Annotated in this window: 97 protein-coding genes and 1 pseudogene (2 of these 98 only partly in view); 45 read left to right on the top strand and 53 right to left on the bottom strand. The window is 68.6% G+C overall.

What is annotated here, in order from left to right; all coding sequences use genetic code 11:
- Positions 1–7,622 carry the 3' portion of a type I polyketide synthase gene (locus ASD37_RS25265; protein ID WP_056558052.1) on the top strand. The gene continues 3,379 nt to the left of window position 1, outside the view, so 7,622 of the gene's 11,001 nt are visible here — the last part of the coding sequence; its start codon lies beyond the left edge, outside the window; it ends in the stop codon at positions 7,620–7,622.
- A gap of 55 nt (positions 7,623–7,677) precedes the next feature.
- Here ASD37_RS25265 and ASD37_RS25260 read toward each other — a convergent pair whose 3' ends face one another.
- Positions 7,678–8,757 (bottom strand): dihydrodipicolinate reductase, encoded by a 1,080-nt coding sequence (locus ASD37_RS25260; protein WP_056558341.1) that lies wholly within the window; start codon positions 8,755–8,757, stop codon positions 7,678–7,680.
- Between the two features lie 247 nt (positions 8,758–9,004).
- On the opposite strand from ASD37_RS25260, the gene ASD37_RS25255 reads away from it, so the two are divergent.
- Together ASD37_RS25255 and ASD37_RS25250 are read left to right on the top strand one after the other, a co-directional pair.
- Entirely contained in the window at positions 9,005–10,840 is a 1,836-nt protein-coding gene (locus tag ASD37_RS25255; RefSeq protein WP_056558050.1) for an acyl-CoA dehydrogenase, read from the top strand.
- 99 nt (positions 10,841–10,939) lie between these two features.
- A complete protein-coding gene (locus ASD37_RS25250; protein WP_200959993.1) occupies positions 10,940–12,352 on the top strand; it encodes an alpha/beta hydrolase-fold protein in 1,413 nt (470 codons plus the stop codon).
- Here ASD37_RS25250 and ASD37_RS25245 read toward each other — a convergent pair whose 3' ends face one another.
- On the bottom strand, positions 12,353–13,288 hold the full coding sequence (locus ASD37_RS25245; RefSeq protein ID WP_056558048.1) for a TIGR03564 family F420-dependent LLM class oxidoreductase: 936 nt from the start codon (positions 13,286–13,288) through the stop codon (positions 12,353–12,355).
- Between the two features lie 34 nt (positions 13,289–13,322).
- Between ASD37_RS25245 and ASD37_RS25240 the strand changes: the two genes are divergently transcribed.
- Positions 13,323–14,444: a TDT family transporter gene (locus tag ASD37_RS25240; protein ID WP_056558046.1), complete on the top strand. Its 1,122-nt coding sequence runs from the start codon at positions 13,323–13,325 to the stop codon at positions 14,442–14,444.
- Here ASD37_RS25240 and ASD37_RS25235 read toward each other — a convergent pair.
- Both ASD37_RS25235 and ASD37_RS25230 read right to left on the bottom strand, forming a co-directional pair.
- Positions 14,441–14,875 carry an SRPBCC family protein gene (locus tag ASD37_RS25235; RefSeq protein WP_056558044.1) on the bottom strand — a complete coding sequence of 145 codons (435 nt, stop codon included), beginning with the start codon at positions 14,873–14,875 and terminating at the stop codon, positions 14,441–14,443. The genes ASD37_RS25240 and ASD37_RS25235 overlap by 4 nt on opposite strands.
- A 127-nt stretch (positions 14,876–15,002) precedes the next feature.
- On the bottom strand, positions 15,003–16,322 hold the full coding sequence (locus tag ASD37_RS25230) for an acetyl-CoA C-acetyltransferase (protein WP_056558336.1): 1,320 nt from the start codon (positions 16,320–16,322) through the stop codon (positions 15,003–15,005).
- Positions 16,323–16,472: 150 nt separating this feature from the next.
- Here ASD37_RS25230 and ASD37_RS25225 point away from each other — a divergent pair, with 150 nt between their 5' ends.
- Positions 16,473–17,837, top strand: a complete 1,365-nt coding sequence (locus ASD37_RS25225; protein WP_056558041.1) for a 3-oxoacyl-ACP reductase — start codon at positions 16,473–16,475, stop codon at positions 17,835–17,837.
- Between the two features lies 1 nt (position 17,838).
- Positions 17,839–18,684 carry a MaoC/PaaZ C-terminal domain-containing protein gene (locus tag ASD37_RS25220; protein WP_056558040.1) on the top strand — a complete coding sequence of 282 codons (846 nt, stop codon included), beginning with the start codon at positions 17,839–17,841 and terminating at the stop codon, positions 18,682–18,684.
- Here ASD37_RS25220 and ASD37_RS25215 read toward each other — a convergent pair.
- Genes ASD37_RS25215 through ASD37_RS25205 form a run of 3 tightly spaced genes read right to left on the bottom strand, consistent with a single transcriptional unit; the run spans position 18,681 to position 22,417 of the window.
- On the bottom strand, positions 18,681–20,537 hold the full coding sequence (locus tag ASD37_RS25215) for an ABC transporter ATP-binding protein (RefSeq protein WP_235568544.1): 1,857 nt from the start codon (positions 20,535–20,537) through the stop codon (positions 18,681–18,683). The two genes, ASD37_RS25220 and ASD37_RS25215, sit on opposite strands and share 4 nt — an antisense overlap.
- Before the next feature lie 10 nt (positions 20,538–20,547).
- Positions 20,548–21,171: a TetR/AcrR family transcriptional regulator gene (locus ASD37_RS25210; RefSeq protein WP_056558037.1), complete on the bottom strand. Its 624-nt coding sequence runs from the start codon at positions 21,169–21,171 to the stop codon at positions 20,548–20,550.
- A gap of 28 nt (positions 21,172–21,199) precedes the next feature.
- Positions 21,200–22,417: a glycoside hydrolase family 3 N-terminal domain-containing protein gene (locus tag ASD37_RS25205; protein ID WP_082570402.1), complete on the bottom strand. Its 1,218-nt coding sequence runs from the start codon at positions 22,415–22,417 to the stop codon at positions 21,200–21,202.
- A 35-nt stretch (positions 22,418–22,452) separates the two neighbouring features.
- Between ASD37_RS25205 and ASD37_RS25200 the strand changes: the two genes are divergently transcribed.
- The gene (locus ASD37_RS25200) at positions 22,453–23,955 is read left to right on the top strand and encodes a serine/threonine-protein kinase (protein ID WP_056558034.1); all 1,503 of its coding nucleotides are present in this window, start codon (positions 22,453–22,455) and stop codon (positions 23,953–23,955) included.
- Between the two features lie 3 nt (positions 23,956–23,958).
- Here the strand turns inward: ASD37_RS25200 and ASD37_RS25195 are convergent, their stop codons facing one another.
- Positions 23,959–24,270, bottom strand: a complete 312-nt coding sequence (locus ASD37_RS25195) for a hypothetical protein (RefSeq protein ID WP_056558031.1) — start codon at positions 24,268–24,270, stop codon at positions 23,959–23,961.
- Between the two features lie 33 nt (positions 24,271–24,303).
- Here ASD37_RS25195 and ASD37_RS25190 point away from each other — a divergent pair, with 33 nt between their 5' ends.
- The 4 genes from ASD37_RS25190 to ASD37_RS25175 are packed head-to-tail and all read left to right on the top strand — an operon-like array spanning position 24,304 to position 31,228.
- Positions 24,304–24,477 (top strand): DUF2613 domain-containing protein, encoded by a 174-nt coding sequence (locus tag ASD37_RS25190; protein ID WP_079925080.1) that lies wholly within the window; start codon positions 24,304–24,306, stop codon positions 24,475–24,477.
- Between the two features lie 24 nt (positions 24,478–24,501).
- Positions 24,502–28,767 (top strand): DUF3367 domain-containing protein, encoded by a 4,266-nt coding sequence (locus tag ASD37_RS25185; protein ID WP_156721086.1) that lies wholly within the window; start codon positions 24,502–24,504, stop codon positions 28,765–28,767.
- Positions 28,768–29,745: a phosphotriesterase gene (locus ASD37_RS25180; RefSeq protein ID WP_056558025.1), complete on the top strand. Its 978-nt coding sequence runs from the start codon at positions 28,768–28,770 to the stop codon at positions 29,743–29,745.
- Position 29,746: 1 nt separating this feature from the next.
- The gene (locus ASD37_RS25175; RefSeq protein ID WP_056558023.1) at positions 29,747–31,228 is read left to right on the top strand and encodes an AMP-binding protein; all 1,482 of its coding nucleotides are present in this window, start codon (positions 29,747–29,749) and stop codon (positions 31,226–31,228) included.
- 71 nt (positions 31,229–31,299) lie between these two features.
- On the opposite strand, the gene ASD37_RS25170 is transcribed toward ASD37_RS25175, so the two are convergent.
- Complete coding sequence (locus ASD37_RS25170) at positions 31,300–32,409, bottom strand: acyltransferase (RefSeq protein WP_082570418.1); 1,110 nt, start codon at positions 32,407–32,409, stop codon at positions 31,300–31,302.
- A gap of 245 nt (positions 32,410–32,654) precedes the next feature.
- On the opposite strand from ASD37_RS25170, the gene ASD37_RS25165 reads away from it, so the two are divergent.
- The 3 genes from ASD37_RS25165 to ASD37_RS25155 are packed head-to-tail and all read left to right on the top strand — an operon-like array spanning position 32,655 to position 36,345.
- Entirely contained in the window at positions 32,655–33,860 is a 1,206-nt protein-coding gene (locus tag ASD37_RS25165) for a DUF3068 domain-containing protein (RefSeq protein ID WP_056558021.1), read from the top strand.
- 14 nt (positions 33,861–33,874) lie between these two features.
- A complete protein-coding gene (locus ASD37_RS25160) occupies positions 33,875–35,551 on the top strand; it encodes a hypothetical protein (protein ID WP_200959992.1) in 1,677 nt (558 codons plus the stop codon).
- 5 nt (positions 35,552–35,556) lie between these two features.
- Complete coding sequence (locus ASD37_RS25155) at positions 35,557–36,345, top strand: hypothetical protein (protein WP_056558020.1); 789 nt, start codon at positions 35,557–35,559, stop codon at positions 36,343–36,345.
- Here ASD37_RS25155 and ASD37_RS25150 read toward each other — a convergent pair.
- Entirely contained in the window at positions 36,307–37,467 is a 1,161-nt protein-coding gene (locus tag ASD37_RS25150; RefSeq protein ID WP_056558018.1) for a glycosyltransferase family 4 protein, read from the bottom strand. The two genes, ASD37_RS25155 and ASD37_RS25150, sit on opposite strands and share 39 nt — an antisense overlap.
- Positions 37,468–37,507: 40 nt before the next feature.
- Between ASD37_RS25150 and ASD37_RS25145 the strand changes: the two genes are divergently transcribed.
- Positions 37,508–38,290, top strand: coding sequence for a class I SAM-dependent methyltransferase (locus ASD37_RS25145; RefSeq protein ID WP_056558016.1), 783 nt, complete (start codon positions 37,508–37,510; stop codon positions 38,288–38,290).
- 55 nt (positions 38,291–38,345) lie between these two features.
- Positions 38,346–39,815: an aldehyde dehydrogenase gene (locus ASD37_RS25140; protein WP_056558013.1), complete on the top strand. Its 1,470-nt coding sequence runs from the start codon at positions 38,346–38,348 to the stop codon at positions 39,813–39,815.
- A 69-nt stretch (positions 39,816–39,884) separates the two neighbouring features.
- On the opposite strand, the gene ASD37_RS25135 is transcribed toward ASD37_RS25140, so the two are convergent.
- On the bottom strand, positions 39,885–41,720 hold the full coding sequence (locus ASD37_RS25135; protein WP_056558328.1) for an acyl-CoA dehydrogenase: 1,836 nt from the start codon (positions 41,718–41,720) through the stop codon (positions 39,885–39,887).
- Complete coding sequence (locus tag ASD37_RS25130; RefSeq protein ID WP_056558011.1) at positions 41,720–43,555, bottom strand: acyl-CoA dehydrogenase; 1,836 nt, start codon at positions 43,553–43,555, stop codon at positions 41,720–41,722. Before ASD37_RS25130 ends, ASD37_RS25135 begins: the two co-directional genes overlap by 1 nt.
- Positions 43,556–43,733: 178 nt before the next feature.
- Between ASD37_RS25130 and ASD37_RS31685 the strand changes: the two genes are divergently transcribed.
- The gene (locus tag ASD37_RS31685; RefSeq protein WP_156721085.1) at positions 43,734–43,871 is read left to right on the top strand and encodes a hypothetical protein; all 138 of its coding nucleotides are present in this window, start codon (positions 43,734–43,736) and stop codon (positions 43,869–43,871) included.
- The gene (locus ASD37_RS25125) at positions 43,871–44,497 is read left to right on the top strand and encodes a TetR/AcrR family transcriptional regulator (protein ID WP_082570401.1); all 627 of its coding nucleotides are present in this window, start codon (positions 43,871–43,873) and stop codon (positions 44,495–44,497) included. Before ASD37_RS31685 ends, ASD37_RS25125 begins: the two co-directional genes overlap by 1 nt.
- Here the strand turns inward: ASD37_RS25125 and ASD37_RS25120 are convergent.
- From ASD37_RS25120 to ASD37_RS25095, 6 genes are read right to left on the bottom strand one after another with little or no spacing between them, the layout of a single operon-like run.
- Positions 44,494–45,309 carry a serine hydrolase gene (locus tag ASD37_RS25120; RefSeq protein WP_056558007.1) on the bottom strand — a complete coding sequence of 272 codons (816 nt, stop codon included), beginning with the start codon at positions 45,307–45,309 and terminating at the stop codon, positions 44,494–44,496. The two genes, ASD37_RS25125 and ASD37_RS25120, sit on opposite strands and share 4 nt — an antisense overlap.
- A 3-nt stretch (positions 45,310–45,312) precedes the next feature.
- Positions 45,313–45,972, bottom strand: coding sequence for a thioredoxin domain-containing protein (locus tag ASD37_RS25115; protein ID WP_056558005.1), 660 nt, complete (start codon positions 45,970–45,972; stop codon positions 45,313–45,315).
- A gap of 56 nt (positions 45,973–46,028) precedes the next feature.
- Positions 46,029–46,946: a M56 family metallopeptidase gene (locus tag ASD37_RS25110; protein ID WP_056558004.1), complete on the bottom strand. Its 918-nt coding sequence runs from the start codon at positions 46,944–46,946 to the stop codon at positions 46,029–46,031.
- Positions 46,943–47,317: a BlaI/MecI/CopY family transcriptional regulator gene (locus tag ASD37_RS25105; RefSeq protein WP_056558326.1), complete on the bottom strand. Its 375-nt coding sequence runs from the start codon at positions 47,315–47,317 to the stop codon at positions 46,943–46,945. The genes ASD37_RS25110 and ASD37_RS25105 overlap by 4 nt, the downstream gene beginning before the upstream one ends.
- A gap of 30 nt (positions 47,318–47,347) precedes the next feature.
- On the bottom strand, positions 47,348–47,884 hold the full coding sequence (locus tag ASD37_RS25100; RefSeq protein WP_056558003.1) for a dihydrofolate reductase family protein: 537 nt from the start codon (positions 47,882–47,884) through the stop codon (positions 47,348–47,350).
- Position 47,885: 1 nt separating this feature from the next.
- The gene (locus tag ASD37_RS25095; protein WP_056558001.1) at positions 47,886–48,818 is read right to left on the bottom strand and encodes a helix-turn-helix transcriptional regulator; all 933 of its coding nucleotides are present in this window, start codon (positions 48,816–48,818) and stop codon (positions 47,886–47,888) included.
- A gap of 73 nt (positions 48,819–48,891) precedes the next feature.
- Between ASD37_RS25095 and ASD37_RS25090 the strand changes: the two genes are divergently transcribed.
- Positions 48,892–50,055 carry an acyl-CoA dehydrogenase family protein gene (locus tag ASD37_RS25090; RefSeq protein WP_056558000.1) on the top strand — a complete coding sequence of 388 codons (1,164 nt, stop codon included), beginning with the start codon at positions 48,892–48,894 and terminating at the stop codon, positions 50,053–50,055.
- Positions 50,056–50,060: 5 nt separating this feature from the next.
- Positions 50,061–51,083, top strand: a complete 1,023-nt coding sequence (locus ASD37_RS25085) for an acyl-CoA dehydrogenase family protein (protein ID WP_056558320.1) — start codon at positions 50,061–50,063, stop codon at positions 51,081–51,083.
- Here the strand turns inward: ASD37_RS25085 and ASD37_RS25080 are convergent.
- Positions 51,080–51,913 carry an arylamine N-acetyltransferase gene (locus ASD37_RS25080; protein WP_056557997.1) on the bottom strand — a complete coding sequence of 278 codons (834 nt, stop codon included), beginning with the start codon at positions 51,911–51,913 and terminating at the stop codon, positions 51,080–51,082. The genes ASD37_RS25085 and ASD37_RS25080 overlap by 4 nt on opposite strands.
- A 45-nt stretch (positions 51,914–51,958) precedes the next feature.
- On the opposite strand from ASD37_RS25080, the gene ASD37_RS25075 reads away from it, so the two are divergent.
- From ASD37_RS25075 to ASD37_RS25060, 4 genes are all read left to right on the top strand, one after another.
- The gene (locus ASD37_RS25075; RefSeq protein WP_156721102.1) at positions 51,959–52,453 is read left to right on the top strand and encodes a hypothetical protein; all 495 of its coding nucleotides are present in this window, start codon (positions 51,959–51,961) and stop codon (positions 52,451–52,453) included.
- A gap of 72 nt (positions 52,454–52,525) precedes the next feature.
- Positions 52,526–53,347 (top strand): 1-acyl-sn-glycerol-3-phosphate acyltransferase, encoded by an 822-nt coding sequence (locus ASD37_RS25070; RefSeq protein WP_056557992.1) that lies wholly within the window; start codon positions 52,526–52,528, stop codon positions 53,345–53,347.
- A 5-nt stretch (positions 53,348–53,352) separates the two neighbouring features.
- Entirely contained in the window at positions 53,353–54,987 is a 1,635-nt protein-coding gene (gene fadD12 / locus ASD37_RS25065) for an acyl-CoA ligase FadD12 (RefSeq protein WP_056557990.1), read from the top strand.
- Positions 54,977–56,194, top strand: a complete 1,218-nt coding sequence (locus ASD37_RS25060) for an alpha/beta hydrolase (protein ID WP_056557988.1) — start codon at positions 54,977–54,979, stop codon at positions 56,192–56,194. Before fadD12 ends, ASD37_RS25060 begins: the two co-directional genes overlap by 11 nt.
- Positions 56,195–56,212: 18 nt before the next feature.
- On the opposite strand, the gene ASD37_RS25055 is transcribed toward ASD37_RS25060, so the two are convergent.
- The 5 genes and pseudogenes from ASD37_RS25055 to ASD37_RS25035 form a co-directional block, all read right to left on the bottom strand.
- Positions 56,213–57,625, bottom strand: a complete 1,413-nt coding sequence (locus tag ASD37_RS25055) for a DUF4185 domain-containing protein (protein WP_056557987.1) — start codon at positions 57,623–57,625, stop codon at positions 56,213–56,215.
- Between the two features lie 199 nt (positions 57,626–57,824).
- Positions 57,825–59,240 (bottom strand): wax ester/triacylglycerol synthase family O-acyltransferase, encoded by a 1,416-nt coding sequence (locus tag ASD37_RS25050; protein WP_056557985.1) that lies wholly within the window; start codon positions 59,238–59,240, stop codon positions 57,825–57,827.
- Between the two features lie 4 nt (positions 59,241–59,244).
- The gene (locus tag ASD37_RS25045; protein WP_056557983.1) at positions 59,245–60,468 is read right to left on the bottom strand and encodes an alpha/beta hydrolase; all 1,224 of its coding nucleotides are present in this window, start codon (positions 60,466–60,468) and stop codon (positions 59,245–59,247) included.
- 61 nt (positions 60,469–60,529) lie between these two features.
- The gene (locus tag ASD37_RS25040) at positions 60,530–62,023 is read right to left on the bottom strand and encodes an amino acid permease (protein WP_056557981.1); all 1,494 of its coding nucleotides are present in this window, start codon (positions 62,021–62,023) and stop codon (positions 60,530–60,532) included.
- A 50-nt stretch (positions 62,024–62,073) separates the two neighbouring features.
- Positions 62,074–62,253, bottom strand: a pseudogene (locus tag ASD37_RS25035) (hypothetical protein); the annotation flags it as partial.
- A gap of 275 nt (positions 62,254–62,528) precedes the next feature.
- Between ASD37_RS25035 and ASD37_RS25030 the strand changes: the two are divergent.
- Positions 62,529–63,845 (top strand): septum formation family protein, encoded by a 1,317-nt coding sequence (locus ASD37_RS25030; RefSeq protein WP_056557977.1) that lies wholly within the window; start codon positions 62,529–62,531, stop codon positions 63,843–63,845.
- Here the strand turns inward: ASD37_RS25030 and ASD37_RS25025 are convergent.
- From ASD37_RS25025 to ASD37_RS25000, 6 genes are read right to left on the bottom strand one after another with little or no spacing between them, the layout of a single operon-like run.
- Complete coding sequence (locus ASD37_RS25025; protein ID WP_056557975.1) at positions 63,842–64,639, bottom strand: ABC transporter permease; 798 nt, start codon at positions 64,637–64,639, stop codon at positions 63,842–63,844. The two genes, ASD37_RS25030 and ASD37_RS25025, sit on opposite strands and share 4 nt — an antisense overlap.
- A complete protein-coding gene (locus ASD37_RS25020; protein WP_056558317.1) occupies positions 64,614–65,522 on the bottom strand; it encodes a 2-aminoethylphosphonate ABC transporter permease subunit in 909 nt (302 codons plus the stop codon). Before ASD37_RS25020 ends, ASD37_RS25025 begins: the two co-directional genes overlap by 26 nt.
- Positions 65,519–66,688: an ABC transporter ATP-binding protein gene (locus ASD37_RS25015; protein ID WP_056557973.1), complete on the bottom strand. Its 1,170-nt coding sequence runs from the start codon at positions 66,686–66,688 to the stop codon at positions 65,519–65,521. Before ASD37_RS25015 ends, ASD37_RS25020 begins: the two co-directional genes overlap by 4 nt.
- Before the next feature lie 2 nt (positions 66,689–66,690).
- Positions 66,691–67,737 carry a 2-aminoethylphosphonate ABC transporter substrate-binding protein gene (locus ASD37_RS25010; RefSeq protein ID WP_056557971.1) on the bottom strand — a complete coding sequence of 349 codons (1,047 nt, stop codon included), beginning with the start codon at positions 67,735–67,737 and terminating at the stop codon, positions 66,691–66,693.
- A gap of 9 nt (positions 67,738–67,746) precedes the next feature.
- Positions 67,747–68,424, bottom strand: coding sequence for a phosphonatase-like hydrolase (locus ASD37_RS25005; RefSeq protein ID WP_056558314.1), 678 nt, complete (start codon positions 68,422–68,424; stop codon positions 67,747–67,749).
- Between the two features lie 11 nt (positions 68,425–68,435).
- Positions 68,436–69,551 (bottom strand): TIGR03364 family FAD-dependent oxidoreductase, encoded by a 1,116-nt coding sequence (locus ASD37_RS25000; protein ID WP_056557969.1) that lies wholly within the window; start codon positions 69,549–69,551, stop codon positions 68,436–68,438.
- A gap of 109 nt (positions 69,552–69,660) precedes the next feature.
- On the opposite strand from ASD37_RS25000, the gene ASD37_RS24995 reads away from it, so the two are divergent.
- The 3 genes from ASD37_RS24995 to ASD37_RS24985 all read left to right on the top strand — a co-directional run bounded on the left by ASD37_RS24995 (position 69,661) and on the right by ASD37_RS24985 (position 71,825).
- Positions 69,661–70,191, top strand: a complete 531-nt coding sequence (locus ASD37_RS24995; RefSeq protein ID WP_056557967.1) for a hypothetical protein — start codon at positions 69,661–69,663, stop codon at positions 70,189–70,191.
- Entirely contained in the window at positions 70,188–70,883 is a 696-nt protein-coding gene (locus tag ASD37_RS24990; protein WP_056557965.1) for a GntR family transcriptional regulator, read from the top strand. The genes ASD37_RS24995 and ASD37_RS24990 overlap by 4 nt, the downstream gene beginning before the upstream one ends.
- 90 nt (positions 70,884–70,973) lie before the next feature.
- Positions 70,974–71,825, top strand: a complete 852-nt coding sequence (locus tag ASD37_RS24985; protein WP_056558311.1) for an alpha/beta hydrolase — start codon at positions 70,974–70,976, stop codon at positions 71,823–71,825.
- Here the strand turns inward: ASD37_RS24985 and ASD37_RS24980 are convergent.
- From ASD37_RS24980 to ASD37_RS24965, 4 genes are all read right to left on the bottom strand, one after another.
- On the bottom strand, positions 71,797–72,852 hold the full coding sequence (locus ASD37_RS24980; protein ID WP_056557963.1) for an aldo/keto reductase: 1,056 nt from the start codon (positions 72,850–72,852) through the stop codon (positions 71,797–71,799). The genes ASD37_RS24985 and ASD37_RS24980 overlap by 29 nt on opposite strands.
- Positions 72,853–72,910: 58 nt before the next feature.
- On the bottom strand, positions 72,911–73,738 hold the full coding sequence (locus tag ASD37_RS24975; protein WP_056557961.1) for an alpha/beta fold hydrolase: 828 nt from the start codon (positions 73,736–73,738) through the stop codon (positions 72,911–72,913).
- Positions 73,739–73,818: 80 nt separating this feature from the next.
- Positions 73,819–74,868, bottom strand: a complete 1,050-nt coding sequence (locus ASD37_RS24970; RefSeq protein WP_056557959.1) for a cupin domain-containing protein — start codon at positions 74,866–74,868, stop codon at positions 73,819–73,821.
- 129 nt (positions 74,869–74,997) lie between these two features.
- Positions 74,998–76,056, bottom strand: coding sequence for a MaoC family dehydratase (locus ASD37_RS24965; RefSeq protein WP_056557957.1), 1,059 nt, complete (start codon positions 76,054–76,056; stop codon positions 74,998–75,000).
- A 24-nt stretch (positions 76,057–76,080) separates the two neighbouring features.
- Between ASD37_RS24965 and ASD37_RS24960 the strand changes: the two genes are divergently transcribed.
- Complete coding sequence (locus tag ASD37_RS24960) at positions 76,081–77,229, top strand: acyl-CoA dehydrogenase family protein (RefSeq protein WP_056557955.1); 1,149 nt, start codon at positions 76,081–76,083, stop codon at positions 77,227–77,229.
- A gap of 2 nt (positions 77,230–77,231) precedes the next feature.
- Entirely contained in the window at positions 77,232–77,984 is a 753-nt protein-coding gene (locus ASD37_RS24955) for a GntR family transcriptional regulator (protein ID WP_056557953.1), read from the top strand.
- Positions 77,985–78,021: 37 nt separating this feature from the next.
- Here the strand turns inward: ASD37_RS24955 and fadD4 are convergent, their stop codons facing one another.
- The 4 genes from fadD4 to ASD37_RS24935 all read right to left on the bottom strand — a co-directional run bounded on the left by fadD4 (position 78,022) and on the right by ASD37_RS24935 (position 83,780).
- Positions 78,022–79,545 carry a fatty-acid--CoA ligase FadD4 gene (gene fadD4 / locus ASD37_RS24950; RefSeq protein WP_056557951.1) on the bottom strand — a complete coding sequence of 508 codons (1,524 nt, stop codon included), beginning with the start codon at positions 79,543–79,545 and terminating at the stop codon, positions 78,022–78,024.
- 126 nt (positions 79,546–79,671) lie between these two features.
- Entirely contained in the window at positions 79,672–81,498 is a 1,827-nt protein-coding gene (locus tag ASD37_RS24945) for a phosphoenolpyruvate carboxykinase (GTP) (protein WP_056557949.1), read from the bottom strand.
- A 150-nt stretch (positions 81,499–81,648) separates the two neighbouring features.
- Positions 81,649–82,794 carry a hypothetical protein gene (locus tag ASD37_RS24940; protein ID WP_056557947.1) on the bottom strand — a complete coding sequence of 382 codons (1,146 nt, stop codon included), beginning with the start codon at positions 82,792–82,794 and terminating at the stop codon, positions 81,649–81,651.
- Positions 82,791–83,780, bottom strand: coding sequence for a hypothetical protein (locus tag ASD37_RS24935; protein WP_235568542.1), 990 nt, complete (start codon positions 83,778–83,780; stop codon positions 82,791–82,793). The genes ASD37_RS24940 and ASD37_RS24935 overlap by 4 nt, the downstream gene beginning before the upstream one ends.
- 144 nt (positions 83,781–83,924) lie before the next feature.
- On the opposite strand from ASD37_RS24935, the gene trmB reads away from it, so the two are divergent.
- The 3 genes from trmB to ASD37_RS24920 all read left to right on the top strand — a co-directional run bounded on the left by trmB (position 83,925) and on the right by ASD37_RS24920 (position 88,772).
- Positions 83,925–84,713 carry a tRNA (guanosine(46)-N7)-methyltransferase TrmB gene (gene trmB, locus ASD37_RS24930; protein ID WP_056557945.1) on the top strand — a complete coding sequence of 263 codons (789 nt, stop codon included), beginning with the start codon at positions 83,925–83,927 and terminating at the stop codon, positions 84,711–84,713.
- The gene (locus ASD37_RS24925) at positions 84,710–85,447 is read left to right on the top strand and encodes an NYN domain-containing protein (protein WP_156721082.1); all 738 of its coding nucleotides are present in this window, start codon (positions 84,710–84,712) and stop codon (positions 85,445–85,447) included. The genes trmB and ASD37_RS24925 overlap by 4 nt, the downstream gene beginning before the upstream one ends.
- A 61-nt stretch (positions 85,448–85,508) precedes the next feature.
- Positions 85,509–88,772 carry an MMPL family transporter gene (locus tag ASD37_RS24920; protein ID WP_056557943.1) on the top strand — a complete coding sequence of 1,088 codons (3,264 nt, stop codon included), beginning with the start codon at positions 85,509–85,511 and terminating at the stop codon, positions 88,770–88,772.
- Here ASD37_RS24920 and ASD37_RS24915 read toward each other — a convergent pair.
- On the bottom strand, positions 88,769–89,959 hold the full coding sequence (locus tag ASD37_RS24915) for an AI-2E family transporter (RefSeq protein ID WP_156721081.1): 1,191 nt from the start codon (positions 89,957–89,959) through the stop codon (positions 88,769–88,771). The genes ASD37_RS24920 and ASD37_RS24915 overlap by 4 nt on opposite strands.
- Positions 89,960–90,120: 161 nt before the next feature.
- On the opposite strand from ASD37_RS24915, the gene ASD37_RS24910 reads away from it, so the two are divergent.
- Genes ASD37_RS24910 through ASD37_RS31170 form a run of 3 tightly spaced genes read left to right on the top strand, consistent with a single transcriptional unit; the run spans position 90,121 to position 92,878 of the window.
- Positions 90,121–91,257 carry a YbhN family protein gene (locus ASD37_RS24910; protein ID WP_162253316.1) on the top strand — a complete coding sequence of 379 codons (1,137 nt, stop codon included), beginning with the start codon at positions 90,121–90,123 and terminating at the stop codon, positions 91,255–91,257.
- Positions 91,258–91,266: 9 nt separating this feature from the next.
- Positions 91,267–92,511, top strand: a complete 1,245-nt coding sequence (locus tag ASD37_RS24905) for a M23 family metallopeptidase (protein ID WP_056557940.1) — start codon at positions 91,267–91,269, stop codon at positions 92,509–92,511.
- Positions 92,498–92,878, top strand: coding sequence for a DUF3054 domain-containing protein (locus tag ASD37_RS31170; protein ID WP_082570400.1), 381 nt, complete (start codon positions 92,498–92,500; stop codon positions 92,876–92,878). Before ASD37_RS24905 ends, ASD37_RS31170 begins: the two co-directional genes overlap by 14 nt.
- On the opposite strand, the gene ASD37_RS24895 is transcribed toward ASD37_RS31170, so the two are convergent.
- The 4 genes from ASD37_RS24895 to ASD37_RS24880 form a co-directional block, all read right to left on the bottom strand.
- On the bottom strand, positions 92,781–94,226 hold the full coding sequence (locus tag ASD37_RS24895) for a HAMP domain-containing sensor histidine kinase (RefSeq protein ID WP_082570399.1): 1,446 nt from the start codon (positions 94,224–94,226) through the stop codon (positions 92,781–92,783). The two genes, ASD37_RS31170 and ASD37_RS24895, sit on opposite strands and share 98 nt — an antisense overlap.
- Before the next feature lies 1 nt (position 94,227).
- Entirely contained in the window at positions 94,228–94,896 is a 669-nt protein-coding gene (locus ASD37_RS24890) for a response regulator transcription factor (RefSeq protein ID WP_185935010.1), read from the bottom strand.
- 56 nt (positions 94,897–94,952) lie between these two features.
- The gene (locus tag ASD37_RS24885) at positions 94,953–95,336 is read right to left on the bottom strand and encodes a heme-binding protein (protein WP_056557933.1); all 384 of its coding nucleotides are present in this window, start codon (positions 95,334–95,336) and stop codon (positions 94,953–94,955) included.
- A 192-nt stretch (positions 95,337–95,528) separates the two neighbouring features.
- The gene (locus ASD37_RS24880) at positions 95,529–96,095 is read right to left on the bottom strand and encodes a hemophore (protein ID WP_056558293.1); all 567 of its coding nucleotides are present in this window, start codon (positions 96,093–96,095) and stop codon (positions 95,529–95,531) included.
- A 210-nt stretch (positions 96,096–96,305) separates the two neighbouring features.
- On the opposite strand from ASD37_RS24880, the gene ASD37_RS24875 reads away from it, so the two are divergent.
- Complete coding sequence (locus ASD37_RS24875) at positions 96,306–99,278, top strand: MMPL family transporter (RefSeq protein ID WP_056557931.1); 2,973 nt, start codon at positions 96,306–96,308, stop codon at positions 99,276–99,278.
- Positions 99,275–99,784 (top strand): helix-turn-helix transcriptional regulator, encoded by a 510-nt coding sequence (locus tag ASD37_RS24870; RefSeq protein WP_056557929.1) that lies wholly within the window; start codon positions 99,275–99,277, stop codon positions 99,782–99,784. The genes ASD37_RS24875 and ASD37_RS24870 overlap by 4 nt, the downstream gene beginning before the upstream one ends.
- On the opposite strand, the gene ASD37_RS24865 is transcribed toward ASD37_RS24870, so the two are convergent.
- Together ASD37_RS24865 and ASD37_RS24860 are read right to left on the bottom strand one after the other, a co-directional pair.
- Positions 99,785–100,474 carry a hypothetical protein gene (locus tag ASD37_RS24865; RefSeq protein WP_056557927.1) on the bottom strand — a complete coding sequence of 230 codons (690 nt, stop codon included), beginning with the start codon at positions 100,472–100,474 and terminating at the stop codon, positions 99,785–99,787.
- Positions 100,471–101,061: a hypothetical protein gene (locus ASD37_RS24860; RefSeq protein WP_056557925.1), complete on the bottom strand. Its 591-nt coding sequence runs from the start codon at positions 101,059–101,061 to the stop codon at positions 100,471–100,473. Before ASD37_RS24860 ends, ASD37_RS24865 begins: the two co-directional genes overlap by 4 nt.
- A 53-nt stretch (positions 101,062–101,114) precedes the next feature.
- Between ASD37_RS24860 and ASD37_RS24855 the strand changes: the two genes are divergently transcribed.
- Positions 101,115–103,115, top strand: coding sequence for a M13 family metallopeptidase (locus ASD37_RS24855; protein WP_056557923.1), 2,001 nt, complete (start codon positions 101,115–101,117; stop codon positions 103,113–103,115).
- Positions 103,116–103,198: 83 nt separating this feature from the next.
- On the opposite strand, the gene ASD37_RS24850 is transcribed toward ASD37_RS24855, so the two are convergent.
- From ASD37_RS24850 to ASD37_RS24840, 3 genes are all read right to left on the bottom strand, one after another.
- Positions 103,199–104,239 carry a L,D-transpeptidase family protein gene (locus ASD37_RS24850; RefSeq protein WP_056557921.1) on the bottom strand — a complete coding sequence of 347 codons (1,041 nt, stop codon included), beginning with the start codon at positions 104,237–104,239 and terminating at the stop codon, positions 103,199–103,201.
- A gap of 161 nt (positions 104,240–104,400) precedes the next feature.
- Positions 104,401–104,712 (bottom strand): metal-sensitive transcriptional regulator, encoded by a 312-nt coding sequence (locus tag ASD37_RS24845; RefSeq protein ID WP_056557919.1) that lies wholly within the window; start codon positions 104,710–104,712, stop codon positions 104,401–104,403.
- The gene (locus ASD37_RS24840; RefSeq protein ID WP_056558290.1) at positions 104,709–105,329 is read right to left on the bottom strand and encodes a DUF305 domain-containing protein; all 621 of its coding nucleotides are present in this window, start codon (positions 105,327–105,329) and stop codon (positions 104,709–104,711) included. The genes ASD37_RS24845 and ASD37_RS24840 overlap by 4 nt, the downstream gene beginning before the upstream one ends.
- A gap of 79 nt (positions 105,330–105,408) precedes the next feature.
- On the opposite strand from ASD37_RS24840, the gene ilvD reads away from it, so the two are divergent.
- Positions 105,409–107,148 (top strand): dihydroxy-acid dehydratase, encoded by a 1,740-nt coding sequence (ilvD, locus tag ASD37_RS24835; protein WP_056557918.1) that lies wholly within the window; start codon positions 105,409–105,411, stop codon positions 107,146–107,148.
- Between the two features lie 4 nt (positions 107,149–107,152).
- Here the strand turns inward: ilvD and ASD37_RS24830 are convergent, their stop codons facing one another.
- Positions 107,153–107,731, bottom strand: coding sequence for a TetR/AcrR family transcriptional regulator (locus tag ASD37_RS24830; protein WP_056557916.1), 579 nt, complete (start codon positions 107,729–107,731; stop codon positions 107,153–107,155).
- Between the two features lie 86 nt (positions 107,732–107,817).
- Here ASD37_RS24830 and ASD37_RS24825 point away from each other — a divergent pair, with 86 nt between their 5' ends.
- Positions 107,818–108,699 (top strand): NAD-dependent epimerase/dehydratase family protein, encoded by an 882-nt coding sequence (locus ASD37_RS24825; protein WP_056557914.1) that lies wholly within the window; start codon positions 107,818–107,820, stop codon positions 108,697–108,699.
- Here ASD37_RS24825 and ASD37_RS24820 read toward each other — a convergent pair.
- Positions 108,696–109,997: an HNH endonuclease signature motif containing protein gene (locus ASD37_RS24820; protein ID WP_056557912.1), complete on the bottom strand. Its 1,302-nt coding sequence runs from the start codon at positions 109,995–109,997 to the stop codon at positions 108,696–108,698. The genes ASD37_RS24825 and ASD37_RS24820 overlap by 4 nt on opposite strands.
- 81 nt (positions 109,998–110,078) lie before the next feature.
- On the opposite strand from ASD37_RS24820, the gene ASD37_RS24815 reads away from it, so the two are divergent.
- Genes ASD37_RS24815 through ASD37_RS24805 form a run of 3 tightly spaced genes read left to right on the top strand, consistent with a single transcriptional unit; the run spans position 110,079 to position 112,261 of the window.
- Positions 110,079–110,579 (top strand): peroxynitrite isomerase, encoded by a 501-nt coding sequence (locus ASD37_RS24815; RefSeq protein ID WP_056557910.1) that lies wholly within the window; start codon positions 110,079–110,081, stop codon positions 110,577–110,579.
- Complete coding sequence (gene lipE, locus ASD37_RS24810; RefSeq protein ID WP_056557908.1) at positions 110,576–111,820, top strand: lipase LipE; 1,245 nt, start codon at positions 110,576–110,578, stop codon at positions 111,818–111,820. Before ASD37_RS24815 ends, lipE begins: the two co-directional genes overlap by 4 nt.
- Before the next feature lie 9 nt (positions 111,821–111,829).
- Positions 111,830–112,261: an SRPBCC family protein gene (locus tag ASD37_RS24805; protein ID WP_056557906.1), complete on the top strand. Its 432-nt coding sequence runs from the start codon at positions 111,830–111,832 to the stop codon at positions 112,259–112,261.
- 143 nt (positions 112,262–112,404) lie between these two features.
- Here the strand turns inward: ASD37_RS24805 and ASD37_RS24800 are convergent, their stop codons facing one another.
- Positions 112,405–112,812, bottom strand: coding sequence for a heme-binding protein (locus ASD37_RS24800; protein ID WP_056557904.1), 408 nt, complete (start codon positions 112,810–112,812; stop codon positions 112,405–112,407).
- Between the two features lie 272 nt (positions 112,813–113,084).
- Positions 113,085–113,984, bottom strand: a complete 900-nt coding sequence (locus ASD37_RS24795; protein ID WP_056557902.1) for a LysR family transcriptional regulator — start codon at positions 113,982–113,984, stop codon at positions 113,085–113,087.
- Positions 113,985–114,077: 93 nt separating this feature from the next.
- On the opposite strand from ASD37_RS24795, the gene ASD37_RS24790 reads away from it, so the two are divergent.
- Positions 114,078–114,746 (top strand): O-methyltransferase, encoded by a 669-nt coding sequence (locus ASD37_RS24790; protein WP_056557900.1) that lies wholly within the window; start codon positions 114,078–114,080, stop codon positions 114,744–114,746.
- A gap of 7 nt (positions 114,747–114,753) precedes the next feature.
- Here the strand turns inward: ASD37_RS24790 and ASD37_RS24785 are convergent, their stop codons facing one another.
- A protein-coding gene (locus ASD37_RS24785) for an FAD-dependent oxidoreductase (RefSeq protein ID WP_056558288.1) crosses the window boundary here: on the bottom strand, positions 114,754–115,343 show its 3' portion. 520 nt of this gene lie beyond the right edge of the window; 590 of the gene's 1,110 nt are visible here — the last part of the coding sequence; the start codon falls outside the window, past its right edge; the stop codon is at positions 114,754–114,756.

Genomic DNA, 115,343 nt, shown 5'->3' with positions numbered 1-115,343 from the left:
AGGTGTGGGGCGGCCTGGCCGACCTGCCGACCGATGCCACCGGTGACGAGTGGACCCGACTGCTCGACCGCGTCACGGCACCGCAGGACTCCGCCGTTCGAGAAGACCAGATCGCGCTGCGCGGCCAGTCGGTCCATCTGCCTCGACTCGTCCGCCGCGCCAAGCAGCCAAACGAGAAACCGCTGGAAGTCCGAAGCGATGCAACGTATCTGGTGACCGGTGGCCTCGGCGCCATCGGTCTGGAGATCGCCGGCTACCTGGCCGCGAACGGTGCCGGACAGCTGGTGCTTACCAGTCGGCGAGCTCCCGGTGACGCCACCCAACGGCGAGTCGATGCACTCATCGCGCAGCACGGCTGCGAGATCCGGGTGGTCACCGCCGACGTGGCAGACGCACACGACGTCGCTCGCCTGCTGGCAGGCATCCAGACCGAACTACCGCCCCTGGCCGGCATCGTCCATGCCGCGGGCGAGATCGGCACCACCCCGCTGAGCGGGCTGGACGACACCGAAGTCGACCGCGTGTTCGCCGGAAAAGTCTGGGGTGCCTGGCATCTCGCCGAGGCGACGACCGATCTGAAGCTCGACTTCTTCGTCAGCACGTCCTCGATCGCCTCGGTGTGGGGCGGCTTCGGCCAGACCGCGTACGCCGCGGCCAACGCCTTCCTCGACGGGCTGGCCGCGCGCCTCCGCGCGCGCGGCGTCCCGGCCACCAGCGTCAACTTCGGTCCGTGGTCGGCGGGCATGGCCGACGCGGAGTCCCGTGCGCGGCTCGAGCAGCGCGGCGTCCGGACCCTCTCCCCCGCGGACGGGTTGGCAGGGCTGGTCGACGTCGTGGCCGCGGCTTCGGCAGGCGGACCCGCGCACGCCGTCGTGGCCCGAATCGACTGGGCCCGTTTCCTTCCGCTGTATCAGCAGGCCGGCAGGCGGGCTTTCCTCGCGGAGGTGGAGCGCGAACTCCCCGCCGAGAAGACGGCGACACCGTCCACGACGGGCTCGGGAAGGACCCAGCTGGTCGAACGGCTCGTCAACGCTCCGGTGCAGCAGCGCAGGCGACTGCTCACCGACTACCTGCGGGACGCGGTGGCCGAGATAACGCTGGTCGACGCCTCGGAGATCCGCGAGGACGCCGGCTTCTTCGACCTCGGCATGGACTCGCTCATGGCCGTGGAGATGCGGCGGCGCATCGAGGCGGGTGTCGGCAAGGAAATCCCCGTCACCGTGGTGATGGATCACCCCCGCCTGTCCGACGTGGCCGACTACCTCCTCGGTGACGTGCTCGGCCTCAGCGAGACCCCCGACACCGCGCCCGCCGTGGCCCGGTCGGTGACGACCCGCTCTGACGAGCCGATCGCGATCGTCGCGGTGTCGTGCCGCTTCCCCGGCGCACCGAACCCGGAAGCCTTCTGGGACCTGCTCTCCGGCGGGGTCGACGCGATCCGCGAGGTTCCCGAGGACCGCTTCGACATCGACGAGTTCTACGACCCGGATCCCGACAGCGCGGGCAAGACGTACACGCGCTTCGGTGGATTCCTCGACGCGATAGACGGATTCGACCCGGAGTTCTTCGGCATCTCACCGCGCGAGGCCGTCTGGATCGAGCCGCAGCAGCGCCTGACGCTCGAAACCGTCTGGGAGGGCCTTGAGCGGGCCGGGTACTCGCCGGCCACGCTGCGTGGCAGCCGCACCGGAATCTTCATGGGCGTCGCCGCCAACGAGTACGCGCATCTGCTGTCGTCCGGGTCGATCGACAAGATCGAACCGCACTTCATCACCGGCAACGCACTCAACGCCATCTCCGGTCGGGTCGCCTTCGCACTGGGACTCGAGGGACCGGCAGTGGCCGTCGACACCGCGTGCAGTTCGGCGCTGGTCGCGGTCCACCAGGCCGCTCAGGCCTTGCGCTTCGGCGATTGCGACATGGCGTTGGCCGGTGGGGTGAACGTCCTGCTGAGCCCCGTCACCATGATCGCGGCGTCCCGCGCGCGGATGCTGTCCCCCGTCGGACGCTGCAAGACCTTCGACGCCTCCGCCGACGGCTACGTGCGCAGCGAGGGCTGCGGCGTCCTCGTCCTCAAGAGGCTCAGCGACGCCGAGCGCGACGGGGACCGCATCTGCGCCGTCATCTCGAGCAGTGCGGTGAACCAGGACGGCGCATCCAGTGGCCTCACCGTCCCCAATGGTGGCGCCCAGCAACGCCTCATCGGCACGGTGCTCGCCCGCGCCGGCCTCGACGGCGGCGACGTCGACTACCTGGAGGCACACGGCACCGGCACGCCGCTCGGCGATCCGATCGAGGTGCAGGCCGCGGCGGCCGCCTACGCAGGCTCGCGTGACGCCGACCGGCCGCTGCTGATGGGCTCGGTGAAGACCAACATCGGACACACCGAATCTGCCTCCGGCGCAGCCGGTCTGATCAAGGTCGTGTTGTCGCTGCAGAACGAATTGCTGCCCGAGAGCCTGCACTTCGACAACCCGTCACCCCACATTCCGTGGGCCTCCCTGCCCGTTCGGGTCGTCGACGAGGCCACTCCGTGGCACGCCAACGGCAGGCCACGTCGTGCAGGCGTCAGCTCGTTCGGCTTCACCGGGACCAACGCGCACGTGCTGATCGAGGAGGCGCCGGCAAGGGTCGAGCCGTCCGAGACCGCACCGGAGGCCTCCACGGCTCCGGTCGGCGTGCTCGCACTGTCCGCGCGGTCGCCAGAAGCGTTGGCGGCGTTGGCACGACGCTACGACACGTGGTTGAGCGTGCACCCGGACTCCGACCTGGCCGCGGTGTGCCTCACCGCGGGAACGGGCCGGTCACACTTCGAACATCGCGCCGCGCTGGTCGTCGACTCGATCGCAGCGGCCCGTGACGGCCTCGCCGAACTGGCCGAGAATCGCCTGCGCCCCGGCGTCGTCCGCGGCGAGCACGTCAACCACCCGACGACGGCCTGGTTGTTCACCGGCCAGGGCAGTCAGTACCCCGGCATGGCCCGCGAACTGTTCGAGAGCGAGCCGGTCTTCGCCGAGACCGTGCTGCAGTGTGCGGACGCGGTCAAGGACATTCTGCCGCGCCCGTTGCTCGAGGTGATGTTCGCGACCGACCTCGACACCGGCGGCAAGGCCGGAGAGGCGTTGCGGCACACGTCGTTTGCGCAGCCAGCCCTCTTCGCCGTCGAAATGGGCCTGGCCCGGCTGTGGCAGTCGTGGGGCGTCGAGCCCGACGTGGTGCTCGGCCACAGTGTCGGCCAGTACGCGGCCGCCTGCGTGGCGGGGGTGTTCAGCCTCGCCGACGGCGCACGGCTGATCGCCGAGCGCGGCAGGCTGTTCGGCAGCCTGCCCGAGGGCGGCCGGATGGTCGCGGTGTTCGCCGACCCCAAGCAGGTCGAGCAGGTCGCCGCCGACTTCCCGCGGGTGTCGGTCGGCGCCTACAACGGTCCCAACACCGTGCTCTCGGGCCCGGGCGAGGACCTGGAGAGCGCCGTCGAGCGTTTCGAGGAGGAGGGCATTCGCTGCACGTGGCTGCAGACGAGCCACGCCTTCCACTCCGAACTACTCGATCCGGTGCTCGACGAGTTCGAGGCCTACGCGTCGCAGGTGCAGTTCGCCGCACCGACGCTGCCGTTGGTGTGCAACCGAACCGGTGCCGTGCTGGCGCCGCAGACCCCGCTCGACGCCGGATACTGGCGGCGTCATTCCCGCCAGCCGGTGCAGTTCGCCGAGAGCGTGCGCACCGTGGCGGCACTTGGCTGCTCGGTGCTGATGGAGATCGGTCCGCAGCCGGTGCTGACGAGCGCCGCGGTGCAGGTCTGGCCGGAACACCTGGCCGCGCCGAGGGCGGTGTTGTCGATGCGCAAGGGCGTCGACGACCGTCGCCAGATCGCCGACGCACTGGCTGCCGCGTACGTCGGCGGCCACCGGCTCGACTTCGCGGGGATCGCCCACGGGAGTTCGACGCCACTGGAGCTGCCGACCTACCCGTTCCAGCGTCGCCGGTTCTGGCCGAAGGCCTCCGGTCTCACCGGGGCCGAGGGCAACGGCGCGTCGGTGTCCGGAATCCTTGGCAGCGCAAAGGAGCTCGCGTCCGGCGACTCCGTCTTCACCAGCAGGCTCTCGGTGAAGTCGCAGCCGTGGCTGTCCGACCACGTCATCTACGGCACGGTCGTCGTCCCCGGCGCGACCTACGCGGCGATGGCGCTGGCCGCGGTCGGCACCCCGGCGCGGGCTAAGGAGGTCTTCTTCTACGAGCCGATCATCCTGCCCGAGAAGGCTTCTCGCGAAGTGCAGCTGACGCTGCATCCCCTCAGCCAGGACGGCGAGTCGCGGTTCCAGGTGCACAGCCGCGCGTACGGCGAGAAGGGCGCCGAATGGTCGCTGAACGCCGAGGGTGTCGTGGCCACCGGTGCCGACGACGCCGACGCCGCGCCTGCCGAGCCTGCCGAGCCGCAGGAACCGGTCGACGAGGCAGTCGAGCGGCTCGATCGCATGCGTCCGCAGGACCTGTTCGAAACGTTCGCCGACCTCGAGCTGGCGTGGGGACCGACCTGGTCGGGCTCGTTGAAGTCGCTATGGCTTGGCGACGGTGAGGCGATCGGCGACATCCTCGTCGGCGAAGAGCTCACCGAACACCTCGGCACCGAACCGATGCACCCGGTGCTGATGGACCTGTGCACCGGTGTCGCCTTCCCCGCCTTCCCCGCCCTTCTCGCCGCCGAGCAGGGGGTCAACGACCTGTTCCTGCCGCTGCGGTACGGGCAGGTGACGTTGCGCGAGAAGATGCCTCGGCGGTTCTATTGCCGCGCGAGGTGGCACGACAGCGGTCTCGACAGTGAAACCCAGGTCTTCGACCTCGACTTCCTCGATCGAGATGGCCGCCAGCTGGGCGGAATTCGCGAGTTCACCGTCAAGCGAGCTCCGCGTGAGGCCCTGTTGCGTGGCCTCGGCGGCGACGCGACGCGGCTGCTGTACACGCTTGGCTGGCACGAGGTGCCTGCCTTGCCTGACGACGCCAACGGCGCCGGGAGCGCAAGCGGCACCTGGCTCGTTGCCGGGTTCGACGAACTCGCCGCGAAGGTGCCGGGCTGCATCCCGCTGAACCGGGACGTCGACCCCGAGCTCCTCGGTCAGGTGTTGGCGGATGCGCACCAGCGGGGCCTCGGATTCTCCGGTGTGGTGTGGCGGAGTGCGGCGCCGATCGGGCACGAGACGACCGACGAGGCCACCGCGCGCATGGAGGGCGAGATCGCCAACCTGCTCAGCGCGGTGCACACCGTGCAGGGCGGCGAGGTGAAACTGCCCGGAGGGCTGTGGATCGTCACCGAACGGGCCGTGGCCACCGAGTCCGGCGAGCCGGTCGACCCGGTACAGGCCGCACTGTGGGGATTCGGCCGCACCACGATCAACGAAGAGCCGATGCTGCGCTGCCGACTGGTGGACTGCGACGGTTCCGAGGAGGCCGTGGACGCGTTGGTGAGCCTGCTCGCCAAGCCGGTCGACGAGCCGGAACTCGCGCTGCGCCAAGGAAAGCTGTTGGCGTCGCGGTTGTTGCCGTGGGCCCGCAGCGGTCATCTCACGGTCCCACGCGCCGGTGACTACGCGTTGGCGCCCACCGAACGCGGCGCGATCGACAACCTGCGACTGACCGAGAAGGACGTGCCGCCGCCGGATGCGGACTACGTGCAGGTTCGGGTTGAGGCCGCCGGCCTCAACTTCCGCGACGTGCTCAACGTGCTCGGCCTCTACCCCGGCGATCCCGGCCCGATCGGCGGCGACTTCGCCGGCGTCGTCACCCAACTGGGTGACGGGGTGACCGGAGTCGAGGTGGGTCAGCGCGTGTACGGCTCCATGCAGGGCGCATTCGCCACCCGGTTCAACGTGCCAGCGCCGTTCCTCGCGCCGATCCCGGACGGGGTCAGCGCGGTGGAGGCCGCGACCATTCCCGCTGCCGCGCTGACGGTTCGGTTGTCGTTCGACTGGGCGCAGCTCAAGCCGGGCGACAAGGTGCTCATCCACGCCGCCAGCGGTGGCGTCGGATTGGCGGCCGTCCAGATGGCCCAGAAGTGCGGTGCCGAGGTGTTCGCGACCGCCAGCACCTTCAAGCGTGTGACGCTGCGCAAGCTGGGCGTGAAGTACGTCTACGATTCGCGCTCAACAGATTTCGCCGATCAGATCCTGGCTGACACCGACGGCACCGGCGTCGACGTGGTGCTCAACAGCCTGACCAGCGATGGGTTCATCGAGGCGACGCTGAAGGCCACCGCGCCGAACGGCCGCTTCGCCGAGATCGCCAAGCGCGACATCTGGACGCCGGAGCGGATGGCCGAGGCCCGTCCCGACATCGCGTACGAGATCGTGGCGTTGGACACGGTGATGTTCACCGAGCCCGAGCGCATTCGCGCGTTGTTGACGGAGGTGTCGGAGGGCTTGGCCAGCGGTGAGTGGACGCCACTCCCGGCCGAGATCTACCCGCTGACCGAGGCGCGGGCCGCGTTCCGGCGGATGCAGCAGGCCCGCCACATCGGCAAGATCGTGGTGCAGATCCCGAATCCGCTTGCCCCCCGAGCCGATCGAAGCTATTTGATCACCGGTGGACTCGGCGCGATCGGTCTGCACACGGCGGCGTATCTGGCCCATCTCGGCGCCGGTGAGATCGTGCTGACCAGCCGTCGTGCGCCCGATGCGGATGCGCAGCGGGCGATCGACGAGATCACCGAGCGGCACAAGTGCCGGGTCCACGTGTTCTCGGCCGACGTCGGCGACGAGTCCGAGGTGGCGACGCTGTTGAAGCGGGTCCGTGCGGAGTTGTCACCCCTCGGCGGCGTCGTGCACCTGGCGGGCGTTCTCGACGACGCGCTGCTGTCCCAGCAGAGCGTTGAGCGGTTCCGAACGGCGCTCGCGCCCAAGGCCTTCGGGGCATATCACCTCGATCGCCTGACCGTCGACGACGAGCTGGACTTCTTCATCGTGTCGTCTTCGGTGTCGGCTCTGTTCGGCTCGCCGGGACAGTCCAACTATGCGACCGCCAACGCGTTGCTCGACGGCTTGGTCGCCGAGCGACGGTCCAAGGGTCTGCCCGCCACCGGGGTCAACTTTGGCCCGTGGGCGCAGGGCGGCATGGCGTCGTCGGAGGCCGCGACCGCGAACATCGGTGCCCAAGGTCTGATTCCGCTGGAGCCGTCGGCCGCGTTTAGCGCCCTTGCCGAGGTAGTCGCCAACGGCACCGGCCAGGCCACGGTCATCAAGGCGAACTGGCAGCGCGCCGCGAAGGTGCTCGGCAGTTCGAGGCCGCCGATCCTGGACCTGGTGTTGCCGAGCGCAGCGGGCGAGGTCACGGGTGACAGCGAGATGCTCAAGCAGCTTCAGGAGATTCCGGTGGCGCAACGCGCAGGGTTCGTCACCGAGTTCCTGCAGCGGGAGGTGCAGAACTTCTTGCGCCTCGCGGGTCCGCCCGCGGCGAGCAGCCGTTTCCTGGACCTCGGCACCGACTCCCTGATGGCGATCGAGCTTCGCAACCGGCTGCACAGCCAGTTCGGCGGCGCCTTCACGATCAACGCGACCGCCGTGTTCGACTACCCGACCATCGGTGGGCTCGCCGAGTACTTGGTTGGTCAGCTGCCCGACGCGGACGAGGCCTAGCGATTTGTGGAGTCTGAGCGGCGCTGACCGCTGCTCAGACTCCACAAATCACGCGCTAGGCCCAGCGGGTGGCCTCGACCTCGTCGGGCAGCGGCGTGTGCAACGGCACGTCGAGGCCGTCGTAGATGCCCGGCTTCTGGGTCGCCAGCCACTCGACGGCGCCGAGCAGCCGGTTGGCGGCGGTGGTGTTGCCACCGTCGGCCCTGGTGCCTCCCGGCACGTCGGCCCGGCTGACGATGGTCAGCTGGGGGTCGCCGTCGACGATCACGCGGTGGTCGCCGACGCCCTCGTCGGGCTGCGGCCAGTCCGGCGCGCAGGCCGGGTCGATGCGGGTGATGTGGTCGACGACGATGCGCTGCTTGCCGTCGGCCCAGCCGATGATCTTCAGCCGGAACGCGCCTTGCGTGCCCTTCTCGAAGCGGCCCATGACGTTCTCGACCGTCTCGTCGAGCGGCAGCCGTTCGACGACCTCGGTGATGTCGTCGATCTCGAGACCGAGGCCCCGTCCGATGAGCCGGATGTTGCCGCCCCAGACCATCGTCGGGATCGACGGCAGCAGCATCATCGGGGTCTCGTCCATGGCGCCACCGAAACCGCAGCTGACGCGGACGGCGTGCGGTTGGTCGTAGGTCGAGTAGTCGAAGATCTCCTGGCAGTGGATGGTCTTGATGCGCGTGCACAGCCCGGCGGCCATCACGGCGAGCGCGTCGTTGGCCCAACCCGGGTCGACGCCGCTGACCAGCAGGGTGGACCCGCCCTCCTCGGCGGCGGCGGTCAGGCGGTCGACCCATTCCCGAGGTGCGGAGCGCGGGTCGTAGAGGGAGTACAGCGACGGCGTCACGACGTGCGCGCCGGCCCGTAGGCAGCGCTCGATGTCGGCGACGGCGTCGTCGGGGCGAATGTCGCCGGAGGCCATGTAGGCGACCGCGTCGCAGGTTGCGAGCGCGGAGTCGACGTCGGTCGTGGCGAGGATTCCGGTCTCCGCGTCGAGGCCGGCAAAACTGGCGGCGTCGCGGCCCACCTTGTCCGCCGAGGAGGTGATCACCCCGCCCAGTTCCAGCCCGGGAAACGCCAGCGTGGACCGGATCGCCGTCGAGCCCATGTTTCCCGTGCCCCATACCACCACGCGCCTCATGCGCCTCACCCTAGCGGGCATGCTGGGGCAGCTAGTGGCAGACATCACATCTGGCGGTTTTCGCAGCTCAGGTGCCATAATCAGAGTCATCCGGCCGCCCAATCAACCGTCGGGTTGGTTAGCCAGCACATATTTGCTCGACACTGCTTTGCGAACAAGTTACCAGCCGGTATAGTTGGCTGCAGTTACTGGTGGGTAACTTAGCCCAAGTACCCAACCGCAGACGCCATCTCATCGAGGAGAATTCGTGAGCCACTACAAGAGCAACGTCCGTGACCAGCTGTTCAACCTCTTCGAGGTGTTCGGCATGGACAAGGTGCTCGGCGAGGGGCCGTACGGCGACCTCGACGGCGACACCGCGCGGGAGATGCTGGCCGAGATCACCCGGTTGGCCGAGGGACCCATCGCCGATTCGTTCGCCGACGGTGATCGCAACCCGCCAGTGTTCGACCCCGAGACCCACACCGTGACGCTGCCCGCGGCGTTCAAGAAGTCGGTCCGTACCATCATCGACGGCGGCTGGGACAAGATCGGCCTCAACGAGGAGCTCGGCGGCATGCCGATGCCCCGCGCGCTGCAATGGGCCCTGATGGAGAGCGTCCTCGGCGCCAACCCGGCCGTCTACATGTACTCGATGGGCGCCGGTTTCGCGCAGATCATGTACAACCAGGCCACCGAAGAGCAGAAGAAGTGGGCCATCCTGGCTGCCGAGCGCGGCTGGACCTCGACCATGGTGCTCACCGAGCCCGACGCCGGTTCCGACGTCGGCGCAGGCCGCACCAAGGCCGTCCCGCAGGCCGACGGCACGTGGCACCTGGACGGCGTGAAGCGCTTCATCACCTCCGGTGACGCCGACGACCTCGGCGAGAACATCCTGCACCTCGTGCTGGCCCGCCCCGAGGGCGCCGGTCCCGGCACCAAGGGTCTTTCGCTGTTCTTCGTGCCGAAGTACCACTTCGACTTCGAGACCGGTGAGCCCGGCGAGCGCAACGGCGTCTACGTCACCAACCTCGAGCACAAGATGGGCCTCAAGGTCTCCGCGACGTGTGAGCTGTCGCTCGGCCAGCACGGCACCCCGGCCGTCGGTTGGCTCGTCGGCGAGGTGCACAACGGCATCGCGCAGATGTTCGAGGTCATCGAGCAGGCTCGAATGATGGTGGGCACCAAGGCCATCGCCACGCTCTCGACCGGCTACCTCAACGCGCTCGAGTACGCCAAGAGCCGCATCCAGGGCGCCGACCTGACCCAGATGACCGACAAGACCGCGCCTCGCGTGTCCATCACGCATCACCCCGACGTGCGCCGGTCGCTGATGACCCAGAAGGCGTACGCGGAATCGCTTCGCGCGCTGTACCTCTACACCGCGACGTTCCAGGACGCCGAGGTCGCCAAGGCCGTCCACGGGGTCGACCCCGAGCTGGCCGGCAAGGTCAACGACCTGCTGCTCCCGATCGTCAAGGGTGTCGGCTCGGAGCAGGCCTACGCCAAGCTGACCGAGAGCCTGCAGACCTTCGGCGGTTCCGGCTTCCTGCAGGACTACCCGGTCGAGCAGTACATCCGCGACGCCAAGATCGACTCGCTGTACGAGGGCACCACCGCCATCCAGGCGCAGGACTTCTTCTTCCGGAAGATCGTCCGCGACAAGGGTGTTGCGCTGGGCTACGTTGCGAACGAGATCGAGCAGTTCGTCAAGAACGAGTCCGGCAACGGCCGCCTCAAGGCCGAGCGTGAACTGCTCGCCAACGCGCTGGCAGACGTCCAGGGCATGGCGGCCACGCTGACCGGCTACCTGATGTCGGCGCAGGAGGATTCGGCCAACATCTACAAGGTCGGCCTCGGCTCGGTGCGCTTCCTCATGAGCGTCGGCGACCTGGTGCTCGGCTGGCTGCTGCAGAAGCAGGCCGTCGTCGCCATCGACGCGCTCGACAAGGGCGTCACCGGTGCGGACAAGTCCTTCTACGAGGGCAAGATCGCCGTCGCGTCGTTCTTCGCGAAGAACTTCCTGCCCCTGCTGGCCAGCACCCGTACGGTGCTCGACAACATCGACAACGAAGTGATGGAACTCGACGAGGCTGCGTTCTAAGTCGTTTCCCGCACTCGAGGCCCCCGCTACGGCGGGGGCCTCTTGCGTTTCATAACCTCCGAACAGCAACCGCCCAGGTTGGGTTGCCACGATGGAACCGTGCACTTCTTGGCCGCCGATGCCCCCGCGCCCTACCGCCACGGACTGTCGCTGCTGCAGGGCTGGTTGCCGCTGACGGTGCAGATCGTCGCGATCGTGGTGTTGCTCGCAGCGCTTGGCTGGCGAACGCGTCGCTGGTGGCTGATCTGGCTGCCCGTCGCCGTCTTGGTCGGCATCGCTGCGGCCGCGTGGGCGCACTGGTACGTGGACTCCCAGGGCATGGCGGGTGATCCGGCACCCGACTCGCTGTGGGTGTGGACCGGGTTGACCGGATTCGCGCTCGCCGCAGCGATATTCGGCTGGCGCGGGGTCAAGTGGCGCCGCGTCGCCGCGGTGGCCGCCGTCCCCCTGTGCCTCCTGAGTACGGGCCTGGCGCTCAACACCTGGGTGGGCTACTTCCCCACCGTCCAGATCGCCTGGAACCAACTGACCGCGGGCCCGCTGCCCGACGAAACCGACCTCGACACCGTGACCGCCATGCAGAAGGCCGGGACGGTGCTCGACCACGGCAGCGTGGTGCCGGTCGACATTCCTTCGACCGCATCGGGATTCAAGCACCGGACCGAGCTCGTCTACCTGCCCCCGCGGTGGTTCTCGTCCAACCCGGCACCCAAGCTGCCCGTGGTGATGATGATCGGCGGTGAGTTCAACACCCCGGCCGACTGGCTTCGCACCGGCAACGCCGCGTCCATCGTCGACTCCTTCGCCCAATCCCACGGCGGCAACGCACCCGTGCTGGTCTTCGTCGACTCCGGCGGTTCGTTCAACAATGACACCGAATGCGTCAACGGCACCCGCGGCAACGTCGCCGACCACCTCACCAAGGACGTGGTGCCCTACGTCAACGCCACCTTCGGCACCAGCTCGGCCAGCTCGGACTGGGGCATCGTCGGCTGGTCGATGGGCGGCACTTGCGCCGTCGACCTGACCGTCATGCATCCCGAACTGTTCTCCCACTTCGTCGACATCGCGGGCGACACGGGTCCCAACGCCGGCACCAAGGACCAAACCGTGGCCCGGCTCTACGGCGGCAGCGACGCGGCCTGGGCGCAGTTCGACCCGGCGACCGTCATGGCCAAACACGGTCCTTACCAAGGCGTCTCGGGCTGGTTCGCCATTTCCACCGACGCGCCGAAGAAGTTCAACATGCCCCACAGCGAGGGCGCCGTCGGGCTCGGCGGCCGCGACGCGGACGGCATGCCCACCGATCAGACGCAGGCCGCCAACACGCTGTGCGGGCTCGGCAAGGCCAAGGGCATCACGTGCTCGGTGGTGCCGACGACGGGCCGCCACGACTGGCCGTTGGCGACGCAGGTGTTCACCGCCGCACTGCCATGGCTCGCGGGGGCGATCCACACTCCCGGCGTCCAGCCCGTCCCACTGCCCGCGGGGGCACCGGTCGCGCGAGTCTGATCAGTCGTCGAGTTCGCGGAGCACCGCCCGCGTGCGGGCCCGCCCCTCTGGCGACGGATCGAATGTGGCACCGACGTATTCGTCGACGCCGGCCGCCTTCAGTTCGGCGAGCCGATCCCTGACGGTCGCCTCGTCGCCGATGATCGCGGCGTCCTCGGGACCGGCGTAGCCCTCGCGATCGAGCATGGCGCGGTAGGACGGAAGCACGCCGTACATCGAGAACTGCTGTGCGGCGAGCTTGCGGGCGCCGTCGACGTCGTCGGTGACGCTCACCGGTAGCGCGGCCACCACCCGGACCGCGTTCTCGGGGCGTCCCGCGTCGGCGGCCGCCTGCCGCAACGTGGGGCTGACGTGGCCGGCGAGCGTCTTCGGCCCCGTCATCCAGGTGCACGTGCCCGCCGTCCGGCGACCGGCAATCCTCAGCAACTGCGGACCGAGAGCCGCGATGTAGACGTCGGGCTTCGGGGCTCCGGCGATCATCAGGGCGCCTCTGGTGGTGACGATCTGACCGGTCGCGTCGGCGGCCTCACCCGCCAGAAGCGGCAGCAGACCGTCGAGGTATTCGTTGAGCCTGCGCACCGGCTTGTCCCACGGGATGCCCCACATGCCTTCGGTGACGGCCTGATGAGTCATGCCGACGCCCAGGATGAATCGCCCGCCCGACACCAGGCTGACGGTCAGCGCGCGCTGCGCCATCTGCATGGGGTGCTGATTCTGGATGGGCACCACCCCGCTGGCGACCTCGATGTCGGGCACCTCGCGTAGCGCCACCGCAAGAATCGTCAAAAGGTCTGGCTCATAGGGCATTTGGCTCATCCACAGCCGACGGAAGCCTTCGTCGTGCAACTGGGCGACGTTGCGCACGCAGGCGTCGACCGGATTGGAACTGCCCGCATCGCCGAGTTGACCGAACATGGAGATCTGCACGGTGTCCATCGAAGCACGAGTGCGTCCTGTTCAATGACGAGCCATGACCACTGAGGCCGCGCGACTGCAGAATCTTGGGCCGAACTGGTTCGCGTCGGTGATGGGCACCGGCATCGTGGCGACCGCGGGCGCCGGGCTACCCATCCACGTCCCGGGTCTGCACGTTTTCTCCCGGGCGGTGTGGGTGGTCGCCACGGTGCTGCTGATGGTGCTGCTCGTCGCGGTGACAGTGCAGCGGTTCCGTCATCCGACGATGGTGCGGACCCATTCCCGGAATCCGCAGATGGCCCACTTCTTCGGAGCGGCCCCGATGGCGCTGATGACCGTCGGATCGGGGGCGCTCCTGGTCGGCAAGGATCTGATCGGAACCCGCGTCGCGGTCGACCTTGCCTGGGTGCTCTGGACGACGGGCACCGTCGGGGGGCTGTTCACCGCCGCGACGATTCCCTATCTGATGTTCACCCAGCACAACGTGGAACCCGATGCGGCGTTCGGCGGCTGGCTGATGCCGGTCGTCCCGCCGATGGTGTCCGCAGCCGCTGGCGCGCTGCTGATCCCGCACATGGCCCCCGGCACCGGACGCACCACGATGCTCTACGGCTGCTACGCCATGTTCGGGTTGTCGCTGTTCGCGGCGCTGATCATCATCAGCATGATCTGGAGCAGGCTCGCCCTCTACGGCACGTCCGGCACGGCTCGGGTCCCGACGCTGTGGATCGTGTTGGGACCGCTGGGGCAGGGCATCACGGCGGCGGGCCTGCTCGGTGGCGTCGCGGCGCTGGCCGTGCCACCCGAGCTGGCCGGTGCGATGAACGTCTTCGCGGTCCTGTTCGGCGTGCCCGTATGGGGATTCGCGCTGCTGTGGATCGTGTTGGCGACGGAGTTGACCGTGCGCACGCTGCGTCGCGGCATGCCGTTCGCGCTGACGTGGTGGAGCCTGACGTTCCCCGTCGGCACGTTCGTGACGGGCACCACGCAGTTGGCGGTGCACACCGGCCTGCCGGCGTTCAAGGTGGCGGCCGCCGTCGCGTACGGAGGACTGCTGTGCACCTGGGGTCTCGTCGCGGTGTGGACGGCCCGCGGGAGCGTCCGAGGGAATCTCTTCGTCCCACCGCCGGCCAACGCGGGGCCGGTCAAGGCGAGGAAGGATCCGCCGCCGGCCTAGCGTTCGAGCGCCTTGGCGCAGCCGGCGAGGATGGCCTGGAAGCTCGACCGCAGCAGCGGGGCGCTGACCGCCTCGAGCAGCTTGCCTCCCCCGCGCGTCGGATGCGAGTACGTGCTGACCCAGTCCACGTGCGTGCCATCGCCTTCGGGACGGCACGTCAGGGTGCCGCCGTCGTGGTCGAACGGCGGGAAGGACCGCACGATCAGGTACGAGTAGGAATTCGGCGCGTCGACGGCCGTCATCTCCTCGCGGAACCACATTCCGACCCCGATCACCTCACGGAGTGCGCCAACTTCCGGGGCCGACCAGCCCTTCGCGAAGCCGGCCCTGAGCACCAGCGGCGCAGCAGTCAGACCGCGCGGATCGGCCAGCCAGTCGAAGACTCGCTCCTGGGGCGCGGCAATGGTGCGTTCGACGCGGATCTGGACCATGAACGCTGATCGTATCGGGCCGGGGCATGAAAAGAGCCCCGTGTTGCCGTCGGGTCGGGGGGGCTGACGGCAACACGGAGCTACTGGACATATCGACGCGTGGTCGCGGGGCGTTACACCCGGAAGATCACGCCTCCAGGATTGCGGTGACGCCCTGGCCGCCTGCCGCGCAGATCGAGATGAGCCCGCGCACTGGCTTGCCCGTCGCGGCCTTCTTCTCGGCGAGCTGCTTGGCCAGCTGCGCGACGATGCGACCGCCGGTGGCCGCGAACGGGTGGCCTGCCGCCAATGAGGATCCGTTGACGTTGAGCTTGGACCGGTCGACGCTGCCCAGCGCGGCGTCGAGACCCAGCCGCTCCTTGCAGTACTCCTCGGACTCCCACGCGTTCAGCGTCGCGAGCACCACCGAGGCGAACGCCTCGTGGATCTCGTAGAGGTCGAAGTCCTGCAGCGTCAACCCGTTTCGGGCCAGCAGCCGCGGCACCGCGTACGTGGGCGCCATCAGAAGACCGTCGGGGCCGTTGACGTAGTCGACCGCGGCGGTCTCCCCGTCGACGAAGTACGCCAGCACCGGCAGCGAGTGCGCCTGCGCCCACTCCTCGCTGGCCAGCAGGGCAACCGAGGCGCCGTCGGTGAGCGGTGTCGAGTTGCCCGCCGTCATGGTGGCGTCGCCGTTCTTCACACCGAAGACGGGCTTGAGCTTGGCCAGCTTCTCGGCCGTCGAATCGGCGCGCAGGTTGTTGTCGCGGTACAGGCCGAGGAACGGGCTGACCAGGTCGTCGAAGAAGCCGCGGTCGTAGGCGGCGGCCATCTTCTGGTGGCTGGCCGCGGCGAGGGCGTCCTGGTCGACGCGTTTGACGCCGAACTCCTTGGCGGTGATGGCGGCGTGCTCGCCCATCGACAGCCCGGTGCGCGGCTCGCCGTTGGTCGGGATCTCGACGCCGACGGCGGCGGGCAGCTTGCCGACCAGCTTGAGCCGGTCGACGTTGGACTTCGCGCGGCGCAGGCCGAGCAGGACGCGGCGCAGGTCGTCGCCGAAGGCGATGGGTGCGTCGGAGGTGGTGTCGACGCCACCGGCGATGCCCGAGTCGTACTGCCCGAGCGCGATGCCGTTGGCCACCGCGATGGCCGACTGCAGACCCGTGCCGCAGGCCTGTTGCAGGTCGTACGCCGGGGTGTACGGGGACAGGGCGCTGCCGAGCACGCATTCCCGCATGAGGTTGAAGTCGCGGCTGTGCTTGAGGACGGCTCCGCCGACGACGGCGCCGATGCGCTCGCCCTTCAGGCCGAACCGGTCGACGAGTCCGCCGAGCGCGGCAGTGAACATGTCCTGATTCGACGCGTTGGCGTAGGCGCCGTCGGAGCGCGCGAAGGGGATCCGGTTTCCGCCGAGGATGGCTACTCGTCGGGCTGCCTTGCTTGGCGACTGGGTGTCGGCCACGTTCATCTCCGTTGCTTGAATGTGGTTGCTGGTGTCGAGGGTCATACTACCCACCGTTCTTACTCTGGAGTAAGTTCGTGATCGATACGACAATCTCGCGCGCTCCTGGGTACCCCACTCCCGCACGCACTACCCGTCTCCTCGAAAGGCAGCTCTGTGGCTTCCGACCTGTTCTCGCAAGTGGTCAACTCCGGTCCTGGCTCGTTCCTGGCCAAGCAACTCGGCGTTCCGCAGCCGGAGACCCTGCGCCGCTACCGGGCGGGCGAGCCACCGCTCGCCGGCGCGCTCCTGATCGGCGGCGAGGGCCGGGTGGCCGAACCGCTGCGCAACGCCCTCGCCGAGGACTACGACCTGGTCGGCAACAACGCCGGCGGCCGCTGGGCCGACACGTTCGGCGGGCTGCTCTTCGACGCCACCGGCATCACCACCCCCGAGGGCCTCAAGGCGCTGCGCGACTTCTTCACCCCGCTGCTGCGCAACCTCGGCCCGAGCGGCCGCGTCGTCGTCGTCGGCACGACGCCCGACCAGACCGGCGGCGTCGACGAACGCATCGCCCAGCGCGCGCTCGAGGGCTTCACCCGCTCACTCGGCAAGGAGCTGCAGCGCGGGGCCACCATCGGATTGGTCTACCTGGCCGCCGATGCCAAGCCCGCCGCCACCGGCCTGGAGTCCACCGTCCGGTTCCTGCTGTCGGCCAAGTCCGCCTACGTCGACGCCCAGGTGTTCTACGTCGACGCCCAGGATGCGGTGCCGCCCGCCGACTGGGACAAGCCGCTCGACGGCAAGGTCGCCTTGATCACCGGAGCCGCGAGAGGCATCGGCGCCGAGATCGCCAAGGTGTTCGTCCGTGACGGCGCGAAGGTGGTCGCCATCGACGTGGAGGGGGCCGCCGACGCCCTTGCCGAGACCGCCACCAAGGTCGGCGGGACGGCGCTGGCCCTCGACGTCACCGCGGCCGACGCCGTCGACCGCATCACCGAGCACCTGCGCGAGCACTACGGCGACCACAACGGAGGCAAGGCCGACGTCCTGGTCAACAACGCAGGCATCACCCGCGACAAGCTGCTCGCCAACATGGACGATGGCCGCTGGGACTCCGTAGTCGCGGTCAATCTGCTTGCCCCGCAACGGTTGGCACAGGGCCTGGTGGAGGGCGGCATCATCGGCGAGGGTGGCCGCGTCGTCGGACTGTCCTCGATGGCGGGCATCGCAGGCAACCGCGGCCAGACCAACTACGCCGCCACCAAGGCAGGCATGATCGGGATGACGCAGGCGTTGGCACCCGTCTTCGGTGAGAAGGGCATCACCATCAACGCCGTCGCACCGGGTTTCATCGAGACCAAGATGACCGAGGCCATCCCCCTGGCCACCCGCGAGGTGGGGCGCCGCCTCAACTCCCTGTTCCAGGGCGGCCAGCCGGTCGACGTCGCCGAGGCCATCGCCTACTTCGCCAGCCCTGCGTCGAACGCCGTCACCGGCAACACCATTCGGGTGTGCGGCCAAGCCCTCTTGGGGGCGTGACGTGACCCAACCAAGTGGCCTGAAGAACATGGCGTTGGCGGCCGCAGGAGCCCTGCCGTTCGTCTCGCGGGGCAGCTCACTGCCCGACCGCACGGTCACCATCACCGACCTCGCAATCAACCCGGCCAACGTGTCCGAGTACGCCGCGGTGACGGGGTTGCGGTTCGGCGATACCGTGCCGCTGACCTACCCGTTCGCGCTGACCTTCCCGTCGGTGATGTCGTTGGTGAGCGGCTTCGACTTTCCGTTCGCCGCAATGGGTTCGGTACACGTCGAGAACGAGATCACCCAGTATCGGCCCATCGCGGTCACCGACACGGTGGACGTCAAGGTGCACGCGGAGAACCTCCGCGAGCACCGCAAGGGTCTGCTGGTCGACCTGATCACCGAGATCAGCGTCGGCAACGAGGTCGCCTGGCAGCAGGTGACGACGTTCCTGCACCAGCAGCGGACCAGCCTCTCCGACGAGCCGAAGCCGGAGCAGCCGCGCAAGCAGCAGAAGTTGCCGCCGCCGAACGCCATGATTCAGATCACCCCGGGCCAGATCAGGCACTACGCGTCGGTCAGCGGGGACCACAACCCGATCCACACCAGCTCGATCGGCGCGAAGCTGTTCGGGTTCCCGTCGTCGATCGCACACGGAATGTTCACCGCCGCAGCCGTATTGGCGAACGTCGAGGGGCAGCTGCCCGGTGCCGTGAAGTACTCGGTGCGCTTCGGCAAGCCGGTGCTGCTGCCCGCGCGCGTCGGGCTCTACACCGAGCGCGTCGCCGACGGCTGGGACCTGACGCTGCGCAACCTCTCGAAGGGCTACCCACACCTGACGGGAACCGTCCGGGCGCTCTAGGACGGCAGGGCGACGTTCTGCGCCTCGTACAGCCGTTTGTACGGACCACCCGCGGCGATCAACGCGTGGTGGTCGCCCTGCTGGGCGATGCGCCCTTCCTCGATCACCAGGATGCGGTCGGCGACCGCGGCGATGAAGTCCATGTCGTGGCTGATCACCAGACAGGTGCGGTCCTTGGCGTAGCCGCGGATCACGCCGGTGAGGAGCGCACGCTGATCGGCGTCCAAATTCTCGGTGGGCTCGTCGAGCAGCAACACCTCTGGTGTCCGTAACAGGCAGCGCGCCAAGGCAATCAAGCGTTTCTGCCCACCGGAGGGCACCTGCACGTCGACCACCGTGTCGTACCCGTCGTACATCTTTTTCGGATCGGTGATTACGGCGTGCACGTTGGCGCGAACGCACGCTTGCTCGATCTCGGCGTCGGTGGCCTCCGGCCGGGCCAAGCGGATGTTCTCGCGGATCGTGTCCTTGGTAAAGAACGGGAACTGGGCCAGCTTGGACACCTGTTCCCGCAGCGAGGCGATGGTGACCTCGTCGATCGGGTGGCCGTCGAGCAGTATTCGCCCCCGCTGCGGGTCGAGGAAGCGCAGCAGCAAGTTGTACACCGTGGACTTGCCAGACCCGATGCCGCCGACGAGCGCCACCGTCTCGCCCTCGGCGATCGAGAACGACAGCCCGTCGAGCACCCGTTGCGTCGGCGTGTAACCGAACGCGACGTCCTCGAAGACGAGGTTTCCACGGACCTCCCCGAGTTCGGTGGCACCCGGGGACTCCCGAACCGTGGGGCGGGTGTCGAGCAACTCATAGGTCGACGCGGCACTCGGCGACACCGACTGATAGGTGGTGTAGGCACCCATGACCCGTTGCGCCGCACCGAACATCGTCGGCACCATGCCCGCGAAGACCATCAGGCCTGCGAACGTCAACCCGAAACTCGAACTGAACCCGATGCCGACCAACAACACCACGACGGTGCTCACCGCGACGAACACCTGAGATCCGTTGGCGGTGGCCTGCATCCACATCACCGTCGACGCCTCGCTCTTGGCCGCCTCGTCGGAGACGGCCCGAAAACGTCTGCTGCGCACCGGTTGCGCGTTGAACAGCTGAATCTCGGCGATACCGCTGACGGTTTGTTCGAGCTCGGCGCCCATCGCCCGATCCGCGTCCATCGTGCGACGCACCGCCGCCTGCACGTACCGGCCGGCGTATCTCAGCACCAGCAGCGCCACCGGCGTGAGGACCAACGCGGCCACCGTCATCTGCCATGACAGCGCCACCAGGTAGCAAACCGCCACCAGCAGCACGACGGTGTCGATCAACGGGGGCATCAGACAATCCGTCAGAAGTCGTTGCACTCCAGCGGATTCCGCGGTCACGCGGTGCATCAACGCGCCGCTTTGAGAGGCGGTGAAGAAGTCCAGCGACAGCGTCTGGAGATGATCGTGCACCCGTTGTCGGATGTCGGTGACCAGTACCCGCTCGACCTTGGTGCCCACCCAGGCGTTCACCAGGTACATCAGCTGAGTCAGCACCAGCGCGCCGGCCCACACCGTCAACAGCACCGCGAACGGAACCGAACCGGCCACCTCGCTCAGCGGACCGTCGGACCGCGCAACCAGCGGTCCCCGCATATCCCATACGCCGGTGAGGTTTCCGTTCGTGCCCGCGTCGGCGACGACCTGCATCATCGGGCCGAAGGCCGCGGCGCTGACGTACGGCAGGGCCGACGCCAGGGCACCGACGACGAACAGCGCCGCAATCGAACTGCGAACGGCCGGAAGCATGCCCAGACTTCGGCGGATGAGACGGTCGGGCCTCATCGCGGGTGTGACGGGCTCTGCGACCTCCACGGTCGAAACGCTAGCCGCTGGCTGCGGGTACCGCCGGGGTATCGGCAGGTCTGCCCTTCAGACCACGCCAGAACAGGTTGATCATCAGCTCCGCGGCCTCGTGGACTCCGGCGTCACCGGTGCTGACCCGGGTGGCCACCGCCTCGCCGGCACCCACCAACGCGACGGCCATCATGTCGAAGTCGGTGTCCGGCTCGGGGTTGCGCGTTCCGGACTGCAGCAGCCTGCCGACGAGGTCGACGATGCGCTCGCGGCCTTCGCGCACGGTGTGGGAGAACGCCTGCGAGCTGGTGGCCTGGGTGTACAGCACCATCCACGACGCCCGATTGGTGTCGATGTAGCTCAAGAACGCGACCACCGCGTTGCGCAACAGTTCCCGCGCGGGCTGGCTGAAGTCGATCTCACCGCGGACGGTGTCGACGAACCGGGCCAGCTCCCGGTCGAGGCACGCGCCGAACAGCTCTTCCTTGGAGCCGTAGTACAGGTAGAGCATCGGCTTGGAGATCTCGGCCTGGGCGGCGATCGCGTCCATCGACGTCTCGTGATAGCCGTTCACCGAGAACATCTGAACGGCAGCGTCGAGCATCTGCTGCTCGCGCACCGCGCGCGGCAATCGCTTCGTTCCACCTGCCATCAGGACAGACTAGGCAATCGGACGGCGTTCAGCCTCCGCAGAGGGGACTCTTCCCCTTCAGCGCCGCGATTCGCAGCACCGAGGCGTCGACCCTCTTCGGGTCCAACTCGCCGGCGGTGACGGCGGCCTCGAGCGCGTCGAGCACCCCGGGGACCTCGTCGGTGGTGATCCACAGCGCGATGTCGGCGCCCGCCTGAAGTGCCTTGAGGGCGGCCTGCGCGACGGTGTAGTTCTGGTTGATCGCGCCCATGCTGGAGATGTCGTCGGTGAACACCACGCCGTTGAACGGCAGGCCGCCGTACCCGCCGGTGCGCAGCAGGTCATAGGCGGCGGGGTTCAGGCTCGCCGGGTCGGTTCCGGTGAGCCCTGGCACCTGCATGTGGCCGACCATGACCGCGGTGCCGGGCAGCTGCGCCAGCTCGCGGTACGGCACCAGGTCGTCGTTCATCAGCTCCGACAGCGGCGGTGTGACGACGCCACCCTCGTGCGAGTCGCCGGACGCGTGACCGTGACCGGGAAAGTGCTTCAGCACCGGCGTCACTCCGGCTTCGAGCAGTCCTCGCGCATAGGCGCCGGCGTACTCGGTGACCTTCTGCGGGTCGTCGCTGAAGGAGCGGTCGCCGATCACGGTGTCGTCGCCCTGGTCGGACACGTCGGCGTCGGGCGCGAAGTCGACGGTGATGCCCAGGTCCTTCATCGCCTTGCCGCGCGCCAGCGCGATGTCGTGGACGTCGGCAGGCGTCACCGTCTTGCCGAGGACGCGGGCCGACTCCTGGACCCCGATCAGGCTCTTCAGTCGCGAGACCCGGCCACCCTCTTCGTCGGTGCTCACCGCCAGCGGCAGCGGGCCCGCCGCGGCGGCGATCTCCTTGAGCGGATCGCCGAGCATCGTCAGATCGGTCCAGCTGCCGATCATGATGCCGCCGACGTGATCGTTGGCCACGACCGCTCGCGCGTCGTCGGCGCCCGTGACGCCGACCATCAGCAGCTGGGCGAGCTTGTCGCGGGTCGACATCGCCGCCAGCAGCGCGTCACCCTCACCGCAGACGGGTGGTTCCGCGGCGGGCAACGGGGTGGGGCTCGGAGTCGACGACGGGGCGGTGGCTGTCACGTCGCGGTTCTTGACGAAGTACACGCCAGCCACCACGACCCCGGCGATGACGAGCACCGCGAGAACGATCGACACGACGGTCTTCCGCTGGCTTGAACCCGTCGAGTCATCTCCTGCGGTACGACCCAACGGCATGGGGCGAATCGTAGCGGCTGGGTAATCTCCGGGGCATGCCGCTGCGATCCGGGGACGTGTTCGCGGGGTACACCGTGGTTCGCCAACTCGGCGAGGGCGCCAGCGGCACGGTGTACCTGACCGCGCATCCGCGGCTCCGCCAGGACGCACTTCGGGTGCTGCCCGCCTCCGTGTCCGCCGACCCTCAATTTCGGGCCCTATTCCACCGCCGCGCCGACATGGCTGCGACGCTGTGGCACCCACACGTCGTCGGCATCCACGAGCACGGCGAGTTCCAGGGACTGCTGTGGCTGTCGACGGACTTCGTGGACGGCACCAACGCCGGCGCGTTGGTGCGCGACCGGTACGACACCGGCATGCCCGCCGATCAGGTCCTCGACATCGTCACCTCGATCGCCGACGCGCTCGACCACGCGCACGCCCGCCGGTTGGCCCACGGCGACGTCACGGCGGCCAGCATCCTGCTGACCAACGAGCCACGCCGACGGGCGCTGCTGACCGACTTCGGCGTTCCCCGGGGCGACGACGACGCCAGAACCGACCAGTACGGCCTCGCCGCCACGGCCTACCACCTGCTGAGCGGTACACCGCCGAACGGCCGCCCGCTGGGAGAGACCCGGCAGGATCTGGCCGCCTACGATCCCGCGTTGCTGCGGGCGATGGCAGCAGACCCACGGCAGCGATTCGACGCGTGCCTGGACTTCGCGGCCGCGCTGCGCGACGCCGCCACCGCGGCCACCCAAGCCCAGCCGATCGTCGACCCCGCAGCCCACGCCCCGACCGAACACCTGGCCAACCCGTCGACCGGGTCCGGCCTGCCCGAGGTCTTCGTCGCCGCGTGGTCGGCCGAGGAACCCGACCCCTTGGCCGACGTGGGCCCCGAGGTCGATCCCGAATTCGCGCCCACGATGGCCGCCAGTCAGCTGGCCGACCCGTCGTACCCGCAAGAGCCGATGTTCGACGAGCGCAGGTTCGAGGAGCCCGCGTTCGACGAGCGGGAGTTCGACGAGCCGCCGGCCTCGGGGCACGGCCGGATCTGGGCCTTCACCGGAGTCGCAGCGCTCCTCGCCCTCGTCGTCGTGCTCGTGGTGCTCGTCGTCCGCGGCGGGGGCGACGACAAGACCGGACCGGATGCTGCCGCGCCGTCGTCGAGCGTCGCGGCGCCGTCCACTCCGGACGACGCCCCGATCACCGGCGTAGGCGGCCGGCCAAGGCCAGCCGAGATTCGGGGTGCCGACCCCACCGGCGAGGACTGCGAGGGCGGTTTCCAGATCACCGGTCAGGCCGGGTGGGCCAGCCAGGGTGTGCGCGGCAGTCCCGCCGCCACCTGCTCCTTCGTCGGAAGCGTTCTGAAGGCCTACTGGGACGCCGCCGACCCCAGCCGCGAGCCGCGCTCCGTCGTCGCCGCCGGGGCGATCCCCTGCGCGGAGGGCGCCGCGTGCGTTGGCGACGACTTCTTCGTCACCTGTTCGGCAGAGGGTGCCGACCCGTGGATCACCTGCCGCGGCGGCCGCGGCGCGGTCGTCATCCTCTACTGACGTCTAGTCCGGCGGGCCGCTCCACACGTTCACCAGGCACTCGACGCCGCGTCGTCGGAGCCAGCTGCTCTCGCCCTCGGCCATGACGTCGTCGGCCCGGGCCCGCACCTCGGCGAGCACGTCGGCCCCGTCGTCGACGTCGAGTGCGCGCCGCAGCGCCTCGAACTGGGCGGGCGGCACCGTCACGACGTACTCGTAGGCGTGGCCCGGGGTGCAGAAGGCCCGTCGATCGTCGCCGTGGAACTCCAGCGCACCGCCGACCGCGTAGCCGACGGTGACGACGCAGGAATCGCTTCTCCAGAACGGCTCGGACATCTCCCGAGTGTGACCGAGTGCTACCTTGGCCGGGTGGATCGGTTCCTGTTGCCAGCTGCTGCCAGCATCGTCGTTGGGCTGTTGCTTGGTGCGGCAGCCATCTTCGGGGTGACGCTGATGGTTCAGCAGGACACCAAGCCGCCGCTGCAGGCGGGCGACCCGGGGTCCTCCGTGCTCAACAGGGTCGAGTACGGCGACCGGACTTAGTTCCTGCCCGCCTCACCCACTCCCCTGTCCGTCGAACCGCTGAGCCGTCGCTGGCTGTGGCTCGTCGGGGCCCTCTCGCTCGCGCTGGTGTTCGTCCAGTCACCGGGCCGGACGTCCCCCGACACCAAGCTCGACCTGACGGCCAATCCCCTCCGATTCCTCGCCAGGGCCGCGGACCTGTGGAACAGCGATCTCCCGTTCGGTCAGGCGCAGAATCAGGCCTACGGCTACCTCTTTCCGCACGGCGCCTTCTTCCTCGCCGGTGACGTTCTCGGGCTGCCCGGCTGGGTGATTCAGCGGCTGTGGTGGGCGCTGCTGCTGGCGGCGGGGTTCTGGGGCGTCATCCGGCTGGCCGAGACCCTCGGCATCGGCAGTCGCAGCTCACGGGTGATCGCCGCGTTGGCGTTTGCACTGTCCCCCCGGGTGCTGACGACGCTCGGCGCGATCTCCTCGGAGACGCTGCCGATGATGTTGGCGCCGTGGGTGCTGTTGCCGGTGGTGCTCGCAATGCGGGGCTCCGGAGCCGGGCTGCCGGCGACATCGGGCCACGGAGCCGGGCTGCCGGCGACATCGGGCCAGCACAGCGTGCGCGTGCTGGCGGCGCGGTCGGCCTTGGCCGTTGCGCTGATGGGCGCGGTCAACGCGGTGGCGACCCTGACGGCGTGCTTGGCGGCGCTGATCTGGTGGGCGGCGCATCGTCCGAATCGGCTGTGGTGGCGGTTCACCGGCTGGTGGGCGTTGTCCGGGGTGCTTGCCGTGACGTGGTGGGTGGTCGCGCTGCTCATGCTGGGCCGGATCAGCCCACCGTTCCTCGACTTCATCGAATCCTCCGGCGTGACGACGCAATGGCTGTCGCTGGTGGAGGTGCTGCGGGGCACGTACAGCTGGACACCGTTCGTCGCACCGAACGCGACCGCGGGGGCGTCACTGGTGACGGGGTCGGTCGCCGTGCTGGCGACGACGTTGGTCGCGGCGGCCGGGCTGGCCGGCCTTGCCCTGCGGTCGATGCCGGCCAGGGGCCGGCTGATCTCGATCCTTCTGGTCGGCGTCACGCTGCTGGCGGTCGCCTATTCGGGCGGGCTTGGCAGCCCGTTCGCTCACTACGTGCAGACGTTCCTGGACGCCGACGGCACCCCGCTGCGCAACGTGCACAAGCTGGAGCCGCTGATCCGGCTGCCCCTGGTGTTGGGTGTCGCGCACCTCCTGGGCCGCATCCCGCTTCCCGGCAGTGCGCCGCGCCGCGAATGGCTGCAGGCGCTGGCCCATCCCGAACGCGACAAGCGGGTCGCCGTCGGCGCCGTCGTCCTGGTCGCCCTGACGGTCGCCACGTCGCTGGCGTGGACCGGGCGGTTGACCCCGCCTGGCACCTTCACCGCGATCCCCCAGTACTGGCACGACGCCGCGGACTGGCTCGACGAACACAATTCACCCGACCCCGGTCGGGTGCTGGTGGTTCCCGGCGCGCCATTCGCCACGCAGACATGGGGCAACAGCCACGACGAGCCACTGCAGGTGCTCGGCAACAGTCCGTGGGGGGTGCGGGACTCCATTCCGCTGACCCCGCCGGAGACCATCCGCGCATTGGATTCGGTTCAGCGGTTGTTCGCCGCAGGCAGGCCGTCGGTCGGTCTCGCCGACACCCTTGTCCGCCAAGGCATCTCGTATCTGGTGGTACGCAACGACCTCGACCCCGAGTCGTCACGGTCGGCTCGCCCGCTGTTGGTGCACCGCGTCGTCGACGGATCTCCCGGGCTCACCAAGGTGGCGCAGTTCGGCGAACCGGTCGGCCCCGGCACGTTGAAGGGTTTCGTCACCGACAGCGGGCTGCGGCCGACGTATCCGCCGGTGGAGATCTACCGCGTCGACGGCGGCAAACCGTTGCGCCCCTACCTCACCGACGTCGACGCGATGGCCCGGGTGGACGGCGGCCCTGAGGCGCTGCTGCGCATCGACGAACGGCGCAGGCTGCTTGGCCAGCCGCCGCTGGGGCCGATGCTGCTGACCTCCGATGCCACGGCGGCCGGGCTGCCTGCGCCCGTCGTCACCGTCACCGACAGTCCGGTGGCCCGCGAGACGGACTACGGCCGGGTCGACGACCATTCGTCGGCCGTTCGCGCGCAAGGGGATTCGCGGAACACCTTCAACCGCGTGATGGACTATCCCGCGGGCGGCGCCGGCATCGTCTACGGCCGCTGGCCTGGCGGCAAAATCACGGTGTCGAGCTCGGCGGCGGACTCCACCGCGCTGCCCAACGTAGCCCCGGCCGCGGGCGCAGCTGCGGCCGTCGACGGTGACCCCGCCACCAGCTGGGTGTCGAACTCACTGCAATCCGCTGTTGGGCAATGGCTTCAGGTCGACTTCGACCACCCCATCACCAACGCGGCCGTCAGCATCACCCCCAGCGCGACCGCCGTCGGCGCGCAGGTGCGACGCATCGAGATCTCGACCGCGACCGGCACCAGCACCCTGCGCTTCGACCAGGCGGGCAAGGCGCTCTCGGCACCGCTCCCGATCGGCGAGACGCCGTGGGTGCGGTTCACCGCGGTGGCGACCGACGACGGTTCGGCAGGCGTCCAGTTCGGCATCACCGACTTCACCGTCACCCAGTACGACGCGTCGGGTTTTGCCCAGCCCGTCAGCCTGCGGCACACCGTCGACGTGCCGACACCGCCCCCGGGTTCGGCTGTCGCACAGTGGGATCTGGGATCCGAACTGCTCGGCCGCCCCGGATGCGCCGACGGACCGGACGGCGTGCGATGCGCGGCGACCATGGCGCTGTCCCCCGAGGAACCGGTCAACCTGAGCCGCACCCTGTCGGTGCCTGCGGCGACGACGGTCACCCCGACGGTGTGGGTCCGCGCGCGCCAAGGTCCCAACCTGGCCGACCTGATCGCCCAACCCGGCACCGCGCGCACCCTCGGGGACGCCGACGTGATCGACGTGCTCGGATCGTCGTACGCGGCGGGCGACGGTGACCCGCGGACGTCGTGGACCGCCCCGCAGAACATCGTCCAGCAGCGGACGGCGGCCAACCTGACCCTGAAGTTGCCGCGGCCGACGGAGGTGGCGGCGTTGCGGCTGACCCCGAGCCCGTCGGAGTTGCCTGCCCACCCGACGATCGTCGCGGTCGACCTGGGCAACGGTCCGCAGGTCCGGGCGCTCGGGCCGGACGGACCCCAGACCATCCGACTCACCCCGTTCGCCACCGACACCGTGAAGATCTCGATCCTCGACTGGAGCGACGTAATCGACCGCACCGCACTCGGTTTCGACCAGGTGAAGCCGCCGGGGCTCGCCGAGGTCACCGCACTCGACGGTCGTGGCGCGCCCATCGCGGCGCCCGACCCGGTCCGCAACCGCGCCCGTCCCATCGTGATGCCGTGCGGCAAGGGTCCGATCATCGGCATCGCCGGGCAGTTCGTCCAAACGTCGGTGACCACCACCGTCGGCGACCTACTCGACGGCGAACCCGTCGCCGCCAAACCCTGCGGCACGACCACCCTCTCGGTCCCGGCCGGGGAGCAGGAGTTGGTGATCAGCCCCGGCCCGGCGTTCGTCGCCGACGGGGTGCAGCTGGCCGGGCCGTTGGCCGCCGACCTGCCCACTGCCCCAATGATTCCCGCGACGACGACGCAGTGGCAGGCCGACCATCGGCAGGTCGACGTCGGCGCGTCCGACCGCCAGCGAATCCTGGTGGTGCCCGAGAGCGTCAACCGCGGCTGGACGGCGCGGACGACGGACGGCACCGCACTGACGCCGGTCACAGTCAACGGGTGGCAGCAGGGCTGGGTGCTGCCCGCGGGCACGTCGGGTCCCGTGACACTGGACTTCTCGTCCAACACGACGTACCGAGTCGGTCTCGTCGGAGGGCTGGCGCTACTACCCCTGCTGCTGCTCCTCGCGTTCCTGCCCGTCCGCCGCGTCCGCGAGCCGGACGAGGCGGCCAGCCCGTGGCAGCTGGGTCCACTCGGCGCGGGCGCGGCGGTACTCGCCGTGGGCTTCCTGGTGTCCGGGTTCGTCGGGCTGGTGGTCCTCGGCGCCGCGATCGGGTTGCGGTATCTGCTTCGCGCCCGACCGGCACGCTCCGACCGGCTGACACTCGGCCTCGCCGCGGGCGGACTGACGCTCGCGGGCGGGGTGCTCAGCAGATACCCGTGGCGCTCGGTGGACGGCTACATCGGCCACGCGTGGGGTGTGCAACTGCTCGCGCTGATCTCGCTGGCCGCGCTGGCGGCGTCGGTGGTTCCCATTTCACCGTCGCGGCGCGAGAACGTCCCTAACATCGACTGAGTGCCGTTCCTCAACACCGCGCGCGGAGCCGTCGACGTCGCCGACCTCGGTGTCACGCTCATGCACGAGCACGTGTTCATCATGACGACCGAGATCATGGAGAACTATCCCGAGGGCTGGGGTGACGGGGCCAAACGGGAGGCCGACGCCATCGTCCGGCTCAACGATCTCAAGTCCCGCGGCGTCGACGCCATCGTCGACCTGACGGTGGTCGGGCTCGGCCGCTACATCCCCCGGATCGCGCGCATCGCCGCGGCCACCGAGCTGACCATCGTCGTCGCCACCGGTCTGTACACCTACAACGACGTCCCGATGTACCTCCACTACCGCGGCCCAGGCGCACCGCTCGGCGGGCCGGAACCGATGGTTGAGATGTTCGTCCGCGACATCGAACACGGCATCGCCGACACCGGCGTCAAGGCCGCAATCCTGAAGTGCGCCACCGACGAACCGGGGGTCACACCGGGGGTGGAACGGGTGTTGCGGGCCGTTGCGCAGGCGCACCGGCAGACCGGCGTCCCGATTTCCACGCATACCCACGCGGCGACCGGGCGCGGCCTCGAGCAGCAGAGGATCTTCGCCGAGGAAGGCGTCGACCTCAGCCGCGTCGTCATCGGCCACAGCGGGGACACCACCGACATCGCCTACCTCGAGGAGCTGATCGCCGAAGGGTCGTTTCTCGGCATGGACCGATTCGGAGTCGACGCGATCCTGGGTTTCGAGGATCGGGTGAACACGGTGGCGACGATGTGCGAGCGCGGCCACGCCGACCGAATGGTGTTGTCGCACGACGCCTCTTGCTATTTCGACGCGCTTCCCGAGGCCACTCTTCCAGTGGCGCTGCCGAATTGGCACTACCTGCACATCCACGACGACGTGCTCCCCGCCCTGCGACAGCGGGGCGTCACCGAGGAGCAGCTGACCACCATGCTGGTGGACAACCCGCGGACCATCTTCTCCACCCGGGGCGGGTACTGACGTGGTCACCGGTGTCGAACCGATCAGCACTCAGGTCTCGGCGCTGGCCGCCGCCGAACCCGACGCGCCGGCGGTCACCTGTGACGGACGAATGCTGACCCGCGCGGAACTCGACGCGTCGACCAACCGACTCGCCCGTGCGTACGCCGAACGTGGCGTCACGACAGGCGATTACGTGTCGATCGCGATGCCCAACTCGATTGCGTGGATGCAGTCGGTGGTGGCGTGCTGGAAGCTGGGCGCCGTTCCACAGCCCTTGTCGGCGCGACTGCCCGACGCCGAGTTCACCGGAATCCTCGACCTGGTTCCGCGCGCACTGGTCGTCGGCCGCGCCGATCCGCGCGGCGTCGTGCCGAGCCTGCCCGCCGACTTCGTGCCCGACGCCGCCCTCTCCGACGCCCCGCTGCCCGAAGCGGTATCACCGGTGTGGAAGTCGATGACCTCCGGTGGCAGCACCGGACGGCCCAAACTCATCGAGGCGGGCGGGGACAGTCGCCTTCCCGCAGCGATCGGATTGCCGCTGGGCATGGCCGACGGCGACGTCAACCTGCTGTCGGTGCCGTTGCATCACAACACCGGATTCACCACGGCCACAGCAGGATTGCTGATGGGTCACCACCTGGTGGTGATGCCGCGCTTCGACCCGCACGAGTTCCTGCGCCTCATCGCCGAGCACCGCGTAACCTACCTGGCCACCGTGCCGACCGTCATGCAGCGCCTGCTTCCCGTCTACCGGGCCGATCCCGACGCCTACGATCTGTCGTCGGTTCGCCGATTCTGGCACCTGGCCGCCCCGTGCCCGCCGGTGGTCAAGCGGGCGTGGATCGACATCCTCGAGCCCGAGGTGGTGTGGGAGTTGTACGGCGGCACCGAACTTCAGGCGCTGACGTTTATCACCGGAACGCAGTGGCTGAGACATCCTGGCTCGGTGGGCGTTGTCGTGGCCGGTGAGATGACGGTGCTCGACGACGACGGTGTCGAGTGCCCACCCGGCGTGGTCGGCGAGATCTACATGCGCCCGGCCCCCGGCAGTCGGCCCACCTACCGCTACGTCGGCTCCACCGCGAAGAGCCGCGACGGCTGGGAGTCCCTCGGCGACCTCGGCCACTACGAGGACGACGGGGATGAACGCTTCTTCTTCCTCTCCGACCGGCGCGTCGACATGTTCACCGTGGGCGGACGCAACGTGTACCCGGCCGAGGTCGAGTCGGCACTCGCCGAACATCCGGAGATCTTGTCCTGCTTGGTCGTCGGCGTCCCGGACGACGATTTGGGCCAGGTGCCCTACGCGCTGGTGGAAGCGGCGTCACCGCTCGATGAGGCCGCAGTGCTCGCGTTTCTCCACGAACGCCTGGCTGGCCACAAGGTGCCGCGCACGGTCGAGTTCGTCGACCGGCCGCTGCGCGACGAGGCGGGCAAGGCGAGGCGGTCGGCGGTGCGCGAAGAGGTCATCGCGCGAACGCGGGCCTGGCACCCGAACTAGGCCCGCGAGTGTGGGGGTTGTGGACGAAATTCGGCCGATTCGCGTGCGTAAGCCCCACGGTCGGCGGCAGGCTAGCGCGCGACGGCAGGCTCGGGCGAATCGGTGACCGAGCTGTCCAGCGGCGTCACGTCGTGCCGCCTCTCCCACCGCCGCAACGCATTCCGACACGGCGACTCGACCAACGCATAGCTCACCGCGGCAAGGGCGAAGCCCAGCACCAACGTCAACGCCAGCACCACCGGCATGTGCCCGTTGAACGGGAACTCGCCGATCATCGGGAACACCATCGCCAGGGCCGCCAGGTGCCACACGAAAAGCCCGTAGGACCATCGCCCGAGCGTCACCATCGTCGTGCTGCCCAGGATTCGGTGCGACGTGCCAACGCGGTCCAACACCAGCGGCGCCAACAGCGCATAGGCCACCACCGCGCCCATCGAGACCTTGATGAGGAACTGCCCCAGCGTGCCGGGCGCCAGACCGGCCGGCCCGGCCATCGGCGACGCGGCCAACCCGAAGGCGGTGAGCGCGACGACCGCCATCAGGATGCGGCGGCGGGCCAGGCGGTGCGCCCACCCGACCGGGCTGACGGTCAGCTCGGCGATCAGCATGCCCGCGGCGAACCACGAGAAGAACGCGGGCGGCCACGTCAAGGGGTTCACCCCAAACGGCACGGAGAACGGGATGAGCCCCCAGGCGAAGCTGGCCAGCGCGACGCCGAGGATCGCCGGGATGCGCGCCCGCACCGGCAGCCGCCTGGCCAACAGCGCCAGCACCGGCAGCGCCAGGTAGAAGCTCACCTCGACCGACAGGCTCCACATCTGCGTCAGCCCGGAGGTCAACGTCAGCGGTACGTAGATCTGGGTCAACGTCAGGTTGGCCAACCACACGGTCAGATCGGGGTTGGACTCGGGAAACAGCAGCAGGATCAGCACCACGGCGACGACGTAGCCCGGCATGATGCGGACCAACCTGGAGCGCAGGTAGTGCCCCGTCGGCGGGGTGTGCCGAAGCCCGCGTGCCGCGGCGGCGTGACCGCGCCACAGCAGGAAGCCCGACAGCGCGAAGAACACCGCGACGGCAAGGTCGAAGCGTCCGAGCACGCGACCGGTGCTCCACGTGGTGTGCCCGGTCTGAAAGCCGACGTGGGTGATCACGACGCCGATGGCGGCGCAGGCGCGCATGCCCTCGACGGCAGGCAGGAAGCCGCGCGTGCCGGAGACACTCCCCCGGTCGCTGCGCTCCTGCCCTCCGGAGACATCACCCGGGTCGGTTTCGCGGTCGCTCACGGCCCCCAGTGTGCCCGATGACCTCGCACTCGGCGCCAGCCTCACCGCGGGCTGTTAGGGTCGAGCAGGTTTGCCCCAGCTGCCTTCGGGGCAGGTGGCGGCGTTAGTGGAGTCGTCTCAGGACGAGAAGGAGGCACGGTTTGAACCGCGCTGTAGCGCTGCGCATCGCAGCGTGCGGGCTCATGGGTCTCGGTGCCGCCCTGTTGATCGCAGCTCTGCTGCTGTCCACGTACACCAAGGGCAAGATCGCCAAGATTCCGCTCGACATCGACACCACGTTGGTCAGTGACGGCACCGGAACCGTCTTCGACCCCGACTCGCTGAACACCCAGAAGTTCGTGGTGGACAGGAACGCACCCGTCTCCTTCCAGCAGCAGATCAGCGTCGAGGCGCCGTCGAACGCCGACGTCGTCACCCTGCAGGTCGGCAACACCGTGCGCCGGACGGACAAGCAACAGGACAACGGCCTGCTGCTGGCTCTGGTCGACACCGTGACCCTCGACCGCAAGACCGCCTTGGCGGTGTCCAGCGACACCAACCCCGGCGGTTCGGTGCAGAAGCCGCGCAGCATCGACGACGCGCAGCCGCCGACCAACGTCGCGCTGCCGCACGAGGGTCTCGCCTACCGCTTCCCGTTCGACACCGAAAAGAAGACCTACCCCTACTTCGATCCGATCGCGCAGAAGGCGTACGACGCCAACTACGACGGCGAAGAGGACGTCAACGGCCTGAACACCTTCCGGTTCACCCAGAACATCGGCTACGACGGCGACGGCAAGCTGGTGGACCCGGTCAAGTACGCGTCGCTGTACGGCGACGACGCGGACAGCGTCGTCGCGGCGCGGGCCGAGCTGTGGGGGCTGCCGGGCGATCCCGACGAGCAGATCACCATGACGCGGTACTACGCGGCGCAGCGCACCTTCTGGGTCGACCCGGTCTCCGGAACCATCGTGAAGTCCCAGGAGCACGGGTACCACTACTACGCCCGTGACGCCCTCAGGCCCGAGGTGACGTTCGCCGACTACAAGGTGACCTCCACCGAGGACACCGTCGAGGCGCAGGTCGCGAGTGCCCGCGACGAGGGTGACGTCGTCGCCCTCTGGGGCCGGATCCTGCCGATCACGTTCACCGCGCTCGGCCTGCTGACCCTGGTCGGCGGCGCCCTGCTCGGCTGGTTCACGCTGCGGGCACAGTCCGCTCTGATCGACCCGGGTCTGGACGACACCGGTCACGGCTTCTTCGGGAGGCGTCCGACGGACACCGGTCCGATGCCCGCAGCCGAGGCGGCTACCGAGAAGATCCCCACTCAACGGCCGTCCGACCTGCCTCCGGACAGACCGGTCTGAGCCGTCTCAGGTGGGTGATGCCGGCGTACGCGCTGGCACTCGCCCTGGTGGTGACGGCGCCTCTGCTGGCACCGGGTTACCTGCTGCTGCGCGACGCGGTATCCACGCCCACTGCGTATCTGACCGACGCGGCCCTCGGGCTCACCGAGGCCGCGCCGCGTGCGCTGCCGCAGGACTTCTTCGTGGCGGTGGCGTCACACGTCGTCGACGGCGGCGTCGTGGTCAAGCTGCTTCTCGTCGCGGGCCTGTGGCTGGCGGGCTGGGGTGCGGCCAGGTTGGCCGACGTCGTCGTCCCCGCCGCGGGCCTGGCCGGCCAGTTCGTGGCCGCCACGCTGGCGGTGTGGAATCCGTATGTCGCCGAACGTCTCCTACAGGGGCACTGGAGCCTTCTGGTGGGGTACGGCTGCCTGCCGTGGGTGGCGGTGGCGGTACTGCGGCTGCGTGGCGGAGGGCAGGAGCGCAGCGACCCGGGAAGGGTTTTCAGCGCCACGGGCACCGGATGGGCGGTGCTGTTCTGGATCGCGGTGGCCGGGCTGACCCCGACCGGTCTGATGCTCGCGGCCACGGTCGCGCTGGCGTGCTGCGCCGCCCCTGGAACCGGGCGGTCCCGACCGTGGTGCGCGGCGGTCTCCCTCGGTGCGGCGGTGCTCGGCGCTCTTCCTTGGCTCGTCGCGCCGATCCTGGCCGGATCGCTGTCGTCGTCGCAGGCCGCCGGGGTGCCCGAGTTCGCGGCGCGAGCCGAACCTGGCCTCGGCACGTTGGGCAGCCTCGCCGGTCTTGGGGGCATCTGGAACGGTCAGGCGGTCCCCGACACCAGGACGACGCTGTTCGCGCTCGTCGCCACCGGCGTCCTTCTCCTCGTCGTCGTGGTGGGGCTGCCGACGGCGGTGCGCCGCCCCGATGCGCGTCCCCTGCTGGTGCTCGCCGCGGTCGCGGTGATCGCGCCCGCGCTGATGGCGACCGGCCCCGGGTTGGCAGCGGTGGAGGCCGTCGTCCGCGCCGTGCCCGGCCTCGGGGTGCTGCGCGACGCGCAGAAGTGGGTCGCCCTCGCACTTCCCGGTTACGCCGTGGCGGGCGCGTCGGCCGTGGTCACGGTGGCGCGCCGAGTGCCGCGGGGCGTCGCGGCCGCCGTGTGCTGCCTGGCTCTGGTCGCGGTCCTTCCCGACCTCGCCTGGGGTGTCGGCGGAAAGGTCGCCTCGGTGCGCTACCCGCCGGGTTGGACGACCGCAGCCGCGCTGGTCAACGCCGATCCGCGGCCGGTCGTGGTGCTGCCGCAGGCGAGCATGCGGCACTTCCCGTGGGCGGGTGACGCGCCCGTGCTCGACCCGCTCCCGCGCTGGGTGTCGGCCGACGTGCTGACCACCGGCGACCTCAACATTGGTGGGCGGACGGTGCCCGGCGAGGGAACCCACGCGCGGGCCGTCGAGCGTCTGGTGTTGTCCGGCGCGGGGGTTGAGGAGTTGGCCGCGGCGGGCGTCGGGTGGGTCGTCGTCGAGGGTGGCGGCGGGTCGCGGTTGTCGCTGCCGGTCGCCTTCGCCGACGACGACATCGCCGTCTACCGGGTCGGCGGCGAACGGCCCGCGGCGTCGCACCGCGGCATTGCGATCGCCGCGCACCTGGCCTGGCTGGCGGCCGTGCTGGCCGGCGCGGCCGGGATGATCGCCGCGCGGCGTAGGAGTGCGGTTCACTAGGCGCCATGGATTGGCTCAGCGAGTGGTGGCAGGCCGAGGTCGTCGACGGCTACAAGGGGCCGCTGCTGCTCAGCTTCACTGCGTTCGTGGTGACGTTCCTGACCACCCGCACCATCACGCGACTGATCCGGGCGGGCAAGGGGCCCTTCCACAACGTCAGCAGCGGCGGGGTGCACATGCATCATTCGACGCCCGGTGTGGTGCTGCTGATCGTGGGCGGGTTCAGCGGCGTCGGTTCGCCGCCGCTGTCGGTGTGGACCTACCTCGCGGCGTTGTTCGTGGGAATCGGCGCCTCACTGGTGCTCGACGAGTTCGCGATGATCTTCCGGCTGCAGGACGTTTACTGGACCCAAGAGGGCCAGCTGTCGGTGAACGTGGTGACGTTGGCCGCCGCGTGCGTGGGCCTTGCGACGGTCGGGGTGTCCCCGGTCAAGGTGCACGACATTCCGCCCGAGTTCGCCGCGGTGCGCTATGCGGCCGTCGGGCTGCTGCTGGTCAACTTCGCCCTCGTCGCCGTGGCGGCACTGAAGGGCAAGTACCCCACGGCCTTGCTTGGGCTGTTCGTCTCGCCCGTCGCGTGGGTGGCCGCCGTGCGGCTCGCTCGTCCGACGTCGCCGTGGGCCCGCTGGCGCTACGGCCCGAAGAAGCGCGCTCGAGCCCAGCGGCGGGCCGCCGCCTTCGACGATCGATGGGCGCCAATCAGGCGACATTGGGACGACTTGATCGGTGGCACACCGACACTCGCGAATCCGCCGTCAGACCACCCCGCCGACCAACCTGCCGTCGACCACTGATTCGAGGACGACGCGCATGGCGTCGGCACTCTGAGTCCACGAGAATTCGCCGCTGCGCAGTTGCGCCTTGACGCCGAGTTGCTCGCGCAGCACGTGATCGGTCAGCAGCCGGTCAAGGCGCGACACCAAGTCGGCGTGGTCGTCGGCCAGCAGACCGGTGACGCCGTCGACGATGGAGTCCGTCAGCCCGCCGGAGGACCGGTATCCGATGGTCGGGACGGCGTGTTGCGCCGCCTCCGTGACGGCCAGCCCCCATCCTTCCTTGCGGGACGGCAGCACGTGCACCCAACACTGTTGCAGCACTTCGTGTTTCGCGTGGTCGTCGACGTGGCCGTGAAAGGTGACCGCGTCGGTGATGCCGAGGCGGGCGGCGTGCTCGACGAGCCGGTCGCCCCACCAGCCGCCGCCGACGACGTCCAGGTGCAGGTCCGGTGTCCGCGGCAGAAGTTCGGCGACGGCGTCGAGCACGTCCTCGATCTGCTTGTGCGGCACCAGCCGGGACAGCACGGCCACGCGCGGCGTCGTCGACCGCGGCAGCGTCAGGGTCTCGGCGGGCGCCTCGTCCAGACCGTTGCGCACCACGGCGACGTGGTGCGGGTCGACGCCGAGGTCGGCAAGGTCGCGGGCCGACGGCAGCGACACCGTGACGTACTGGTTGCCGCGGTGCAGGCGCGGGGACAGCGTGGACTCGACGAACCAGCCGATCCGGCTCATCAGCGGACCGGCGACCGGCCATTGCTCCCGGTGGCAGTGGTGCACCAGCAGTACCGACCGCCGCCCGAATGCCAGCCGCGCGAGGAACGGGATGCCGTTCTGGCTGTCGATCACGACGTCGGGCCGCACCCGCCGCAGCGGGCCGAGACCGACGCGCGACGCGACCATCGCCAGCCCGGCGTGGATGTACACGCCGTAGCGGCCGCCGCCCCGGCTGACGGTCACGCCGTCGAGCACCTCTCGGCGGGGCGCGCCCGGGTAGCGGGCGGTGCGCAGGGTGACCTCGACGCCGTCGGCCGCCAACTGGCTGCCGATGCGCTGAAGGTAGGCCTCACTGCCGCCGCCCTGGGGGTGTCCGGTGTCGCGCCAGCACAACAGCAGCACGGACTTCAGCGGACGGTCGGACATCGCAGACCAGCTTAAGCCCGGCGCTGAATACAGTTGGTCCATGCGCGCCACCGACCTCTTCGCCAGGCAGGCCACGCTGGCGAGGTCGGTGCGGCTGCTCGGCGAGTTCCGCTTCGAGCAGACCGACCCGCCCCGGTTCTACGGTGCGCTCGCCGACGACACCGTCGCCCTGGTCACGGCGCTCGTCGACGGCGACCCGACGGGGTTGACCCTGCTCGACGTCGGCGGCGGCCCCGGGTACTTCGCGTCCGCGTTCGAGGCAGCGGGCCTGCAGTACCTGGGCGTGGAACCCGACGCCAGTGAGGCGCACGCCGGAGCCGCGCTGGCGGCGACATCCAGGTCAGGCCCGGCTGGTGCCCCGGGCGCAGGCACGTTCGTCAGGGCGTCGGGCATGGCGCTGCCGTTCGCCGACGATTCCGTCGACGTCTGTCTGTCCTCCAACGTCGCCGAACACGTGCCGGACCCGTGGCGCATGGGCCGCGAGATGCTGCGGGTCACCAGGCCGGGCGGGCTGGTGGTGCTGTCGTACACGGTGTGGTTGGGTCCGTTCGGCGGCCACGAGATGGGGCTGACGCACTACCTCGGCGGGGCGCGCGCGGCCGAGCGGTACACCCGCAAGCACGGCCACCGACCGAAGAACGACTACGGCTCGTCGTTGTTCGCGGTGTCGGCCGCCGATGGCCTGGCGTGGGCCGACAGCACCGGGATGCTGGTGGCCGCTTTTCCCCGCTACCACCCGCGATGGGCGTGGTGGATGACGCGCGTGCCCGTGCTTCGGGAGTTTTTGGTCAGCAACCTGGTGCTGGTGCTGCGGCCGTCGTGACGGCCTGAATTGCAACAGGTTCCAGTTTGGCGGTTCGGTGGGTAATGTGAGTTTCATGACACAGAGCACTGCCTTCAAGACCGACTGGGACAAGCTGTTCATCGGCGGCAAGTGGGTCGAGCCGTCCACCTCCGAGGTCATCGAAGTGCACTCCCCCGCCACGGGTGAGCTGGTCGGCCGCGTTCCCATGGCAGCCGAGGCCGACGTGAACGCCGCCTGCGCCGCCGCCCGCAAGGCCTTCGACGAGGGCCCGTGGCCGCACACGTCGCCCGAGGACCGGGCCGCCGTGCTCGGCGCCGCGGTGAAGCTCATGGAGGAACGCGCCGACGAGTTGAAGTTCCTGCTGGCAGCCGAGACGGGCCAGCCGCCAACCATCGTCGACATGATGCAGTACGGCGCCGCAATGTCGTCGTTCAACTACTTCGTCGGGGCAGCCGACAAGTTCACCTGGCAGGACGTCCGCGACGGCATCTACGGCCAGACGCTGGTGCTCAAGGAGCCGATCGGCGTCGTCGGCGCGGTCACCGCGTGGAACGTGCCGTTCTTCCTGGCGGCCAACAAGCTGGGCCCGGCGCTGCTGGCCGGCTGCACCGTCGTGCTCAAGCCTGCCGCGGAGACGCCGCTGTCGGTGTTCGCGATGGCCGAGATGTTCGCCGAGGCTGGCCTGCCCGAGGGCGTGCTGTCGATCGTGCCCGGCGGGGCCGAGACCGGTCGCGCGCTGACCGCCAGCCCTCTGCTGGACAAGTACACGTTTACCGGCAGCTCCGCCGTCGGCAAGGAGGTCGCCAAGATCGCGGCCGAGAACCTGAAGGCCTGCACGCTGGAGCTCGGCGGCAAGTCCGCGGCCATCATCCTCGAGGACGCCGACTTGGACTCGACGCTGCCGATGCTGGTGTTCTCCGGCCTGATGAACTGCGGGCAGGCGTGCGTCGGCCAGACGCGCATCCTGGCGCCGCGGTCGCGCTACGACGAGGTGGTCGAAAAGCTGTCGGCCGCCGTCGCCGCGATGCCAATTGGGTTGCCGGACAACGCGGGCGCCATGATCGGCCCGTTGATCTCCGAGCGTCAGCGCGAGCGCGTCGAGGGCTACATCAAGAAGGGCGTCGAGGAAGGCGCCCGCATCGTCACCGGCGGCGGCCGGCCCGAGGGCCTGGACGGCGGCTGGTTCGTCGAGCCGACGGTGTTCGCCGACGTGGACAATTCGATGGTCATCGCGCAGGAGGAAATCTTCGGCCCGGTGCTCGTGGTGATCCCGTTCGACGACGAGGCCGACGCCATTCGCATCGCCAACGACTCGGCGTACGGGTTGGCCGGCAGCGTGTACACCACCGACTTCCCGAAGGCCGTCGAGATCGCGAAGAAGATCCGCACCGGCACGTACGCCGTCAACATGTACGCCTTCGATCCCGGTGCGCCGTTCGGCGGCTACAAGAACTCGGGTATCGGCCGCGAGAACGGACCCGAGGGCATCGAGGCGTACTGCGAGGCCAAGAGCGTCCTGCTGCCGTTCGGGTACACGCCCTAGCGTTCGCGCTTCACTCTGCGTCCACTGCGGGAAAGTGCGAGTAACCCTCGCAGTGGGCGCAGAGTCGCGTCAGAAGGCGTCCTCCGCCAGCTCCATCGCGTCGAGTTCGGTGTTCTCCACCGCGCGGCGGTCGGCACTCAGCCGGGGTAGCACGTTGGTCGCGAAGAACGTTGCGGCCGTGATCTTTCCGCGGTAGAACGCCTGGTCGCGATCGGAGGGCTGCCCGTCGAGCGCCGTCAACGCAACCTCGGCGTGCCACAGCAGCAGCCATCCGATCAGTAGGTCGCCGACGGCGAGCAGGAACGGCACCGACTGCAGCCCGACGCGGTACACCTCGCGGGGGTCGTTACTCGCCGCGACGTAGTAACCCGTCAGGGTGGCCACCATCGCCTGCACGTCCGCGGCGGCGGTCGCCAACATGCCTCGGTAAGAGGCCAATTCGGGCCGACCGTCCTGGCGTTCAACGAAGGCCCGGATTTGGCCGAGCAGGTGTTCCAGCGCGACGCCGCGGTCGCGCGCGATCTTGCGGAAGAAGAAGTCCTGCGCCTGGATCGCCGTGGTGCCCTCATAGAGAGAATCGATCTTGGCGTCGCGGACGTACTGCTCGAGCGGATAGTCCTTCAGATAGCCCGAACCACCCAGTGTCTGAAGCGATTCCGCCAGATACTGATATGACCGCTCCGACCCGACGCCCTTGACGATCGGCAGCAGCAGGTCGTTGACGCGTCGGGCGACGTCGGCGTCGGCACCCGACACCAGCTCTGCGACGACGTCGTCCTGGTGGGCGGCGGTGTAGAGGTATAGCGCCCGAAGCCCCTCGGCGTAGCACTTCTGCATCAGCAGGGAGCGCCGCACGTCGGGGTGGTGCAGGATGGTCACCTTCGGCGCCGTCTTGTTGGTCATCTGGGTCAGATCGGTGCCCTGCACCCGCGTCTTGGCGAACTCGAGCGCGTTCAGGTAACCGGTCGACAGCGTGGCGATCGCCTTGCCGCCCACTGCCATTCGGGCGAACTCCATGATCTTGAACATCTGGACGATGCCCTCGTGGGTGTCGCCAACCAGGTAGCCCACCGCCGGGGTGCCGTGCTGCCCGAACGTCAGCTCGCACGTCGCCGAGGCCGTCAGCCCCATCTTGTGTTCGAGCCCGGTGACGTAGACGCCGTTGCGCTCGCCGGGGGCTGCCGTCTCGGGGTCGGGCAGGAACTTCGGCACCAGGAACAGGCTGAGCCCCTTGGTGCCCGGCGCCGCGCCGACCGGGCGCGCGAGCACCAGGTGGGCGATGTTCTCGAAGAGGTCGTCGCAGTCACCGGAGGTGATGAAGCGCTTGACGCCGTCCAGGTGCCAGGTGCCGTCGGTCTGCTCGACGGCCTTGGTGCGCCCGGCGCCGACGTCGGAGCCCGCGTCGGGCTCGGTGAGCACCATGGTGGCACCCCAGTTGCGCTCGACGGCCAGTGCGGCCCAACGCTTCTGCTGTTCGTTGCCGACGTTGTACAGGACGTCCATCATCGGCGGGCCGTCGAGGTAGAAGAACGCCGCAGGCAGTCCGCCGACCAGGAACTCGTTGATCGCCCAGCGGACCATCGCGGGGGCGGGCAGTCCTCCGATGCCCTCGGCAAGACCGATGCGCGTCCACTCGCCGCGTTGCCACGTCAGCACCGACTCCTTGAACGCCGCGGGCAGGGTCACCGCGTGCGTCTGCGGGTCGAACGTCGGCGGGTTGCGGTCGCTGTCGGCGAACGACGCCGCCAGCGGACCCTCGGCTTGGCGGGCGGCCTCGGCCAGCATGCCGAGGACGTCGTCGACCTCGAGACCGTCGAATTGGCCACTGCTGAGCGCCTTTTCGAGACCCAGCACGTCGACGAGGTTGAACGCCAGATCTCGGACGTTGGCTTTGTAGTGGCTGATTAGAAGGCTCCCTCGTCGAGGTCCATGATGGCCAGGTCGACCGTGTCGATGATCTTGCGTTCGGCGGTGAGCCGCGGCAGAACGTTGGTGGCGAAGAACTTGGCGGCGGTCACCTTTCCGCGGTAGAACGCCCGGTCGCGTTCCGACGGGCCGCCGTCGAGTGCGTCCAGGGCGATCTCGGCGCCGTTCAGCAGCAACCATCCGATGAAGAGGTCGCCGACGGCCAGTAGGAACGAGACCGAGCCGAGGCCAACCCGATACAGGTCACGCGAATTCTGTTGAGAGGCAATCAGATAACCGGTCATGGTGCCGACCATCGCCTGCACGTCGGCCAGCGCCGTCGCCAGTCGCACTCGGCAGTCGGCGAGTTCCTGACGTGCCGACTCGGCATCCAGGAAGGCCTGGATCTCCCCGGCCACGTGGGCGAGTGCCCCGCCCTGGTCGCGGGCGATCTTGCGGAAGAAGAAGTCCTGCGCCTGGATCGCCGTGGTGCCCTCGTACAGCGAGTCGATCTTGGCGTCGCGGATGTACTGCTCGATCGGATAGTCCTGCAGGAAGCCCGAACCGCCGAAGGTCTGCAGCGCCTCCGTCAGCGTCTGATAGACCCGTTCGGACCCGACGCCCTTGACGATGGGCAGCAGCAGGTCGTTGACGCGGCCCGCCATGCCGGCGTCCGCGCCGGAGACGACATTGGCCGCCGCCACGTCCTGGTGCGCCGCGGTGTAGAGGTACAGCGCGCGCAACCCCTCGGCGTACGCCTTCTGCGTCAGGAGTGCCCGGCGGACGTCGGGATGGTGCAGGATGCTGACGCGCGGTGCGCTCTTGTCGGTCATCTGCACGAGGTCGGCGCCCTGGATGCGGGTCTTGGCGTAGTCGAGGGCGTTCAGGTAGCCGGTCGACAGCGTGCTGATTGCCTTGGTGCCGACCATCATTCGCGCGTACTCGATGATCTTGAACATCTGCGCGATGCCGTTGTGGGTGTCGCCGACCAGGTAACCGACGGCGGGGGTGCCGTGCTGGCCGAACGTCAGCTCGCACGTCGCGGACACCTTGAGGCCCATCTTGTGCTCGAGTCCGGTGACGTAGACGCCGTTGCGCTCCCCCGGCGCCCCGGTCTCGGAATCGGGCAGGAACTTGGGCACCATGAACAGCGAGAGGCCCTTGGTGCCGGGGCCGGCGCCCTCGGGCCTGGCCAGCACCATGTGCACGATGTTCTCGAACAGGTCGTCGGAGTCGCCGCTGGTGATGAAGCGCTTGACGCCGTCGAGGTGCCAGGTGCCGTCGGGCTGCTCGACGGCCTTGGTGCGCCCGGCGCCGACGTCGGAGCCCGCGTCCGGCTCGGTGAGCACCATGGTGGCACCCCAGTTGCGCTCCACCGACATTGCCGCCCAATGCTTCTGCTGCGCGTTGCCCTCCTCGTGCAGGATGCCGGCCAGCACCGGTCCGGCAAGGTACATGAAGGCTGCTGGCTGCGCGCCGAGCGGGAACTCGTTGATCGCCCACGCGAGCATCGACGGCGCGGGGACGCCGCCGACGTCCTCGGACAGACCGATGCGGAACCACTCGCCCTGCTGCCAGGCCCGGAACGACGCCTTGAAGGCCTCGGGAAGCGTCACCACGTGGGTGTCTGGGTCGAAGGTCGGCGGGTGTCGGTCGGAGTCGGCGAAGGACTCGGCAAGCGGGCCCTCCGCCAGCCGCGCCGCTTCGCTCAGCATGTCGCGGATCGACTCCGCGTCAAGATCACCGAACTCGCCGGTGGCGAGCACCTTCTCGAGTTGGAGGACCTCGAAGAGATTGAATTCGAGGTCGCGCACGTTGCTCTTGTAGTGGCCCACGTCTAGCGCCTTTCAGGATCGAACCGCGCCATGAAGCGTAGTCCGATCGGGAGCCGCTAGCCATGAAAATGGATATGCACAGGCCCATAGAAAGTCACGCCGGCCGTGACGTGGAATACATCTCTGGCCCTTCGGCGTTCTCACCACTATGCTCGACACCATAGTTAGGGAGGCACCCATGTGGGTCGTCGAAGTCAACGTCCTCGGTCGTCGTTTCAACTGCACCGTCGACTACCGGCGCCGCCCACAGGCTGGCCACGCTCGCACCAAGCCGTGGCGCGACCGGATGCACCGTCAGTCGGGTGCCGCCGCTTGATGCCCTCTCCCGTCGACGTCAGCCCTGCCAAGCGGGGCACGACACGGGACCGGATGCTGTCCGCCGCCTCCGACGTCCTGCGCGAGAAGGGCGCCGCCGGGGTCACCATCGACGAGGTCCTGGTCCGCAGCGACGCCCCCCGCGGATCGGTGTACCACCACTTTCCCGGCGGTCGCAGTCAGCTGTTGACCGAGGCGTTGCAGCACGCGGGCAATGCAATCACGGAACTCATCGACGAGGCCGCCACGCGCGGCAGCGCCCCGTTGATACGCCAATTCGTCGCCTTCTGGGAGCACACCCTGGCCGAGAGTGACTTCGCCGCTGGCTGTCCGGTGGTGGCGGCCGCGATCGGCTCGGCCGACGCCGAGCCGGCGCTGACCCCCATCGCCGGTGAGATCTTCGACCGCTGGCGGGCGGCGCTCAGCCGCGCGTTCACCGCCGACGGGTTCGGCGACACCGACGCCGCGTCGTTGGCCGTCATCAGCATCGCGGCATTGGAGGGCGCCGTCGTGCTGTGCCGCGCATCTCGCACCGCAGAACCACTGCGGGAGGTGGCCAGGCAGGTCGAATTCCTGATCAAGTCACGGGAATTCGTGCATCGGTTCGGGCTGCCGGCCCAACCCTAGGGCGACAGCAGAATCCGGCTCAGCTGCGTCGTCGTGGCGACGCCGTCGTCGTAGCCGCCCTCGTCGCCGAGCGCGTTCATGATCGCCAACGTGTAGCGCTGCTGCGGCCCGGCAAAGCCCACCGAGTTGACCACCCAGCCGCCCTGCTCCTGCGACCAGCCGTTCTTGTTGCCCGGTGTCATCGCCGGGCCTGCTCCCCAAACTCCCCACTGCTGGTCGGCGTCGACGCGCTGCATCTCGGCGACCACGGCGGTCGCATCGGCCGGACTCAGGCCGGTCAGTACGTAGCTCATCAGCCCGTCCAGGTCGTCGGCCGTGGCCTTTTGAAAGCCCCAGTAGGGGAACACGTCGCCAAAACCTCGCTGGGGCACCACGTTCGGCATCCCGTAGCGCGGAAAGTTCGCGTTGAACGCGTTCGCCTCACCGCTGTATCGGGACCACAGTGTGTCGGCGGCGTCGTTGTCCGAGTTGCGCAACATGGCCACCATCAGGCGCCGGTCGGCGTCGGTGAGGGTGATGACGCCCGCTCGCTGCCTGGTGAGCAGGTCGGCCACCATCGCCAGCTTGATCGTCGATGCCGTCCAGATCGACGTCGCGGCGTTGGCATTGCGGTAGGTCGCCCCCGTCGCACGGTCGCGCAGCACGAATCCCACCGTCCCAGGACGGGTTTGGAGGTACTGCTCGGCGATCGCGATGCGTTGCGTTAGACCGCATTCCGCCGCGGCGGTGCCACACGGCGCGCCGGTCGACGGCGGAGCGCCGGAGAGCAGGGCCAGCAGTGCGACGACGAGGACGATCGCGGAACGTCGCATCGGTCAGCGCAGCCCGTTCTCGATCGCGGTGCGCAGATCGTCGACCGCCCGAGGGCTGACCTGCTCACCGTTGACGAAGAACGTCGGGGTGCCCTGGACGCCGAGGGCCATGCCGTCGTCAACGTCGACCTGGATGCGCTCCGCGGTGGCGGGGTCGGCGTACGCCGCGTCGTAGGCGGCCATGTCGAGGCCGAGTTCGGCTGCGAATCCGCGGAATACGTCGTCGGCGGGAGTGCGCCGTTCGCCCCACTGGGCCTGGGTCTCGTACATCGTGCGGTACATCGCCTCGAGTCTGCCCTGCTGGGCGGCCGCCTCGACCGCGCGGGCGGCGCGCTCGCCGTTGACGTGCCCGGGGAGTGGGAAGTAGCGCAGCACGAACTCGACCCGGTCTCCGTAGTCGGCTCGCAGTTGCTCGACGACCGGGTACGCGGCCCGGCAGCCCTCGCACTCGAAGTCGAGGAACTCGACGAACGTCACCACGGCGTCGGGAGGAGAGTTCAGGCGGCGGCTGTCGTCGCGAACCACCGCTGGGGCGCTGGTGTCCGCCAAGGCCCGGTCGGGGCCGTCGTCACGCCGGCTGATCAGGACAATCACCGCGCCGAACACGACCGCGACGATGGCGGCCGCGGTCACCCAGATCCGGCGCGCAGTCGTTCTCGGCAACAGTCCCCCTCACGAACCTACGTACTGAGTACGTAGGAGCCTAGCCGAGGGCGGGTTCAGTGGTGGCAGAGCACGTTGACCACGACGGGTACCGCGATCGTCGCCGCGATCGTGGCCGACGTCGCCACCCCATGACACCACCGCGTCGACCGGTTCGCGGGGTCGAGCAGACGGCGCGCGCGGGCGGCGGTCGCCGTGGCGGCCATGGCCAATCCAGCCGCGGGCGGCAGCGGCGAGGCGAGCGCGAGCATCCCCGCCACGAGTGGCCGCGGACCGTGCCGCCGGGCTGCCCTGTCGTCCGCGCACATCTCCAGCAGATCGGCCACCGCGGCCGCGCCACGGGTGAACAGTGGAAGGTGTGCCAGGCTGGCGGCCAAGGCGCGCAACACCATCAGAAGGTGGTGGTGCCGGCCGGCGATGTGGGCGGCTTCGTGGGCGAGCACCGCGTCGAGTTCGACACCGTCGAGCGCCCGCACCGCAGCCGTGGTCACGACGATCGTGCCAGGCCTGCCGACGACGCAGTACGCCGCGGGCCGGTCGCCGGCCACCACGAACACCCCGTCGGTGCCGGTGGGGGTTCCGACGATCCTGGCCGCGTCCGCATGCTCGGCACTGTGCGCGCGCAATCCGAGAACCGTTCGGCCGACGCCGAACGTCACGACCGCCGAAATCAGCACACCGACGGCCAGCAGTCCCGTCGCCCCGAACGCTCCAAGCATCGCCTCGCGCTCCGGTACGCCGAGAAGTTCGAGGCACAGCACGACGACCGACGAATTGGGGCCGCCGCGCACCAGCGACACCGCGACCACGACGACGGCCACCACCCAGGCCGTCAACACACCGGCCATCGCGGTCACCCAGGTCGCGACGCCCAGCCGCGGACTGGTGCCGCGGCGCGTCAGCCACGACAACGGCGCAGGCGCCAGCCAGCTGACCATCGCCCCGTACAGCAGCAGGTAGACCGTGCTGGTCACGTGCGACGCCCGGACCCGCCGTGCCGCAGCGCCGCCCTCAACTGGGCCGACTCCTCAGCCGTCATCTGTCCGACGAAGAACGCCAGCACCGCCTCGGTGTCGCCGCCCGCACTGAACGCCGCCCGCATCAGGTTCGCCGAGCGTTCCTCGCGCGTCATCGTCGGCCAGTACCGGTACGCCTTGCCCTGGCGGTCCCGTCGCACCCAGCCCTTGCGGTGCAGATTGTCCATCGTGGAAAGCACCGTCGTGTAAGCGATTTGACGGGTGCCGGTGAGCTCGTCGAACACGTCGCGGACGGTGACGCCGTCCTCGCGCGCCCAGACGCGGTCCATCACCGTCGCCTCGAGATCGCCAAACCCTCGCTGCTGCATCGTCACCTCCCACCGATCGCGCCCTTGAATCTAGCCGCCGCCCCGCTCCGACACTGCCCATCGCGCACAGACGAAGTCGGCGTTGCGGCCGACCTCCCGCAACGACCACTCCGAACGCAGCGGCAGCACGCGCGCACCCGTTCCAAGCGAGCACGGCGCATACGACACGATCATCTCGTCGACGAGTCCCGCGGCGGCGAACTGCGCGGCGACGTCGCCGCCGCCAAGCACCCACACGTCCCTGTCCGCCGCGGCCGCCACCAACTCGGGGTGCAGGTCCACGACGTCACCGGCGAACGTCGTCACGGGGTGGCCGTCGGCCACGATCTCGGGCCGATGCGTGAGCACCCAGCTCGGCTGGTCGTACATCCAGTCCCCGGGTTGGTTCACCAGCAGCCACTCGTAGGTCGACGCACCCATGACGATCGCTCCGACACCGTCGGCGAAGGCCTCGTACCCGAAGGCGCCCGTGGGGTCGACGGCGCGCGAGGTCAGCCAGTCAAGGCTGTTCTCGTCGTCGACGACGAACCCGTCCAAGCTCGACGCGGTGTAGTACACGGTTGCCATGTCAACTCCTCCTCATCCAATCCAATGGGTCACCCGTGCCTGCAAACACGCCGTGCCGGTTGAGCATCGACCGGGTCAGCTCCCGCCGATGCGCCGAATAGACCAGTACGTGAGCGACGATGCCGTAGAGCTGAAACGACTCGGGCGGATCGCACAGCGCGTCGATGACGGTGTCGCCCAACCGTCCCCGTTCGGCGTGGTCGGCGACCATCGCCGTCCAACGCGTCGCGATGGCGGCGTGGTCGACGGCAAGCGTTGCCGCCGTGCGCATCTCGGGGCGACGGGGTTGGTCGCGGCCCTCGATGCTGGCGAGCCACACCTCCTTCGTCCAGACGGCGGCACCGAGCACGGCGCCGACGCTGGGTTCCGGGCCGTCCCAGTCGAGCACCGTCTGCCCCGGCGAAACATGCTCTTGCCATTGGTCTTCAATCAGTTGGCCGGCCGTTTCGATCAGGTACGCCGTGTCGGCCACGTCGTGGGCCACCATCAACTGGGACACCTCGGGCGTGACGGCGTCCTCGACGCTGGTCAACCACAACGACTCCGGTGGATGGAAGTGCAGACCGTTGGGTGCGGCCAATCGGAACTCCACCTCCGCGGCTCGCGACGGGGGCACGCCGAACGAACGTCGGAAGGCACGCGAGAACACCTCCGGTGACGACCAGCCTTCCTCGGCGGCCACCGCGGCAACGCCTTCCCCGCGCTGCAGTCGCCATGCGGCACGTTCGAGCATCACCCGACGCCGTATCGCGGCGGGCGGCTCACCGGCGAGGCGGCTGACCTGTCGGGAGAAGTGAAACTCCGACGAGTGGCTTCGCCGCGCCATCTCGGCGACGTCGGTGTTGTCACCGTCGACCACGGCGTCGAGGAGCTCGCGCAGTCGGTCGCGTCGTCCCTGGCAGGGGGGTTGGTCCGGCACGTCGCTCACAGTCATCGAGTATGGCCGCGCCGCTCGGCAAGCGACATGACGATTCCTGCTCTGCCACCGCACTACACTCGGCTGTCCAGTGAGCGAATTCGCAGCGTTGCGTGCCGACGACGCCGAACTGGCCGGGCTCCGCTCGGCAGTCCGGGCGTTCCTTGCCGCCGATCGGGAGACCTTCGGGTGGACACCCGCGGTGGACTGTTGGTTGTCCAGCTGGGACACCGACTTCAGCACCAGGCTCGCCGAGGCCGGCTTCATCGGGCTGACCATCCCGACCGAATACGGCGGGCGCGCACCGGCCGACGGCACCGGTTACCTGCATCGCTACGTCGTCACCGAGGAGCTGCTGGCCCACGGCGCACCTGTCGGGGCGCACTGGATCGCCGACCGTCAGGTCGCCCCCGGCCTGTTGGCGTACGGGACCGAGGAGCAGCGTCGCCGCCTGCTGCCGCGGATCGCCGCGGGGCGGCTGTACTCGTCGATCGGCATGAGCGAACACGGCGCAGGCTCGGATCTCGCGGCCGTCCAGTCCCGGGCGACGCGAACCGACGACGGCTGGCGTCTCAACGGTACGAAGGTGTGGACCAGCGGCGCACACCTGGCACACCAGATCGTCGTGCTGGCCCGCACCAGCCCGCTGGATCCCGAGCATCGGCACGCCGGCTTCAGTCAATTCGTCGTGCCGACCGACCTGCCGGGGATCACGATCAGCCCCATCGTCCTGATGAACGGCGAGCATCACTTCAACGAGGTGCAGTTCGACGACGTCCGGCTCACCGACGGCGACGTGCTCGGCGAGATCGGTGCGGGGTGGCACCAGGTCACCTCCGAGTTGGGGTTCGAACGCAGTGGCCCCGAACGCATTCTGTCCACGGCCACGATGCTGTTCGAGGTCGTCAAGGCATTGGGCCGCAAGGACGTCGACGACCGGACCGCCGCCGCGGTCGGCGACATCGTCGGGCGGATGATCGCGCTGCGGCAGATGTCGGTGTCGGTGGCCCGCGCGCTCACCGCCGGCGAGGACGCCAACACCCGGGCGGCGATGGTCAAGGACCTGGGCACCCGGTTCGAACAGGATTCGGTGGAACTCGCCGCCGACCTGATCGACGGAGTCGACGGACCCGAGGGCGCGCGGCTGCGCGCGATGTTGACCGTCGCCAGAGTGCATTCGCCGCTGTTCACGCTCCGCGGCGGCACCAACGAGGTACTCCGCGGCATCGTGGCGCGAGGGGCGAGGACGACGTGAACGACGTGAACGACGAACTCACAGCGCTCGTCGACGAGATCGGCCGCCGCTCGTTCGACGCGCGGGTGGGCCGGCACGGGTTGCCGGAACGCTTCGACTCCGACCTGTGGCAGGTCTTGGAGAGCTCGGGACTGACCCGGTTGACGACCGAGCAGGGCGCGGATCCCGCCGACGCCGCGGTCGTACTCGGCGGGTTGGCCCGTTACGCGGCGGCCGTGCCCGTCGCCGAAACCGACCTCCTCGCAACGTGGTTGGCTGGACAGGCGGACCTGACGGTCCCCGCCGACGGTCCTCTCACGGTGGCGATCGCCGACGTCGACCCCAGCGGTGATCGAGTCATGGGCACCGCGCGCGACGTGCCGTGGCCCGACGCGGGGCCGGTGGTGCTCGCCGCCCGCTCGGCCGACGCCACCTTCGCCGCGGTGCTCGACCCGGGGTCGACCACCTCGACGCACAATCTGGCAGGCGAGCCGCGCGGGGACGTGTCGTTCGATCTCTCGTCGACCGACGTCGTCCGGCTCTCCCCCGGTGTCGCAGACGAATTGGTGCGGCGAGGCGCGTGGGCGCGGTGCGTCCAGATCGTCGGCGCCTTCGACGTGGCTGCGCGGCTCACCGCCGCCCACATCGGCGAGCGCGTCCAGTTCGGCCGCCCCCTCGCAACGTTTCAGGCCGTGCAGCATTCGATGGCGAACCTCCTTGGCGAGGTCGAAACAAGCCGAGCAGCAACGAATTTAGCGACGTTCGCGGCCCTCGACCATGGCTTCGACAGCCCCGAGGCAGATTACGCGGTGACGGCGGCGAAGGTCGCGGTGGGCCGTGCCGTCGCCCCGGTCACCACGATCGCCCACCAGCTGCACGGCGCCATCGGCGTGACGCTGGAACACCAGCTGTGGTTGGCGACCATGCGAGCGCGCAGCTGGGCCGACGAGTTCGGCTCCACGGGTTGGCATGCCACCCGCCTCGGTCGGATGGCGCTGGCGGCCGACGATCCGTGGACGGTCGTCGTCGGCCCTCCCCCGCGCACCTAGGCGTCGAGAAGCTGGCCCACCCTGGTCAGCACCACATCAGGGGCCGCCACGTCGGACAGATCTATGCCGAAGGCGTTGGTCAGCGCGTCGACGACCTGATCGGCGGTGTCGAAGCGGGTCTTCTCCGTCCCCCCGGCCCGATGAACGGCGAGGTTGCGGCCGCGTAGGTTCCATCGCGCGTCGTCGGTCACCAGGGCCGCGGTCAAGCCCGTGACGAAGTGCGACGTGGGGTGGGTCGAGACGTACCAACTGCCGACTTCGAGATCGATTCGCGGCTGCGGCTTCTCGGTGAACTCGTAGAGCGCCTGCCACGTCCCACGCACCTGCGCCTGCAGCACCAGTCCCTCGGTGCCCTCGGTCAGGCGGTAGGGCTCGTGTCGGGTCGGTTGCTCCACGCCCACCGTCAGGTCGATCGGAGAGGTCAGCGTCTGACCGCCGAATCCGACGTCCACCAGCCAATGCCCCGCGACGCCGGGCACCGTCACCGCGAGCACCTGGTGCGTCCGGGCTGGCAGAGGGCCACCCGGTTCGCTCATCCACACCACGCGCCCGGCGTACCGGTCCACGCCGTAGCCGAGCCGTTCGAGGACGTAGCCCAGTAGGCCGTTGTGCTCGTAGCAGTAGCCGCCGCGGCGCCGGTGCACCAGCTTGTCGACCAGGGCATCGGCACCCAGGTCGAAGACCGGCACCCCGAAGACGGGGTCGAGGTTCTCGAAGGGGATCGACCTGTTGTGGGCGGCGACGAGCTCGGCAAGCACGTCGCCGGTCGGGTCCGCGGGTCCGCGATATCCGATCCGGGCGAAGTAGGCGGTCAGGTCGACGTCTGTCATGACTACATGCTGCACTTCCGTCGACCGGAACTATGGTGAGTCATGATGAAATTGACGCCGACGACATGGTTCGCCGTCGCGACGGCCCTCGTGACCTCGGCGATGGTGACCACCCCGCCTGCAGGCGCAGCCCCAGGAACGGCGAGCTCGCCGATGCCGATGTCCGGTCAGTGGCGCGCGTGTGACTTCTCGAAGTTGAAGTCGGTCGCCGCGGTGGGCGACGCGCGACCCGTCGCGCACGTCCGCACCGACGGCTCCGGCATGCTCGTCGCGACTGTCGACGTGGCCACCGCCGTGCCGAACACACGGTACGACGTTCGGGTGATCCAGATGCCTCGACCGTCGCTCGGATGCGGCCCTGGCGCGCCGGGCGTGGTGACCGGCACGCTGCAGACCGACGCGGTCGGCGGCGGCTCGACGACGTTCGGCGGCCCCGTCGCGAGCGGCGCCACCGGTGCCTGGGTGGTTCTCGAGCGGCCGTCGCCATACCGGCAGGTCCCCGCCGAGTTCTACACCACGGAGTTCATCGCGTCCGTCTGAGGATTACCGCGTCCGAGGGTGCCCCGGGTAACCTGGAACTAGAACACGTTCCACTTTCCGCAGGGAGCACTCGTGAACGCGAACGACACCGATCCGGTCGACATCGAACCCACCGCCGTCACGAAGTGGGACCCGGGCCTCACCGAACGCGTGATGGGCATCCTCCGTCCGCTCATCAAGGGCTACCACCGCGCCGAAGTGCGCGGCCTCGATGACTTCCCCAAGGGCGGCGCCCTGGTGGTCGGCAACCACTCGGGTGGGCTGTTCGCGATGGACGTCCCGGTGTTCGCGACGGGCTTCTACGAGAAGTTCGGGTTCGACCGCCCGGTGTACACGCTGAGCCACGACATCATCTTCACCGGCCCGACCGGCGACTTCTTCCGCAAGACCGGCTTCATCCCCGCCAACCACGAGAACGCCGACGAAGCGCTGCGCTCGGGTGGCGTGGTGGTCGTCTTCCCCGGCGGCGACTACGACGTCTACCGCCCGACGCGGTCCGAGAGCAAGATCGACTTCGCCGGCCGCACCGGCTACGTGCGCGCCGCCGTCAACGCCGGGGTGCCGATCGTGCCGTCGGTGTCGATCGGGGGCCAGGAGGCGCAACTGTTCCTGTCCCGCGGCGAGGGAATGGCCAAGGCGCTGCGACTCGACAAGTTGCTGCGCGTCAAGATCCTGCCGATCTCCTTCGGCTTCCCGTTCGGACTCTCGGCGGTGCTGCCGGTCAACGTGCCGCTGCCGACGAAGATCGTCACGCAGGTGCTGCCGCCGATCGACGTCGTCGCCCTGTTCGGCGACGATCCCGACGTGGACGAAGTCGACGCGCACGTCCGTCAGGTCATGCAGCAGGCACTCGACGCGTTGGCCAAGCAACGCCGACTTCCCGTGCTGGGCTGACGCCCATGGCGCTGACCGACCCGCTCACCAACACCCTCGGCCTGCTGTCGACGATGGCGCGCGCGGGTGTCATCGCGCCCCTGCGTCCCGACAAGTACCTGCGCATCGGCGCCGCCATGGCGCGCGAGAACATGGGCATCACATCGGGTTTCGCCAGTGCCGCCCAGCGCTGTCCCGACCGGCCCGCCCTCGTCGACGAGATCGGCACCCTGACGTGGCGTGACGTCGACCAGCGGGCCGACGCCTTCGCCGCCGCACTTCAGGCGCTGCCGGGCGGCGCGCCGCAGACGATCGGCATCATGGCGCGCAACCACCGCGGCTTCGTCGAGTCGCTGATCGCCGCCAACCGCATCGGCGCCGACGTGCTGCTGCTCAACACGTCCTTCGCGGGACCCGCTCTCGCCGAGGTCGTTTCGCGCGAGGGGGTGGACGCCGTCGTCTACGACGAGGAGTTCACCCCGACCGTCGAGCAGGCCTTGGCCGAGCGCCCCGACGCGGTGCGGATCGTCGCGTGGCGCGACGGCCACGACCACGACCTGTCGGTCGAGACGATGATCGGCGAGCACTACGGCAAGCAGCCGAAACGGGCGAGCACCAAGTCCAAGGTGATCCTGCTGACCTCTGGCACGACGGGAACCCCGAAGGGCGCCAGCCATTCTGGCGGCAGCCCACAGACGCTCAAGGGCATTCTGGACCGCACACCTTGGCGGACCGAGGAGGTCACCGTCGTGGTGGCCCCGATGTTCCACGCCTGGGGTTTCGCGCAGCTGGCGTTCTCCGCGATGATGGCGTGCACCATCGTCACCCGGCGCAAGTTCGACCCCGAAGCGACGCTGAAGCTCGTCGACCGCCATCAGGCAACCGGATTATGCGTCGTCCCAGTGATGTTCGACCGCATCATGGCGTTGCCCGAGGACGTGCTCTCGCGCTACAGCGGGCGCTCACTGCGGTTCGCGGCAGCGTCGGGTTCCCGGATGAATCCCGACGTGGTGACCGCTTTCATGGACCGCTTCGGCGACGTCGTCTACAACAACTACAACGCCACCGAGGCGGGAATGATCGCCACCGCGACGCCCGCCGACCTGCGTGCCGCGCCGGACACCGCGGGAAAACCCGCAGAGGGCACCGACATTCGCATCCTCGACGCCGAGCGTCAGGAAGTGCCCACCGGTGAGGTCGGCACCATCTTCGTGCGCAACTCCACGCAGTTCGACGGCTACACCTCAGGTGCCACGAAGGACTTCGAGGGCGACTACATGTCCAGCGGCGACGTCGGGTACCTCGACGCCAACGGTCGCCTCTTCGTCGTCGGCCGCGACGACGAGATGATCGTCTCCGGCGGCGAGAACGTCTACCCCATCGAGGTGGAGAAGGTCCTCGCAGCGCATCCGGCGGTCGTGGAGGCCTCCGTCCTCGGCGTCGACGACGCGGAGTTCGGGCAACGACTCGCGGCCTTCGTGGTGCTGACCGACGGGTCGGCGACGCCGGACGACCTCAAGGCACACGTCAAGAAGAACCTCGCGAACTACAAGGTGCCGCGCAGCATCACAGTCCTGGAGAGTTTGCCGCGTGGCAGTACGGGCAAGATCGTTCGTCGTGATCTCCACACGCTTCTCGAAACGGACGGCAATGCGACGTAGGCACCCACTGCTGCGCTCCGTCGCCGAACTGCTCAACGCCGCCAACGCCGTCCAGCCGCTTGGCCGGGAGGGCTACGTCACGATTCCGGTGTTCTTCCTCGGCTGGCCGACGGGCGAGGCGGCGCCGGTGGTGGCAGGCGCCTCGATGGTGGACGCGGCTCGACGCGGGCTACGCGGTGACTTCGCGGGCACGCGTGGCAAGGTCGCGCTGGGGTTGACCGCATTGTCTTGGGCGGCTTTGGGTTTCGTCTACTACCGAAATGCAAAGTCGCAGGAGTGCTTCGAGGGGCCGCTTCGGGAGACCCTTGGCGACGACTACGCCGCCATCGCGGCCGAGGAGCGGCGCCGTCGCCGCGGCGGCGTGCTGCGAACGTCCTGGGCCCGGCGGCAATACGTCAAGAAGGACGACGTCATCCGGTACGGTCCGCACCGCGCCAACGTCGCCGACGTCTGGCACCGCGGCGACCTCCCCCGCGACGGCAAGGCACCCGTTCTTCTCCAGGTGCCGGGTGGCGCCTGGGCCATTGGCATGCGCCGCCCGCAGGCCTACCCCCTGATGACGCACATGGCCGAGCGCGGCTGGATCATCGTCTCGATGGCGTACCGGGTCAGCCCGCGCAACACCTGGCCGGCCCACATCGTCGACGTGAAGCGGGCGCTGGCGTGGATCAAGGAGAACATCGCCGAGCACGGCGGCGACCCGGACTTCGTGGCGATCACGGGCGGATCGGCGGGTGGGCATCTGACGGCGTTGGCGGCTCTGACACCCAACGACCCGCAGTGGCAGCCGGGTTTCGAGGACGCCGACACCTCGGTGGTGGCCGCGGTGCCGATCTACGGACGGTACGACTGGTTCACCAAGGAAGGCTCGGGCCGACCGGAGTTCATCGGCATCCTGCAGCGCTACATCGTCAAGAAGCGATTCGCCCAACACCGCGAGGTGTACCTCGACGCGTCACCCATCACGAAGGTGCGGGCCGATGCGCCACCGTTCTTCGTGTTGCACGGCACCGACGACTCGATCATCCCGGTGCAGGAGGGACGCGCGTTCGCCGAGGCGCTGGAGAACGCGTCGGACAACCCGGTGGCATACGCCGAGATCCCGCACGCCCAGCACGCATTCGACTTCTTCGGCTCACCGCACGGGGACTACACCGCGACGGCCGTCGCGCACTTTCTGGACTGGGTGAAGGCCAAGCGGGGTTAGCTCATGGCAAGACGGCGCTCATGGAAGGACGGTGTGCATGAGCATGACGTTGTACGCCGACCACAGCGACAGGTTGTAGTACAGCTCCTTGCCCGTCGACCACGGGTGCAGGTACGGCGCGTAGATGCCACCGGGAAACTCCATGTGGCTCACCAGCATCTGCTCGGGGCTCCACGGTCCCTGCGGTGTCGGTGACGTCCGCATCACGACGTCGTTGGCACCGTTGCAGTACAGGGCCAGGTACTGCTTGAGGTAGGTGTTGTACTGGGCCGACATCTCGCCGACCGGGCCGGGAATCACCGGGGTGGCGGCCGCCGGATTGCCCGGCACCCAGGCCCCGCCGTCGGCGTTCCAGTACTCGTATTTGGTGAGGTCGGGGATGAGGCTCGGTGCCACGCGTGCGAGGTAGGCCGAACCGCCGCGGCCGTTGGGAGTTCCGAAGGAGTACAGATACTGGTCGCCGGGTCCCCCCTTGAGGAACGCGCCCATCTGGAAGTTTTCGTTGCCCGCCCCCGGGGTGCGAATGGTGCCGGGGTACACGCCCCACGTCTCACCGTTGTCGGGGGACATCGCGATCGCCGAATAGTTGGTCGTCCAGGCGCCGTTGGCATCCCAACTCTTGATCGACATGAAGTTCATGTACTGCTTGCCGCCGGCGGCGATGCCCGCGGTGGGGATGATGCCCGTCTCCTGTGGCGCCTGCCCGATGGTGTTGACGACCTGCTTGGAGATGCCCGGCCGCCACACCGGCGAACCGGAGTACTTGTTGGCGACAACACCATTGGGCACGGCGACGGTCTTGGCAAGGGAGCGGTCCTGGCTGCGGAACAGCGCGTTGTACCGCCACTGCTTGCCGGGGATGCCGCAGTAGCCGTTGGTGTCGCCGAACGCCATCAACACCTGGTTGTTGGCGGGATCGCCGTTGTCCCACATGATTCCGAGATCGGTCCCGGTGATCGCGAACCGTTTGATGGTGTCGTTGGGGCTGTCCGGCCCGGTCACCCATCCGACCAGCGAGGTGCCAGGAGGCGCCGCCGACACCGGTGCGGGCGCTGCCACCGGGGCGGGGGCCGCCACCGACGGTTGGGCCACCGTTCCGTCGGGGCGCGGCGAGGGCACCACCGCGGCTTGCTGCTGCACGGGCGCGGCCGGAGGCGTCAGCGCCTTCAGAAGTGCCGGCAGCAGACCAAGTTTGGGCGTGGGGGCCGCGTCGTTGGCGCCGGTGGGCTTGTGCCCGATCGGCCGGTTGAACGGCGAGATGCCGGACGGGCTGGGAATCTGGAACGCCTGCCCCGGCAGGGGTTGGGCTTGCGCGGCCGCCCCCTCGCAGGGCTCGGCGTTGGCGGGTGGTGCGACGCCCACCACGGCGCAGAGTGCGATCACGGCCGCCGTCGCCACCGATGCTGATGCGGTTCGACGACGCGGCGACATGTGACACCTTCCACGGAGGACGTCACGACGACGCCAGCAACTTCTGCTGTGACGATAGTGACCCGTGGGGCGGTTGAGCTCAGTGAGTCATGGCTTGATATTCATCCGTGACCGTGTCGCAACCTTCGCGCGCCGAGTGGCCACCTGTTGCACGGTTTGCGGCGGTCGGCGGGAGACAACTGGCCGCTCGCGGGTCAGGCTAGGGGGCCATCGCCCCGTCGACCACCGTGAGCTCCTCGGAAAGACCAGCGGCACGCCGGATCTCGACGAACGCCTCGACCATGGCATCGGTCAACTCGTGCGCGTCGGCGAGCGTGGCACCGTCGGACAGCACCGACACGTTGAGCTGGTCGACGTAGCTCCACACCGTGATGTTGAGCCCGCTGCCGGTGGTCAGCGGGCCGACCGAATAGATCTCGGTGACCAGGGCTCCGCCCACCCGACCGTGCTCACGAGGGCCCGGCACGTTGGAAATGGGCAAGTTCAGCACCTTGTTCTGACCGTCCTTGTTGGCCAGCCAGCGGAACAGGGCTTCGGCGGGCGCCGGCGGGAAGTACGCCGACCATCGGCTCACCAACTCGGGGCCCATCAGATGGTGGGTCTCCTTCGCCGAGACTGCGGCGTCGTGCACGGCTCGCACCCGCTCGAGCGGATCGGCCAGCTCCACCGGAAGCGTCATCATCACCCCGGTGAAGTAGTTGCCCGAGATGCGGTCGCGGGAGAAGTCGAAACTCACTGGGACAGAAGCCAACAGCGGGTGATCCGCCTGTCCGTCGTACTGCTGGAGCAGCTGGCGCAACGCCCCCGCGGAGATCGCCAGCACCATGTCGTTGATGGTGACGCCCAAATGCTTGCCGGTCTGCTTGACGTCGACGAGCGGCAGCGTCGCCGTCGCGAACTTCCGGGTGGCGTCGACCATGTGGTTCATGAAGCTGGGCGGCGGGGTGAACGGTCGGGTCAGTTCCGGCCCCAGCTTGTGCGGGCTCTTGCGCACCCGACCCAGTCCTTGAGCGGTGTACCGCATGGTGGCGGGCAACCGGCCGATCTGACGCAGGTGGTCACCGAAGGCGGTGCGCACCAACTCCGCCTTGGTGGGCGCCGGGTCGGTGGCGTAGGAATCTCGGTCGTCGGGCGCGGTCTGCAGGTCCATCCCGCGCGCCATCAGATTCGCCGACGCCACCCCGTCGGCCAGCGCATGGTGGATCTTGCCGAGCACGGCGATCCGACCGTCGGCCAGCCCCTCGATGAAGTACATCTCCCACAGCGGCTTGCTGCGATCCAGCGGCGTGCTCGCGATCTTGCCGACGGCGTCGTCGAGTTGCCTGCGGCCACCCGGGCTGTCCACCCGGTACGGACGAATGTGGTACTCGAGGTCGACCTCGCAGTTCTCCCGCCACATCGGATGGTGGAACTTCAGCGGGATGTCGACCAGCTCGTAGCGGAACGGGCCGAGCTTGTGCAGCCGACTGTGGATGACCTTGCGAAAGTCCTCGACGCCGAACGTCCGGCCCTTCAACTCGTCGAGCGCGATGACCGCCAGCTTCAGCGTATGCATGTGCACGGTCGGCGTTTCGCTGTACAGAAGTACCGCGTCCCACCCGCTGAGCCTCTTCACGCGGTTATATAACCGCCCTTGCCGCCGCCGCCGTCTGGTTTCGGTGAACTTCGTTGAGGAACAACCCGATTGCCGTGGCCGTCGACCCCGTCCTGGCGCCGTCTGTCATGTCGAAGCCGTGTCCGGCGCCCGGCAACTCCACGTAGCCGACCACCGAACGGGACTCTCCGCGCAGTTTCTGGACGAAGTCCCGCGCCTGCTGCACGGGGATGACCGTGTCACCGCTGCCGTGGATCACCAGGAACGGCGGCGCATCGGCGTGGGTGCGGGCGATCGGTGACGCCCTGCGGAAGATCTCCGGGTGCCTGGCGATCTTGCGCTTCACCACGACGCGCTCCAGGAAGTCGACGAATCGAGCGCGCTCAACGGTGGACTTGTCCTCCCAGTCGTAGCGGCCGTAGATGCCGACGACCGCGTCAACCGAGGTGTCGGAGCCCTCGGGCAGCTCGCGCTGCATCTCCGGGTCGTTGGGGGTCAATCCGGCCAACGCGGCGAGGTGACCACCGGCGGACGTGCCCGCCACGGCGATGAAGTTCCGGTCACCGCCGAACTTGTCGACGTTGGCCCTGGCCCATGCGATCGCCGTCTTCACGTCGGTGATGTGTTGCGGCCAAGGATGATTGGGGGCGACGCGATAGTCGATCGACAGACACACCCAGCCCATCTCGGCCATGTGCGACATCAGCGCGTAACCCTGCAGGATGCGTCCGCCGTGCACCCACGCGCCACCGGGCAGGAAGATCATCACCGGGGCGGGCTGAACGGGCAACTCCTTGGGGCGCCACACGTCGAGCAGCTGAGATGGGCTGTCCCCGTAGCGCACCGAGGACCGGTAGACGCTGCGGCGGTGCTCGAGGGCCTTCCACACCGGCGGGGTGCGTTCGGGCGCGGGCCAGGTGATGGCGAGATCCTTTGCGGGGACCACGCCACGCAGCGCGGCCTGGGTGACCGAGGCAGTCGCGTCGCGCTGCTCCTTCTTCACCTCGCCGATGCCGGGGGTGAACCAGGACTTGACGGCGGCGCCCACGAAGTCCGGGGTGTGCCGAACACCCCAGATGCTCATCGCCGTGAAGCCGCCGAGCGGTTCGAGATGCTTGCCGATCACCGGCAGTGACGTCGCAGCGACGCTCGCCGCGAGCATGTAGTCGGCTGGCCCCGCCTTCATCAGCCACCGCACCCGCGTCGTCAGGGTGGGTCCGGGGTACCGGGTGTCCGGTCGAGCCGTCATTTCGCGAGAGTACCCCGGTTGAATGTGAGGTACACGACACTCTTGGGAATTTGTCTACTGGCTACTCGTCCTTGCCCGGCGCAGGCCGGTTCGCCACCACCGGGAACTGGCCCGTGTACCCCTCGCGTTCTTGCGCCACGGCCAGCACCCGCGACCTGACCGCGAACCAGCCGATGACCAGCGCGGGGACGATGACGATCAGGGACGCCACTGTCCACGTCCCGATGGGCGGGTCGAATGCCATCAGCACCAGCACGCCCACCAGGAACGCCAACGTGAGGTACCCCGTCCACGGCGTTCCCCACAACCGGAACGACGGGCGCTCCAAGATGCCCTTCTTGGACCAGCGATACAGCTGAATCTGGCAGATCACGATGGTGCCCCACGAGGCGATGATGCCCAGCGCCGCCACGTTGAGCACGATCTCGAACGCCTGAGCCGGGACGACGCCGTTGAGCAGCACGCCGAACAGTCCGATCACCGCCGTCAGGCAGATGCCGCCGTAGGGCACCCCCCGCTTGTTCATCAGCGACGTGAACTTCGGTGCGCTGCCGTTCATCGCCATCGACCGCAGGATCCGGCCCGTCGAGTACAGCCCGGCGTTGAGGCTCGAGAACGCGGCCGTCAGGACCACGATGTTCATGATCGTGCCTGCGCCGTCGACGCCGATCTTGGAGAAGAACGTGACGAACGGGCTCTCCCCCGACTTGTAGGACGTGTAGGGCAGCAGCAGACCGAGCAGGAAGACCGAGCCGACGTAGAACAGGGCTATGCGGGCGATGACGGAGTTGATGGCCCGCGGCATGATCTTCGCGGGGTTGGCCGTCTCACCCGCCGCCGTGCCGACGAGTTCGACTGCGGCATAGGCGAACACCACCCCGGAAGTGACGATGACGACCGGGAACAGACCGGTCGGGAACAGTCCGCCGTGGTCGGTGATCACGCTGAAGCCGGTGTCCTGGCCCTGGATCTTGTAGCGGCCCGCCAAGAAGATCGTGCCGGCCACCAGGAACGTCACCAGCGCGATGACCTTGATCAACGCCGCCCAGAACTCGAGTTCGCCGAACACCTTGACCGAGATCATGTTCATGCCGAGCACCAATGCCAGGGCGATCAGCGCGATCAACCACTGCGGGATGTCGGCGAAGGCCTTCCAGAAGTGGAAGTAGGTGGCGATCGCCGTGGAGTCCACGATCGCCGTCATCGCCCAGTTGAGGAAGTACATCCACCCGGCGACGAATGCCGCCTTCTCGCCGAGGAATTCGCGCGCGTAGGACACGAACGACCCCGACGACGGCCGATGCAGCACCAGCTCACCGAGCGCCCGCAGGATCAGGAACACGAACACGCCGCAGAAGGCGTACACCAGGAACAGCGCGGGACCCGCGCTGGCGAGCCTGCCACCCGCACCGAGGAACAGCCCGGTGCCGATGGCCCCGCCGATCGCGATCATCTGTAGCTGACGCGGCTTGAGGCCCTTCTCGTAGCCGGCGTCCTCGGTGGTGAACGCGGAGTTGTCGTACTCCTCCTGAGTTGCCTTGGGTTCGGTACTCATCGGGTCGCACCGTTCGACGGCGGTACCACCGGCGGCGGTTTCGAGGTGTCGTTGATGTCGCGGAACGTGAACGCGAACCCGAACACCGCCAGGACGGCGGCGATCGCGTACCCGACGATCGACCACCACCCCACGTGCAGATAGGCGGTGATGGCGACGATCCCCATCGCCAGGAACACCATGGACATCCCGATCAACGGGATCTTGGCAGTCAGGTCGATACGTGCCATGGCACCTACCTCGCGTCGTCGTCGAGCCGAAGCTTGGTTCTGCTCTCAGTAGACACCCGCGCCAACGGGAACGTGTCGGAAATCACGCCGACTCACAGGCAACCGAGACACGGAATGACGTCGAAGCCGGTCACGGTACGGCCGCAGACGTGGCGTCGCCTGCGAGGCTGTGCCACGCTGGATCCCGTGGCTAGCACAGGCAGCCAGCTCATCGTCGCGGAAGGCAGGGGCGTGGAAGGCGGGTTCGTGCCGACACCTCGACGGAGCCGGGCACGGTGAAGAACCGCCAGACGGACGGCGGAGTCCCCGACCTCGCGTCCGTACTCGCCGCACTCGACGACAAGTGCGAGGGCCCCGAGGGCGACGCCAAGCAACGGCAGACCCGCGCGCACCGCCGCGGAATCCTCACCCTGGTCATGATCGTCGTGCTCGTCGGCGGGGTGATCCAGCTGCTCACGTCCACGCCGGAGGCGCCGAGGACCGCCAGTGGCGGCAGCCGCGCCAGCATCGTGTTCAGCAACGCAGGCACCGGAACGTGCCTCAGCTGGCCCCCCGACGCACCCGACAAGCCGTCGTTCGTGCAGTGCCGTTCAGACCACATGTTCGAAGTCGCCAAACCCGTCGACATGAACGGCTTCGGGGAGCCGTGCCAGCTCGCCGTGCGCGAATACCTGGGAACCCACTACGACCCGAACAGCCGGTTCACCATCAGCGTCCTCTGGGCGGGTGACGCGGACGGGACCAATACCGGCAGCCGCAACCTGCTGTGCGGACTCCAGTTGCTCGGCCAAGAGGGCAAGCCGGTGCCCTTCAAGGGCCGCATCGTCGACCTGGACCAGTCGAAGGTCTGGGCGCCCGGCACCTGCCTCGGCCTCGATTCGTCGAACCGCTCGACCGACATCCCCGTCGACTGCTCCACACCGCACGGCCTCGAGGTCACCGGCTCGGTCAGCCTGGCCGAGCGGTTCACGGGGAGCCTGCCGTCCGACGCCGAGCAGCGGTCGTTCATCACCGAGGCCTGCACCCGCACGGCCGACGCCTACCTGGCGCCGGCCAGGCTGAGCACGTCCGGGCTGTCCCTCGGTGTCGAGCCGGTGTCCGCCGTCAGTTGGGCGGCAGGCAGCAAGCAGGTGTCCTGCGGCATCGGCAAGCCCGCCGAACAGGGCTGGACGCCCCGGTCGGGAAGCGTGCGAACGTCGTCGCCGGCGGATCTGCCTCCCCCACCGGCACCGTCGCCGACACCACTACCGCCGCCTCCGCCCAGCGCGTTGGCGCCCGCGCCTCCGCCGGTCTACGAAGAGCCCCTGATTCCGATCGGGCCGCTGCCGACCGAGACCCCGCCACCCGCGCCGACGAGCACAGCCGCACCACCCACCGAGACTCCTGCCCCGACCACCGAGGCTCCGACGACCGAGGCCCCGCCGACGACGACGGGGACGGCGCCTCCGCTGGGACCCCCGCCGGGACCTGCGACGCCGCCGAGCGAGACCAGCACGGCCGCGCCACCCGGAATCCTCGAGATTCCCGGCCTGCCGCCGATCACGCTGCCCGGCTACGTCCCGCCGGAACCCGCGCCTGCGCCTGCGGCCTAACGCACGGCCGCTGCGGAGCGGATGCGGCCCAACCCGACCAGCGTCACCAGGGTGACCACCAGCAGGACGGTCGTCCCCGCAGCAGCCTGGAACGCCTGCCCACGGTCGGTGAGCGCAAAGATGGTGATGGGCAACGTCTTCCACGTGGCCGGATACACCATCACCGTGACGCCGAGTTCACCCATCGACAACGCGACGGCGAGGCCCGCAGCGGCACCCAGCGACGGGAGCAACATGGGCAGAGTCACCCGCGTCAGCACCCGGAATGGGCTGGCCCCAAGGGATTCCGCCGCCAGCCGGTAGGCCGGATCGAGTCGGTCCAGCGCGGCCGAGACCGCGCTGAAGGAGAAGGCGAGCACCAGCACGGCATGGCCGAGCATCACGATCCACCGCGTTCCGCCGAGTAGCAGTGGCGGCGAGTTGAAGGCGATCAGCAGGCCGAGCCCCAGCGCCACCGACGGCACCGCGATCGGCAGGTGGAACACCGCGTCGACGATCCGGCTCAGCCACCGCGGCGATTCCCGCGCCGCGAGCGCGGCCCACGCACCGAGTACCAACGCCAAACCGCCTGCGACGAAGGCGGTCTGCAGGCTGACCGACAGGCTGGCCAGGTTCTCCCCGGACAGCGCGCCGCCGAGGTGAGCGAGGCCCAGGTCGGATGGAAGCGCACCGGTCCACGACCCCGCCAACCCGGCGAGCACCACCGTCGACAGTGGCGCGACGAAGACGACGGCCACGACGGCCGCGAAGACGCCGAGCAGGACGGCTCTACTTCGCCTGGTCCACAACAACATCGGTGTCCGTCCCTTCCCGTCGTGTCGTCACGCGGGCGAAGACGACACGGTAGACGGTGTAGAGCGCCAGCGACAGCGCGATCTGCACGGTTGCGATCACCGCCGCTCCCGGGAGGTCGAACGACACGATCCCCCTGGTGTAGATCAGCACCGGCAGCGTCGTGACGCCCTTGGCGCCGGTGAACAGCACGATGCCGAACTCGTTGAGCGTCAACAGCAGAACGAGACTGCCTCCGGCCATCAGCGCGGGCCACGCCTCGGGCATCACCACCGAGCGCAGCACCCGAAGGGGTGACGCGCCGAGGCTGGCCGCGACGTCGAGCTGCGCCCTTGGCATCGTCGAAAACGACGCCAACAGCGGGCGGACGACGAACGGCGTGAAGAACGTGATCTCCGCGGCGATCACGCCCGCCGGCGTGTACAGGAAGTCGAGGACGGGCGCCTGATCGCCCGTGACGCCGGCGATTGCGGCGTTGACCGCGCCCGCGGTGCCGTAGAGGAAGGTGAAGGCCAGCGTGACCAGGAACGACGGCAGCGCCAGCACGGTGTCGATCAGACGACCGACGAGGCGGCTGCCGGGAAACGGCACGAAGGCAAGCACGACGGCCAGGAACGTGCCGAGCACCAGGCAGCCGAGCGTGGAGGTGGCCGCGACGGCGACGGTCCGCCACAGCGCGTCGCGGAACACTTCGGACGAGAGCACGCTCAGCCAACTACTCTGAGTCCCAACGCCCTTCACCGACTCCAAGCACACCCGAATCAGGGGGTACACCGCGGCGAGCAGCACGATCGCCACCGGCGGAACGGCCCACCACACGGCCGCCGACCTCGGCGCGGCCGGTCGGACCGGGGCCTCCGGCGTCGACTCGAGGACGGCCGTCACGGGCACTGCACCAGCACGCCGGCGGGCTCGGGGAACCGCAGACCGATCTCGGCCCCGACGTCATACGTCGTCGCACCCGGCACGTCGACCTCGACCACCTGGTCGGGCAGGCCGTGGACCGACACGGTCAGGCGGGTGGTGGCACCTCGCCACACCGCGGCGTTCACCTTGGCGCGCAGCGCGTCTCGATCGCCGAGGCCGACGACCTTGACGGCGTGGGGGCGAATGCACAGCAGCGCCTTGGACTGTGGAGCCCAGTCCGCCCTGCCGACGGCGGGTTGGGGTGCCTCCGCGCCGACCGTCTTGTGCGCGAAGGTCACCAGTGCCGACGTGCCGATGACCCGCCCCACTGTGCAGGGAATCAGGTTGGCGCCACCGAGGAAGGCGGCCGTGAAACTGGTCGGTGGTCGCTTCCAGAGACTTTCGGCGGTGCCGACGTCCATCAGCCGCGCGTCCTTCATCACGACGATCCGGTCGGCCAGTGCCAGCGCCTCGCCCTGGTCGTGGGTCACGTAGAGCATCGCGGTGTCGGGCAGCGCCTCCTTGAGTCGCTGCAGTTCCGCGAGCATCGACTGGCGCAGCTGGGCGTCCAGCGCCGCAAGGGGTTCGTCGAGCAACAGCACGCTCGGCCGGATGGCCAGCGCCCTGGCAATCGCGATCCGCTGCTGCTGCCCGCCGGAAAGCTCACGGGGCAAACGCTTTCCGTAGGCGGCCATGCCGACCATGTCCAGGGCTTCGGCGACCCGGGACGCGACCTCGCCACGCGGGACCCGTCGCGACGTCAGACCGAACGCGACGTTGTCGTATACCCGCATGTGTGGAAACAGTGCGTAGGACTGCAGCACCACGCCGATGCCGCGCTTGGCAGGCGGCAGGTCGGTGACGTCGCGACCGGCGAGCCGGACCGCGCCGGTGGCTGGGCGGACGAACCCGGCGAGCGCGTTGAGCGCGGTGGACTTGCCAGACCCGCTGGGGCCGAGGAGCGCCACCGTCTCACCGACGGCCACCCGGAGGTTGAAGTCGACCAGCGCCGTCGTCGTCTTCTTACCGCGGCCGTAGGTCACGCCAACGCGGTCGAAGGTGATTGCGGGCGAATTGCTTTCGGCGATCGCCTCACGGCGAAGACCGATCCCCGCCGTCGTCTTCCCTACCCGGGTCTCGGCCATGATCAGCTACCGGTGGCCTTCTGATACGCGGCGACGTCGGCGTCGAGATCCTTGAGCACGGCGTTCCAGTCGGGCACCCACACGTCGACGCCCTTGAGCACCGCGGCCGGGGTGTTCGGTGCGGCAGCCCCCTGCGCCGACGAGACCAGCGAGCTCAGCACCGGGATGCCGAGCGCCTCGGGTGCGACGGTCTTCTGGACGTCTTCGGAGACCAGGAAGGCCAGCAGTTTCTTGGCCGAGTCGGCGTGGGGCGCACCCTTGGTGATGCCCGCGACGTAGGGCAGCGAGACGGTGGTCTTCGTACCGTCGGCGGCGGCCGGGAAGAAGACGGTGAACTTCGACCCGTCGTCCTTGATCGAGCCGAGGTTCATCTGCACGTCGCCGTTGGCGACCAGCAGCTCGCCGTTGCTGACCTTCGGCTGCAACTTGCCGGTCGACGACGACGGTCCCACGTTGTTGGCCTGCAGCTTGCCGAGGTAGTCCAGCGCCGCGGGCTTGCCCATCAGATGCTGCAGCAGGACGAGCACCGCCGTGCCGTCACCGGCCTGCCCCGGCGTCGAATACTGAAGCTTGCCCTTGTATTCGGGTGCCAACAGGTCGTTCCAGGTGGCGGGTTGCGGGTTCGCGCCGGGGTTGGCGATGAAGCTGAGCGCGTTGTCCACAACCGGAAGGTAGTGACCGTCCGGACCCACCTGGGCGGCCGGGATGCCGCTGACGTCGACGCCGCTCGGCTGCAGCAGACCCGACTGGTCGGCCTTCTGGATGAACGGTGGCAGCGTGACCAACAGGTCGGCCTGCGGGTTCGACTGTTCCTTCTCGACGCGCGAGACCACTTCGCCGGAGCCAGCTTCCACCAGGTTGACGTTGACGCCCGTGCTCTTGGTGAAGGCGTCGAATTGGGTCTTGTACCAGGTGGCCAGACCGTCGGCGCTGTACACCGTGATGGTCTCACCCGTTCCCGTACCGGAGGATCCGGTGCCGCCGCACGCCGTCAGGGTGACGGCGAGGGTTGCGGCGGTCAGAGCCGCCAGGGTCTTTCGAAGTGTCATCTCTGCGTCCTAGCGTTGGTGGTCGAGGATCAGGTCGGCGAACTCGGACACCGTCGGCACCACGTGGGTGGCTCCGGCGTCGTACAACTGCTTCTCGTCGTGGGCGCCCGTGAGAGTGCCTGCGGCGATGGCACATCCGGCGCGCAGCGCACTGGTGACGTCACTGGTGGTGTCACCGAGTGCGGCGACGTCACCGACGCCGTCGACGCCCAGCCGCATCAGGGCGGTCAGGATGAGATCCGGGTAGGGGCGGCCGCGCACTCCGGCGCCGGGGGCCAGCACCAGGTCGACGGCTGACTCCCAGCCAAGCGCGGCCAGCAGCTTCTGCTGGGTGGGTCCGCTGAAGCCCGTCGTCAGCGCCACCTTCACTCCGGCGTCGCGAAGGCGCGCGATCGCCTCGCCAGCGCCGTCGACCGCCCTGGCCTGGCCGTCGTCGATCGCCGCCGCGTAGGCGCTCTCGAAGGCGGCATTGGCCCGCTGGGCGAGGTCCTCGGTGCCGAACAGGGCACGGAACACGACGATCTTGGACTGTCCCATCGTGTCGAGCACGTACTGGCGAGCATGCTCGCGGTCGGCCCCTTCGGTGGGCAGGCCCGCGGCCGTGGCGGCAGCCTCGAACGAACTGATCACCAGGCCGTCGTCGGCGACCGTCGTTCCTGCCATGTCGAGCACGGCGAGTTGAATCATGCTTGGCTCCTTCACAGTTCGATCAGATCGGCGGTCTGCTCGGCGATCGCAGGCCCCAGCGTCATGCCCCGACCGCCGGGCCCGGTGATCACCCAGACGCCGTCGGCCGCCTGGGTGCGCAGCACCAGTTGCCCGGGGTCGACGCATTGGCTGTACACGCCCGCCCATCGGCGCCGGACGGTCGGCAACGGTCGGCCGAGGAACTCCTCGACGCGCGCGGCGAGGTAGTCATACGGTGCGTCGTCGACGTCGAAGGAGAACGGCTCGTCGTATTCGTGGGTGTCGCCGATCGTCAGCCCACCGTGCAGACGCTGGACGCACAGCAGTTGCATGCGCCCCTCGGCCGCGACCGCATGCTGAGGTTCGTTGTCCCGCAACCCGTCGAGCGCAGTTCCCGCGAAGCCCGGGTAGTAGCGGAAGCTGTCACCGTCGGCGATGGCCGTGGTGAGCGGTTCGTCGAGTGGGTCGGTCTGCATCATCTGCAACCGCACGCGGCGGACCGGCAGGTCCCCCGCGATCTCGCGGGTCAGGCCGCCGTGCGCGGCGCCGGGGCACACCAGAACCAGGTCGGCGTCGTGGAGCCTGCCGCGGTCGTCGCGGACGGTGGTGCCGTCGACCGAGCGCGCCTCGGTCCCCGACAGGAAGTCGTAACGACCGGTGCTGCACAGATGTTCACGGATGGCGGGCATCGCCTGGCGTGACTCCACCGCGGCGTCGCGCGAGCAGTGCAGAGCGGCCAAGAACTGGCCCCGCAGCGCCGGATTCAGCGCACGGGCTCGATCCGGTTCGAGTAGCTCGAAGCCCCGCGCCTCGGCGTCGGCACGTTCGACGGCCTGTTCGGCGACCGCGATCTCACGCGGTGTGCGCAGCAGGGTCAACGAGCCGGCGGGCCGGAACCCGACGCCGGGGATCGTGGTCCCGATCCGTTCCCACAGTTCGCGCGACCGCAGGGCGGCGACGAGTTCGTGGCTGGCCCGGCCGGACACCCAGACCAGGCCGAAGTTGCGGACGGTCGCGCCGCGGGCCTCCGGCTCGCGCTCGAGCTGGGTGACGTGATGACCGCGCCGAACCGCCTCGAGGGCGTGGGCGGTTCCGAGGATTCCGCCGCCAATGATCGTGACGCGCATGGTGGTTGACCTTCCAGACTCGGGAATACGGGCTGCCGACGCTCCGGTGATGGGAGCCGGAACGGCAGATGAACAATTGGTATAGACCAATCGAGGGTATGCTGCAACCGTGGACGCGATCACCGAAACCGCCCGCCTCCTGTCGTCCCTGCGTGACGTGTGGGACGAGGACGCGGTCGACGAACTGGACCACGCCCTGCAGTCGGCGGCCCGTGCCGTCGACGACGGCGCCGACGACGAACTGGTGCTCGCCGCCGCGCTGCACGACATCGCGCACAGTCCGTTGTTCGACGCGGCGGCGGCCGTACGACACGACCAGACGGCCCGGGAGTGGCTGACACCGCGGTTCGGCGAGCGGGTCGGCTGGCTGGCCGGCCAGCATGTCGCCGCCAAGCGGTACCTGGCGGCAACCGACCCCGGCTACGGCGCGGCGCTGAGCCCGACGTCGGTGGCGTCACTTCGGGCCCAGGGCGGTGCCGAGGTCGAACCCGCTCTCGTCGCCCACGAGTGGTGGGCCGACGCGCTGCGGCTGCGGCGCTACGACGACGCCGCCAAGGACCCCAACGCCGGCGCGACCGTTACGATCGACGACGTGCTCGCGGTCGCCGAACGCGTTGCCCGCCAGAGGGAGTCGCCATGAGCAAGCCGTATGCGATCCGCACGGCCCTCGACGAGATTCTCGACGACCTCGTCGAGGGCGACGCCTTTCCTCCCGAGCGGGAGCTGGCCGCACGCTTCGGAGTCGCCCGCGAGACCGTGCGGCAGGCGTTGCACGAACTGCTCGTCGAGGGCCGCATCGAACGCCGCGGCCGCGGCACGGTGGTGTCGAAACCGAAACTGGTGCAGCCCCTTTCAATCAGGTCTTACACCGAGGGCGCCCTGAAGATGGGGCGCAAACCGGGCCGGCTGCTGATCACCTGGGAGGACGTCGAGGCAACCCCCGATCTCACCGTCGCCCTCGACGTCACCGACGGTGCGGCGGTGATGCACCTCGAGCGCGTCCTCCTGGCAGACGGGCAACGCATCGGACTGGAGAGCACCTACCTGCCGAAGCATCGCTTCGGGACGTTCACCGAGACCTTCGACCCGACCACCTCGCTCTACGCCGCGATCCGCGCCACCGGAGTCGAATTCGGTTCCGCGGTGGAACGAGTCGAGACCGTCCTGGCGTCCCCGCGCGAGGCCGGACTGCTGGAGTCGACGACGGCCATGCCGATGCTGCGGCTGCACCGTCGCTCGGTGGACACCGACGGCCGACCGATCGAAGTGGTCCGCTCGCTGTACCGCGGTGACCGGGTCGCGTTCGAAGCCCTGCTCGACGATCGCGATTAGGCGCGCCGGGACCGTCCGATAAGTAGTGTCGGTCGCGTGGCCGACTTTCATCCCGAGCTGAAGCGCTCCGCCCGGTTGATCCCCCGCAGCATGATAACCCCCAACTCGTTGCCGGTGTTCCGCGTGGCCGCACGCCTGATGGACCGGCGAACGCCGCCCGACGTCGAGGTGCTGACGCTGGCATCCGGTGTCCGGGTTCGGCTGCATCGAGCACCCGACGCTCAGGTGAAAGGCCCTGCGCTGCTGTGGATTCACGGCGGTGGCTACGTCATCGGCAGCGCCGCCCAGGACGACGATCTGTGCCGCCGGTTCTCCCGTGAGCTGGGGGTCACCGTCGCGGCAGTGGACTACCGGCTGGCGCCGGAGCACCCGTATCCGACCCCGCTCGAGGACTGCTACGGCGCGCTGCGCTGGCTCGCCGACCTGCCGGACGTCGACCCCGCACGCGTCGCCGTCGCCGGCGCCAGTGCCGGCGGCGGACTCGCCGCCGCGTTGGCGCTGCTGGCCCGTGACCGGGGTGAGGTGAGCCTGGCGGCGCAACTGCTGGTGTACCCGATGGTCGACGACCGCTCGGCGACACAGGAGGGTCTCGACGACCACCACCATCGGTTGTGGACGCAGAAGTCCAACGTCTACGGCTGGGCCAGCTACCTGGGCGACGCCGACCCGAACGTCGCCGTGCCCGCACGCAATCCCGATCTCGGCGGGCTGCCGCCGGCGTGGATCGGGGTCGGCACCAACGACCTGTTCCATCAGGAGGATCTCGCCTACGCCGAACGCCTCACCTCAGCCGGTGTGCCGTGCGACGTCGAAGTCGTCCCTGGCGCCTTTCACGGATTCGACGGCGTCGTCCCGAAAGCCCGCGTGTCACTAGGCTTCTTCGCCAGCCAGGTCACCTGGTTGCGCCGACACCTCACGCAGACGGAATCGGCCCCGTCCTGAAACCGTCGCCACCGAGCGTGGTGCTCCGTCGCGCCGCGTTCTGCTCATGGGGCTGGCCAAGCGGGATGGCGCTGGCCCGGTCCAGCCGGTCGTAGATCTCCGCACCGAGGTCGACGTCGAGCGCGGCCAGGTAGTCGTCGAGCTGGTCCACCGTCCGCGGGCCGATCACCGGCACCACGCCCGTCGGTGACCGCCTGGCGCGTTCCAGCAGCCAGGCGACGGCCACCCTCGCAGGCGGCACCCCGAGCTCGCCCGCGGCGTCGAGCACGGCGTCCACCGTCGCGGCGTTCACCGGCTCGTCCTCGGCGTGTACCAACCGATTCCACTCGGTCAGCCTGCCCGCACTGCTACTGCGGTACTTCCCGGTGAGCAATCCGCCGCCCAGCGGGGACCACAGCGCGGCGCCGAGGCCGAGCGCCTCGGCCATCGGGAGGTTGTCGCGGTCGCCGCTGCGCTCGACGAGGCTGTACTCGAACTGCACCGCCGAGATGGGCGTCCACCCCCGGACGTCGGCCAGGGTCACCCCGCGGGCCGTCATCCACGCCGGGAAGTTCGACAGGCCGGCGTAGAGGATCTTGCCGGCGCTGGCGAGGTCGTCGAATGCCCGGACGATCTCCTCGACCGGGGTGACGAAGTCCGGAAAGTGCACGTAGAGCAGGTCGAGATAGTCAGTGCCGAGGCGGCGCAGACTGTCCTCGACCGAACGGAACATCGCCCGCCGGCCGTTGCCGGTCTGCAGTACGCCGCTACCGTCCGGCGTCGCGCCGCCGATGGCGAACTTCGTGGCGATGGTGAACCGCTCTCGGCGCCCCGCCAGGATGCGTCCGAGATTCTCCTCCGACTCGCCGACCTGATAGCTCGCCGCCGTGTCGATCGCCGTACCGCCGGCGTCGGCGAATCGGTCGACCAGCGCGCGGGACGTCTCGGCGTCGGCGCCGTACCCCCAGCGCGTCCCGAAGTTTCCCGCGCCGAGGGCGAGGGCGGACACGCGCAGGCCGTTGTTGCGGCCGAAGGTGAAGTGCTCCATGCCCACATCCAAGACCAGTCGGGCTGAGTTTATTTCCAAATACTCAGATCCCTTGCCACTATCCCTTCAGGAAGGCCAGCAGGTCGGCGTTGATCACGTCGGCGTGCGTGGTGGGCATGCCGTGCGGGAAGTTGTCGCGGTAGGTCTTGAGCGTGCCGTTGACCAACAGTTCGGCGGACTTCGGCCCGGCGGCCACGTACGGCACGATCTGGTCGTCGACGCTGTGCATCACCAGGGTGGGCACGGTGATCTTCTTGAGGTCCTCGGTGAAGTCGGTCTGCGAGAACGCGACGATGCCGTCGTAGTGCGACAGCGCGTCACCCATCATCCCTTGGCGCCACCAGTTCTCGATGATCGCCTCAGACGATTCCACGCCCGGCTTGTCGAAGTTGTAGAACGGCCCCGACGGCAGTGCCCGGTAGAACTCCGACCGGTTCGCCGCCAGCTGGGCCTGCAAACCGTCGAACACGCTCTTGGGCAGGCCTTCTGGATTGGCCTCGGTCTGCACCATCAACGGCGGCACCGCACTGATCAGCACGGCCTTGGCCGCCCGACTCTCGCCGTGGCGGGCGAGATAGCGGACCACCTCACCGCCGCCGGTGGAGTGCCCGACGTGGATGGCGTCGTGCAGGTCGAGGTGCTCGATCACGACGGCGAGGTCGTCGGCGTAGTGGTCCAGGTCGTGCCCGCCCGGGGTCTGGGTGGAGCGACCGTGGCCCCGCCGGTCGGCCGCGACCACGCGGTAGCCCTGGGCCAGGAAGAACAGCATCTGGTTGTCCCAGTCGTCCGAGGACAACGGCCAGCCGTGGCTGAAGACGATCGGTTGCCCGGTGCCCCAGTCCTTGTAGAAGATGTCGGTGCCGTCAGGTGTGGTGACGAAAGCCATTGCAGTGCCTCTCAGTTAGGCGATTTGTGGAGTTTTGGGAGCGCTGACCGCTCCTCAAACTCCACAAATCGCCGGGGGGACTAGCGGGGGTCGACTGGGTTCACGCGTCCGACGACCAGCGGGTCGGCCGGGGTGAAGGGGAACGTCGGGAGATCGTCGAGGTGGGTGTTGAACGTGGCGGCGAGCACCTCGCGCGAGTACGCGCTGGCGGAGGCCTTGTAGCCGATGTCGGCGGGGAACGGCTGGTCGAAGAAGATGAGGAAGTGCCAATCATCCTGGCCGATGTTCTCGATGTGGTGCGGGTAGGCCCGCGGGATGAAGTACATGTCGCCGGTGGTCATGTTCCACGTGTCCAGTGTGCCATCGGGATTCATCACCGTCATGCGCGCGTCGCCGTGCTGGACGTAGCCCATCTCGGCGGTGATGGGATGCCAGTGGGGTTCGCGCATGCCGTCCTCGGTGACGCGCAGGGAGTACATCGAGATGTTCTTCAACGCCGGCCAGTACTGGTCGCGGGCGAAGCGGGCGCTGCCGCTGACGTAGTTGAGGCTGGGCGGCTGGGCTTCGACGTCGAACTTGTGGGGGTCACCGAAGTACGCACCGGCGGGCACCACCGGATCGCCGATGCGAGCGGCGAGCTTGTGATCGGTTGTGCTGCGGCGGATCTTGGCGAAGTCCGAGGACGGCAGGTTGTAGGTGTTGCCGAGCACGGCGTCGGAGAACGCGCCAAGGGTGGCGCCGAAGCCGAAGTCCTCGGGACGCTCGTTGCGGAAGGCGATGATGAACTCGGCGACGTCCTCGCCGATGTTCTCGATGTGGTGCAGCGAGCCGGATTCGGCGTGAAACATCTGTCCGGCGGTGACGACGAAGCTCGAGAACTTGCTGCCGTCGTCGAGGATGGACACCAGGGCGGTGCCCGAGACACAGTAGGTGAGTTCGTCGGCGTTGGCGTGCCAGTGCGGCGTGCGCATCGCACCCGGGTTCAGCAACACTCGCTTCATCGACAGACCCTTGAGGATGGGCAGGTTGTCGGCGGTGACCCGCCGCATCGAGCCCAGCTCGGACTCCTCGACGATCTCGCCGTCGAGCAGTGAGAGGGTGTGATTGCTGCGGTTGATCGACGTGGTCATGACTGCGCCTCCTCGGTATGCGGGTCGCCCAATCGGGCTATGCCACTTACCTTGGCCTACTTGGGGTGACGGCGTCGACGCCGCTGGCCGCAATCTCGACTACCGGCTAGCCCCCACCGATGGCGCGGGTCAGAACTGCAGCGCCCGGAATCGCCAGTCCAACACCTGCCGGTCGGGCTCACCTGTCGATACCCCCCGAGTCGCTGCGCTCCTGCCCCCGACGGCGTAGACGAGCGATCGCAGCGACAGCACCCCGCCGCGGCCAGCGGGCAGCGGGCGCACCGCCTCGACGTGGAGCTCGCTGTACAGCGTGTCGTCCTCGCGCACCGGCCCGGTGTGATCGCAGGAGTCCCACCCGAGAACCGTGACCAGGTTCGGCATCAGCCGAGTGGCCTGTGCCAGCGCCAAGCCGATGGTGTGCCCGCCGTAGACCAGCCGGTGGCCGTTGACGCGCCAATCATGATGCGTGGCAGCGATGTTGAGGCTCAACCGGGCGAGTTCCGGAGCGCTGCTGACGACGTCGCCGGTGCTCGTCAGCACCATGCCAGCCATCTCGGGGTCGAAGTGCGGGCCGGGCACCCGGGCACGGAAGGCGTCGGCGTCCCACTCGGCGGTCGGGTCGGTCGACGTCCCCGCGTCGGCCCCGATGGTCGAGAGATCGTCGGCGTGCCCGGTGTCCGGCGCCTCCGGGCTCAGCGGCAGCATCGCGCACCGGTAGAAGTCCAGCACCAGCCGGTCGGCCTGGTCGATGGTCGTCATCCGCAGCGCCGCCAGCCCGGTACGACCGCGGCCCGGCTTGGCCGAATTCTGTTTCAGGCCAACGACTTCTGTTCTGGTGTAGAGGGTGTCGCCGATGATGGGGTACCGGAAGTACGTCAGGCCGCGGTAGAAGAGGTTCGCCTTCACCCGCTGCGTCGCGAGGGTGCTCTGGCCGATCGCGACGTCGCTGACCATCGCGGGGTGGGCCAGCGGTGCCGTGGCCCCGGTGACCGCGCGCGTCAGCGCGGCGTCCAGTGGCATCCGCATCGGGTCCCCGAGGATCGACTGGTGCACGGCGGCGGTGCCCGGTGTCAGCGTCATCGACGGGGCTCGGTCGAACACCTGCCCGACCGCCAAGTCGTCGAAGAACGGGGCGGACGATATTTGGCCGGACAAAGTCACAGCGTCACATGCTGGCAGTGTCGCCATCAACGTGTCAATATGGCCGTACAAATGGAACTCAATGACGAAGAACTCATGCTGGTCGCCACGGTGCGCGCGTTCGTCGACCGCGACGTCAAACCGACCGTGCGCGACGTCGAGCACGCCAACACCTACCCCGAGGCGTGGATCGACCAGATGAAGCGCATCGGCATCTTCGGGCTGGCCGTGCCAGAGGCGTACGGCGGCACGCCGGTGTCGACGCGGTGCTACGTGCTGGTCACCCAGGAGTTGGCGCGCGGCTGGATGAGCCTGGCCGGCGCCATGGGCGGCCACACCGTCGTCGCCAAGCTCCTGGATCTCTTTGGTACCGACGAACAGAAGCAGCGATACCTGCCCGCCATGGCGACCGGCGAACTCCGCGCCACAATGGCACTCACCGAACCCGGCGGCGGCTCGGATCTGCAGGCGATGACCACGGTCGCCCGCGCCGACGGCGACGACCTGGTGGTCAACGGCGCGAAGACGTGGATCACCAACGCGCGGCGCTCGGGGCTGATCGCCCTGCTGTGCAAGACCGATCCACACGCCACCCCCAAGCACCGCGGCATGTCCATCGTGCTGGCCGAGCACGCCCCGGGGCTCGCGGTCTCCCGCGATCTGCCCAAGCTCGGCTACAAGGGCGTCGAGTCGTGCGAACTTTCGTTCGTCGACTACCGCGTGCCGTCGACCGCCGTCCTCGGCGGCATCCCTGGCAAGGGTTTCGGGCAGATGATGAAAGGCCTTGAGACCGGCCGCATTCAGGTCGCCTCCCGCGCGCTCGGCGTCGCGACCGCCGCCTTCGAGGACGCCCTGGCCTACGCGCAGGAGCGCGAGAGCTTCGGCGAGCCGATCTGGAAGCACCAGGCCATCGGCAACTACCTGGCCGACATGGCCACCAAGCTCACCGCCGCCCGCCAGCTGACCCTGCACGCCGCCGACCGCTACGACAGCGGCGCGCGGGCCGACATGGAGGCGGGCATGGCCAAGCTCTTCGCCTCGGAGACCGCGATGGAGATCGCCCTGAACGCGGTGCGGATCCACGGCGGCTACGGCTACTCCACCGAGTACGACGTCGAGCGCTACTTCCGCGACGCGCCGCTGATGATCGTCGGCGAGGGCACCAACGAGATTCAACGCAACGTGATCGCCGCCCAACTGGTGGCCCGCGGCGGGCTCTGACCGTGCGCGCCCCACCTGCGTATCAGACGCTGCGCCAAGCACTTCGGGACGAGATCGCCTCGGGCGTCTACGCCGACGGCGTCCGCCTGCCCACCGAGTCCGAGCTCGTCACCCGCCACGGCCTGTCCCGGCAGACCGTGCGGCGCGCGTTCCAGGACCTCGTCGCCGAGGGCGTGGTCTACCGGGTGCCGGGGCGGGGCACCTACGCCCACCAGGACGGGCACCGCTATCTGCGACAGCTGGGTTCCATCGAGGACCTGATGAGCCTGTCCGACGACACCACCATGGAGGTGCTCACCGGGCTACGGCGCCGCGTCGACGTCGAGGCGGCCAGCAGGCTGCGGCTCGACGACGACGTCGTCCACACCGTGGTGTTGCGTCGCCTGCACGGCACCGACCCCGGCGTCCCGTTCGTGCTCACGCGCGTGCACCTGCCGGAGTTCGTGGCCAGAACGGTGCTCGGTGCACCGGAGTTGGCCGACGACGCCGTCAGCACCAGCACCGTGATCGGGCTGACCGAACCACACCTGACGTCATCGATAACCGAAGCAGCACAGTCGATCACGGTGTCCACGGCCGACGACGAGGTGGCCGCGGCGGTGGGTTGCCCGCCGGGGCATCCGATGCTGAGGGTCGACCGGCTGTACTCCGACGCGTCGGGGACACCGGTGGAGTTGGCCGTCAGCCACTTCCTGCCGGAGCAATACACCTACCGGGTGACGCTGCGCCGAACCTCCGGCGATTTCGGCGCGTAAACGTTCGCCGAGCGAACGTTAGCGCGCCGAAATCACGTCAGCGGGAGTACTTTTCGATGAGGGTCTGCTTGTACAGTTTGCCGGTGTCGGTGCGGGGCAGCTGCGCCTCGAAGGAGATCGATCGCGGACACTTGTAGTGGGACAACCGGTCCCGCAGCCAGGCAAGCAGTTCCTCGGCGAACGCGTCGGTCGCTTCGGCTTGGTCGACGGTCTGCACCACGCCCTTGACCCGTTGGCCCATCTCCTCGTCGGGGATGCCGAACACCGCGGCGTCCATCACCTTGGGATGGGTCACCAACACGTTCTCCGCCTCCTGCGGATAGATGTTGACCCCGCCGGAGATGATCATGTGGTGCCGCCGGTCGGTCAGGTAGAGGTAGCCGTCCTCGTCGAGATATCCGATGTCCCCCACGGTCTTCCAGCCGTGCGAGTCGCGTGAGGACGCGGTCTTGGCCGGGTCGTTGAGGTACTCGAAGTCGGCGCCGCCCTCGAAGTAGATCTCGCCGGCCTCGCCAGCGGGCAACTCGTTGCCGTCCTCGTCGAGGATGTGCAGCGGAGTCATCATCGACCTGCCGACCGAGCCCGGGTGGGTCAGCCATTCCTCGGCGCTGATCAGCGTCGACCCGATGGCCTCCGATGACGCGTAGTACTCGTCGACGATCGGTCCCCACCAGTCGATCATCTGCTGCTTGATCTCCACCGGGCACGGGGCGGCGGCGTGCATGACGCGTTCCAGGCTGGAGACGTCGTAGGAGGTCCGCGTGGCCTCGGGCATCTTGAGCATGCGGGTGAACATCACGGGGACGAACTGGCCGTGCGTCACCCGGTACTTCTGGATCGCGTCGAGCGCTCCCTCGGGGCTGAACTTGTCCAGGATGACGGTCGTGATGCCGCCCGCCTGCGTCTGCATCGTCCAGACCGACGGGGCCGTGTGATAGAGCGGCGCCGGGCTGAGATAGACCGCGTCGGGCCGCATCCAGAAACCGACCAGCGCCGCCATCAAGCCGGGCACCTCGGCAGGCGACTGATGCGTCAACGCGCGCCTGATGCCCTTCGGCTGACCGGTCGTGCCGGAGGAGTACTGCAGCAGATCGCCCTCGATCTCGTCGTCGATGGGCGTAACCGGTTGGTCGGCAACGCATTCCGGGTAGCTCTGCCACCCGTCGAGCTCGCCGTCGGCGATGAGGCGGACCGCAGGCTGACCGTTGGGCAGCTCGGCCTTCAGCCCGGCCAGCAGCTCGCGCAGCCCACCCGACCCGACGATCGCCTTCGCGCTGGAGTTGTCGACGATGTAGGCGACCTCGGCGGCCGTGAGGTGGGTGTTGATCGGCACGTAGTAGAGCCCGGCGCGACGCGCGGCCCACATCACCGCGTGGAAGTGTTCGCTGTTCTCCATCAGCATCGCGACGGCGTCACCCTCGACGAGACCGGCCGACCGGAACAGGTGGGCGAGCTGGTTGGCCCTGGCCTCGAGCTCGCCAAAGGTCACAACCGTCCCCGACGGATGCATGATGATGGCCGGCTTGTCGGGGGTCGCTACGGCGGTGTCGCGGATCTGCATGACGTGACTCTACGACGACCCGACTTGACGGGTGTCAACTAGGGTCACCTACCCCCGCCACCAGACACAAAGGGCCCTGAATCCATGGGATTCAGGGCCCTTTGTGACTGCTCGCGCAGTAAGGAGTTAGTCGGCCTTGGCCAACCGGGTCTTCAGCGCGTCGAACTCGTCCTTGATGCCGGTCGGCAGCTTCTCGCCGACGAAGGAGAACCACTCCTCGATCAGCGGAAGTTCCTTGCGCCATTCGTCGGCGTTGACGACTAGCGCCTCGTCCACATCGGTGGCATCCACGTCGAGACCGTCCAGATCGAGGTCGGCCGCCGTCGGGACGATGCCGATCGGAGTGCTCTTGCCGTCGGCCTGGTGCTCGATGCGCTCGATCGCCCACTTCAGCACGCGGCTGTTCTCGCCGAATCCCGGCCACAGGAACCGGCCGTCTTCGCCGCGGCGGAACCAGTTGACGAAGAAGACCGCGGGCATCTTGGACTCGTCGGCGTTCTTGCCAAGGTCGATCCAGTGCTGGAAGTAGTCGCCGACGTTGTAGCCGAGGAACGGCAGCATGGCCATCGGGTCGCGGCGGACGGTGCCGACCTTGCCCTCGGCTGCCGCGGTGGTCTCCGAGCCAAGCGTGGCCCCGATGAACACGCCGTGCTGCCAGTCACGCGCCTGGGTGATCAGCGGAACCGTGGTCTTGCGACGCCCGCCGAACAGGATCGCCGAGATCGGCACGCCCTGCGGGTCGTCCCACTCCGGCGCCAGCGTCGGGCACTGCGAGATCGGGGTGCAGTACCGCGAATTGGGGTGCGCCGCCTTGGTATCCGACTCGCGGTCCCACTCCTGGCCCTTCCAGTCGATCAGGTGGTCGGGGTCGCCCTCCAGGCCTTCCCACCACACGTCACCGTCGTCGGTCTTGGCGACGTTGGTGAAGACGGTGTTGCCACCGGCGATGGTCTTCATCGCATTCGGGTTGCTGCTCCAGTTGGTGCCGGGCGCGACGCCAAAGAAGCCGAATTCGGGGTTGACGGCGTAGAGGCGGCCGTCCTTGCCAAACCGCATCCAGGCGATGTCGTCGCCGACGGTCTCGGCGCGCCACCCGGGGATGGTCGGCTGAAGCATCGCAAGGTTGGTCTTGCCGCATGCCGACGGGAACGCCGCGGCGATGAAGTAGGCCTTGTTCTCGGGGCTGATCAGCTTGAGGATCAGCATGTGCTCGGCGAGCCAGCCCTCGTCGTGGGCCATCGCCGACGCGATGCGCAGCGAGTAGCACTTCTTGCCGAGCAGCGCGTTGCCGCCGTAGCCGGAGCCGTAGCTCCAGATTTCGCGGGTCTCGGGGAAGTGGGTGATGTACTTCGTGTCGTTGCACGGCCACGGCACGTCGGCCTGGCCATCTTCCAAGGGCGCACCGATCGAGTGCAGCGCCTTGACGAAGAACCCGTCGTCGCCGATCTTGTCGAGCGCTTCCTTGCCCATCCGGGTCATGGTGCGCATCGAGACGACGACGTACTCCGAGTCGGTGATTTCCACGCCGAGCTTGGGATCCTCCGCGCCGAGCGGGCCCATGCAGAACGGCACGACCCACAGGGTGCGGCCACGCATCGAGCCGCGGTACAGACCGGTCATCAGCTCCCGCATCTCGGCGGGGTCCATCCAGTTGTTGGTCGGGCCCGCGTCGATCTCGCGCTCCGAACAGATGTAGGTGCGCGATTCGACGCGCGCCACGTCGGACGGGTCGGACAAGGCCAGGAAGGAATTGGGCTGCTTCTTGTCGTCGAGCTTCTGGAAGGTGCCCACCTCGACGAGGTGTGAGGTCAGACGTTCGTATTCTTCGTCGGAGCCGTCGGCGAACATGACGCGATCGGGCTCGGTGAGCTCGGCAACCTCTCGAACCCAGGCCAGCAGCCCCTCGTGTTTCGTCGGTGCGCTGTCCAGACCGGGAATGGTCGCTGAGGTCATCTAAAATCTCCTGCTCGGCGGTCTCGGTGAATGCCTGGGATCGAGGTTAACGCGGGTGACATACCCGCGGTTAATCGGTGGTATGTCCGTTGTCTCACAGGAACGATTCAGATGAGCGTTTCCGGCGAAATTGGCCACGAATTCCTTGATTCACCACCATTCATACTGGTCAGTAACAACATCGCGCGTCAACGCCCGGCTCGCCACCCCCGACTTCGGCGGGGCTTCGCGCACTCCCACCGCCCATTGCGACTCGGCCCCGAGCAAGCGCTCGGCGACCATCGCCTCCCCGTGCCACCGCAGCGCCGCGACCACCTCTACCGCCCACCTGTCGAGCATCGCGCGATCGTGCAGCAACCCCCGCGCCCGCACCACCCACACCACCAGCGCCAGCCCGGCCGCGATGCCGGCCGCCCATCCGAGCGCCGAGGACCCCGGCACCAGCCCCGCCAGCAGCCGACTGCATGCCACCGCGACGCCCGTCCCGAATCCCACGCCGAGCACAGCCACCAGCTGCCCCTCCAGTCGTCGGGAGGACGTCGTCGTCCGGCTCGTGTCGGGGGGATCGGGCCGCGGCGGGGCCGGCGTCGCGGTCAACCCGAGCCCGGCGGCGGCGGTGTCGACCACGCGGTCGACCTCTTCGGCCAACCGCACGTGAAACCGAAGCGCCGCCGCCGTCACCAGGGCCTCGAAGCCTGCCGATCCGCCGACGCCCACCTCGGCGGCCCCGTCGCGAAGTTCGGCGCGCAGCGTCGCGCTCTCGTCCCTGACGACGCGGAGCAGCCGTAGCCGTGCCCCCGCGAGCACACGTCTCACCTCGGCCGGGTCCGGCCCCAACGGAGCCCGCACGGCACGAAACCTGCTGACGGGCAACGGACTTCGCGTCGACTCAGCGCGCAGCAGGTCCACCAACGCGTCGACTCGGGGTCCCCCGAGACCCGGCGCTGCGGCGACCCCCAGCCACGGCGTCGCACCGTACCGCCCGTCCCACCCCGCGACGCGGGCCCGATCGGCAGCCACGACGTCACGCCACCGGAGGTGCGCGTCGATCTTCGACACCACCCCGATCACCCGACCGGCACGCACGACCACCGGCTCGACCGACGCCCAGTCCGACCTGGTCAACGGCGCCGCGGCCGAGAAGACGGCCAGCACGGCATCGGGTGCGCGGCCCGCCAGACCGTCGGCCTCGACGACGTCGACCCCGGGAACGCGGGCACTTAGGGCGGCCACGACACCACCCACCCCGGCCAGCGGCGGCCCGACCACCAGGACGACGCGACCGGGCACCGTCACGCCCGCTGCTTCCGCACGTCGTCCAGCAGCCGCAGCGAGCCCCTGACGATGTCGGCGCTGCACTGCCTATGCAGCGCGTTGACGGGCCCGCGGCCGTACCTGCGCCACGCCAGCGCACGGTCGAGGTGGGCGGCCGCGGTGTCACCCCGGTCGACCGACAGCCCGGCCGCGGTGACCACGTCGACCGCCGCGGTCATCGTGGCCATTGCCGCGACGTCGGAGGCCAACAGTTCCAAGAGCGCAGCGTGGTCCAATTTGGCAGCGAGACACTGCAATTGGACGACCGCTCCGCGCAGTCGGCGGTATCTGGTCGGCGCCGCCACCGCGTCGAGGGCGGAGAGCACCTCGTCGACGTTGCCCACGCCCGCCAGATGCGTCGACAACCGCTCGGGGTCGCACCCGTCGGCCAGCGCGAGGACGGCATGGGCAATGCCGAACCGGTCCAGCCGTGCCAGCAGCCGGATCCGGACGTCCCGTTCGACCGGATGGGGGTCGTCGACGAAGGCGTCGACGCTGGTCAGGTTCGGCGGTTCGGTGACGAAGTGGCGCAGTGCCGCGACGAGGGCGTCGTCGAGGTCGGCCGGCTCCAGCGCGGCCAGCAGCCCGACCGCCACGACGGCAGGGATGCCGACCTGCCGGTGGATGCCGACGGCCCGCCGCCGAGCCACCGCCATCGGTCCCCCGGCGCCGGTCCCGGCCAGATCCGCCTTGGTGAGCACGACCAACGCCGGTCGACGGTCGGACCGAACCATGTCGAGGTCTTCGTCCTTCACCGCCTCCGCGACGACCAGCACGCACACGTCACCGTCGGAGGAAGCGGAGACGGCGACCCCACGCCGGCGCAGCGCGGTCGCCACGTGACGGCGGCCGACGCCCTCTCGGCCCAGCACCGCGACTCGGACCGGCCGGCCAATGCGGTCGGCAATCCGCTTCACGCGCGGGTCACCGGCCACTATCTGAAGCTCCCCGATGAATGCCTGCGTCACCACAACTCCCCGATGCTCCCCCGGATTTCATCGTGGCACCGCCGCGCACCCCCGCCGAGCGGCAAAATCCCGCCGCTGCGCGCTAGCGGGTCAAGGCAACTGTTGGGTATCAAATTGCACCACGATGCGGGCACACCGGCCCCGATGAGCGACCATGGACTGATGCACGCGCAGCGCGAGGGGTCCGATCAGTCGGTCTCCGATGAAGACTCCGTCGGCGCGCACATCCCTCGCCGCGTCAGCAGCTTCCGTTCCCGCCGGTCGGCGTTGTCGGGACTACAGCGCGAAACGTGGGATCGCCGCTGGCCAGAGCTCGGAATGCTGGTCCGGGACTCCGACGGTGAGATCGCCAACCCGCTCGACGCGGAGGCCTGGTTCGGCCGGTCCGCGCCGCTCGTCCTCGAGATCGGATGCGGAACCGGCGTCTCGACCCTGGCGATGGCGGCGTCCGAACCGGACCTGGACGTCATCGCCGTCGAGGTCTACAAGCGCGGCCTCGCGCAGCTGCTCAACGGCGTCGACCGCGAGGGCCTCGACAACGTCCGCCTGATCCGCGGCGACGGAGTCGACGTGCTGGAACACCTCCTGACCACGGGTTCGCTCACCGGCGTCCGGGTGTTCTTCCCGGACCCGTGGCCGAAGGCGCGCCACCACAAGCGCCGACTGCTGCAGCCGGACACCGTGGCCATGATCGCCGACCGGCTGCGGCCCGGCGGGATCCTGCACGCCGCGACCGACCATCCCGGCTATGCCGAGCAGATCGGCGAGGTCGGCGACGCCGAACCCACCCTGCGCAGGCTGAGCGACTCCGTGATCGCCGACGCCGGTGCCAACCTGCCCATCTCGGTCCGGCGACCGGTCACCAAATATGAGGACAAGGCGCAACAGGCCGGCAGCGCCGTGGCCGAGTTCATCTGGGAGAAGCTGTCATGAGCCTCACGGAGGACTTCGACATGATCGGAGAGGACGTCGGCGAGATTGCCGACGACCTCCCGAGCGAGGTCGGCGACACCGTCGACCTTCAGCCCCAGACCCCGCAACGCGTGCTCCTGGTCTGGGACGCACCCAACTTGGACATGGGGCTTGGCTCGATCCTCGGTGGTCGCCCGACGGCGGCGCACCGGCCCCGGTTCGACGCCCTCGGCCGCTGGCTGCTGGCCCGCACCGCGGACCTGTCCCGTGAGCGTGCCTCCGACGAGCCGCAGGTCACGTTCGAGCCCGAGGCCACGGTCTTCACCAACATCGCGCCGGGCAGCTCCGACGTCGTCCGACCGTGGGTGGAGGCGCTGCGCAACGTCGGTTTCGCGGTGTTCGCGAAACCGAAGGTCGACGACGACAGCGACGTCGACGCCGACATGCTCGAGCACATCGCGCTGCGCCGTCGCGAGGGCCTGGCCAGCGTGTTCGTCGCATCCGCCGACGGTCAGGCGTTCCGGCTGCCGCTCGAGGACATCGCCAGGGACGGCATCCCCGTCAGCGTTCTCGGATTTCGCGAACATGCGAGTTGGGCGCTAGCGTCGGATACCTTGGAGTTCGTCGACCTCGAGGACATCTCTGGTGTCTTCCGAGAGCCGTTACCGCGAATCAGCCTTGATTCGCTGCCCCAGCAGGGCGCGTGGTTGCAGCCGTTCCGGCCGCTGTCCTCGTTGCTTACCTCACGCTCGTGAACGATTGAGATCGACGCAGCGGAGGTAGAGAGAACTTGAAGAAGATCAGTTAGGAGCTCACGTGTTCGCCTGGTGGGGTCGGATGGTGTACCGATTCCGATACATAGTTATCGGAGTCATGGTCGCGCTGTGCGTGGGCGGCGGCATCTACGGCGCAAGCCTGGGTCAGCACGTCACACAGAGCGGCTTCTATGACGAGACCAGTCAGTCGGTCGCCGCGTCGGAACTTGCCGACCAGGTCTACGGACGTGACCGGCTCAGCCACATCGTGGCCGTTCTCGACGCGCCCGATGGCAAGAAGGCCGACGACCCGCAGTGGTCGAAGGAAGTCAAGGCCGAGCTCGACAAGGTCGTCAAGGACCACCCCGACCAGATTCTGTCGTGGCAGGGCTACCTGACCAATCCGTCCGGCGACCCGACCACCAACAAGGCCCTCGCCAACGACGGCACGCGCACGTTCATCGTCATGCCGCTCAAGGGCGACGACGACGACACCATCCTCAAGAACTACAAGCTCATCCAGCCGGATCTGCAGACCGTCGACGACGGCAAGATCCAACTCGCCGGCCTTCAGCCCATCGCCAGCGAGCTCACCGGCACCATCGGAGAGGACCAGAAGCGCGCCGAGGTCGCAGCCATCCCGCTGGTCGCGGTGGTGCTGTTCTTCGTCTTCGGCACCGTGATCGCGGCCAGCCTGCCCGCCGTAATCGGTGGCCTGACCATCATGGGCGCGCTCGGCATCATGCGGGTGGCCGCCGACTTCACCCCGGTGCACTTCTTCGCCCAACCCGTCGTGACCCTGATCGGTCTCGGCATCGCGATCGACTACGGCCTCTTCATCGTGAGCCGGTTCCGAGAAGAGCTGGCCGAGGGGTACGACACCGAGGCCGCGGTGAGACGCACGATGATGACATCCGGTCGCACCGTGATGTTCTCGGCGGTGATCATCGTGGCGTCGTCGGTGCCGCTGCTGCTGTTCCCGCAGGGGTTCCTCAAGTCCATCACCTACGCGATCATCGCGTCGGTCATGCTCGCGGCGATCATGTCGAACACGGTGCTCATCGCGTCGTTGGCCGTGCTCGGACACCGCGTCGACTCACTCGGCGTGAACTCGCTGACCAAGTTCGCGCTGCCGAACACCATCCACTCGGACCCGTCGAATCCGAAGAAGAACACGTTCGCACTCGCGGCGATCCCGACGGGCATCCTGTTGCCTCCGATAGGCATCGCGGTCGGGCACATCGCCCGCACCCAGATCAAGAAGACCGGTGAGCAGGGCGCAGGCCTGGCCTACATCGGCCTGGTGTTCGCCTACCTCGGTCTCTACGGCGGACTCGCCTACGGCTGCTACGCGATGCGCGACGCGGGGATCATCGAAGGCTCGCTGTTCTGGATCCTGCTCGGCATCGTGATCTTCTGTGCCAGTGTCACCGCGATCCTGGCGGTGGCGCGGTTCGTCCCGTTCATCCGCCGGATCACCGTCTCGTGGCTGAACTTCCTCACCGAGAAGACCCAGAAGACGAAGACCCGCGAAGAGGTCGAGAAGGGCTTCTGGGGCACCCTCGTCAACAAGGTCATGAAGCGGCCGGGCCTGTTCGCCCTGCCCATCGTGATCGTCATGACCCTGCTCGTCATCCCGCTCGGTCAGCTCGCCCTCGGCGGCATCAGCGAGAAGTACCTTCCGCCGGACAACGCGGTGCGTCAGGCGCAGAACGCCTTCGACTCCAGCTTCCCCGGCTATCGCACCGAGAAGTTGACCCTGGTCGTCCAGGGCGCGACGCCGGAACAGCTCGCCCAGGTGAAGAACGAGGCGTCGCAGATCACCGGGTTCACCGGCACGTGGGACGAACGTCCGGTGGCGCCAGAGGTCAAGGACTCGAAGATCCCGCTCGGCGCGGACGGGCAACCGCACCCGTGTCTGTCGAAGGATCTGCCCTGCGTCCTGCAGAACGGCCTCGAAGTACGCAACGACGCCTCCAAGAAGATCGACGAACTCCGTGAGATGTCCGCCCCGAAGGGCGTGACGATCTGGGTCGGCGGCACCCCCGCGCTGGAGCAGGACAGCATCCACAGCTTGTTCGCGAAGCTGCCGGTGATGGTCGTGGTCCTGATCCTGACCACCACGGTGCTGATGTTCCTGGCCTTCGGCTCGCTGGTGCTGCCCATCAAGGCGGCGCTGATGAGTGCGCTGACGCTCGGCTCGACGATGGGCATCCTGACCTGGATGTTCGTCGACGGCCACGGGTCCGGACTGATGAACTACACGCCGCAACCGCTGATGGCCCCGATGATCGGTTTGATCATCGCCGTCATCTGGGGTCTGTCGACGGACTACGAGGTGTTCCTGGTCTCCCGCATGGTGGAAGCCCGGGCCCGTGGACTCTCGACGGCCGAGGCGATTCGCGTCGGCACGGCGACCACCGGTCGACTCATCACCGGCGCCGCGCTGATCCTGGCGGTCGTGGCTGGCGCGTTCGTGTTCTCCGACCTGGTGATGATGAAGTACCTGGCCTTCGGCCTGCTGCTGGCGCTGCTGCTCGACGCCACCGTCATCCGGATGTTCCTGGTGCCTGCGATCATGAAGATGCTCGGCGACGACTGCTGGTGGGCGCCGCAGTGGATGAAGCGCATCCAGGAACGGCTTGGCCTCGGCGAGGTCGAGCTGCCCGACGAGCGCAAGCGGCCGACCGCCCGCGAGGCCGAGGTCGACGCCGAAGCCCTCGTCGGCGCCGGAGCACCCATGCGGGCGCTCTCCCCGCACGACCCCACGCATCCGCAGCCGGGACCGCGCTCGGTGACCACGGGCAAGGTCGCGCCGCAGCGGGTCAGCCCGCCGTCGGCAGCGGGCACCACGCGCTTGCCAACGGCACCGCCTGCGCCTGCGGCCGAGCCGCCGACGACGCGGATGCCCGCCGCCGCGCCCGTCGACCAGACGACTCGGATGCCTGCTCAGACCGAGGCACCCACCACGCGCACCCCGCGGGTCGACCCGGGCCGCCCGGCCACCCCGCCGCGGACCCCGGCCCCGGCCAAGGCGTCCAGCCCCCGAGGCTCGGACGACGCCGCCGGTCGGGAGATCGAATCCTGGTTGGGTGACCTGCGCGGCGGTGCCGGCCAGGGCGACGCCAAGCGTCCGCCGACGGCAGGCCGCCGCCAGCCACCGCCGCCTGCGACCGAACCACCGACCACCGCGATTCCCGTTTCTCGGCCGGACTCCGACCAGACCGAGAAGATCGACACCCGTGAGGTGTCCGACGAGAATCCCAAGCGTCGGGGCGGCGGCATGAGCGCCGCGGACCTGCTGCGTCGGGAAGGCCGGCTCTAGTCCTTCTTGGACAGTTCGTCGGTCTCGCCGTCGATGGGCGGACCGACGTCTGCCGCGAGAGCGGCTTCCTCCGCGGCGGGGTCGTCGGCGAGCAGGACGCGCATCGCGCTGTTGACCACGGCGACGATCGGCACGGCCAGCAGCGCCCCGACGATGCCCGCCGTGACGCCGCCCGCGGTGATCGCCAGGACCACTGCCAGCGGGTGCAGTGACACCGCGCGGCCCATCACCAACGGCTGCAGGACGTGCGCCTCGAGTTGCTGCACGGCGATGATGAGCCCAAAGGTGATCAGTGCGTAGACCCACCCCTTCGCGATCAGCGCGACGATGACGGCCAGTCCCCCGGTCAGCACCGCGCCGACCAGCGGGATGAACGCACCGAGGAACACCAGCGACGCCAGCGGCAGCGCGAGCGGGATGCCCATGATCGCCAAGCCCGTCCCGATGCCCACCGCATCGACGAACGCGACCAGGAACGTGGCGCGCACATAGCCGATCAGCGAGTGGAAACCCGCCCGGCTGGCGTCGCGCACCCTGGGGCGCACGTTCCTCGGGAAGATCTTCGTGACGAACGCGAAGATGTGGCGGCCGCCCTGCAGCAGGAAGATGAGCGTGAACAGCATCAGCAGGGCGCCGGTGACGATCTCGGTGATGGTGCCCGCCGTCGACAGGGCGCCGCTCGTCAGCTTCGACTGGTTGTTCTTGAGCGCCTCGATCGCGGTGTCGGTCGCACTCTTGATCTGGTCGTTGCTGAAGTGCGACAGCAAGCCGGTGTTCAGCGAGTTCCTCGCGTTGGTGATGCTGAGGGTGACCTGGTCGACCAATGCGGGCGCGCCCTGGATGAACTGGCTGACGACGAACGTCAGAAGGCCGCCGACCACCACGATGCTGCCGACGATGACGGCTGCCACGGCGGCGCCCCTCGGCAGTCCCTTGCGGTCCAGGAAGTCGACGAGCGGAAGCAGCATCGCCGTCACCATCGTCGCAAGCAGCACCGGCACGACGATGACCTCGAGGTGCGAGACGACCCAGATGACGGCGACCAGCGCACCCAGGATGATCAGCAGCCGCCACGACCACGCGGCGGTCTTGCGGACGATGGGATGGACCGACGCGTCGGCCTCCGGATCGAGTGACAGTGATTTGAGCGGAGATGACGCGAAGGCCTCTGACGACCGGGAAGGCATCCCGGTAGCGTAACGACTCGCCGCGCCGGTTCCTGGCAAAGCTGGCGGTGTGGTGGCGCGCCGTTACCCTGGAGGCCGTGTCGCAGGATGCCGTCCACGGCGGGAGCGGAGCGATCGGGGAAGCTGCCTCGGCGGGCAAGAGCGAAGCGACCGGGGAATCAATCCAGGAGTGCCGTCCACGCGGGAAGTACTGGTGGGTGCGCTGGTTGCTGGTCGGCGTCGCCGTCTCGGTGCTCGCCGTCGAGGTCGTGCTGGTGTGGGATCAGCTCGCCAAGGCGTGGCGAAGCCTGTTGTCCGCGAACTGGTGGTGGGTGCTGGCCGCCGCGTTCGCGGCGCTGGCGTCCATGCACAGCTTCGCCCAGATTCAGCGCACGCTACTGAAGTCCGCGGGCGTCCACGTCAGGCAGTGGCGTTCGGAGGCCGCGTTCTACGCGGGCAACGCGCTGTCGACGACGATGCCGGGCGGTCCGGTGCTCTCCGCCACGTTCGTGTATCGACAGCAACGATTGTGGGGCGCCTCCCCCATGGTCGCGTCGTGGCAGCTGGTCATGTCGGGTGTGCTGCAGGTCGTCGGCCTTGCGCTGATCGGCCTCGGAGGCGCCTTCCTCCTCGGCGCCAGCAAGAACCCGCTGTCGCTGATCTTCACGCTCGGCGGGTTCCTCGCCCTGCTGGTGCTGGCGCAGTCCGTCGCGTCCAACCCTCAGCAGATCGACGGCATCGGCGTGAAGGTGCTGTCGTGGTTCAACTCGCTACTCGGCAAGCCCGCCGACAACGGGCTGGCCAAGTGGCGCGAAATCCTCTGTCAGCTCGAGTCGGTCAGCCTGAGCCGGCGGACCCTGGGCACCGCCTTCAGCTGGTCGGTGTTCAACTGGGTCGCCGACGTCGCCTGCCTGGCGTTTGCCGCCTACGCCGCGGGCGGCAAACCGTCACTGGCGGGTCTGACGGTCGCCTACGCGGCGGCGCGCGCGGTCGGCTCCATCCCGCTGATGCCCGGTGGGCTTCTGGTCGTCGAGGCCGTGTTGGTTCCCGGCCTGGTGTCGAGCGGGATGACGTTGGCGTCGGCGATTTCGGCGATGCTGATCTACCGGCTGGTGAGCTGGATCTTCATCTCGGCGATCGGCTGGGTGGTGTTCTTCTTCCTGTTCCGCACCGAGAGTGCCGTCGACCCGGACGCCGCCCTCGACGAGAACCCGGCCGACCATTCGACCGAGGCTGGGGCGATGCCTGCACAGTTCAGCCCCGACCCCGAGGTGTCCTACGAACCCGAAGCCAGCCACGAGCCCGGAGAGCGGCCCTAGGATCGGCAGATGCACCGCATCGGCTCCGGCGCCGCAGCCATTCTCGGTGCGGCCACGCTTCTGACCGCGTGCGCCACCCCGACGGAAGGCCCGCCAACGTCGAGCAGCGCCGCCCGCGCGACCTCGTCGACGCTGGCTCCGTCGGCGCCTCCGGCTCAGGCCACTCCCGTGCTCGCCACCGTGGTCGCCGCGCCCGTGCCGGTGCCCACCACCGACGGCAAGCGTCACCTCGCCTACGAGCTACAGCTCACCAACGCCTTGGACGGCGACGTGACGCTGACGTCGTTGTCGGTCAAAGCGGGAACCGACGAGCTGCTGACCTTGGCCGGCGACAAGCTGGCCTACTGGATGCGGGCACTCGGGGCACCGCAGACTCCCACCACGACGTTGGGTCCTGGACGGGCAGGCATCGTGTGGCTCGACGTCGTCCTCGACGAGTCGGCGCCAGTTCCGACCGACCTGTCGCACACCATCGTCGCGAACCTGGCCACCCCGATGCCGCCGTTGTTACCCGCCACCGTCACGGAGAACGCCGTCGCACCCGTCACGGTCTCCACGCGCCAGCCCGTGGTGATCTCGCCACCGCTGGACGGTCCGCGCTGGCTGGACGGCAACAGCTGCTGCGACATGACGGCACACCGGATGGCCATGAACCCGCTCGACGGAAACCTTTGGGCCGCTGAACGATTCGCCATCGACTACGTACAGTTGAGCGCCGACGGCACCGTGTTCGCCGGTGACAAGTCCCGGCCCGAGAGCTACCCCTACTTCGGCGCGGCCATTCACGCCGTCGGCGACGGACCCGTCGTCGCCGTGCTCGACGGTCTGCCCGAACAGGTGGCGGGCGTCAGTCCCGTCGGACTCCCGCTCGACCAGTACGCGGGCAACCACGTGGTGCAGGAAATCGGCGACGGGAACTTCGCCCTGTACGCGCACTTGAAGACCGGCAGCGTCACCGTCAAGCCCGGCGACTCGCTGACGGCCGGTCAGGTGATCGCCAACCTCGGCAACACCGGCAACACCGACGCCCCACATCTGCACTTTCACGTGATGAGCACACCGGACCCGTTGCGCTCCAACGGTTTACCCTTCGTGTTCAAGGACTTCACCCTCGACGGAAGACTGGCCTCGATGAATGCACTCGACCCCCTGCTGGCGGGGCAACCGGCGCCGATGGCCCCGGGAACGACTCCACGGGCTGAGAAGGCGCTGAGCCCTTTGGTGCTCGACGTGATGACCTATGCCGCGGGATGACCGCACGGCGGTGGCCGGCGCCGCCGCGGCCGACGTGTTGTGCGTCCTGGTGTTCTGCGCCATCGGCAGGCGCAGTCACGCCGAGGGGATCACCGTGGCGGGCGTCGTCGAGACGGCATGGCCGTTCCTGGCCGGAACCACGTTCGGCTGGCTCGCGGCACGGGCGTGGCGCCGCCCGACGGCGTTGGCGCCCACCGGAATCGTCATCTGGCTGAGCACGGTCGTCGTCGGAATGTTGTTGCGCAGGGCCACGTCTGCGGGAACGGCGCTCAGCTTCGTGGTGGTCGCTTCGCTTTCGACCGCCATCCTGCTACTCGGTTGGCGCCTCGGCGCAAGGGGCCTCCCTCGCCTCCGAAGAAACCCCTGAGCGAATCGTCGGATTCCGAATCCGCCTCCGGCTCGGGGGAAGTCGACACGGTCAAGGTCGCCCGTAGCCCACCGAGCGGCCCCTCGGACAGCTCGATTCCGCCGCCGTGCAATTGCGCCTGCTGAGCCACCAGCGCCAGCCCAAGCCCCGATCCGCCCGGCGTCGCGGTGCTGCCGCGGGCGAACCTGCCCATGACGAACTGATGTTCCTCCGTCGGCAGGCCGCAGCCGTCGTCGTCGACGACTATGTTCAGCACCTCGCCGCTGCCGTCGGTTGCGGTGTGCCTGCGCGCGGTCAGCAGGATCGTCGAGGCACCGCCGTGCGTGATCGCGTTGCGCACCAGGTTGTCCACCGCCAGCCGCAGCCCACCCGACCAACCCCAGATCGCCCCGATGGCGTCGTCGCTCTGCACGACGATCTCGACGTCGCCCGCCCTGGCGTTCTCCCGCGCCACCCGGTCGAGCATGTCGGTGACGTCGATCAGCTCCCGGTCCTCGACCTGTGCGAGCTGCCCCGACGCGAGCTGGCCGAGGGCGGTGATGATGGCCTCGACGCGCCGCTGGGCACGCGCCAGGTCCCCGACGACCTCGTCGCGTTCCTCGGCGGGCAGATCGTGGATTCGCAGCGTGTCGAGGTCGGCGCGCATCGCGGTCAACGGCGTGCGCAGCTCGTGGGCCGCGTTGGCCGCGAAGTCCTGGGCCGCCTGAAGGGAATTCGTGGTGGCCAGCTGGGCCGCGGCGAGGCGCTCGAGCATGCCCGCCATCGCCTCCGACAGTTCTTCGGCCTCGCGCGCGCCCCTCACCGCCGTCATCCGGTCGCTGCCCTTGCCGAGCCGCATCGTCTGCTCGGTGAGCCTGCGCAACGGTCGAATGGCCGGCCCCGCCAACATCCAGCCCAGCCCGCCCGCGATGAGAACGGTGACCACGCCGACCGCGGTGTAGAGCGGGATCCGCGCGCGGTTGAGCAGGATGCTGTCCGCGCGGATGCCCACCGACACCAGCACCCCGCCCTGCTGGTCGACCGGGATGGTGCGCACTCGATACTCGATGCCGTTGACCTCGACGGTCTCGGTGCCGGGCTCCAGCTGTGGCAGCTGGAACCCCCGCTGGAACACCACCTGGCCAGAGGACCGCGCCCGCCCGGTTTGCAGCACACCGTTGGTCTGGTCGTAGACGCTGGCGTCGACGATCGAGTCCAGCCGACGGTCGAGCTGTGCGGCGTCGTTGTTGGCCAGCACCACCGACGTCAGCACGGTGAAGACCGCGACGACGGCGGCCGCGGCCGCGGCGGACGCCAGGGCGACCCTGGTCCGCAGCGACGCGGATCTGCCGAACCGGTGCAGCTGCACCTCAGGGCTCGTCGCGCAGGACGTACCCGATCCCGCGAACGGTGTGGATCACCCTGGGGTGGCCTTCGCGCTCCAGCTTGCGCCGCAGGTAGCTGATGAAGACGTCGGCGACGTTCGTGTCGACCTCGAAGTCGTAACCCCACACCAACTCGAGCAGCCGCTGCCTGGTCAGCACCACGCCGGCATTCTCCGCGAGCACTGCCAGCAGGTCGAACTCCCGCTTGGTGAGCTCGGCCCGGTCGCCCTCGACGAACACCAACCGCCTGGCCGTGTCTATGGTCAGGTGGCCGACGGTCATGGTGTCCGGCGACCGCTCCGACAGGCTCGACCGGCGCAGCAGAGCGTGCAACCGGGCGACCAACTCGCCGAGGTCGAACGGCTTGGTCAGGTAGTCGTCGGCACCCGCCTCGAGTCCGGCGATCCTGTCGTTGACCGTGTCCCGCGCGGACAGCACGCAGATCGGGATGTCGTTGCCCAACGCCCGCAACGCCGTCACGACCGCAACACCGTCGAGCTCTGGCATCTGGACGTCGAGGACCAACGCGTCATGCGACTCGTTGGAGAGCAGCCGCAACGCTTCCTTGCCGGTGGCGGCGACCCTGACGTCGAACCCCGAGTGCCGCAATCCGCGGGACACGGACGTTCTGACGTCGGGGTCGTCGTCGACCATCAACACCGTGCGACCCGCGCCGTCAAGCGCAGGTGGTTCAGCCACCTGCACCCGGGTTACGGAATTGCGGGCGCAGGAGCGGCGCCGCAGCGATTCTTCAGGTCGACCAGAGGCTGACGGATGCCCGTCAGATCGGCCTTGGCCATGGGGTTGGCGTTCATGTAGTCGGCCACCTTGGTGCGCATCTCTTCACGGGGCAGCCCCTCGAGGCTGGTGAAGAAGTAGTTCACGTCCGGGTGGGTGAACAGGTATGCCGACGTCGACGCAGACACTCCCGACGACACGCCTGCGAGATCCGCGGCAGAGCAGTTCGGGGGGTTGAGGGCCGGATCATCTGCCAGGGCAGACGGCAGCGCTCCGAACAACATCGCGCCTGCGATCGCACTGGCGCCCATCGCGCCAGCAACCGCACGTCGCCCAGCACGGGCCGAGAGCAACATGATCAAGCTCCTTCTTCGAATGTGCACAGACCTTCAAGAATTTCCGGCGACCGCGCCTTGACGCGGTTGCCGACACCGGAAAGCTAAGCAGAATCGGTCACGAGATTCTCGCCTTGCGTCCAATCCACGGCGGAAAACCCAGAACATCCTGCTCACGACCACCTCGTGAACACGCAGACGAGTCGCTTGGGACTACCTGGGAGTCACCGTCGCGGGCCCTGGGAGCGGACCGGTCCCGGGTGCGACGGCGGCGGCGGCCGGCGACTGGGCGGGCAGGGCGACCCCGGGTGCCCCGGCGTTCGGCACGGTCGACAGAGCGCTGGGCAAACTCCCCGGCACGGATGCGGCCGGCGACTGCACCCCCTGCAGAAGGCCCATCACCTGCGGCAGGGTGAACGGCAACCGGCAGCGGGCGGAAAGACTCTGGAGCGGGGCCTGCAACGCCTGCATGTCCTTGGCCGCCTGCGGGTTGGCGTCGAAGTACGTCTTGAGCGCCACGAGCGACTGCGGACCCGTTTGCTGCTGCGAGACGGTGGTCAGCGCGGCATTGGTCTCGGGATGCGCGTCGAGGTAGATGGCCGTCGAGGTGGCGACGGACCCGATCGAGCGGGCCACCTCGCTCGCCGCGCAGGGGTCAGCCGCCGCGGTGGCCGAGGGCGCCGACGGGGTTGCCATCGCGGCGACGACGGCACCGCCGACGACGGATGCAGCGAACACGCCGCCGAGGCAGCGTCGAAGAGCGGAGCTAGTGGTATTCATGTCACCGGCCATGATGCCATCGGCGCGGCTCGGCTACCAATCCGCACAGCAAATACCCAGGTCGGTCAGGTGAGGGTTCGGCACCGCCCGGCGCCGTCGTGCGGGTCGGTCACCCTACCTCGTGCTGCGGTACGCTCACGGAACGAAACACACGGAGTAACGCCGGATTTCTCGCGGGGAGTAAGGCAGGGGTCAGCCATCCAGCAGTTCATGTTGCGGTTGAGCAGCAAGCTGCGTCGATACCGCTGGGCAGTCTTCATCGCGTGGCTGCTCCTCTTGCTTCCGTCGGTGTACCTCGCCCTGAACCAGTCGGGCAACCTCACCGGCGGCGGTTTCGAAGTGGCAGGCTCGCAGTCGCTGAGCGTCGAACACGCCATCCAGGATCACTACCCGGATCAGGGCGCGTCCCCGTTGGCACTGGTGGCGGCGCCACGCGCCGACGCCTCGTTCGACGACATGACCGCGGCGGTCGGGCAGCTCGAGCGCATCGCGGCAGAGGTTCCCAGCGTCAAGGTGATGCCCAACCCTCGGCAGCCACCACCGCAGCCGGATAGGCCGTACGTCATCTCGTTGCAGACCGACTTCAACAGCGGCAGTTCCGACGTCGCCAAGCAGCTGCGCAAGAAGGTCGGCATCGACGGCGATCAGCCAGGTCAGATCGAGAACGGCCACGTCAAGCTCTACGTCATCGGCCAGGGTGCGCTCGGCGCCGCGGCCAGTGAGGCCACCAAGCACGACATCGCCCAGGCCGAGAAGTGGAACCTGCCGATCGTCATGATCGTGCTGTTGGCGGTCTTCGGATCGCTCGCGGCCGCGGCGGTGCCGTTGGTGCTCGGCATCTGCACCGTGGCGGTGACGATGGGGCTGGTCTACCTCCTGGCGATGGTCACCCAGATGTCGGTGTTCGTCACCTCGACGGTGTCGATGTTCGGCATCGCCCTCGCCGTCGACTACTCCCTGTTCATCCTCATGCGCTTCCGCGAGGAACTGCGGTCGGGCCGCGACGCGGCACAGGCCGCCGACGCGGCGATGGCGACGTCGGGCCTCGCCGTGTTGCTCTCGGGCCTCACCGTGATCGCCTCGGTAACCGGCATCTACCTGATCCACACCCCCGTGCTGGCGTCGATGGCCACCGGCGCGATCCTGGCCGTCGCGCTCGCCGTCCTCACCTCCACCACGCTGATCCCCGCCGTGCTGGCGACGTTCGGCAAGGCGGCCTCCAAACGGTCGTCCTACCTGCACGTCTCGCGTCGACCCGAGACCACGCAGTCCAGGTTCTGGACCCGCTGGGTGGGCTGGGTGATGCGACGTCAGTGGATCTCCGCGCTCGGCGCGACGTTGGTCCTGGTCGTGTTGGCAGCCCCAGCGTTCGCGATGACGCTCGGCAACAGCTTGCAGCGCCAGTTCGAGCCCACCCACGAAATCCGCGGTGGCATCAGCGCGGCCGCGCAAGCGCTGGGCCCCGGCGCGCTCGGTCCCATCAAGGTGCTGGTGACCTTCCCCAACGGCAACGCCAACGGTTCGCAGAACACCGGCGCACTCGACGCACTGCAGCAGAAGATGAGCCAGGGTCCCGACATCGCGACGGTGTCACCCCCGGTGTTCGCCAACGACAACCGCAGCGCCCTGCTGTCGGCGGTCCTCTCGATCGACCCGGAGGACCCCGCCGCGCGGGACGCCGTCGACTGGCTGCGCGCCGAACTGCCGGGCGCCGCCCCCGGCTCCCCCGCAGTGGTCGACGTCGGCGGGCCCACCGCGCTGCTCAAGGACTTCGACCACCGCGTGGCCACCACCCAGCCGATGGTGTTCGTGTTCGTCGCGTTGATCGCGTTCGTCATGCTGCTGATCTCGATCCGCTCGGTGTTCCTCGCGTTCAAGGGCGTCCTGATGACGTGCCTGTCGGTGGCGGCGGCCTACGGCAGCCTCGTCGTGGTGTTCAAGTGGGGCTGGCTGGAGGCCCTCGGGCTGGAACCCCTCGGGTCGCTGGACAGCACCATCCCGCCACTGGTCCTCGCGATGACCTTCGGCTTGTCGATGGACTACGAGATCTTCCTGCTCACCCGCATCCGGGAACGCTTCCTGCAGACCAACAACACCCGCGACGCGGTGGCCTACGGCGTCAGCACCAGCGCCCGCACGATCACCAGCGCGGCGCTGATCATGATCGCGGTGTTCGTCGGATTCGCGTTTGCGGGCATGCCGTTGGTGGCCCAGCTCGGCGTGGCGTGCGCCGTCGCGATCGCCGTCGATGCAACGATAGTGCGACTCGTTTTAGTGCCGGCGCTGATGGCGATGTTCGCCCAGTGGAACTGGTGGCTGCCCGGCTGGCTGGATCGCATCCTGCCGTCGGTGGACTTCGAGAAGCCGCTGCCCAAGGCCGACATCGGCGACCTCGTCGTCATCCCGGAGGACATCTCCACGATGGGCCCGTCGGGAGCCGACATCCGCAACGTCGTGAAGTCCGCGGCGAAGCTCAAGACGCTGGCGCCGCAGACCGTCACCGTCGCCGACCCACTCGCGTTCAGCGGCTGCCTTCCTCCCGGCGGATCGATCGCCGCGCACGTCAAGGGGGGTGACGAGCCACTCGAAAGGATGCGGCCCGGCGACACGCTGCGGCTCAACACCGCGCACTACGGCGGCGGGAGGTCCGGACGGGCCGCCGCGGCGAAGAACGGCAAGCCGGGCAGCCGGTTCTTCCCACGTCAGCCCGTGCACCCGGTGACGATGTGGCGGGGCAGGCTCGCCGTGGCGCTCGACGCCTTGGCCACCGCCGCCGACGCGGACCGGCCAACGGTGCGACGACTCAGCCCGATGGAGACCACCAACGTCCTGCTGCCCACCGGCGACCGCCTGCAGATTCCGACCGGCGCCGAGACGCTGCGGCTCAAGTGCTACCTGATCATGTGCCGCAACAACGCCAAGGACTACGCAGAGTTTGCCGATCTCGTCGAGTCGATGGAGACTCAAACCGCGGCTGTGGTGCTGGCCGAAATGGACCGGTACTACTCTGGAGAGCGGTTGAGAAGCCACTGGGTGGCGACACAACTCGTACGGCGGTTGGCCGACCCACACCCGGCCGACGACGACGAAGACTGGATGGGCCCCGAATCGGAGTCCGACTGGGCACACGTCAGGCAACGTTGCCTGTCGGTGGCAGTTGCGATGTTGGAGGAGGCGAGGTGACGTTGACTTCGGATACGCGCGGCGATGCCGCCGGTCGCCAGAGGCCCGCCGCGACCGCACCCCGTAGCCGTCCCGCCGTCGACCAGCGCCCCGTCGAATTCTGGCCAACCTCGGCCATTCGCGAGGCACTGGAGACCGACGACCTGACCGTGTGGCAACGCATCGTCGTCGCCATCAAACGCGACCCGTATGGCAGAACGGCCCGTCAGGTCGAAGAGGTTCTCCACAACGCACCGCCGTACGGAGTGTCGAGGGCGTTGGACGAAGTGCTCACCCGCACCCGTGCTCATCTCGAGGCCAACGAGTGCGCCGAGGTGGGCCGCCACGTCAACATGCTGCTCCAGCGCTCCGGCCTCGGCCAGGACGAATTCGCCTCGCGCATCGGCATTCCGGCCGACCAGTTCGCGTCATACCTTCAGGGCACGACCAGCCCGGCGGCCTCGCTGATGATCAGGATGCGGCGATTGTCCGACCGCTTCGCCAAGATGCGCGGCCACGCCGACTGACTAGCGAGAGTTGATCGGCGACAGATCGTCGACCAGCCAGCGCCCGTCTTGCTTGAGCAACGAAACCCGCAGCGGCAGAGCCACACTCGACGCCGGCTTGCCGGGCGCGTTCTGGGTTCCCCGCATGATCACCGCGACGACCGCGGCCTGTGGGCCGATCGCTTCGACCCCCGCGGAGACCGTGCTGGCCGACACCGTCAGCCCCTTGCTCGTCAAATCCTTTGCCATGGAGTCGAACTCGCCGCGAAACCCGTCGGCGCCCTGAGGCGTCATCATCGCGGTCAGCCGGTCGACGTTGGCGCTCGGGTTCTGCGGGGTGAAGGTCGCCGACGCCTCCGCGGCGCTGCTGGCGATGCCGACCACCTCGGTCATGTCGCGGTTCATCTGCGCCTGCGGCGCCGTCCACCGCGCGTAACCGACCACGACGGCTGCCGCCAGCGCGACAGTGGCCAGCCCCACCACGGCCAGCCGTAGACCCGGCCCGTCGTCGTCGGTGCCAACGGTGACGCCGTCGCGCCGGTACAGCACGGTGTTGACCACGACGGCTTGGACGATCAGCAGGCACAGCACCGAGCACACCGACACCCACCACAGCGGCCAGGCCAGCGCGACGCCGAGATAGACCAGTGCCAGGATCGCGGCCAGCGGGGCGAGCACGTCGAACGCCAGCACCCGGAAACGGTTCCTCATCGGATGGTCTCCAACCGCGACACCAGCAGCTTGCCCGCGACGTCGGAAATGGCCAACCGCAACGTCCAGTGCACGGTCAGCGGCTTGGCACCAACGTTCTGGCTGACCGAGGTGGCGACGACGAGGACGTTGTCGGTCCGCGACGACACCGTGGCCAGCTCGGGCTGCGGCACCGGCGGCAGCCCCGGGTCACCCGGTGCGGCATGGAACAACGACTCGATTGCGACGGATTCGACCTGCCCGACGGTCTGGGATTGCAGCTTCTGCACCACCTGGCTGAACGGCTCGACCGCGGTCTCGAAGTTCGCGTTGAGCTGGCCGACGGTGCCGTCGTGCAGGGTCTGCATGCTTTGCGTGACGGTGCCGGAGTTCATGTTGATCAGAACTCCGGTCCAGTCGGCGGCCGCTTGCAGCACGCGGGTTTGGTACGCGCGCTCGTCGACGTCGTTGCGGTGACCGTTCCACAGCAACACCCCGAGGACGACCGCCGCCACCGAGACGAGGCCCAGTACCGCGGAGCCGATTCCGAACCCGGTCATGCCGCCACTTCCGGCCGGGGTTGGCTCGTCGTCGAGCTGGTCTGGCATGGCCGTGAGGGTACCCGGCCCCTTGGAGCGGCCGCGGCTGGCAGGATGGTCGAGTGACGTTAGAAGCTACCCACTCCGGTATCGACCTGTCCTTCGTCGACGACGGCACCCGCCCTCAAGACGACCTGTTCGGCCACGTCAACGGGCGCTGGCTGACCGATTACGACATCCCCGCGGACCGCGCCACCGACGGTGCCTTCCGGCTGCTCGCCGACCGGGCCGAGGAGCAGGTGCGCGATCTGATCATCGAGGCCGCCTCGGCCGATGCGCCGCCCAACACCGACGAGCAACGCGTCGGAGACCTCTACGGCAGCTTCATGGACACCGAAGCGGTCGCACGGATCGGCGTGCAGCCACTGATCGACGAGCTCGAGACCGTGGACCTCGCGGCAGACCGGACCGCGTTGGCGGTCATCCTCGGCGGATTGCAGCGCACCGGCGTCGGCGGGGGCACGGGCCTGTACGTCGACACCGACTCGAAGGACTCGACGCGCTACCTCCTGCACCTGTCGCAGTCCGGTCTCGGCCTTCCCGACGAGTCCTACTACCGCGACGCCCAGCACGCCGAGATCCTGGCCGCCTACCCGGGACACATCGCGCGGATGTTCACGCTGACCTACGGCGAGGACTACACCGGGGAATGGGAGGCCACGGCCGCCCAGATCGTCGCGCTGGAGACCAAGATCGCCGCCGCTCACTGGGACGTGGTCAAGCGCCGCGACGCGGACCTGACCTACAACCTGAGGGCGTTCACCGACCTGGTCGACGAGGCGCCAGGGTTCGCCTGGGCTGAGTGGTTGACCGCGATCGGCGCGGGATCACCCGGAGGCCCGGGGTGGCCAGCCGAGGTCGTCGTCCGCCAGCCCGACACCCTGACGGCATTCGCCGCGCTGTGGGCGAGCGAGGACCTCGACGACTGGAAGTGGTGGCTGCGGTGGCGGGTCATCAGCGCCCGGGCTGCGATGCTCACCGACGAACTGATCGCCGAGAACTTCGACTTCTACGGCCGCACGCTGAGCGGCACCCAGGAGATTCGCGACCGCTGGAAGCGCGGCGTGGCGCTGGTCGAGAACCTGATGGGCGACGCGGTCGGAAAGCTGTACGTGGAGCGGCACTTCCCGCCGGACGCCAAGGCCCGGATGGACGAGCTGGTCGCCAATCTCCGTGAGGCGTACCGCGTCAGCATCAACGATCTCGCGTGGATGACGCCGGAGACCCGCGAGCGTGCCCTGGCCAAGCTGGACAAGTTCACCCCGAAGATCGGCTATCCGGTGCGGTGGCGCGACTACCCGGACCTGGTGATCGACCGAGCCGACCTGTACGGAAACTACAAGCGGGGCAACGCCGCCGGCTACGACCGCGAGCTGGCGAAGCTCGGCGGCCCAGTGGACCGCGACGAGTGGTTCATGACGCCGCAGACGGTGAACGCCTACTACAACCCTGGCATGAACGAAATCGTCTTTCCCGCAGCCATCTTGCAGCCGCCGTTCTTCGACGCCGACGCCGACGACGCCGCCAACTACGGTGGCATCGGCGCGGTCATCGGCCACGAGATTGGGCACGGGTTCGACGATCAGGGCGCCAAGTACGACGGCGACGGGAACCTCGTCGACTGGTGGACCGACAGCGACCGTGCCGAATTCGGTTCGCGCACTGAGGCGTTGATCGCCCAGTACGAGAAGTACGTGCCGCGGCAGCTCGGCAGCGGCCAGCACGTGAACGGCGCCTTCACCGTTGGTGAGAACATTGGCGACCTCGGCGGCCTGTCGATCGCGCTGCTGGCCTACGAGTTGTCGTTGGGAGGCAAGCCGGCTCCGGTGATCGACGGCCTGACCGGCGTGCAGCGGGTCTTCTACGGCTGGGCGCAGGTGTGGCGCACCAAGTCCCGTGACGCCGAGGCCATCCGGCGGCTCGCGATCGACCCGCACTCACCGCCGGAGTTCCGGTGCAACGGCATCGTCCGCAACCTGGACGCCTTCTACGACGCGTTCGAGGTGGCCGAAGACGACGAGCTGTATCTGGATCCGGCTCAGCGCGTGCACATCTGGAACTAGCGGCCAGTTGCCCACCAGACGTAAAAGGCCCTGAAACACTAGGTTTCAGGGCCTTTTACGTCTGCTCGCGGAGTACTCGCGAGTTACATCTGCCAATCCTGGGCGCCGTCGTTCTGGTTGTACAGCCCGACGGAGTTCTTCACGACGATCGGGTCGCCGCTGCCGAAGTTGTCGAAGAACCACTGCGCGTTGGCCGCGCTGAGGTTGATGCAACCGTGGCTCACGTTGCGCTTGCCCTGATCGGCGACGGACCACGGCGCGCTGTGCACGAAGATGCCGCTGTTGTCGATCCGGACCGCGTCCTGAACCTTCAGCTTGTACCCCTGCGCCGAGTTGACCGGCACGCCGTACGTCGAGCTGTCCATGACGATGTCGTTGAACTTCTCGAGCACGTAGTAGGTGCCGTTGGGGGTGTCGTTGCCCGTCTTGCCGAGCGACACCGGGAACGTCTTCTCCAACGTTCCGTTCCGGACGACCTGCATCTGATGCGTGGCGTTGTCGATCGTCGCCACCAGCGACTCACCGGTCCGGAAACTGGACTTGGCGCCACCGGCGTCGATGTTGACCGTGGTGTTGGCCGGCCAGAAGTCGATCGGACGCCAGCGCAGTTGCGTGTCACTGAGCCAGTAGAACTTGCCGGGCACTGCCGGCACCGACGAGACGTGCACCGCGGACTGGGCCATCTGACGGTCTGCGATCGGCCGGGCGAAGTTGATCGCGATCGGCTTGGCGACGCCCACCATCGAGCCGTTGCTCGGGTTGAACGACGGGGCCGCGAAGACCGGCGGCCCGGTGTAGGGGGTGGGATCCTGTCCGGCAGGGGTGCCCTCGGGGATCACCGTGGGCGCAGGCGCGGGTGCGCCCAGCGGGTTGAACGGCGGCGGCGCCATCGGATCTCCGGGCGGCGGGAAGCCGAACGGCATCGGGGCGGGCGGTGGCACGTCCCCGAACGGGGGCGGGGCCGGAGCCTCGATCGGCTGCGAGTCGATTGCCGCCGGATCCGGGTTGACCTCGGGATCTGCCCAGGCAGACGGGCTGCCGATGACGAATCCTCCGACGAGACCAGCGGCGAAGATCGCCGTCGCAAATCGCGTCGTGGTCCGCGTGAACGTGCTTTGGCGCATGCGCCACCTCCAATACAGTGCTTCAAGTGTTACACAGCGGACGGATCCAGCACTTCCGGCGATGAGCCTCCGACCGGGGGCACCGTTCGACTCAAACGGCACTGACCTGCTTGTTCTTCGCACGGGGCCGACGGTTCGTTACCTTGCTCGCAGCCGAATGCTCAGGACTTCACCAGCCGGGCGATGGCGGCGGACGCCTCGGCGAGCTTCTTCTCGGCCTCGGGGCCACCTTCTGCGACGGCGTGCGTCACGCAGTGTCCGAGGTGTTCGTCGAGCAGCCCGAGGGCGACGGACTGCAGCGCACTGTTGACCGCGCTGATCTGGGTGAGGACGTCGATGCAGTACTTGTCTTCCTCGATCATCTTGGCGATGCCCCGCACTTGGCCTTCGACGCGCCGCAGTCGCTTGGCGTAGTTCTCCTTGTGCGGCGAATACCCGTGTGGCGCCGCGTTTTCCACTGGTTCATCGGTCATGACGCGGCCACCATCTTCTTCATCTGGGCGATCTCGGCCTGCTGCACCGTGACGATGTGGCTGGCCAGCGCCTTCGCGTCGGCGTTGGCGCCGTCGGCGATCTCGGTGTTGGCCATCGTGACGGCCCCCTCGTGATGGCCGATCATCGACGTCAGCCAGAGCTGGTCGAACTCCGCCCCCTTGAGGGTTTCGAGCTTCGCCATCGAGCCGTCGTCGACCATTCCGGTCATGGCGCCCATGTCGTGACCCTCGTGCCCAGCGCCCTCGTTTACGTCGCCCTCGCCGGCGTTCCACTGGGCGAGGAAGCCCTTCATGGTCTGGATCTCGGGTTCCTGGGCAGCGGAGATGTCGGCGGCGAGCTTGATCACCTCGGGATTGGTGGACCGCTGCGGGACGAGTGCGGACATCTCCACGGCCTGCTCGTGGTGCGGAATCATGCCGGAGACGAAGGTGACGTCGGCGGCGTTGTTGTTGGCGTTGTTCGGGGCGGCAGCACTGGATTCGCTGCCGTGGGTGTGGTCGGTGTGACCGTCCGACGAGGTCGAGCTGGGGCTGGTACAGGAGGACACGAGCAGTGCGGTGGCGACGGCGGCCACCAGAGCGATCAACGTCTTCATGAAGGCCACCGTACCGGATACCCCTCCGGGGTATCCGGAATGGTTTGGTCGGCGAACGACCCGAAGGCATAATCGATCAATGCCCTCAGACGCTTCGAAGCCCGATTCTCTTCGCGCAAGCGGCTCATCGTCGCCCGACATCAAGCCCCGTAGCCGCGACGTCACCGACGGCCTCGAGAAGACCGCCGCCCGCGGAATGCTGCGGGCCGTCGGCATGGGCGACGACGACTGGGTCAAGCCTCAGATCGGCGTCGGATCGTCGTGGAACGAAATCACGCCCTGCAACATGTCGCTTCAACGACTGGCGCAGTCCGTCAAGGGAGGCGTGCACTCCGCCGGCGGCTACCCGCTGGAGTTCGGCACCATCTCCGTCTCCGACGGCATCTCCATGGGCCACGAGGGCATGCACTTCTCGCTGGTCTCCCGCGAGGTGATCGCGGACAGCGTCGAAACCGTGGTGCAGGCCGAGCGTCTCGACGGCACCGTGCTCCTGGCCGGCTGCGACAAGTCGATCCCCGGGATGCTCATGGCCGCCGCCCGCCTCAACCTGGCCAGCGTCTTCTTCTACAACGGCTCGATCATGCCCGGCGTCGCCAAGATGACCGACGGCACCGAGCGGGAAGTCACGATCATCGACGCCTTCGAGGCCGTCGGCGCCTGCGCCCGTGGGTTGATGTCGCGCGCGGACGTGGACATCATCGAGCGCGCCATCTGTCCGGGCGAGGGTGCGTGCGGCGGCATGTACACCGCCAACACCATGGCCAGCGCCGCCGAGGCCCTTGGCATGTCGTTGCCTGGCAGCGCATCCCCGGTGGCCATCGACAAGCGCCGCGACGAGTACGCCCGCCAGTCGGGCGAGGCCGTCGTCGAGATGCTGCGCCGCGGCATCACCACCAGTGACATCCTCACGCTGGAGGCGTTCGAGAACGCCATCGCCGTGGTGATGGCGTTCGGCGGGTCTACCAACGCCGTGCTCCACCTGCTGGCGATCGCGTGGGAGGCCGGCGTCAAGCTGACCCTGGCGGACTTCACCCGCATCGGACAGAAGGTGCCGCACCTCGCCGACGTCAAGCCCTTCGGCCGCCACGTGATGAAGCACGTCGACGAGATCGGTGGCGTGCCCGTCGTCATGAAGGCACTGCTGGACAACGGCCTGCTGAACGGGGATTGCCTCACCGTCACCGGCCGCACCATGGCCGAGAACCTCGCCCACATCGAGCCGCCGGATCCCGACGGCAAGGTGCTGCGCGTGATGAGCAATCCCATTCACCCGACGGGCGGCATCACGATTCTGCACGGGTCGTTGGCTCCGGAGGGCGCCGTGGTCAAGTCGGCAGGCTTCGATTCCGACGTGTTCGAGGGCACCGCACGGGTTTTCGACGGCGAGCGGGCGGCGATGGACGCACTCGAGGACGGCACCATCACCAACGGCGACGTGGTCGTCATCCGGTACGAGGGCCCCAAGGGTGGACCCGGTATGCGCGAGATGCTGGCCATCACCGGCGCCATCAAGGGCGCGGGTCTCGGCAAGGACGTGCTGCTGATGACCGACGGCCGGTTCTCGGGCGGCACCACGGGTCTGTGCGTCGGGCACATCGCGCCGGAAGCGGTCGACGCCGGCCCGATCGCCTTCGTGCGGGACGGTGACCGGATTCGGCTCGACGTTGGCACGGGCACGCTGGACCTGCTCGTCGACGCCGACGAATTCGATTCTCGCAAGGCGGGTTTCACCCCGCCGCCGCCCAAGTACCCCACCGGCGTGCTGGCCAAGTATCGCAAGCTGGTGGGCTCGGCGGCGACGGGCGCGGTCTGCGGCTAGTCGCTCAGTCCAGGGACTTCGAGGCCGTTCGCAGTTCCTCGAGCGCCGCGAGGGCGTACTCGGCCAAGCCGCGACCGTCGTGGTGCTCGGTCTCCGACCAGCGCGCGTAACCCTGTTTGAAGGCCAGCACTCCGAGCTCGCCGGCCAGGTGCGCGGTCATCTCGGGCACCCCGCGGGCCAGTAGGGCCGTGGTCATGGCGGCCGCCAGGCTGACGGTCTTGAGTGCGTCGCGCTCCTGCAGTTCGGTGCTCGCCGCGACCGCCGCCTTGATGCGGGGACCGAGTTCCCGATTGTCCGGCCCCATCATCGCCGAGGCGCGTTCGAGGGCCGCCGCGACGGCGACCATCGGGCTCGCGCCGTCGGGCGCCTCCGCGATGCCCTCGGACAGCAGCTGACACATGCTTTCCTGGCCGGCGACGAGTAGTTCCCGCTTGTCGGGGAAGTGACGAAAGAACGTGCTCTTGGTGACGCCGGCCCGCTCGGCGATCTGCGCGACGGTCGTGGCGTCGTACCCCTGCTCGGTGAACAGGTCGACGGCCGCGAGCACGAGACGCTGACGTGCACCCGGTTCCCAGCGACCCATAGTCACATCCTAGGCGACGGGACTTTTGTCCCATCACGTTGTACGGTGACGGGACAAAGGTCTCATCACAACGTTTGGAGTGTCACGTGCACGTCTTCGTCACCGGGGGAACCGGCACCATTGGTTCGCCCGTCCTCACCGAACTCCTCGGCAACGGCCACACCGTCCTCGCGCTGGCACGTTCGGACGCCTCGGCGGCGGCGTTGTCCGACGCGGGTGCCGAGGTGCTGCGCGGCACCCTGTCCGACGTCGACGTCCTGCGGGACGGGATCCGACGGGCCGACGGCGTCATCCATCTCGCCTTCGGACACGAAGCCGCCACCCCGGACGCCTTGGCGCACGAGATCGTCAAGGAAACGGACGCCTTGGCGACGATGGGTGACGAGTTACGGGGCAGTGACCGGCCCATCGTCGTCGCCTCCGGCACGCCGTGGATCGCGGGACGTGCGTCCACCGAGGCGGACCCGCCGCCGACCGAGGGCCCGGTCGGAGGTCGCGGCCGCGCGGTGCTTGCCCTGCTCGGTCTCGCGTCGCAAGGCGTGCGCAGTGTCGCGGTGCGCATTCCGCGAACCGCCCACGACAACGGAAACGGCGGATTCGCAGGGCTTCTCGCCACCACGGCGCGGCGCACGGGTGTTGCGGGTTACCCCGGCGACGGCACGCAGCGCTGGCCCGCTGTCCACGCGCGCGATGCCGCCGTCCTGTTCCGGCTGGCGCTGGAGTCCGCGCCGGCGGGCACGTCGTGGCACGCAGTCGACGAGGAGGGCGTCGCGGTGCGCGACATCGCGGCCGTCATCGGGCGCCGCCTGGGACTGCCCGTGCAGCCGGTGCCGACGGCGGAGTTCGGCCCGTACGGAGAGATCTTCCTGCTGGACCAACCGGCGTCCAGCCGTCATACCCGCGATGCGCTCGGCTGGCGCGCCACCCGACCCGGGTTGCTCGAGGACCTCGAGAACCTCTGCCCCTAGTTCGGGATCTCGGGCGGTGGTTGCGGTTCGAAGGGTGTGTACCACCACCATTCAGCCCGTTCCCCCAACGGGCCGCGACATGGCTTCACCGATGGCCGGGGTTGAGTCGGTGGCCGGGCCAGCGATCCCGGGTTGAGGGTCTTGCCGTCGGCGTCGGTGACCACCAGGTTCCCGGCCGGCCCGGTGACGGTGATGCCCCCGCTGTGATGCAACCGGTGATGAAACGGACACAGCAACACCAGGTTGTCCAGTTCGGTGGTGCCACCGTCCTCCCAATGCTTGACGTGGTGGGCGTGTAGTCCGCGGGTCGCCCCGCAGCCGGGGACCACACAGCAGCGGTCCCGATGTTCGAGGGCTCGGCGCAGGCGGCGGCTGATCTGGCGGGTCGCCCGCCCGGACCCGATCACCTGACCGTGGCGTTCCAACCACACCTCACAGTCCGCCTCACACATCAGGTAGCGGCGATCCTCCTCAGACAGGAACGACCCCAAATGCACAGCGGCGTTGCGGCTCTCGACATCCAGATGCACGACCACGGTGGTGTGCTGCCCGTGCGGGCGCCGCGCCACGTCGGCGTCCCACCCGGCCTCCACCACACTCATCAACGCATCCGCGGCGTTCGGGAACGGCGGTACCTGCACCGACGGACCCTCGGGATTCTCCCCGTGCCGGGCACCGCCGTACACCTCGCCAGCTTCGATATCGCTGGCGATATCAGTGTCGCCGGCGTGGTCACGCTTCCACGCCGCCACCAACGCGTCACGATGAGAATCCATGGCGGCGTCGAATTTCGCGGCCTCGAGCTTCGGCAGCGTGATCCGGTACGTCGTGTGGGTTTCCCCTACAGTCTTGCGGACCGACCGCTCCGGCTCAGGCTTGCGGTCCGGTTTGGGACGGGGCTCCAGCTTGATCGCCAGCTGGGTCACCGTGGCCACCGACGCCAACTGGGCGTAGTGCTCGTCGGAACCCTTGCCAGCCCGCTCGGCAATGACAGCGACCTGATCCAACGACAGCTGACCGTCGCGCATCATCGCCGCACACCGAGGGAACTCCTCCAGACGGCGGGCGGCGGTCACGATCGTCTCCGCATTGTGCGGGGACACACCCAGCTTCCACGCCACCAACGCCGGGACCGACCGGCAGCCGGTGGCACCCCAGATCCCGTCACCCTCGATCTCCGCGGCGATCTCCACCAACCGGCTGTCGATCGCATTGCGCTGCCCCGCCAACTCCTCCATCTCGGAGAACAACACGTCCAAGCGCTCCTTCGAGCTCAAACGCGTTGTCGGCGTGGACATGACACCATTGTAGAAGCGGGGTCCGACAAGTCCTGGCCGTGCGGTCCGCGGGCTCGTCGATGGTGTGAGTAGGGTTTTGACATGACGCTCGGCGGCCCGCCAGACCTGCATCCCGCACTCACCGCCCTCGCTCCCCTGCTGGGAACGTGGGCGGGTGCCGGCGCGGGTGAATACCCGACCATTCCGTCGTTCTCCTACCTCGAGGAGGTCACGTTTGGCCATGTCGGCAAACCGTTCCTGAGCTATGGGCAGCGGACGAAAGCCGCCGACGACGGACGACCCCTGCATGCCGAGACCGGGTACCTGCGGATCCCGTCGGCTGGCCGCGTCGAGTTGGTGCTTGCGCACCCGACGGGCGTCACCGAGATTCAGGAGGGCACGCTGACCGTCAACGGTGACGTGCTGGAGCTGGAGTTGACGGCGACGTCGATCGGGCTCACTGCCTCCGCGAAAGACGTTACTGCGCTGGAACGTTCGTTTCGCCTCGTCGGTGACGAGCTGACGTACACCCTTCGCCTCGGCGCGGTGGGCCAGCCGCTCCAGCACCATCTCGCCGCGACGTTGCACAGGAAGACGACATGACCGCCGACGGACGGATTCGCGTTCCCGCCGACCTCGACGCCGTCACCTGTGTCGCCGCCGAAGACCACTCCGACGTCGACCCCGGTTCGGTCGACCTCATCTGGCAGGCCACCCGCCACTGGTACGCGGCCGGTATGCATCCCGCGATCCAGGTCTGCGTCCGACACCGTGGTCGCGTCGTCCTCGACAGGGCGATCGGCCACGGCTGGGGCAACGGACCGCAAGATCCGGTGGACGCCGAGAAGGTTCCGGTGACCACCGAGACGCCGTTCTGCGTGTATTCGGCGGCAAAGGCCATGACCACCACCGTGTTCCACCTGTTGGCCGAGCGCGGCGTCTTCTCACTCGACGACCGGGTCTGCGAGTACCTTCCGACCTACACCAGCCACCGCAAGGACCGCACCACCATCCGGCACGTGCTGACCCACAGTGCGGGCGTCCCCTTCGCGACCGGACCCAAGCCCGACCTGAAGCGGATGAACGACAGCGACTACGCCCGTGAAATGCTCGGCAACCTGCGAACCATCTACCCGCCGGGAATGGTGCACGTCTACCACGCGCTGACGTGGGGACCGCTGACCAGGGAGATCGTTTCGGCCGCCACCGGTAAGGACATCCGCGACGTGCTCGGCGACGAAATCCTGAACCCGCTCGGCTTCCGCTGGACCAATTACGGCGTTGCACCGCACGACGTTCCGCTGGTCGCGCCCAGCCATGCCACGGGGTCGCCGCTGCCCGCACCGATCGCGGCGGCCTTCAAGCTCGCCATCGGCGGCACCACGCACCAGATCATTCCGTTCACCAACACACCGAAGTTCCTCACCAGCGTGGTGCCGTCGTCCAGCACCGTCTCGACCGCCCACGAATTGTCCCGCTTCGCCGAGATGCTCCGCCGCGGTGGGGAACTCGACGGCGTGCGGGTGATGGCACCCGAGACGCTCCGTGCGGCGACGTCGCCGGCCCGACGCCTGCGGCCCGACATCGCCATGGGTCTGATGCCGCTGCGCTGGGGCACCGGATACATGCTGGGATCCAAGCGGTTTGGCCCGTTCGGACTCAACGCCCCCGCGGCGTTCGGCCATACCGGTCTGGTGGACATCGCCGTCTGGGCCGATCCCGAACGTGACCTCGCCGTCGGCGTGGTCAGCAGCGGCAAGCCCGGTGGCCACCGCGAGGCCAAGCGCTACCCCGCCATGCTCGACGCCATCGCCGCCGGATTCCCTCGGGTGGTTGCGGGCTAGCATTCGCGGGTGGCCAAAGTCGAGCTGTCCCGCAAACTGTCCATCAGCCCGGAGGAGGCGTGGTCGCACGTCTCCGACCTGTCCTCGCTCGGGGACTGGTTGACGATGCATCAGGGCTGGCGCTGCGACCTGCCCGACGAGCTCGCCGTGGGCACCATCCTCGTCGGCGTTGCGGGCGCCAAGGGCATGCGCAACCGCGTGACCTGGACCATCAAGGAGTACGAACCGCCTCAGCTGATGGACATAACCGGCGAGGGCCTTGGCGGCACCAAGTACGCGCTACGCATGACGGTCAAGCCTCTGTCCAAGGGGTGCGAGTTCAAGCTGAAGATCGACCTCGGCGGAGCGCCTCTGTTCGGCCCGATCGGCATGGCGGCCGCCCGCGCCGTGAAGGGCGACATCGAGAAGTCGGTCAAGAAGTTCGAAGAGCTCTACGGCTAGCGAATCGCTTCGCCGAGTGGCCAGTTGTCTGTCGTAAATGGCGCCGATGCGTGGCATAAGTGGCCACACGCGGTCGGCGGGCTCGCCGCGACCACGGAGCACCCGGTGGATGCCCCGTGGCCGCGGTTCGTCGACGAGGTGCGTCAGCCGGCCATGAACTCGGCGTAGGCCGATTCCAGGTCCGGCGGCAGCACGGAGACGTTGCACGTCCGCTGCGTGTCGCCGATCGGGGCGATGATGCCGCGCAGTTCGTAGTACTCCTGCGAGTTGGCCGTGAAGTAGTTCCGAATGTTGGCGGCGGCTTCCTCGCGTGGTTGGTTGCGCGCCGCGGAGAGCACCTGGTCGGCGCCCGGGTGGGCGCGCAGGTAGTCGCGGGCCGAGCCCGTGACCGAGCTGACGGTGTTGGCGACGCCCTGCCCGCTGCAGTCCGGTGCTGCTGACGCAGCCGGCGCCGCGATGGTCGCCGCGGCGACTCCGGCGAACAATCCGCCGGCCACCAGGCCGACGGTTCCGCGACGCATGGACGTCAACGACTTACCACTGAATTTCATGATCGATTTCCCCTCGGGAGTCTCGTGTGAACGAGCCGTGTACTCGACCCGAATTCCACGGTACGCAGCGCGCCTAAAGTCCCCAGGCGCCGATGACGAGCCCCTCGCACGGGCCCTGCCAGGCGTTACGTGGGCACGGCGTGAAATGGGCAACAATTCCCGGAGAATTCGGCGAGCGCCCGGGCTTGATCTTCAGAGTTGGGGTCGAACTCTTAAGTGATCGTGATTTGTCGCCCGGAATCGCGTGATCAAATCGTTATCCGAGGTTTTCGTCAAAGGCCCGAAAAGGCGTCTCGAATGCACTGCCGCAACCATTGGTGCGCACCGTCGGCGTCGTATCGCGGGTGCCACGCCAGGCTCAGATCGAGCGTCGGCAAGTCCAGGGGGATCTCGAAGGTGCCGAGCGCGAGCGCGGCCACCGTCGTACGGGTGATCACCAGCGGGGTGATGCCGACGAGGTCGCTGCTGTGAACGAGATGCAGCGACGAGAGCGCGGTCGGGGTGCAGACGGCGACGCGCCGACGGAGCCCGTGCTCGGCGAGCAGGCCGTCGATCGGCCCGGTGAGGCGCCCGCGTCGCGACGAGACTACGTGGTCGGCGGCGGCGAAGCGCTTCAGCGTGACCCGCTTGCCGGCGAGCTCGTGGCCTGCCCGCACGACGCCGATCATCCGGTCGGAGAACAGTGGCTCGATATGGGTCTCCGGGTGGATCCGCGGTATCTGTCCGACTTCGACGTCGACGCTGCCGTCCCGTAGCGCGGCGGTGTCCTCGTGGCTGTCGCCGACGAAGCGCAGCGTGACGCCGGGGGCCTCACCGCGAATTCGCGACACCAGACGGGCGCCGATCGTGTGCGACAGCAGGTCGCCCATCTGCACCGAGAAGGTACGACGCAGGGTGGCCGGGTCCGGCTGCTCCTCGGGCCCCAGCAGGCCACGGCCCCGCTCGACGAGTTCGTGCACCCGACTCTTCATCGCCAACGCCCGCGGGGTCGGCACCATGACGCGGCCTGCACGCACCAGGATCGGGTCGTCGAGCATGCGACGCAGCCTGGCGAGAGTCCGGCTCATCGCGGGAGCGGACGTGTGCAACCGCTGCGCGGCTCCGCTGACGCTGCCCTCGTCGAGGAGCGCGTCGAGCGCGACGAACAGATTCAGGTCGAGAGCCGATTCCATTTTGGATAACCATCCCTTATCAAACATGCACTGGACTGCAACTCACCTCGATCGTACGTTGGTGTCCGTCACCACGAGAAAGGTTCCACCACCATGACGTCAACCCTGCATTCCGAACCCGTTTCCGTTGTGCTGCAACGCTTGTTGTCAGCAGAAGAAGAGCACGACCCACAGGCGTTCGCCGAGACCGGCGTCGACGGGTTCCCCGCCCACCTCAGCGCCGGGCAGCGAGCGGAGCTGTTCAAGGACGTGTACATGTCCGTGTCATCGGAGGGTGGGGCGCTGCTGTACCTGCTGGCACGGGCTACCGGCGCCCGCACCGTCGTCGAGTACGGCACCTCGTTCGGCGTTTCCACCATCCACCTGGCCAGCGCCGTGCGCGACAACGGCGGCGGAACGGTCATCGGCACCGAGCTGCAACACGACAAAGCCGTTGCGGCTCAACACAACTTCGTCGAGGCAGGGGTGTCCGACCTGATCGACCTGCGCGTCGGCGACGCCCTCGAGACGCTCGCCGACGTGCCGGAGGTGGTCGACCTGGTGTTGTTGGACGGCTGGCCGGATTTGGCGTTGCCGGTGCTGCGCCTGCTGGAACCGTCACTGCGTCCGGGTTCGTTGATCCTGGTCGACGACGTCGACATGGATTGGGGCAGTGACGTTCACGGCCCGCTGCTGGCTCACCTCGGAGACCCCGACAACGGATATCTTTCGGTCAAGCTCCCGGTGGGCGACGGCATCCAGACCTGCATCCGGCTCGGCTGACCTGGGATCAGTTTCGGATGCCGCCGTAGATGCCCCTTCGGACGATCAGCGGTTGCAGCACCCGGTCGACCGACCACGCCGGGAACCGGAAGGGGCGACCACCCGGGGCGAAGACCTCGAGCCCGTCGGGCTGGGGTCCCAGCACGGAACCCCAACGCCGCTTTGGTGCCCGGTAGTTGCGCAGCGGTCGTCCGGCGAAGTCCGCTCGGATGTTGTGTGCCAGCAGTCCGTCGGCCCGGTTGCGGGCCGAACTGCGCAGCGGGTCGGTGGCTGCGACGTCGCCGACGGCGAAGACACCGGCTCGTCCCGGGACGCGGAGATCGGGCGTGACGCGGACGAATCCGTCGTCGTCGGTCATGTCCGACGGCAACCAGCCGGTGTTGGGGGTGACCCTGCCGATCGCCCAGAGCACCGCCTCCGCGGCGGCCGGCGGCTGCCCGGTACTCCACTGCACCGCCCCGCTGGTGATCTCGTCGCACGCGAAACCGTCCGGCACGACGGCTCGGTGGCCTCCGTGTACGTCCACCCCCACGTCGCGAAGCCGCCGCTGGACGTGGCTCCAGACCTTGGGATGGTGTGCGGGTAGCGGGCGTTCGC

This window comes from Mycobacterium sp. Root135 (assembly GCF_001426545.1).
In the GTDB taxonomy this organism is placed as follows: domain Bacteria; phylum Actinomycetota; class Actinomycetes; order Mycobacteriales; family Mycobacteriaceae; genus Mycobacterium.
The sequence above is the reverse complement of the archived record's forward strand: the minus strand, read 5'-3'. Positions and strand labels throughout refer to the sequence as shown.

Coding starts and splice junctions, on each gene's coding strand:
- ASD37_RS24795 (WP_056557902.1), bottom strand. CDS start 113,984: ATGGAATCGGCTCTCGACCTGAATCTGTTCGTCGCGCTCGACGCGCTC.
- ASD37_RS24925 (WP_156721082.1), top strand. CDS start 84,710: ATGAGCCTCACGGAGGACTTCGACATGATCGGAGAGGACGTCGGCGAG.
- ASD37_RS25210 (WP_056558037.1), bottom strand. CDS start 21,171: ATGGCAGGTGGAACGAAGCGATTGCCGCGCGCGGTGCGCGAGCAGCAG.
- ASD37_RS24865 (WP_056557927.1), bottom strand. CDS start 100,474: ATGAGGAACCGTTTCCGGGTGCTGGCGTTCGACGTGCTCGCCCCGCTG.
- ASD37_RS25000 (WP_056557969.1), bottom strand. CDS start 69,551: ATGCGCGTCACGATCATTGGCGGCGGAATCCTCGGAACCGCCCACGCC.
- ASD37_RS25150 (WP_056558018.1), bottom strand. CDS start 37,467: ATGTCCGACCGTCCGCTGAAGTCCGTGCTGCTGTTGTGCTGGCGCGAC.
- ASD37_RS24820 (WP_056557912.1), bottom strand. CDS start 109,997: ATGTCCACGCCGACAACGCGTTTGAGCTCGAAGGAGCGCTTGGACGTG.
- ASD37_RS25170 (WP_082570418.1), bottom strand. CDS start 32,409: ATGCGCGCCTGCGCCGCCATCGGCGTCGTGATCACCCACGTCGGCTTT.
- ASD37_RS25075 (WP_156721102.1), top strand. CDS start 51,959: ATGAAATTGACGCCGACGACATGGTTCGCCGTCGCGACGGCCCTCGTG.
- ASD37_RS25105 (WP_056558326.1), bottom strand. CDS start 47,317: ATGCAGCAGCGAGGGTTTGGCGATCTCGAGGCGACGGTGATGGACCGC.
- ASD37_RS24845 (WP_056557919.1), bottom strand. CDS start 104,712: ATGACCGATGAACCAGTGGAAAACGCGGCGCCACACGGGTATTCGCCG.
- ASD37_RS25055 (WP_056557987.1), bottom strand. CDS start 57,625: ATGTCGCCGCGTCGTCGAACCGCATCAGCATCGGTGGCGACGGCGGCC.
- ASD37_RS24890 (WP_185935010.1), bottom strand. CDS start 94,896: ATGGTCGACGACGACCCCGACGTCAGAACGTCCGTGTCCCGCGGATTG.
- ilvD (WP_056557918.1), top strand. CDS start 105,409: ATGCCCTCAGACGCTTCGAAGCCCGATTCTCTTCGCGCAAGCGGCTCA.
- ASD37_RS24850 (WP_056557921.1), bottom strand. CDS start 104,239: ATGCGCCAAAGCACGTTCACGCGGACCACGACGCGATTTGCGACGGCG.
- ASD37_RS25195 (WP_056558031.1), bottom strand. CDS start 24,270: ATGTCCGAGCCGTTCTGGAGAAGCGATTCCTGCGTCGTCACCGTCGGC.
- ASD37_RS24980 (WP_056557963.1), bottom strand. CDS start 72,852: ATGGAGCACTTCACCTTCGGCCGCAACAACGGCCTGCGCGTGTCCGCC.
- ASD37_RS24880 (WP_056558293.1), bottom strand. CDS start 96,095: ATGAATACCACTAGCTCCGCTCTTCGACGCTGCCTCGGCGGCGTGTTC.
- ASD37_RS25015 (WP_056557973.1), bottom strand. CDS start 66,688: ATGGCCGAGACCCGGGTAGGGAAGACGACGGCGGGGATCGGTCTTCGC.
- ASD37_RS25145 (WP_056558016.1), top strand. CDS start 37,508: ATGCGCGCCACCGACCTCTTCGCCAGGCAGGCCACGCTGGCGAGGTCG.
- ASD37_RS24915 (WP_156721081.1), bottom strand. CDS start 89,959: ATGCCTTCCCGGTCGTCAGAGGCCTTCGCGTCATCTCCGCTCAAATCA.
- ASD37_RS24885 (WP_056557933.1), bottom strand. CDS start 95,336: ATGTTGCTCTCGGCCCGTGCTGGGCGACGTGCGGTTGCTGGCGCGATG.
- ASD37_RS25100 (WP_056558003.1), bottom strand. CDS start 47,884: ATGGCAACCGTGTACTACACCGCGTCGAGCTTGGACGGGTTCGTCGTC.
- ASD37_RS25260 (WP_056558341.1), bottom strand. CDS start 8,757: ATGAGGCGCGTGGTGGTATGGGGCACGGGAAACATGGGCTCGACGGCG.
- trmB (WP_056557945.1), top strand. CDS start 83,925: ATGAGCGACCATGGACTGATGCACGCGCAGCGCGAGGGGTCCGATCAG.
- ASD37_RS25205 (WP_082570402.1), bottom strand. CDS start 22,417: ATGCCGTTGGGTCGTACCGCAGGAGATGACTCGACGGGTTCAAGCCAG.
- lipE (WP_056557908.1), top strand. CDS start 110,576: ATGACCGCCGACGGACGGATTCGCGTTCCCGCCGACCTCGACGCCGTC.
- ASD37_RS24945 (WP_056557949.1), bottom strand. CDS start 81,498: ATGACCTCAGCGACCATTCCCGGTCTGGACAGCGCACCGACGAAACAC.
- ASD37_RS24965 (WP_056557957.1), bottom strand. CDS start 76,056: ATGGCGACACTGCCAGCATGTGACGCTGTGACTTTGTCCGGCCAAATA.
- ASD37_RS25155 (WP_056558020.1), top strand. CDS start 35,557: ATGGATTGGCTCAGCGAGTGGTGGCAGGCCGAGGTCGTCGACGGCTAC.
- ASD37_RS25125 (WP_082570401.1), top strand. CDS start 43,871: ATGCCCTCTCCCGTCGACGTCAGCCCTGCCAAGCGGGGCACGACACGG.
- ASD37_RS25045 (WP_056557983.1), bottom strand. CDS start 60,468: ATGACGGCTCGACCGGACACCCGGTACCCCGGACCCACCCTGACGACG.
- ASD37_RS24970 (WP_056557959.1), bottom strand. CDS start 74,868: ATGACCACGTCGATCAACCGCAGCAATCACACCCTCTCACTGCTCGAC.
- ASD37_RS25005 (WP_056558314.1), bottom strand. CDS start 68,424: ATGATTCAACTCGCCGTGCTCGACATGGCAGGAACGACGGTCGCCGAC.
- ASD37_RS25025 (WP_056557975.1), bottom strand. CDS start 64,639: ATGTTGTTGTGGACCAGGCGAAGTAGAGCCGTCCTGCTCGGCGTCTTC.
- ASD37_RS25120 (WP_056558007.1), bottom strand. CDS start 45,309: ATGCGACGTTCCGCGATCGTCCTCGTCGTCGCACTGCTGGCCCTGCTC.
- ASD37_RS25200 (WP_056558034.1), top strand. CDS start 22,453: ATGCCGCTGCGATCCGGGGACGTGTTCGCGGGGTACACCGTGGTTCGC.
- ASD37_RS24830 (WP_056557916.1), bottom strand. CDS start 107,731: ATGGGTCGCTGGGAACCGGGTGCACGTCAGCGTCTCGTGCTCGCGGCC.
- ASD37_RS24990 (WP_056557965.1), top strand. CDS start 70,188: ATGAGCAAGCCGTATGCGATCCGCACGGCCCTCGACGAGATTCTCGAC.
- ASD37_RS24790 (WP_056557900.1), top strand. CDS start 114,078: ATGACGTCAACCCTGCATTCCGAACCCGTTTCCGTTGTGCTGCAACGC.
- ASD37_RS24860 (WP_056557925.1), bottom strand. CDS start 101,061: ATGCCAGACCAGCTCGACGACGAGCCAACCCCGGCCGGAAGTGGCGGC.
- fadD12 (WP_056557990.1), top strand. CDS start 53,353: ATGGCGCTGACCGACCCGCTCACCAACACCCTCGGCCTGCTGTCGACG.
- ASD37_RS24815 (WP_056557910.1), top strand. CDS start 110,079: ATGACGCTCGGCGGCCCGCCAGACCTGCATCCCGCACTCACCGCCCTC.
- ASD37_RS24985 (WP_056558311.1), top strand. CDS start 70,974: ATGATAACCCCCAACTCGTTGCCGGTGTTCCGCGTGGCCGCACGCCTG.
- ASD37_RS24905 (WP_056557940.1), top strand. CDS start 91,267: ATGCACCGCATCGGCTCCGGCGCCGCAGCCATTCTCGGTGCGGCCACG.
- ASD37_RS24840 (WP_056558290.1), bottom strand. CDS start 105,329: ATGAAGACGTTGATCGCTCTGGTGGCCGCCGTCGCCACCGCACTGCTC.
- ASD37_RS31685 (WP_156721085.1), top strand. CDS start 43,734: ATGTGGGTCGTCGAAGTCAACGTCCTCGGTCGTCGTTTCAACTGCACC.
- ASD37_RS25230 (WP_056558336.1), bottom strand. CDS start 16,322: ATGAACGTGGCCGACACCCAGTCGCCAAGCAAGGCAGCCCGACGAGTA.
- ASD37_RS24960 (WP_056557955.1), top strand. CDS start 76,081: ATGGAACTCAATGACGAAGAACTCATGCTGGTCGCCACGGTGCGCGCG.
- ASD37_RS25080 (WP_056557997.1), bottom strand. CDS start 51,913: ATGACAGACGTCGACCTGACCGCCTACTTCGCCCGGATCGGATATCGC.
- fadD4 (WP_056557951.1), bottom strand. CDS start 79,545: ATGCAGATCCGCGACACCGCCGTAGCGACCCCCGACAAGCCGGCCATC.
- ASD37_RS25040 (WP_056557981.1), bottom strand. CDS start 62,023: ATGAGTACCGAACCCAAGGCAACTCAGGAGGAGTACGACAACTCCGCG.
- ASD37_RS25140 (WP_056558013.1), top strand. CDS start 38,346: ATGACACAGAGCACTGCCTTCAAGACCGACTGGGACAAGCTGTTCATC.
- ASD37_RS25010 (WP_056557971.1), bottom strand. CDS start 67,737: ATGACACTTCGAAAGACCCTGGCGGCTCTGACCGCCGCAACCCTCGCC.
- ASD37_RS25245 (WP_056558048.1), bottom strand. CDS start 13,288: ATGGACACCGTGCAGATCTCCATGTTCGGTCAACTCGGCGATGCGGGC.
- ASD37_RS24975 (WP_056557961.1), bottom strand. CDS start 73,738: ATGGCTTTCGTCACCACACCTGACGGCACCGACATCTTCTACAAGGAC.
- ASD37_RS25095 (WP_056558001.1), bottom strand. CDS start 48,818: ATGACTGTGAGCGACGTGCCGGACCAACCCCCCTGCCAGGGACGACGC.
- ASD37_RS25060 (WP_056557988.1), top strand. CDS start 54,977: ATGCGACGTAGGCACCCACTGCTGCGCTCCGTCGCCGAACTGCTCAAC.
- ASD37_RS25235 (WP_056558044.1), bottom strand. CDS start 14,875: ATGGTCCAGATCCGCGTCGAACGCACCATTGCCGCGCCCCAGGAGCGA.
- ASD37_RS31170 (WP_082570400.1), top strand. CDS start 92,498: ATGCCGCGGGATGACCGCACGGCGGTGGCCGGCGCCGCCGCGGCCGAC.
- ASD37_RS25240 (WP_056558046.1), top strand. CDS start 13,323: ATGACCACTGAGGCCGCGCGACTGCAGAATCTTGGGCCGAACTGGTTC.
- ASD37_RS24800 (WP_056557904.1), bottom strand. CDS start 112,812: ATGAAATTCAGTGGTAAGTCGTTGACGTCCATGCGTCGCGGAACCGTC.
- ASD37_RS24875 (WP_056557931.1), top strand. CDS start 96,306: ATGTTGCGGTTGAGCAGCAAGCTGCGTCGATACCGCTGGGCAGTCTTC.